The following is a 112007-nucleotide window of genomic DNA, read 5'->3' as shown; positions in this document are numbered from 1 at the left end:
GGGGCCGTCGTCCGTGGCGTAGGTGGTCAGCCGGGTGCCGTCCAGGTACTCCCACCGCCCCTGCTCGGCGTCGTACAGCCACATGGACTCCCCTTCGACGACCGCCCCGATCCGCAGCCCCGACGTTCGGGCGCGGAAGGACTCGCCGTCCAGGCCGCCGGACGCCAGGTCCTCCACCGCGGACCGGTAGTCGGCCAGCACCCGCTCGATACGGGTGAGCAGTGGGCGCGGGTCGGCCGTACGGGTGACCGGGCCGTCGTCGGCGGTGGGCGGGTCCTGGGGCACGGCGACCAGGAAACGGCCGTCGACCCAGGCCGACCAGCCGTTGGCGCACAGGACGTGCCCCCAGTCGCCCCGCCGTTCGATGAGCTGGACCGGCAGGAACGCGTCGAGGGGCACCGTGGGACGGGCGGGGTCGGGCTCCTCCCAGGCGGGCATGCCGCGCTGGGGGACGACGTGGGTGGGCCGGAAGCCGGGGGATGTCATCGTCCTCGCCTACTTCCGCATCACGACGGGTTCGCGCCGGCGCAGCAGCCGGGAGACGAGGAAGCCGAAGAGGAGCGAGAGCACGACGAGCATGCCGACGTTGAGCAGCCACATCCCGGCCGAGTGCTCGAACAGCGGATCGCCGGTCAGATCGCCGGGCGTGATACGGGCCAGATCGACGGTGCCGGCCATCGCGCCGAACGCCCACCGGGAGGGCACCACCCAGGACAGCTGCTCCAGGCCGGGGACGCCGTCGAGCTTCAGCAGGGCGCCGCAGAAGACGACCTGGACGATGGCGAGCAGCACCAGCAGCGGCATGGTCACCTCCTCCTTGCTCACCAGCGCGGAGACGACCAGGCCGAGCATCATCGCCGTGAAGGACAGCAGGGCGACGGCGACGGTGATCTCGACGAGGGGCGGCATCAGCACGCCTTCGCCGCCGGGCGCGTGGAGGTCGACGCCGAGCAGCGCGACCAGGGTCAGTACGACGGCCTGCAGCACGGTGATCGTCCCCAGGACCACCACCTTGGACAGCAGGTACGCCGATCTGGGCAGGCCGACGGCCCGCTCGCGCTGGTAGATGACCCGCTCCTTGACGAGTTCGCGTACGGCGTTCGCGGCGCCGGTGAGGACGCCGCCGACGCACAGGATCAGCAGCGCGCTCGTCGCCTTGTCCCGGGTCAGGCTGCCGCCCGCAAGCGCGCGGGTCATGGCCCCCATCACGAAGGGCAGGGCGATCATGATGGCGAGGAAGGTGCGGTCGGCGCCGAGCGCCGAGGCGTAGCGCCGGACCAGGGTGCCGAGCTGGGCACGCCGGCTGCGCGGCCGGGGCGGCCGGGTGATGAGGACCGGGCCGGTGCGGGGCTGCCTGGGCTGTGCGGTGGCGTCGGCGATGTACTGCCGGTGGTAGATCGAGGCGCGGTAGTCGCCCGCCCAGTCCCGTTCCTGGTCGCGTTCGAAGGCCTCGAAGGCCTCCGGCCAGTGTTCGAAGCCGAAGAAGAGCAGGGTCTCCTCGGGCGGGCCGTAGTAGGCGATCCGTCCGCCGGGGGCGAGGACGAGGAGCCGGTCGCAGGTGTCGAGGCTGAGCACGCTGTGGGTGACGACGATGACGGTACGGCCGTCGTCGGCCAGGCCGCGCAGCATGTGCATCACCGAGCGGTCCATGCCGGGGTCGAGGCCGGAGGTCGGTTCGTCGAGGAAGAGCAGCGACGGCTTGGTCAGCAGCTCCAGGGCGACGCTGACGCGTTTGCGCTGGCCGCCCGACAGGCTGTGCACGGGCTGGTCGGCGCGCTGCTCCAGGCCCAGCTCGTGGATGACCTCGTCGATCCGGGCCCGGCGCTCGGCGTTGGCGGTGTCCTGCGGGAAGCGCAGCTCTGCGGCGTAGGACAGGGCGCTGCGGACGGTGAGCTGGGCGTGCAGGATGTCGTCCTGCGGGACCAGGCCGATGCGCTGACGCAGCTCGGCGTAGTCGTGGTAGAGGTCACGGCCGTCGTAGAGGACGGTGCCGTGGTCGGCGGGGCGCTGGCCGGTGAGGGCGTTCAGCAGGGTGGACTTTCCGGCGCCGCTCGGACCGACGACGGCGAGCAGGCACTTCTCGCCCACCGGGAAGGAGACGTTGTCGAGGAGGAGCTTGCGGCCGTGGTCGACGGCGACCGCGAGGTCCTGCACCTCCAGGGAGACCTCGCCGGTGTCGACGTACTCCTGGAGTTCCTCCCCGACCAGGCAGAACGCGGAGTGGCCGATGCCGACGATGTCACCGACACCGACCGGGGCGCTGGTGACGGGACTGCCGTTGAGGTAGGTGCCGTTGTGGCTGCCCAGGTCGACGATCTCGTACCTGCCGTCGGGCAGGGCGCGCAGTTCGGCGTGGCGGCGGGAGACGATCAGGTCGTCGATGACCAGGTCGTTGTCGGCGGCGCGGCCGATGCGGACGGCGCGGGCGGGCAGCGGCCGGACGGTGGTGGGCCGGCGGAAGGTGCCCGTGAGGCTCGGCATGGAGACGGCCGAGGGGCGATTGGCCGCGCCGACCGGAGGGGCGCGGTCGAGCAGTACCGCGCGCGGACCGTCGGAGGGGTTGCCGAAGCGGATGACGGTGCCGGGGCCGACGTCCCACTCGCGGATGCGGTGGCCCTCGGTGTAGGTGCCGTTGGTGCTGTTCTCGTCGGCGAGGGTCCAGTGGTCGGCGTCGGGGCGCAGCACCGCGTGGTGCCAGGAGACGCGGGCGTCGTCGATGACGATGTCGCTGAGGGGGTCGCGTCCGACGTGGTAGTCGCGGCCCGGGGTCATCACGGTGGATCCCGACTCGGTCTCCAGGACGAGTACAGGCGCGGTCGGTGCGGCCGGTCGCTCCGCCATGCCATGATTCTATCGATCTGTCCGGATATGTGCCTGCTTGCGTTGATTCCGCCCCTCGGGGCTAGCCGACGGGGACGACCAAGGCCGGGATGGTCCGCTGCATCCGCAGGGCGTCCACGGACTCGGCGAGCAGTTCGTACTCGGTGGTCTCGTCGCTCACGGCGATCCGCACCAGCCGTCCGGCCGCCAACTCGTCGGCCACCAGCTCCTGTTGGCCCGGATCACCGCACCAGGTCCGGAGCACGGCCGGTACGTCGGGCACATTGTCGGCGACCGGGACGAGCGCACTGGGCGGGAAGTGCTCGGCGTCCGGTCGCGGGTCTAATCGCTCGGCGATCCAGGAGGCCCGGTCCCGTAACCACCACAGCGCGAGGGCCAGGGTGGGCGCCCGGTACGTTCCCAGGGGTACACCTATGCGCCGGCCGCCGCAGACGCCGTACGCGGTGACATGACACAGGAACTCGTCGTGCACGTGGCCTCCCCCGTGTTGCCGTGTTCGCCTGTCGGCGGACCTCGCTTTCCCTGCGGCTCGTGAGCGGTGCGTGAGGGCGCCGTCGCCCCATGTGAGGCACCCTCGCTAGTGAGTATGTTCACTACTGAAACACTGTCACCACGACTTTCCGGCCAGTCTCCTGGCATATTCACAGCCGGTGTTGGCCGAAATGCGGCGGGTACACGTCAAGCAGGGGTGTGACCGGGCATTACCTCGGGAGTAATCGAGCTTTCCGCGTCGGGCGGGCATCGTTGCGGTACCGGGTCGCCGCGAGGCGGGATCCCGGTTCCGACCAGCAGTGACGACCTCGTTGGAGGCTGATCCCCCATGCACGCGTCCACCGACCGCTACGACATCGCCGTCGCCCGGTACTTCGAGGCCTGGAACGCCCGCGAACCCGCCGCGCAGGCCCACGCGGTCGCCACCGCATGGGCCCCGCACGGCGGGTACACCGATCCCCTGGCCGACGTGCGCGGACACGAGGGCATCGTGGCCGTCGTCGCGGCGGCACAGGCGCGGTTCCCCGGGTTCGTCTTCCGGCGGACCGGAGCCGTGGACGGCCACCACGACACGGCGCGCTTCTCCTGGGAGCTGGTGCGGGAGGCCGACGGCGCGGCGCCGGTGGCGGGGTCCGATGTGATCACGCTGGACGCCGAGGGACGGATCATGTCCGTCCTGGGGTTCCTGGACCGGGTGCCCGCCGGGTCGTGAGCGATGAGTTCCGCAGCTCGCGGCGGTCTGACGAGTGAAGGCCAGGACACCGAAGGCCACGAAGGACCACCGCGAACGGAGCACACCATGACCACGAACACGCTAGTGGACGCGGAATTCACCGCCGTCCTGCTCAAGAGCCCCAGCGAGGGTGGCTGGACCTATGTCGTCTGGCCGGAGTCCGTCGACTTCTTCGGCACCCGCGGACTGGTCAAGGTTCGCGGGACGGTCGACGGACATCCGTTCCAGAGTTCGTTCATGGCCCTCGGGGACGGCACCCACAAGCTTCCGGTGAAGGCCGAGGTGCGCAAGGCCATCGGGAAGCAGGAGGGCGACTCGGTGACCGTGCGCCTGACGGAGCGGCTCAGCCCTTGAGGATCTCGTCGATCCGGGCCAGTTCCTCCGCGTCGAAGTCCAGGTTGCGGGTGGCGGCGACGCTGTCCTCGATCTGCTGCGCGCTGCTCGCACCGACGAGCGCCGAGGTCACCCGGCCGCCGCGCAGGACCCAGGCCAGGGCCAGCTGGGCCAGCGTCTGACCGCGGGACACCGCGATCTCGTTCAGGGCGCGCAGTTTGCCGAGCAGTTCCTCGGTGATCGCGTCGGCGTTCAGGAACGGGCTGCCGCTCGCGGCCCGCGAGTCCTTCGGGATGCCGTCGAGGTAGCGGGAGGTCAGCTGGCCCTGCGCCAGCGGGGAGAAGACGATCGAGCCGACCTGGAGCTCGTCCAGGGCGTCGAGCAGCCCTTCCTCCTCGGGGCGGCGGTTCAGCATCGAGTAGGCGGGCTGGTGGATGAGCAGCGGGGTGCCCAGCTCGCCCAGGATGCGGGCGGCCTGACGGGTCTGCTCGGCCGAGTAGTTGGAGATGCCGACGTACAGCGCCTTGCCCTGCTGCACAGCGGAGTGCAGGGCGCCCATCGTCTCCTCCAGCGGAGTGTCCGGGTCGGGGCGGTGCGAGTAGAAGATGTCGACGTACTCCAGACCCATCCGCTTCAGGCTCTGGTCGAGGGAGGACAGCAGGTACTTGCGGGAGCCCCACTCGCCGTACGGGCCGGGCCACATCAGATAGCCGGCCTTGGTCGAGATGATCATCTCGTCGCGGTACGGCGCGAAGTCCGCCTTCAGCGCCTCGCCGAACGCCGACTCGGCGGCGCCGGGCGGCGGGCCGTAGTTGTTGGCCAGGTCGAAGTGGGTGACGCCGAGGTCGAAGGCGCGGCGCAGGATGGCCCGCTGGTGCTCGACCGAGCGGTCCGCCGGGCCGAAGTTGTGCCACAGGCCGAGGGACAGCGCGGGGAGTTTGAGGCCGCTGCGTCCGGTGCGCCGGTAGGGCATGTCCGCGTAGCGGTCGGTGTGTGCGGTGTACAACGCGACTCCAGAGGGGTTGGCACACTAAAGGACGGCTCCGAGGAGCCGGTGTTCCAGTCGCCGCCCATGCTGTCGCGACCTGCGGGCAGTGGTCCAACAGGTAAATCAGATGGGATTCAGCGGCTACGCTGCTCAATCATGGAACTGCGCCATCTCCAGCACTTCGTCGCGGTCGCCGAGGACCAGCACTTCACCCGGGCGGCCGAGCGCCTCATGGTGTCCCAGTCAGGCCTGTCGGCCTCGATCCGGGCCCTGGAACGGGAGTTGCAGTCCCCGCTGTTCGTGCGCACGACCCGCAGCGTGACCCTCACCCCGGCCGGGCGGGCACTGCTGTGCGAGGCGGAACGGATCCTCGCGCAGGTGCGAGCCGCCCACGAGGCGGTGGCCGCGGTGCAGGGCGTGCTGCGCGGAATACTGGCGCTCGGGTCCGAGCAGTGCATCGCCGGGGTGCATGTGGCCGGGCTGCTCGCGGCCTTCCGGCGGCAGCATCCGGACGTGGAGATCTGCCTGCGCCAGGCGGGCTCGGGCGCGCTCGCCGAGGAGGTCGCGGCCGGGCGCCTCGATCTGGCCTTCGCCGTCCGGGCGGCGCAGGAGGACACCGACCAGCTGCGGGTCGTGCCGCTCACCGGCGAGCCGATGACCGTCCTGTGCCACCCCAGCCACCGGCTCGCGGAGGCCGGCGCCGCCGTCACCCCGGAGGAGCTGGGCGGCGAGGTCTTCGTCGACTTCCACCCGGACTGGGGGCCGCGCCGCACCACCGATGCCGTGTTCGCGGCGGCGGGCGTACGCCGGACGGTCGCCCTGGAGGTCAACGACGTGCACAGCCTCCTGGACCTGGTCGACGAGGACCTCGGCATCGCGGTCGTACCGCGCCACTTCCGGCACAAGCGCGGCTCACTGACCGCGCTGCCGGTGAAGGACACCGGCGAGACCGTCTACGAGACGGTCGCCCTGCTGCCGCCCCCACAGGCCACGAGCCCGGCGGCACGGGCGCTGATGGCGCTGCTGGAGACGGAGGGCGGCGCGTGACGGCCGGCTGATGGGGCGCGCGGGCACGCCTGCCGGACGGCCCAGGGGCGCGTGACGGACCGCTTTGCGCGATGGTGGAGCCATGCATGCCAAGGACATCCTCATCGACGGGTACAACCGCATCCAGGAAGAAGTCCACGCCGCCGTCGAGGGCCTGGACCCGGACGGCCTCGTCGCCCGCCCCTCCCCCGAGGCCAACTCCGTCGCCTGGCTGATCTGGCATCTCACCCGGGTCCAGGACGACCACATCGCCGACGCCTTCGACCTCGACCAGGTCTGGCTGACCCAGGACTTCCAGAAGACGTTCGGCCTCGACCTGCCCCGCCACGACACCGGCTACGGCCACACCGCCGCGAAGGTCGCCAAGGTGCGGGTCGACTCCGGCGACCTGCTGACCGGCTACTACGACGCCGTGCACGCCCAGACCCTGGGGGCGCTGCGCGAGGTGGCCGCCAAGGATCTGGAGCGGGTCGTGGACGACCGCTGGGATCCTCCGGTCACCCTGGGCGTACGGCTGGTCAGCGTCCTGTCCGACGATCTTCAGCACGTCGGACAGGCCGCCTATGTCCGCGGGTTGCTTCAGAGCGCGTAGCCGGGGAGGACGACGTCCTCGATGAGCGCCTTGCGCTCGTCGAACGGGATGAACGCGCTCTTCAGGGCGTTCACGGTGACGGTGCGCAGGTCCTCGACGGTCCAGCCGGCCTCCTCGACCAGCAGCGACATCTCGCGGGTCATCGTCGTCCCCGACACCAGACGGTTGTCCGTGTTGAGGGTGACGCGGAAGCCGAGGTCCTTCAGCGCGGTGATCGGGTGCTCGGCGATGGAGGTGGCGGCGCCGGTCTGGAGGTTGGACGTCGGGCACATCTCCAGCGCGATGCGGCGGTCCCGCACCCAGCCCGCGAGGCGGCCGAGCTTGCCGTCCACGATGTCGTCGGTGATGCGCACGCCGTGGCCGATGCGCTGGGCGCCGCAGATCTGGAGGGCCTGGTGGATGCTGGACAGGCCGTCGGCCTCACCGGCGTGGATGGTGAACGGCACGCTCTCGCGGCGCAGGTGCTCGAAGGCCGCCACGTGGTCGGCGGCGGGGAAGCCGGCCTCGGCACCGGCTATGTCGAAGCCGACGACACCGGCGTCGCGGAAGGCCACGGCGAGGTCGGCGGCCTCCCGCACCCGGTCGAACATCCGCATCCCGCACAGCAGCGTGCCAACCCGCACCGGGGTGCCGGCGGCCGCGGCCTTCGCCATGCCGGCCGCGAGGCCTTCCTGGACCGTCTCGACGACCTCGGCGAGGCTCAGCCCGCCGTTGGTGTTCAGCTCGGGGGCGTACCGCACCTCGCCGTAGACGACACCGTCGGCGGCCAGGTCGAGGACGTACTCCTCGGCGGTGCGCAGCAGGCCCTCGCGGGTCTGCATCACGGCGAGGGTGTGCTCGAAGGTGGCGATGTAGCGGACCAGGTCACCGGAGTTCGCGGCCTCGAAGTACCAGGCCGCGAGCTCGTCCGGGTCGGTGGTGGGCAGGGTGTGGCCGACCTCGGCCGCCAGCTCGACCACGGTGGCGGGGCGCAGGCCGCCGTCGAGGTGGTCGTGCAGGACGGCCTTGGGGAGGCGGCGGATCACATCGGCATCTACGCGCGTAGTAGTCATGGTGAGGTCTTTCCTTGAGCCTGGAGCGGGGCGGTTCCGAGGGCGGGCGGGGAGGGTGAGGGTCAGCCGGCGGGCTGGAGCAGGTCCCAGCGGTTGCCGTACAGGTCCTGGAAGACGGCGACCGAACCGTACGGCTCGTGCCGGGGCTCCTCCAGGAAGGTCACGCCCGCGGTGAGCATCCGGGCGTGATCGCGGGCGAAGTCGTCGGTGTGCAGGAAGAACCCGACGCGCCCGCCGGTCTGGTCGCCGACCCGGGCGCGCTGCTCGTCGCCGTTGGCCCGGGCCAGCAGCAGCGCGGTGCCCTGCTCGTCGGCCGCGACGACGACCCAGCGGGAGCCGTCCGGACGCGGGGTGTCCTCGACGAGCCGGAAGCCGAGGGCTTCGGTGTAGAAGCGGATCGCCTCGTCGTAGTCGTCGACGACGAGGGTGACCAGGGCGATGAGTCTCATCGGGGCCTTCCGGGAAGTGCGATTGACGGGAGAGGTTATACGTAAAACGTCGCGGACGCCAGTCACCGGCGGAACGGACCCCCGACCACACCCGGGGACCTAGGTCCGAGGCCCGAAACCGGACGGGTCCCGGGCCCGATCCGTACCGGCCGCTCCCCCACTACCGTCCGACCCATGAAGATCACCGAGCCGCCCCGCACCCCCGAGCAGCGCAAGCGCGATCTCCTGGTCCGTCTGGAGGAGGAGATGGACGTCTGGGTGGCGACGGCCGACGCCGACGGGGTGCCGTGTCTGGTCCCGCTCTGGTTCGTGTGGCACGACGAGTCCCTGTGGCTCGCGACCCGGCCGACCACTCCGACCGGCCGCAACCTGCGCGACGGCCGGCGGGCCCGGCTGGCGCTCGGGGACACCTTGGACGTCGTCATCGTCGACGGCGACGCGGAGATGTACGCCGCCGACGAGGTGCCGACCGCGGCAGCCGGGGCGTTTGCCACGAAGACGGGCTGGGATCCCCGTGCTGACGAGGCGCCGTACGTGTACTTCCGGGTGCGTCCGCGCGTGGTGCAGGCGCGCAACGGTGAGCACGAGATGCGCGGCCGGTATCTCCTGCGGGACGGGGTGTGGGTGGTCTGAGCCGGGCCTACAGCCGGGCGTACCGCTGGCAGACATTCTTTTCACGCACGGGAGTTACCCGGGAGTAATCGCCGGTGGTTTGATGTGCGGCGCCACTCAGCCCCCTCACCCTCAGGGAGATCCAGTGACGCTCTACCCACCGCGCCGCACTCCGGGCGCAGCCGTGCTCGCCCTCGCGCTCGCCACCACTGGGCTCGTGGGCGCGGCGCCCACTGCCTCGTCCGCCTCGACCGCTGAGCAGGTGCCGCCGCTGCGGGTGCTGTCGTACAACGTCTTCCTCTTCAGCAAGACCTTGTACCCGAACTGGGGCCAGGACCACCGGGCGGCGGAGATCGCGAAGGCGTCCTTCTTCCGTGGGAACGACATCGTGGTGGTGCAGGAGGCGTTCGACAACGCGTCGTCGGACGCGCTGAAGGCCTCGGTGGCGAGTGAGTACCCCCACCAGACGCCGGTGGTGGGGCGGAGCAGGAGCGGCTGGGACGCCACCGGCGGCGCGTACTCGGCGACGACGCCCGAGGACGGTGGGGTCGCGATCCTCAGCAAGTGGCCGGTGCTGCGCAAGGAGCAGTGGGTCTACAAGGACGCGTGCGGGGCCGACTGGTGGTCCAACAAGGGCTTCGCGTACGTGGTGTTGAACGTGAACGGCACGAAGGTGCACGTCGTCGGCACGCACGCGCAGTCGACCGACCCGGGCTGTGCCGCCGGTGAGGCGGCCGCGATGCGCAGCCGGCAGTTCAACGCGATCGACGCGTTCCTGGACGCCAAGAACATCCCGGCGGGCGAACAGGTCCTGGTCGCCGGTGACATGAACGTCGACTCGCGCACGTCCGAGTACGCCTCGATGCTCGCCGACGGCGGGCTGGTGGGGGCCGACATACGCACCGGGCACGCTTACTCGTTCGACACGCGGGAGAACTCCATCGCCCGCGAGCGCTACCCCGACGACCCGCGCGAGGACCTGGACCACGTCCTGCACCGCGCTGGTCAGGTGCGTCCCACGGTCTGGAAGAACGAGGTCGTCAAGGAGCAGAGCGTGCCCTGGACGGTGTCGAGTTGGGGGACGGACTACACGTACACGAACCTCTCGGACCACTATCCGGTGATCGGGTACACCGGCTGAGCGGCTCAGGCCAGGCATCGCGGCTTCGGCTCAACCAGTTTGCTGTCGAGCCGAGTTGAGCCGGGCCAGCTCGTCGGCGGTCAGGCGGAGGGCGCCGGCGGCCACGTTCTCGGCCAGGTGGTCGGGGTTGCCGGTGCCGGGGATGGCGAGGACGTGCGGGCCCTGGTGCAGGGTCCAGGCGATGCGCACCTGGGCGGGGCTCGCGCCGTGCGCCCGGGCAACGGCCAGGACCTCGTCGTCGTGGGCGGTGGTGGCCCCCCGCTCGCCGGTGTCGCCGGCCACGGCGTAGAACGGCACGAAGGCGATGCCCTGTTCGCCGCACCGGCGCAGGAGTTCGTCGGTCTGGGGGTCGGGCCGGTCGAGCGCGTACCGGTTCTGCACGCTCGCCACCGGCGCGATGGCCTGCGCCTCGGCGAGGTTCCGTGGCTCCACGCTGGAGATGCCGAGGTGGCGGACGAGACCCGCTTCACGTAGCTCGGCCAGCGCGCCGAAGTGCTCGGCGATCGAGTCCTGCCCCATGCGGCGCAGGTACACGAGGTCCAGGTGGTCGCGGCCGAGCTGGCGCAGGTTCTCCTCGACGTGGCCACGGAGTTGGTCGGGGCGGGCCGAGGTGCCCCAGCCGCCGTCGTACTCGCGGTGGGGGCCGACCTTGGTGGCGATGACAAGGTCGTCGGGGTACGGCGCCAGCGCGGTGTTGATGAGTTCGTTGGCGGAGCGCAGGGCGGAGAAGTAGAACGCGGCCGTGTCGATGTGGTCGACGCCCAGGTCGACCGCCTTGCGCAGGACGGCGATGGAACGGTCCCGGTCGCTCGGTGTCCCGTGGTGGAAGGCGGCGCTGCCCGTGAGCCGCATCGCGCCGAAGCCGACGCGGGTCACGGGCAGGTCCCCGAGGGAGAAGGTGCCCGAGGCCTTCGCGGTGATCGTTTCGGAGGTCATCGGCGGAGTCTCGCACACCCCTCGGACAGCGGTGGTGGTGTCAGCAGTACAGGTTGCCGCCCGGGGAGACGCCGAGGATCTGCGTGAAGCGCTGGTAGGCGTTGACGCGGCTCTGCACCTGGGCCGGGTTCTTGCCGTCGCACTCCAGGGAGCCGTTGATGGATCGGATGGTCTGGCCGAAGCCGGCCTGGTTGACCATCGCGTTGTGGGGGGTCATGGTGCCGGGGCCGCTCTGGGTGTTCCAGTACCACAGGCCGGTCTTCCAGGCGACGGCCGACTCGTTCTGCACCCGCCAGGGGTTGCCCAGCAGGTCGATGCCGAGGGCGTCGCCCGCTGCCTTGTAGTTGAAGTTCCAGCTGAGCTGGATGGGGCCGCGTCCGTAGTAGGCGTCCTGGCCGGCGGGACAGCCGTAGGGCTGGCTGCGGTCGCAGTAGTGCGGGTAGTTGGCGGTGTTCTGCTCGACGATGTGGACCAGGCCGCCGGTCTCGTGGTTGACGTTGGCGAGGAAGGCGGCCGCCTCCTGCTTCTTCACCGTGTCGCTGCCGGTGTTGGCGAAGCCGGGGTAGGCGCTGAGGGCGGCGGTGAGGCCGCTGTACGTGTAGAAGGGATTCCGGTTCGGGAACATCTGGTTGAACTGCGACTCGCTGACGACGAACCCGGCGGCGGACGCGCTCGGGGCCGGCTGGAGCAGCAGCGCGGCGCTGGCCAGGGCGAGGGAGGACAGCAGAGCGGTTATGCGGCGCCTCGACACAGGAGCAACTCCTTTGCGGAGCACGGCCGCACCCGGCCAAGGGCAGGGCGAAGCAGAGCCTTGTGCGCACGCGCCGACGGGGTCGGCCACGGCGTGGGGGCGGCCGTGGTGGGGGGGTGTGGAGACACACTCAACCGCTTTGGTCTGTACCAGTCAATGGTGCAGACCAACCGAACTCCAAGTTGCCTTGGGAGTGTTGGGGCCGAGGGGCCTTCCCCTCATCGCGCCCCCTGCCTGCGTACGCGCGAACGTCGGCGTCGGGGGCACTTCGGCAACTCGGCCAGAGCGGGCACGCGGTGGTCCGACTCGGCGCCGCCGAGGACGCCCGGGGCTTCCAGGCCTGCGAGGTCGTCGCACAGCACTCCCGAGGCGGAGTGACCGCCGCACAAACCGATCGCGGAGAAGCGCGTCCTGGCGTCGCGGTGCGGTGGTCGTGGCCGCGTCCGGAGTGGAAGATGCAGACGGCCGAGCTTCAGACAGACCGGGCCGTTGCAGTCCTTGAGCGGGTTGACCTGGAAGCACTCGATGCCGGTGAGCGCGGCGCCGAATCATTGCGCCACCTGAGCCCTCTTCACCGGACCTCTGACCTGCTGCTTCCAGGAACACGGACCGTGTGTCGCCACCGGACCCACAGTCGGCACAACCCTACACATAAAGAGGAAATAAGCGCAGAATGGGGCTAGGCGGCGCTTACCGCACACCGCACCAGACGCGGTCAGGCCTGCGAGTCAAAGGAGACGAGTCATGGCCAACGTCTCGCCCACCAGAGGTGACATAACAGCTCACCCTGATGTATCCGAAATGCGGGATCGCTACGCCCGCATGCTCGGCGGTCGTGATGTGGCGCTCGTGGACGGACCAGTGTTCCTGCTCGGTCTGTACTGCGCCGTATCCCCCTGGATACTCCACTACACGACGAGCCAGCCCGCGCTCGTGACCCACAACCTCATCATGGGCATCGCGATCGGCCTGCTGGCCCTCGGATTCACCCGCGCCCCGGAACGCATGTACGGCCTGAGCTGGGCCTTCTGCGCGATGGGGGTCTGGATGATCATCGCGCCGTGGATCGTCGGCGACAGCCCGGACGCCGGCGTCATCGTGAACAACATCATCGTCGGCGCGCTGGCCGTGTGCCTGGGGCTGCTGTGCGCCGGTACGGCGGCGAAGAGCGCCCCGAAGCCGTAGCGGCACACCCGAGAGGAGACCGCCGGCCGGCCCGCACCCGCGGGCCGGCCTTCCTCTGCCGCCCCTACCCCCGCCCCGGTGACCGCCCTCACCGCGTCGGCATCAGCCACGGCTCCTGGGGCAGGACATGGCCGGTCTCCAGCAGCGACTTGAGGTTGGACAGCACGGCCGGCCAGCCGGACGACACATCGGCGCGGGCGCTCTCGCCCGGCAGGTCCTCGTGGGTCACGGTGAGCCGGACGATCTCGGCGTGCCGCTGGATGTCGAAGGTGACCCTGGAGTACTTGTCCTCCTGCCCCTCCTCGTCCGGCGCCACCCAGGTGGTGACCAGCCGGTTCGGCCGCTCGCTCGCCACGACGGTGCCGACGACGTCCGCGACGCCCGAACCGTCCGTACGGACATGGGCCCAGCGGGATCCGGTCCGCCAGTCCGAGACGTTGCTGTGGCCCCAGTAGGCGGCGGTCAGGTCGGCGTCGGTGAGCGCGTCCCAGACCTTCTCGGGCGTGCTCTCGATATAGGTGACGTACACAAAGGTGGGCTTGTCGGTCATGGCTTCCTCGGCTCGTCGTTTCACGGCCCCGAGCACCCGCAGGCGAGGGCTTTCGAACTTGTCGATCCACCGTTCCTGGATCTCGTGGAGCGGGACCGGATTGAGGTAGTGCAGCTTTTCCCGCCCCCGCCGCACCGTGGCGACCAGGTTGGCGGCCTCCAGAACGGCCAGATGCTGGGTCACCGACTGGCGCGCCATGCCGATACCGGCACACAGCTCTCCCAGCGTCTGCCCGTTGTCCTCGCGCAGCCGGTCCAGCAGCCTCCTGCGCGTCTCGTCGGCCAGCGCCTTGAACACCTTGTCCATCCGGGGACCACTCTCCGATCGCACACTCAAAGTTATGCAGGTAAATACCTGCATGTCAATCGGAGCAGTTTTTCCTTTTTGGTTCGTATATGCCGAACGACTGTTACATGACCTATGGGATCCCTTGACAGGTGGTCCGTAGCTTCGAAGTCGTCGGAACGAACCCCATCGAAGGAACGACTCACTGATGCGTGCCCCACGTCCCCTGCGCACCGCCCTTGCCGCCACGGTTGTCATCGCCGCGTTGGGCGCCTCGGCCGCCGGCGCCTTCGCGATGGACGCTTCCGCCGCCACGACCGGCACGTCCGCGGGTGGGCAGGGCCGTCAGTCCAAGGCCGAGCGCGTCCAGGTGCGGACGGTGAAGCTCGCGGACGACGTCAGCCGGGCGAAGGTCTACAAGGCCGGCGAGGACCGCTACGAGGCGGAGATCTGGGCCGAGGGCCGGCAGTACGGGGCCCTGTACACCCAGGGCATGGCCGCGCACGCCCAGAACAACGGGCTGCACATCACCCTCCACCCGGACGGCGAGGTCACGTCCTGGGTCGAGCGGGCCAAGCCGCAGCCCGAGGCGGTCGTCAACCGCGTCCTGGTCGGCGCACCGACCCTCGCGGACGGGAGGGCGACGGCGAAGCTCTACCGCGTGGCCGCCGACCACTACGAGGCCGACATCCTCGCGGACGGCGTACGGCTCGACACCCTCGTGGCCGACGGCCGCGCCGCGCACGGCGAGCACAACGGGCTGCGCGTCGACCTCCAGCCCGACGGCCGGTTGACGTCCTGGGTCGACGCGGCCGGGTGACCTGCCGCCCACACGCCCCCGCGCTCGGGTCAGCGCAGGAAGACCTCCAACTCGGCCCGGTGTTCGGCCACCCAGGCGTAGGCGCCGCGCACCTCCTCCACGACGCCGTGTTCCCGCAACCGCACCATGGCCGGCTCACCGCGCACGGCGCCGGCCTCGATGCCCCGCAGGCACCGGTCCTGCCACCAAAGGATCACGTCGACGATCCCCGCGCCGCCGGCGACCGGCCCGTACGCGTCGCGGACGAGCGCGATCCGCCGGGCGGCATCGAGCACATCCGTCACGCCCGGTCCCAGGTCGAGGTACTGCCAGCAGACATGGGCGAGGTCCTGGACGCGTTCGCCGGGTGCCGCCAGGTCCCAGTCGATGAAGGCGGTCGCCCACCAGTCGGCGCCATCGATCGCGTAGACGGTGTTCTTCGGGGCGAGATCGTTGTGGCAGACGACGTCCTGGTCGCCGGCCAGCGGCGTGCCGTGCGTCAGGTCGTGGAAGGCGCGCACGAGTTGGGCCACCCGCACGAGCCCCGCGTCCGTGCGTGCCGCGGCCCGCTCCCGAGGAGTGACAGCCGCACACCCCTCCAGGTATCCGAACACCTCGCGGCCCTGCTTGTCGTACCCGATGTACGTCGGGGCCCCTTCCCACCCCCGACGCTCGAAGTGCGCGAGCAAGTCCCGCACGTATTCGGACCGTTCATGGGGCGTACGCCGCACGGTCGTCCCGACCCGCACGACCTTGCTGACGGCTCCGCCGCCGAGCACCCGCTCCTCCATCCGCACCTCCGCGATCGATCAGCACACGCCGAAACCACTCGCCAAGCATGCCCGCGTCCGGGCACGCTTCCCGCATGGATCATGCGGAGGCACTGCTCATCGGGGGAAGGGCCGGGGTCGGCAAGACCACCGTCGGCTGGCAGGTCTCGGCCCAGCTGCGGGCCGTCTCGGTCACGCACGCGGTGATCGACGGCGACTTCATGGGAGCCGCCCATCCGGCACCGCCCGGCGATCCGCACCGAGCCGGCATCACGGAGCGGAACCTGGTCGCCGTGTGGGGGAACTACGCCGCGCTCGGATACCGGCGCCTCGTCTACACGAACACCGTGAGCGTGCTCGACGACGCCGCGCCCATGTTCCGCCGGGCCATGGGGGACGGCGTACGTCTCGTGCGCGTCCTGCTCACCGCCACCGACGCGACGGCCGAGCGGCGCCTGACCGGGCGCGAGCTCGGCTCCGAGTTGGAGCAGGAGGTGCGCGGCAGTGCACGCAAGGCGCGGCTCCTTGAGGAGCGGGCGCCCGCGAACGTGGTGCGGGTGGTGACCGACGGGCGCGCGGTGATCGACATCGCCAATGAGGTGCTCTCCGTCACCGGGTGGGCCACTGGTTGAAGCGGAACGGACTGTCCCGGCCTCCAGGGGGAACTCGAACCTGTGCGGGGACAGGAGGAAGAGGGGCGAAATGGAGATCTCCGGCATCATCAGTGCCATAGTGATCGGCATCATCATCGGTGTGCTCGGACGTCTCGTGGTTCCGGGCCGTCAGCGCATCGGGGTCCTGTGGACCATCCTCGTCGGCATCGTGGCCGCGCTCATCGGTTCGGCCATCGCCGCCGGGCTCGATGTGGGCGACACCGACGGCGTCGACTGGATCGAGTGGCTCATCCAGATCGGCCTCGCCGCGGTCGGCGTCGCCGCACTGGACCGGACGAAGGCGCGTCGCTGACGCGTCGAAGTGGGGACATGAGAGGACGGCGCGACCGTCAGGAGAGTGCCGCGGCGGCCCGCATCGCTGCGAGGCCGTCGCGGACCGCCGGGTGGGCGGGCGTCCAGCCCAGCTCCCGCTCCGCCTTCGCCGTGGAGACCCGCAGCGTCGACGTCATCATGGTGTGCGCGTACGACATGGGCCGCATCAGCCACAGCGGTACGGTCATCGGCTTCGGCAGCCCGAACTCCTCGGCCACGCACCGGACATGGGCACCGAAGCCCATCGGGGTACGGTCGGCGACGTTGTACGCCTGACCGGGGCGTCCGCGTTCGACGGCGGCGACGACCGCGCGGGCCGCGTCGGTGAGCTCGATCCAGGGCAGGACCCGGCCGTGGTCGGCGGGGACGGGAAGTTGCCGTCTGCGCAGCATGCGCAGGATCTCGTCCGTGCCACCGGGGCCGTAGAACAGTCCGAAGCGCAGCGAGATCCCCTCCAACCCCGGGGTTTCGAGGGTGAGTTGCTCCTTGACGCGCATCCCGGCAAGGTGCCGTTCCAGGTCCGGGGTACGGCCGCGCGGGCCGAAGGGGGCGTCCTCGGTGACGACCCGGGCGCCGTGGTCGCCGTAGCCGTATCCGAAGACCATCGACTCGGCGAGGAAGCGTCGGGCGCCGGTGGCCCGGGCGGCCTCGATCAGATGGGCGGTGCCGTCGGTGCGCAGCGCGTCGGTGGCGTACATGTCGCGGTGGCGCATGGGCGGCTTGCGCAGCGCGGTCGCGGCGTGGATCACCGCGTCGAAGCGAAGCCCGTCGACGGCACGCAGCAGGGCGTCCCGGTTCATCAGGTCGGCCTGGACGTCGTTGCGCGGGCCGCGCCCGAGGCCGGTGACCTCGTGGCCCGCCTCGGTCAGGGCGCGAGTGATGTGGCGGCCGAGGACACCTCCGGCGCCGGCGAGGAGGACGCTGCGGCTGTGGCTGCCGTCTTGGCTGTGGTTCGTCGTCATGCCCTTGCGACGAATCGGGAGGGCCTGGATGTGACATCCCGGTGGGGAGATGCTCCTACGGCGTCCTGCCCGCTACGGCGTGTACACGTACGGCGTGGTCGTGGTCACGGGCTCGAAGCCGAGCCGCTCCAGGATCGGACGACTCGTGCTCATGGCGTCGACCTGGAGGTAGCGGTAGCCGCGGTCCGCGGCGGCACGGGCGCGGTGGGCGACCAGGGCGCGGTAGATACCGCGGCCGCGCCAGCCCTCGAGAGTCCCGCCGCCCCACAGCCCGGCGAACCGCGTCCCCGGCAGGAGTTCCATCCGGGCGGCGCTGACCGGAGTGTCACCGGCCATGGCGACGACCGCGACCACCGTGTCCGGGGCGGCCGTGAGCTGGGCGAGCAGTTGGTGCCGCCACCGGGTGCCGTCCGTCCCGAAGGCCTTCTCGTGCACCTCCGTCACGAGGTCGACGCCCGCACTGTCGGTCACCGGGAGGAGGCGGACGCCGTCCGGTGTCTCGGCGTCCAGGGTCAGGTCGGCCACTTCGCCGATCATCAGCGTCTCCTCGGGCTCGGCCGTGAAGCCGGCGTCCCTGAGCCGTCGTCCGAGATCCACCGGCAGGTCATGGCCGTACAGCTTCCACTCGAATTCGCGCCCCAGCCGGGAGAAGTGGGCGATCTGCTCGGCGATCGCCGCGTCGGCGCCCGCCTCGTCCAGGTCGGACCACACGACGCCGTTCCATCCGTGCTCGGAGGACACCTGCCGCACGACGCCGCCCACGCGTTCCACCTGGGCGTCGGGGCCGTCCGGACGTGCGCCTTCACGCATGTCCCGGTCGAAGAGGGCGAGCACAGCGGCATGATCCATGCGAGCACCCCACCATCGGCCCCTACCGCACGACAAGCCATTTACGACCGGCCCGTGGCCTCCCCGCCCGCGGGGCGCACGGCCGCCAGGTACCCGCGCAGCCGGTCGCGGTTGCGTGCCAGACAGTCGATGCGGGCCTGGATCCGGTCGATGTGGCCTTGGAGCAGGGCAGCCGTCTCCGGGGTGAGGTGTTCGGCGGGAAGGAGGATCTCGTCGGGGCCGGTCAGGTACGGCAGGATCGCGCGGATCATCTCCGTGGTCAGGCCCGAGTCGAGGAGTCCCCGGATCTGCCGGACGTCCTGGACGGCCGACTCCGGATAGTGCCGGTAGCCGTTGTCCGTGCGGTCCGGGTGGAGGAGGTCCTGTTCCTCGTAGTAGCGCAGCAGCCGGGTGGGGACGCCGGTACGTCGGGAGAGGTCGCCGATCTTCATGTGTGCCTCGGTGCGTGTGCTTGGGTGCGTGTGCCTCAGAAGGTGTGCGCCTCAGAGGTCGCTCTTGCCTTCACACTGATGTGAGGGTCCGAGCATGGTCGCATGTCCACCACCTCCCTGGCCAAGGGCACAGCCCTGCCCACCGCACTGCCGTGGTCCGGGCTGCTCGCCCTGTCCACGGCCGCCTTCACGGCCGTCCTGACCGAGCTCCTCCCGGCCGGCCTGCTGCCGCTCATGGCACCGGCGCTGGCGGTGTCCGAAGCCCGGGTCGGCTACCTGGTCACCGGCTATGCGGTCGCGTCGTTCGCGGGCGCCATCCCGCTGACGGTCCTGCTGCGCGGGCTGCCCCGCCGCCCCGTGCTCATCGGCACCCTGGCGGGCTTCGCGGCGAGCAACGCGATGGTCGCGCTGTCGTCGTCGTACGGCGTGACCTTCGCCGCGCGTCTCGGTGCCGGGCTGATGGGCGGCACGCTGTGGGCGATGCTCGTCGGGTACGCGGCCCGCATGGTGCCCGCCGAGCGGCGTGGCCGGGCCATCGCGATCGTGCTCGCCGGGATCACGCTGGCACTGTCCCTGGGCGTGCCCGCGGGGACGGCGCTCGCAGAGGCGCTCGGCTGGCGCACGGCGTTCGGCGCACTGGCCGCACTGGCGGTGTTCCTGGTCGGCTGGGTGTGGTGGCGGGTGCCCGGGTTCCCGGGCGAACCGCCGGGTGCGGGGCTGCCGCTCCACCGGGTGGCCGTGTTGCCGGGGATCCCGGCCGTCCTGTCCGTGACGCTGTTCCTGCTGCTGGGCCACCAGGTGATGTACACGTACGTCGCCCCGTTCGCGGCGCATGCCGGGTTCGGGCGTACGGGCCTGGTCCTGCTGGTGTTCGGGGCGGCCACGGTCGCCGGGATCTGGGTGACCGGCGCGCTCGTGGACCGGCGCCTTCGGGCCACCCTGCTGGGCGCGCTCGCCCTGTGCGCGGCGGTCATGCTCGCGCTCGGTCTCGGCGCCGGTACCCCTGCCGTGCTGCTCGTCTCCGTCGCGCTGTGGGGCGTCGCCTTCGGCGGGGCGCCCACGCTGATCCAGACCGCGCTGGTCAACGCCTCGGGTCCCGTGCACGCCGATGTGGCCACGTCCTTGCAGACCACGGTCTACAACGCGGGCATCGCGGCGGGCTCCCTCACCGGTGGCCTGACGCTGGAGCGCCTGGGCGCGGGGGCCCTGCCGTGGACCGCGCTGCCGCTCGTCGCGGCCGCGTTCGCCACCGTGGCGGTCGGCCGCGTGCACGCCTTTCCCGCCGTACGTGGGCGAACCTAGGGTGCGTGGGGATGATCGCGCGCGAGGAGGGCCGTACACCATGGTCGTGAAGGACGTCGAACTCCAACACCTGCGCCGCTGCGTCGCGCTCGCGGCCGAGGCGCTGGAGGCCGGGGACGAGCCGTTCGGGTCGGTGCTGGTGGGGGCGGACGGCGAGGTCCTCGCCGAGGACCACAACCGGGTGGCCTCGGGCGACCGCACCCGGCACCCCGAGTTCGAGCTGGCCCGCTGGTCGGCCGCCCGGATGACGCCCGAGGAGCGGGCTGCCGCGACGGTGTACACCTCCGGCGAGCACTGCCCGATGTGCGCGGCCGCGCACGCCTGGGTGGGGCTGGGGCGCGTCGTGTACGTCGCCTCGTCGCGGCAGCTGACCGGATGGCTGGCCGAACTGGGCGTGCCGGCCGCCCCGGTCCGGCCGCTGCCGATCCAGGAGGTCGCGCCGGACGTCGTCGTGGAAGGGCCGGTGCCCGAGCTGACGGAGGAGGTCCGCGCACTGCACTTCCGGTTCCACCGGCGCGCGGACTGACCGGCCGGCCGGAAGGCGTCCGCTTCCCGCTATCCCAGTTCCAGGGTGGTGACGCCGAAGACCCGTTCCCGGGCATACGGCCGCACCGGCCCCGTGTACATACGGGCGGTCTCGAAGGAGGGGGTGAATCCGGCCTCCTCGGCGAGCGCGACGGCCGCCGGGTTGTTCTCCGGCACGTCGACGGCGACCGTGCGGCCGACCACGTCGGCGGTCAGGGCGGCGAACACGGCCCGGGCGTCCTCGGCGGTGTCGGCGAAGAGCGGGCCGATACGCGGGCAGTCGTGGCCGGGGCGGAGCACGCCGTAACCGGTGACCCGGGAGCCGCTGCGCCGGACCGCGGCATGGTGTCCGGGGCCGGTGAGCCAGTGCTCGACGAAGCGGGGGCGGTCGGCGGGCGTGCAGGTGGCGTCGTAGGCGGTGATGTCCGCGACGTCCTCGGGCCGTACGTCGCGGATGTCCCGCGGCGCCTCGGCGGCGGGCGCGGTTCCGGTGAACCGGACGGTCCGGTGGGCGGACTCGAAGCCGGAGCGGCGGTAGTTGTCCTGCTGGGCGACCACTGCGTCGAGGCCGATCGTGCGGTTCCCGGCGTGGGCCAGGGCGGTCTTCCAGGTGGTGAGGCCGTGGCCACGGCCGCGCAGGTCGGGGCGGACCAGGTAGTGGCCGAGGAAGGCGTAGTCGGGGCCGTGGTTGACGACCGAGATCGCCGAGACGACCTCACCGTCGATCCGGCCGAGGAAGAACCCGTCGGGATCCTGCGCGAAGAACGGCCCGGCGTCGGCGAGCCCCGGGTTCCAGCCCTCTTCGGCGGCCCATCCCTTGACGACCGCCCAGTCGTCGAGGCCGGCACGAGTGACGACGAGGTCTTCGGGGGCCGCAAAGGCCATGGGTGCGCTCCATTCCGTCGGGGGGGGGCCGCGTGCACACGGTGATCGACCGTGCACGCAGCATCCTTTCGGATCACCGGGGCGGGCGTCACGGCGTGATCAAGCCGTTGGGGTCTTCGCCGGGGAACGAGTGGAGGGATGTCCGCATGCCGAAGGCCCCACCGGCCGGTCGATGGGGCCCTCCTCCCGCGCGGGGCGCGGGTCAGCGCACCGCCTGAGGGCGGAAGCGCCGGTACAGGACCGCCCCGCCCAGCACGAGCACCGTGCCGCCCGCGGCGGCGACGAGGGTGTGGTCGGCCCCCGTGTGCGCGAGCGAGCCCTCGGGTCCGCCGTGCGGGACGAACGCGCGCGGCACCGGGCGCGGGTGTGCCCGGGGCGGCGTGGACGGCTTCGGTGCCGGCTTCGTGGTGTGGGAAGGGCCCCCGGAGTCGTTGACCGACTCGTTGCCGGTCGCCGGGTTGCCGATGCCGACGATGTTCACGCTGTTGCCGCTGACGTTCACCGGCAGGTGAACGGGGAGCTGTACGACATTGCCGGACGCGAGGCCGGGTGAATCCTTTCCGCTCCCTTCGGCGGACGCCCCGCCGTGCGACGCGGCGCCCGCCTTGTGGCCCGCGTCCTCGTTGGCGCAGCTGTTGCCCGCCGCCGGGTTGAGCAGCCCCACCACGTTCACGGTGTTGCCGCACACGTTCACGGGGACGTGCACGGGGAGCTGAACGGTGTCGCCGGAGAGCAGCCCCGGCGAGTCGGCCGCGGCACCGTCCGCCGCGGAGTGGGCGTACACCGGCATCGTCACAGCCATCGCGCCCGAGGCGGCGACGGCGATCACACCGTATCGGGTAACCCGTCTCATAGGTTCCCTGCCTTCCAGACATGGTCGCGGGCACTCACCCGCACCGGATAAAACGCAGGCGAACCATCCGAGTTATGGCTTATCGGCCATTCACCCCATCGAGCGTCAGGGTTGTCGAACTAGCGGTAAGTACCTGTTCCTGATCCGAACATGCCAGGCTGGCACCTTCGCTGATCTCTCACAGTGAAGGTCGCTTGGCTAGATCTTCTGGCGAGCGAGAGCCGCTTCGCCTGCCCCAGTACTGTGGCTTCGCATGACCGACTCTGAGATCGAGATCACCGCAGACCTGGTCCGCGAGCTGCTGCAGGAGCAGCATCCGGACCTTGCAGGGTTGGCCATCCGTGAGGTGGCGGGCGGCTGGGGCAACCAGATGTGGCGCCTGGGGGATGAGTTGGCCGTGCGCATGCCGCGCATGGAAGGTGCCACGGATCTCCTGCGCAAGGAGTGCCGGTGGCTGCCTGTCCTGGCTCCGCGTCTTCCGCTCCCGGTTCCGACGCCTGTGCGGATCGGCGAACCGTCCGCGTGCTTTCCGAGGCCGTGGAGCGTGATGACGTGGGTTCGTGGCGAGCCACTGGACTACGCCTCGATCAGTCGTGGCGACCATGCGGCCGACACTCTGGCGGGCTTCCTCAGAGCGCTCCACGTGGAGGCGCCCGCTGAGGGGCCGGTCAGTTCGGACCGCGGTGGTCACCCCAAGGAGTGCACGAGCGGCTTCGAGAAGTTCTTGTATGCCATTGCCCCTGGCGGCTTTTCCGCCGACGTCCGGGCCGTCTGGGAGGTCTGGGACGATGCTGTTGCGGCGCCCGAGTGGGAGGGTCCGCCGGTATGGCTGCATGGTGACCTCCATCCCGCGAATGTGGTCGTCTCGGACGGGACGCTCTCGGGTGTGATCGATTTCGATGCCATATTCGCCGGCGATCCGGCATGGGATCTCGCGGCCGCGTGGCTGCTCCTCCCCGCGGGCGCGGGCTCACGGTTCTTCAAGGTGTACGCGCATGCGGACGAGGCGACGATCCGGCGTGCCCGAGGGTTGGCTGCCATGAAGAGTCTCTTCCTCATCCTTATGGGTCAGAACGGGGAGCAAGGCCTTCCGGGCGGCAAACCGACCTGGGGACCCGCGGGCCGGGCGGCGCTCGATCGTGTTCTGGCGGCGTGATGTGCGGTGCAAGCCTGAGGTCAGGGAATCGGTGTTGCGGAGCCTGGCCAGCTGAACTGCCTAGTGGGAGAGTGGTCTGCGGCCGGGAGACCGGGCCGGTCTGGGTGGAGTTGCCGACCGTGAACTTGAGAACGATCAGTCCCGGTTGGCCTCGCGGGAGGCAGTCTGTCCACTCCTGCGGGAGGATCGGCGGGTAATCCGCCTGGTCATCAGTGTGATCGCGGCCCAGGTGATCAAGGATTCCGAGTGCTGGATGAGCCGTTCGTAGTCGCGGGCGTGACGGCGAGCGTGCATGATCCAGGCGAGCGAGCGTTCGACGACCCAGCGGCGGGGCAGAATGACGAACCCGACGGCGTCCTTGGGACGGCTGATGGTCTTCAGCGTGAGGTCGAGGTGCTTCTTTGCCCAGGTCACGAGCTGTCCGGCATAGCCGGAGTCGGCCCAGACAATGGTGATCTCGGGGTGCATCAGCCGCAGCCGGAACAGCACTTCTTTCGCCGCGTCGCGGTCGGTCATGTCGGCCGGGGTGACCATGACGAACAGCGGCAGGCCCTTGGTGTCGACGACCAGGTGCCGCTTGCGTCCGTTGATCTTCTTCGCGCCGTCGTAGCCGCGCGAGTCACGGCCGACGGTCTCGGCAGCCTTGACGGACTGGGAGTCGATGACGGTGGCAACCGCGCCGGGGGCCCGGCCCATCTCGCGGCGGATGCGTTTGCGCAGCTGATCGCGGATCTGCCCGACGACGCCGGCGGCTGCCCAGCGGGCCATGAAGTTGTAGCAGGTCCGCCAGGGCGGGAAATCGCGGGGCAGCGCGCGCCACTTGCAGCCGGTGTCGACGACGTAGCGGATCGCGTCGACGACCTCCCGGCGAGGGTGCTTCTCAGGGCGTCCCCCCTTGGGGGACTCGCAGGCCGGCGGCGGGAGGAGGGCCTCGATGAGCGCCCATTCGTCGTCGTAGGTGTCGGAGGGGTAGCAGCGGCGCCGGGACAACTCAACCTTCCTTTCGGAAATGGGGGTTGGGGGACGGCTCTGCCGTCCCCCAACCCGGTCAGTTGTCGATGTACTCGGAGATGATGTCGAGGGTGGACTCCACCGAGCTGAGCTGGGTGTTGAGGTGTTTGATCCACCGCCCTTTCGGCTGGAGCGAGGCATGCGGGCCGACGACGGCGGTGATGAACCGGCGGATCTCGGTGAGCTTCTCCCTCACGATCCCGATTTCGTAGGCCTGGAGTTCGACGGTGTCGGTGCAGAAGCGGTAGCCGTCCTTCTTCGTCCAGATCAGGGGAGGCCAGCCCCGTTCGGAGATGATGTCGCGCAGACAGGCCAGGCCCGCGCGGGTCTGGCTGGGGGTCAGCTCGCCGGAGCGGACGAGCTGGGGGAAGGTCAGCCCGGCTGGGCGGGCCTCGAAGAGCACGAACCGGACGGTATCGGCATGCCGCTGGGAGGCCGCCGATCTGCGCTCGGAAGCGCGTGGCACCGCCTATTCGCCTTCGCCTTGCAGGAGCTTGGCCAGTTCGCCGTCGACGTCGACCTTCCCGGTGTCGACGGCCGTCTCGATCCAGTCCAGGGTGGCCCTCACCCGGGCGACGTTCTCGTGGACCAGGACGCGTTCGTCGTCGCCGAGCTGGCGGTCACGCAGGCCCGGGACGGTCCGGCCGGCCGCCGCGACGAACGAGTGGCAGGCGGTGACCAGGTCCAGGAACTCCACCGAGCGATCGATCGCGCGGATCGCCGGGGCGAGCGGGTTGTTCTCCTCGAAGTCCTCGCGGGCCTGCTGACCGCGTTCGACCTGGGCGCGGTTCACCTGGTGACGGGCGGTGTCGTCGCCCATCGCCTTGAACGCGACGTCCGGGCGGCGCAGCAGACCGGTGGTCACTTCCGCAGCGACGCTCTCGTCCCGGGTCAGCTCTTCGACAACCTTCACCTTGTCGGCCTGCGCGACCTTCGCGACCACGGCGGGGCGCCGCAAGATGTCCGGGGCGATCGCAGCGGCGACGTCGTCCTCGCGCGACAGTTCCTCGACCGCCCTCACCTTGTCGGCGGGCTTGACCTGTGCGACCACGGCCGGCCGGCGCAGCAGATCGCCGGTCACCGTCGCCGCGACCTCTTCGTCCTTGGCCAGCGTGTGGATCGCGCTGACCTTCTCCTGCGGTGTGACGGGCTTGACCACCTGACGGCCCGCCCGACGGTTCGCCTCGTCCGGCGTCCACCGCGACTTCCCCTCGGGCGGGGTGGCGATCGCCTCGAACCGCTCCTCCTCGTCCGCGATCCCCGCCAGAATCCGGTGGACCGTGTAGGAGACACCCGCGACCCGGAACTCCTCGGGCCACCGGGACGCCGTCCACCTGGTCTGGTTCACCATCGAGTACGACACCCCGATGTCCTCGGCCAGCCGGAACAGCGACTCCTTCACCGTGAACGGTGGCTCGCTCTTCTCGCTGCCGCCGTACTCGCGCATCGGCTCGACTTCCAGCGCGTAGTCGCCGATCGCGAACTGGATGCGGCTGGCCGTCTCCACCAGCTTCCGCAGCTCGGCCACGATCTGCGCGTACCGGCTCGCGCTGACACTGCCGACCCTGTAACCGTCGCCGGTCTTCTCGATCTGTTCGGGCACGGATCTCACCCCAACCGGCGGGCCGGGCACGGCCGTTGACCGTGACGAGACACGGCCCGCCTCTCGAACCTGAGAGTCAGACCGTAAATCCTATGATCACAATGATTGACCGGGAATGACCGGTATCTGGTCAGAAGTGCGATACGGACGTGTTCGCGCAACGGTCACCGTGACCGTTCGCCGTACGAATCCTTCCGGGCCCTCCAGGCCCTCGTCACGCACCGCCGCGAGCAGTAGGCGGCGTTCGACCGCCGGTCCACCCCCACCACCCAAGTCGCCCCGCAGACCGGGCACTTGGCCAGTCCGTCGACGCCCAGTTCGGCCGCCACCCGTCTCCGCAGCCGGCGGACCCGACGCCACTGCCTGGCACGACACACCGCAGAACAGAACACCGCATCGGGCCGCGCTCCCGGCCTCAGCCGTTCACCACAGCCCCCACACACCCGCTCTCCGGTCCGCCCGGCACCCTCGGACACACAGCCAGCCTAGGCGCCAAGGCTACTCAGAACCGGAGATATGGAACAGGCACTAAAGACTTCCGACGGCGACGCGAGGGGCGAAGGGTAAGTCCGCCCGGGCGATCCCGCACGTCGGGCCGCCCGTGAGCTCCGGAGGCGTGCGTTCCGGGGCCCGCTTATCGTGAGCGGGACGCCGTTTCCCGGTCCGCGACGGGCGCCCCTGGAGGCAACGATGCTGGCCCATCTGTCCACGCTGCCCACGCTGCGGCGCTGCGCCGTCGCCGGCGCGGTCGGACTGGTCCTGCTCGGCACCGGGCTGACGGCGGGCGAGGACAGCGCCGAGTCCGACCTGAGCCGCTTCTACCAGCAGAAGGTCAGCTGGGCGAAGTGCCCGGGCGAAGGCATGCCGAAGGATCTCCAGTGCGGCAAGGTCACCGTCCCCCTCGACTACGCCCACCCCCGGGCGGGAACGCTGGATCTGGCGCTCGCGCGCTACCGGGCCACGGGCGAGAAGCAGGGTTCGGTGCTGCTGAACTTCGGTGGGCCGGGCGGTGCCGGCGTCCCCGAATTCGCCACCGGGGGCAAGGACTTCATGGAGCTGACGGACGGCTACGACATAGTGACCTTCGATCCGCGAGGCGTCGGCAGGTCCTCGCCGGTCAGCTGCGGGGATGCCACCGTGCAGAACGACAGCACGGAGATCGACCGCGATCCGCAGTCCGTCCTCGAGGACTTCAAGAAGGCGGCCGAGACCTGCGCCCGCAACTCCGGGCCGGTGCTCCCCCACATAGGCACGGTCAACGCCTCGCGCGACATGGACGTGATGCGCGCTGCCGTCGGCGACAAGAAGCTCAACTACCTGGGATTCTCCTACGGAACGCGGCTCGGCGCCGTCTACGCGGCACAGTTCCCCGACAAGGTCGGCCGGTTCGTCCTCGACGGCGTGGACACCCTGACCGAACCACTGACGAAGCAGGAACTGGTGGGCGCCAAGGGGCAGCAGAAGGCTCTGGAGGAGTTCATCAACTGGTGTGTGAAGGACATCGGGTGCCCGTTCGGGCAGGACGCCCGCGAGGCCCGCAAGAACGTCGTACGACTGGTCGACTCGCTGGACGCGGATCCGGTGCCGTCGGCCTTCGGTGAGCCGTTCACCGGACAGGACCTCGTCGGCGCCATCGGACAGGCGCTCTACAGCGAGGACTTGTGGGCCTCCCTGGAGCGCGCCCTGGCCTCACTGGTCAACGACGGCGACACCCACGCCATCGAGGCCTTCGCCATGGGTGGGGCCGCCCCTTGGAACCGCGAGGAGACCGAGGACCCCGACGGCGGTCTCGTCGACGAGCAGGACATCCCGCTCGACAACCTGTCCGCCGCGCTGATGGCGATCAACTGCGCGGACGACCCCGACCGCCCCAGCGGCAAGCAGATCATCGCCGGTCTCGACCGGCTGCGCGCCGAGTACGAGGAGGCATCGCCGATCTTCGGGCCGTACCGGCTCACCGGGGTGCTGCTGTGCTACGGCCGCCCCAAGGGCACGGACTTCATCCGCGACGAGGTGAAGGACGTGGACACGCCGAAGATGCTCCTGGTGGGCACACGCGGCGACCCGGCGACGCCGTACCGCTGGACCGAGGAGACGGCGAAGCGGCTCGGTTCGTCGGCCGTGGTCCTCGACAACAAGGGCAGCGGGCACACCGGATACGCCTCTTCCAAGTGCGTGCACCGCAAGGTCGACGCCTTCCTGCTGTACGGCACACTCCCCGCGGACGGAAGCTCCTGCGGGCCCGAGGACAACCGCGAATAGGGCCCGGACCATGAACGGAATTGCCCCTAATGCCCGATCGGTGAATCAGTCCTATCGTGCTGTTATGGAGCACGCACTCAGTCCCACCACCCTCACCGAGCTGCGGCGCCCGCGCCCTTATCCGGCCGTGTCCGTGCTGACGCCCACCCATCGCCGAGAGCCCTACCGGGCCCAGGACCAGGTCCGGCTGCGCAATGTCGTGGCCGAGGCCAAGAAGCAGCTGGAATCCGATCCCTCTGTCACCCGCGAACGACGGGCGGACGTCGAGCGCCAGCTCGACCAGGCCCTCGCCGAGGTCGATCTCACCTACGCCGAGGACGGACTGGTGATCTTCGCCGCCCCCGGCGAGCACCAGGTGTGGTCGCTCGCCCGGTCCGTGCCCGAGCGCGTGGTGCTCTCGGACACCTTCCTCACCCGCAACCTCGTCTCCGCGCAGGCCGCCGAGCGGCCGTACTGGGTGCTGTCGGTCTCGACCGACCGCGTCACCCTGTGGAACGGCAGCCTGGACCGCGTCGCCGCGGCCCGCATGGGCGGCTTCCCGCTGACCCGGTCCGTCGAGAACTTCGACCCCGAGCGCCGGGAGCAGATCGGCGACAGTCCGAGCAAGTTCCGCGACGAGGACACCCGCCACTTCCTCAAGGACGCGGACTCCGCCATGAGCGCGATCCTGCGGGGCAACCCGCGGCCGCTGTACGTCACCGGCGAACCGGCGGCGCTGTCACTGCTGGACGAGATCGGCGGCGTCACCAAGGACGCGGTGCACATCCCGCACGGCGGACTCGCGCACGGCACGCGCGAGGCCGTGTGGCAGGCGATCCAGCCACTGATCACCGCCGAGGACCGCAGGCACACCGACGCCGTGGCACGGGAACTCGAATCCGCCCGTGGCCGCAAGGCGTTCGCGGCCGGCGTCGACGAGGTCTGGCGCAGCGCCCGTGAGGGCCGGGTACGGCTGCTGGCCGTGGAGGAGAACTACCGCATCGCCGTGCGCGGCGAGGACGGCGACCATCTGATCCCGGCCGAGAGCGGCGAGCTCGACGCCCGCGAGGACATCGTGGACGAGATCGTCGAACAGTGCCTGGAGACCGGCGCCGAGGTCCGCTTCGTACCGGACGGCACGCTGAACGACGCCCAGGGCATCGCCGGGGTCCTGCGGTACTGAGGCCGGAGCGACGAGGAGGCGCGGCGGCGGCCGGCCCTGTCGCCTCCTCTCCTCTCTTCCTCACACGCCGCCGAACAGCGCGCTCAGCCCTCGTTCCACGACCGCGCCGAGGTCCTCCTCGCCGGCCGCGACGACCGCGTAGGTGCGCAGCAGGAAGCGGTGCAGGCAGGCCGTGTCGAACTGGAGCAGGGCCATGCCGTGGGGCGAGTGCAGCTCCACGACCGTACGCTCCTGGCCGCAGGGCCAGATGTGCACGTCCCCGTCCCCGGCCGACCCGCGCAGGCCCGCCTCCAGCAGGGTGCGGGCGAAGGTCCAGGTGGCCCCTTCGCCATCGAGGGAGACATCGCCCGGGAAGTCGATGTACACCGCCAGCGGATCCGTCGACGCATAGCGGAGCGTGGCGGGAACGGTGAATTCACGCTCCTCGCCGGTGATGAGCCGGGCACTGGCGGGCTGCTCGAGGGCGATGTCCATGGGCGGTCTCTCCCCTGCGGGTCGACGGTCGGACGGCTTTTGCCGCTGTGCCTTTACGAGCCCGCAGAGGCCCATCGCATTACGTCGAAGCGGATTTCATTTTTGTGATCTGCATCACTTCCCAGGAGTACAACCCCCCGAGCGCCGTCGCCCGCCGCGCCACCACTGGAACATGCGACCGTCGAACACGCGAATGACCGCCGTACAATCGCCGCCACCGACCATCAAAGCGCGTACGCCGCCTACGACTTGACCCGCTCCGCGACGTACGCCATTCGCACCGGACGAGCCTTCCATGGAGACTCTGGCATATGCCAGACGCACCACCGTATCGGGTGTTGCCAAATCCCTTACAGGGAGTCGCGGGCTGTGCCACAGTCGTAACGGTCCTTCCGTCAGCCTTGGTCGTACCGTCCCCGCATCGGAGTGCGTCATGCCGCCCCATCTCTCTGCGGACCGCCCCGCCGCTCAGCCGCCCGGACGCGGCTCGGTCGACGCGCTCATCACGCAGACGCGACGGCTCAAGGGCGACGTCGACGCCGTACGGCGGGACACCCAGAGTGACGGTTCGGACCCTCGGGAACGGTGGCAGCGGGCGTTGTGCGACCTGGCGCTGCACCAGCTCAACGACCTCGACGAGCACCTGGCACAGCTGCGCGACGGCCCGTCCCCCGCCTCCCCGGAAACGGCGGCCACGCCCACCGAACGGGCCGTGCCGCCCGCTCCCCGGCGCGGCTCGTTGCTCAGCCGGGTCGGCAGCGCGGAGTGGAACCTGCTGACGGACGAGGCCAGTTGGTCCGGCGAGCTCTTCGAGATCCTGGGGCGCGACCCCGCCACTCCCCCGCTCACCCTCGACGAGCTGCCGTCCCTGGTGCTCGACGACGACCGGCGGCGGCTGACGGCGATGGTCACGGACTGTCTCATCGACGCCAAGCCCATCGACGGCGAGTTCCGGATCGTACGGCCGGACGGTGAGGTCCGGACCGTGCACATGATGGGCGAGCCCGTGCTCGACACTGACGGCAGCACCGCCTCGATGTGGGCGGTGCTGCGCGACGTCAGCGAACTGCGCCGCAGCCAGCGCACCGTGAGCGAGACCCGTGACTCGCTCCAGCGCCACCGGCACCACGCGCAGAGCGAGCACCGGCTCGCGGTCGAGCTGCAGGAGGCCGTGCTGCCGCCGTGGCGCGGCTCCCTGCGGCTCCCGCACCAGGGCCCGAGCACACTGGATCTCGCGGCGCACCATCTTCCGTCGTCCACGAGCGCGCTGATCGGCGGCGACTGGTACGACGCGCTCGAACTGGCCGACGGAGCGACGCTGTTGAGCGTCGGCGCCCTCACCGGTCACGGCGTCGCCGTGGCCTCGGGCATGGCGACCCTGCTGGGCGCCGTGCGCGGCATGGCGATGGCCGGCACCCACCCGGGGCAACTGATGTCCTGGCTCAACCAGTTACTCGACGCCACCGTCCAGCCGGCCCTCGGCAGCGCCGTCTGCTGCCGCTACCGGCCCGAGAGCCGCACCCTGACCTGGGCACAGGCCGGACACCCCGCCCCGCTGCTGTTCCGCGACGGGACGGGGCGCAGGCTGAACGCGCCGGCCGGCGTCCTGCTCGGCGCCACCTCGGGTGCCGTCTACGCACAGGCCGAAGAGACCCTCGAGGTGGGCGACCTGCTCTTACTGCACACCGATGGACTGGTGCCGGGGCACAGCGGAGCGGACTCCGTGAACCGTCTCCTCGACCTCGCCCCCCGCCTCGGCGGGGCACACAGCGCACAGGACTGCGTACGGCTGGTCGTAGAGGAGTTCGGTGAGAGCGAGCGCGAGGACAATGCCTGTGTGCTCGTGGCCAGGGTGACGTCCTAGTACTCCCGCGTATCGGTCGGGCGCACCGTCCCCCTATGCCTGTGCGCTGTTGCCACTGCCCGACTTCCTCGGCTTGGGCAGCGCCGACCGGATCTCCTCCCGCAGTTCGTTGATCCTCGGGTAGCTGGAGTACTCGGCGGTGAGCCGGTACATCTGGCGCAGCCGGTCCCAGGTACGGCCGGACGAGTTCGAGCCCATCGCCATCAGGGCCAGCCGCGCGTACCGGTCGGCCTGTTCGGGGTCGTCCGCGATGAAGCACGCGGACGCCATGGACAGGTTGTCGAAGATCCTTGAGCGCTCCTGTGCGTCGACACGCAGCGCAAGGGCCTTCTCCGCGTAGTGCTGGGCGTGTGCGGCCGCTCCCGGCTCGAACTCCGCCAGCGTCCGGTAGGACAGGGCCTGCATGCCGTACAGGTCCGCCTCGTTGAACAGTTGCATCCAGCTCGGTGGCGGCACGTCGCTCTTGTCGGAGACGAAGAGGTCCTCCGCCTGTCCCAGGGTGCGGCGCATGGCCTGGCCCCTGCCCATCGACGCCTGCGCCCAGGCCTCGATCGTGTGGAACATGGCCCGGGTGCGCGGCAGCACCTCGTCACCGGAGCCGGACTGGGCGAGTTTCATGAGGTCGAGTGCGTCGTCGGGCCGGCCGAGGTGCACCATCTGGCGAGCCGCTCGGGAGAGCGCCTCTCCGGCGCGGGGCCGGTCGCCGCCCTCTCGGGCCGCGTGGGCGGCGATGACGAAGTACTTCTGTGCCGTGGGTTCCAGGCCGACGTCGTGGGACATCCAGCCCGCGAGCACCGCGAGGTTGGCGGCGACGCCCCACAGGCGCCGCTGGAGATGTTCGGGGTGACGGTAGGCGAGCATGCCGCCCACCTCGTTGAGTTGTCCTACGACCGCCTTGCGCTGCAGCCCGCCGCCGCGGGCCGCGTCCCAGGCCCGGAACACTTCTACCGAGCGCTCCAGTTCCTCGATCTCCTGCGACCCGATCGGGGCCGCCTCGTACCGGTCGAACCCGGCTGGGTCGGCGTGCAGAGGGTCGTCGAACTGAGGGGCGTCGGCCTTGAGGGCCGGGTCGGTGTGCAGCCAGTCGTGCATGGCGCTGCTGAGTGCGGATCCCGCGGCGAGCGCGGCACCCGCGCCCACCAAGCCGCGTCGGTTGAGCATGAGGTCCATTCCCGTGAATTCGGTGAGGACCGCAGCCGTCCGCTCGGGCGCCCACGGCACACCGTCGGGATGCTCCACACTCCCGGCGTCCTGCCGTTTCCCCGCACGCCCGTGCCGGACCAGACCGAGGTCCTCGATGGTCACGACACGGCCGAGACGCTCGGTGAACAGGGCTGCCAGCACCCGCGGCACCGGATCGCGCGGGATCTCTCCCATGTCGATCCACCGCCGCACCCGCGAGGTGTCGGTCGCCAGCTGGGGGTGGCCCATGGCCGCCGCCTGCCGGTTGACCTGCCTCGCGAGCTCGCCCTTCGACCAGCCGGCCAGGCCGAACAGGTCCGCCAGGCGGGTGTTGGGTTCTCCGCTCACGTCAAGCCCCCAGGTTCTCGGCTGAGTTGACAGTAGCCCGGTGGGAGGTGCCTCGGGACTATTCGCCAGGGTTCGCCAGGGTGCGCCAGATGGTGTGCCACTGGGCATCGGGTGTCAGGTAGGAACGCGCCACCCCGACCCGGTTCGCCGAGGGACATTCCCCAGGGTGCACCCGGGCGGCCGGATCGGGCAGCGCTTTGTCGTCGCAGGCACACGAAGGGATCTGTTTCTCCCATGTACGCAGCATCGTCCTCCGTGTCCGCCCCGCCCCGGTCGCTGCGTGCCCGCCCGGCGGGCAGCGGCCCTTACCTCGACCCCGCGCGGCCGACGGCCGCCCCCGCGCTCGGCGCGGGCCGGCCGCTGCGCGCCGCGGGGCCCGGCACCCAACCGCTCAGCGGGAGACTCGACTTGTCCGGCCCTCAGGGCGCCCAGCTGCGCACCGCGATCGCGTCGGTGCACCGGATCTGCCCGGAGTTCGCTCCGGTGCAGGTGCTGCGCCGCAGCGGGCGGTCCGTCCTTCTGGTCGGCACGACCGGGCGCAGCACGGCCGTCGCCAAGTGTTTACTGGACCACTCCCCAGTGTGGGCCGAGCGGATCCGGCACGAAATAGCGGCATACCGCTCGTTCGTCCGGCACCGCCCTCCGGTGCGCGTGCCGAGGCTGATCGCAGCGGATCCGGACAACTGCACACTCGTCATCGAGCGGATGCCCGGCCGGGTGGCGGCACTGCAGCGCCACCCGCTGGAGACACCCCCGCGCGCGGACATCAGGGCGGCGCTCGGCGCGATCTGCCGGCTCAACACGTGGCGGCCGCCGGCGGGCACGTTCGACGCGCCGCTGGACTACGCGACCCGGATCTCCCGGTACCACGAGCTGGGGTTGCTCACCGACCGGGACATGGGCGATCTCCAGAAGCTGCTGCACGGCATCGCGACGACCGCGGGCCGCCAGGGCATGGGCCAGTTCTGTCACGGCGACGCGCTGCTCTCGAACATCCTGCTCTCACCGGCCGGTCCAGTGCTGGTGGACTGGGAGCACGCGGGCTGGTACCTGCCGGGCTACGACCTGGCGACGCTGTGGTCGGTGCTCGGGGACGCGCCGGTCGCCCGTCGCCAGATCAGTCAGATCGCCCAGTCGGCGGGCCCGGCCTCCCGGGACGCGTTCCTGGTGAACCTGATGCTCGTACTGACCCGGGAGATCCGCACCTATGAGACGGCCGTGCAGCGTTCGATGCACGACACGACCCCGGCGGCACCGGGAGTGGCCCAACCGGGTGCTGCGCCGTCCGGCGAGGAACAGCGGCTGCTGCTGAGGCGGCTGCACGACGACTGCCAACTGGCCCGACGGGCCGTGCGCGCGGCGGTCGGCACTCGCTGACGGGGACGGTGGTCCGCGGTTCGCCCTGGAGACAGCGGTGTACCGCGGGCCTTCGTGTGTCCGGCGCCGGTGCGTTCCTCCGTATGGCCACGAAACTCCCGGGAACCCCCGGTTGACAAGGGAATTCGCCTCGCTCTTGGCATGATTGACGGATCGTCGGACAGCGGGTACCACGGAGTCACGTCCGGCCCCGCACCGCTCAGCGCGCACGACCGTCCCAGGAGGCTGCATTGCGAGGATCCGTCACCGCCCTGGCCGCCGCGGCACTGCTGATCCCGCTGCTGGGCGCGGCCCCGTCCGATGCCGAGGGCTCGGGCAGCGGCCTTCAGTCGGCCTTCGCGTCCGCGGCAGCCGAGTACCACGTGCCGCAGAGCATCCTGCTGGGCGTCTCCTACCTCCAGTCCCGCTGGGACTCGCACGCCGGGGCGCCCAGCGTCACCGGCGGCTACGGCCCGATGCACCTCACGGATGCCCGCACCGCCCTCGCCGGTGCCACGCCGCACCACAGCGACGGCTCGGAGGACCCGCGCGGCGACAGCGCCCGCCCGCCCCTGCTGCCCACGGCGAAGCTGCCGGGGACCTCGGCGATCCCGGCCCGCCTCAGGACGTTGCCTAAGGCGGCCGAACTGACCGGGCTGAGCGCGAAGCGGCTGCGTACGGACCCGGCGGCGAACGTGGCCGGCGGTGCCGCGCTGCTCGCCGCCGCGCAGAAGGAGCTGGGCGAGCCGCTCAGCTCGGATCCCGCCGACTGGTACGGGGCGGTGGCCCGCTTCTCCGGCGCCGACGACACCGCCACGGCGGCGGCGTACGCGAACGACGTCTACGACGTGCTGCGCACCGGCCAGGAGCGGCACACGGACGCGGGCGAACTGGTCGCCCTGTCCGCCCAGCCGGGCCTCTCCCCCGACACCGCGCAGCTGCGGCAGGCGGGGCTGCGCACGCTCAGGGCGGGCGAGACCGAGTGCCCGCCGACGGTGGCCTGCGAGTGGATCCCGGCTCCGTACGAGAAGTTCGGGGACGACGACTACGGCAACCACGACCTGGGCGAGCGGCCGGCCTCCTCGGACATCGACTACATCGTCATCCATGACACGGAGGGCGCCTGGGAGGGTGTCCTCACCATGGTGCAGGACCCCACCTATGTGTCGTGGCAGTACACACTGCGCTCCACCGACGGGCACATCGCCCAGCATGTGAAGGCCAAGGACGTCGCCTGGCACGCGGGCAACTGGTACGTCAACGCCAAGTCGATCGGCCTGGAGCACGAGGGTTTCCTGGCGAAGCCGGACGCCTGGTACACGGAGGCGATGTACCGGTCGTCGGCCCGTCTGGTGAGCTACCTCGCGAAGAAGTACGGCATCCCGCTGGACCGGCAGCACATCCTCGGTCATGACACCGTGCCGGGCCCGACCACGTCGACGATCAGCGGGATGCACACCGACCCCGGCCCGTACTGGGACTGGCGGCACTATTTCGAGCTGCTCGGCCGTCCCCTCTCGCCGAGTGCCGGTCCGAACGGCGGCCTGGTGACGATCCGCCCCGACTACGCGACCAACCGGCCCCGTTACACGGGCTGTGTCTCCGCGGGCCAGGCCTGCGCGGACCACGGATCGAGCGCGGTACGGCTGTACTCGGGGCCTGGTGAGTCATATCCGCTGATCAAGGACATCGGCCTGGGCTCGACCCCGACCACCGGTGTGAACGACCTCTCGTCGCGGGTCTCGACGGGCCAGCAGTACGCGGTGGCCGGCCGGAGCGGTGACTGGACTGCGATCTGGTACCTGGGCCAGAAGGCATGGTTCAAGAACCCGAAGAAGAGCCCGACGGCGGTACACGCGGCCGGTCGGGTGGTCACGCCGAAGGCCGGCCTGAAGAGCGTCCCTGTGTACGGGCGTGCCTACCCCGAGGCCTCCGCCTATCCGGCGGGCGTTCCCGCGCAGGCCGTGTCGCCGCTGCCGTACACCTTGCCGGCCGGCCAGCGGTACGTGGTGGGCGGCAAGGTGCCGGGCGAGTACTACTACGCGGTGACCTTCGACGAGGCCTCGCACCGGGTCGTCGTGGGCAAGGACCAGTACTACGAGATCCAGTTCGGTCACCGGGTGGCGTATGTACGGGCGGCTGATGTGCGGGAGCTGGCCTCGGGGTCGTAGCGCGTCAGTGCTGTCGGCTCCAGGTGTACCGCCGCCCGGCGACCGCCCTGAACGTCAGCTGCCCGTCCTCGAACAGGTCGCTGCGTACGGTGAGTTCACGTGTGCGTGACGCCTTCAGCGCGATGCGGGTCGCCCGGCCCTGCGCCCACTCGACGTCGACGGTGACGCCACCGCGGGCGCGCAGGCCGCGTACCGAGCCGGTCGGCCAGGCGGCGGGGAGGGCGGGCAGTACCTCGACGGCGTCGTACTGGCTCTGCAGGAGCATCTCCACGACGCCGGAGGTGGCGCCGAAGTTGCCGTCGATCTGGAACGGCGGGTGGGTGTCCCAGAGGTTGGGCAGGGTCGAGGACTTGAGCTGTTCGCCGAGCATCTTGTGGGCGTGGTCGCCGTCGCGCAGCCGCGCCCAGAAGTTGATCTTCCAGGCCTTGGACCAGCCGGTGCCGCCGTCGCCGCGTGCGGTGAGGGAGACTTTGGCAGCCTCGGCCCATTCGCTGCCGGGTTCGATCTGCCGACCGGGGTGGAGGGCGAACAGGTGGGAGACGTGCCGGTGGGTGTCGGTGGGGTCGTCCACGTCCTCCTTCCACTCCTGGAGTTGGCCCCAGGCGCCGATGTGCAGGCCGGGGTCGAGCCGGTTCAGCGCCTCCTCGACGCGGCGGCGGAAGTCGGGTGTGTCGCCCAGGATCCGGGCGGCTTCGAGGGTGTTGGTGAACAGGTCGTGGACGATCTGCTGCGACATGGCGGCGCCGGCGGTGAAGTCGCCGTGCTCGGGCGAGTAGCTGGGGGTGACGACGAGGGTGCCGTCGCGCGGGTCGGTGCGCAGGTTGTCGAGCCAGAACTCGGCGGCCTCCTTCATCGCGGGGTACGCGGTGGAGCGGAGGTAGTCGGTGGAGCCGCCGAATCTGTAGTGCTCGTACATCTGTTGGGTGAGCCAGGCCGCCGCCTCGGGGAACCAGAACGCGGTCGCCCAGTCGTGCACGCCGGTGAAGCCGTACGGGTTGGTCTCGTTGTGCACCACCCAGCCGCGCGAACCGAACATCTCCCTCGCCGTACGGCGTCCGGGCGCGCGCAGCGCCTCGACGAAGCGGTCGTACGGCGCCGTCGTCTCGGCGAGGTTGGCGGCCTCGGCGGGCCAGTAGTTCATCTGGATGTTGATGTTGGTGTGGTAGTCGGCGGACCACGGAGGCGTGGTGCTGTTGTTCCAGACGCCCTGGAGGTTGGCGGGCAGGGAGCCCGGGCGTGAGGAGGCGATGAGCAGGTAGCGGCCGTACTGGAAGTAGAGGGCTTCCAGGGCGCGGTCCGCCGCGCTGGCGCCGTCGGTGTACGCGGCCAGCAGCCGGTCGGTGGGCACGTCGGCGGGCAGGGACTGGCCGATGTCGAGGGCGACGCGGCCGAACAGGGCCCGGTGGTCGCGGACGTGCCGGGCCAGCAGCGCGTCGTAGCGGTCGCCGGCTCGCTCCACGGCACGGCTGACGGCGGCGTGCGGGTCCGCGCCGCGGTAGTCGGGGTGGGTGTCGGCGTAGTCCGTGCCCGCGGCCAGGACGAACCAGGCGCTGTCGGCGCCGGTCACGGTGATGGTGCCGTCGGCGTGGGATGTGACGGTGCCGCCTTGTGCGCGCACCTTGACCTGTGCCTCGAAGCGCAGCCCGTTGTCGGCGAGCGCGCCCCGTACGGTCAGGGTGGCGTCGGCCGCGGCGGCGGTGAAGTCGGCGCGGGGCGAGGTGTGGCGCAGGGTGAAGGTGACGCTGCCGGGCCGGTCGGCGCCGAGGCGTCCCACGATCACGCCGTCGGGGTGGGAGGCGAAGAACTCCCGTTGGTGGCGGACGCCTTGGTGGGTGTAGGCGACTGAGGCGACCGCGTGGTCGAGGTCGAGTTCGCGTCGGTAGTCCGCCGGGGGCGTCGTCGGTGCGCCGGGCAGGTCGAGGTGGAGGTCGCCGAAGGTCTGGTGGGCGCCGTAGCCGATCCGTGGCTGGCCGAGCCGGTCGGCGACCGACTCGGGGTCGAGTGTGGTCCGCGCGTCGAGGTCGTCCTGTACGGCGGTGATCGCGCCGGGCCGGGGCGCGCGCCAGTTGCCGTGGTCGTAGCCCTGGGTGGAGCCGGGGCCGCCGGTCCACAGGGTCTTCTCGTTGAACTGGAGCCGTTCGGAGGCGAGGGTGCCGAACACCATGGCGCCGAGCGCGCCGTTGCCGACGGGCAGGGCCTCGCGTTCCCAGTCGGCGGCGGGAGTGGCGTACCAGAGCACTGACAACTCCCTCGATACATCGGAGGAATCAGCGGCGGCAGCCTCAATGGTGCCGGCCCCCAGGGCCAGTGCGCCGGTACCCGCACCGGCGGCTACGGCCGCGGCCTTCAGCGTCGTCCTTCGAGTGATCTCATGCGGCTCATGCGACTCATACGACATGACCCCTGACGCTAGAGGTCCGATGACTCTGGCGACAAGGGTCATGACAACATGTGCGGAACCCCGAACAGGCGGGTTCCGGGCGGGCGGCCTCAGCCCTGCTGGAAGAGCTCCGCGGGCAGCGGCTTGAGGAGGGCGTACAGGTCGTCGGTGATGGGGCGGTCCCAGGCGGCGATGGTGACCAGGACGTTGTCGCTGCGGTCGAACTGCACGCAGGAGATCCGGCCCTCGGAGAGCTTCAGGCGGCGCACGATCAGGAGGTTGTCGCCCTGCATCACGGGCACGTCCTCACTGCCGACGACGGTGACCTCCTCTTCGTTCTCCAGGGCCAGCAGCAGCTGAGCGACCTCGAACGGGATCTCGCCCTCGTCGATCTCGCGGGCCGGGGAGCCCTCCGGCAGATTGCCGATGATCATCGCGGGGCCGCGGCCGCCGAAGAGGTCGTAGCGCAGGAAGACACCCTGGCAGCTGCCGTCGGGGGCGGGCAGCAGCCCGGCGCCCAGATTGCCGGGCCAGTCGCCCGGGTCCATGGCCAGTACGTCGAAATCGGGCCCGGCGGGCGTGGCGCTGCGGCGGCGGAGGAACGACATGTCGCCATGGTACGTGGCCGGGCGTGTTGCATGACGTGCGGGCATCGGTTCGAGGCGTGCTCCCCGGCGCGCGGGCGGGGGCCCATCGAGCTCCCACGAGAGCGTGATACGGCCCGGGGCGCACGACGCCGGCGCGTACGGGAACGGCTGGCGGTACGTCCTGGTGTCCCGGCTGCGCGGCGAGAGCCTGGCCGGCGCCTGGTTCCGCGCGCCGCACGCCGAGCGTGAGCGGCTGGTCGCCGAGATCGGTGAAGCACTCGCCGCGCCGCACTGTCTCGATCCCGGTCCGCTCGGGGACTTCCTCGCACCCGGGGACTGGAGCGCGTTCGTGGACCGGCAGCAGGCCGCGGCGGTGGAGCGGCGGCGCGGGCACGGGGCTGTCCCTCCCCCGGGTGGCTGGAGCAGATCCCCGGCTTCCCGGCCCCGGAGCCGCTGCCGCGCACGCCGCGCCCTGCCCTGTCGCCTACGGGAGTTGGGCGCCCCGGCCGAGGGCATGCTGGCCGCCCCTGGCCGAGGTCTGGTTCGGCACCGCCTGCCGGGGCTCGGGCACCTACTCCTCCATCGGCGTGGCCGGCACCACCGCCACCGGGCTCGCGGCATGCAGCAGCACGGCGTGGGTCACCGAGCCCATCATGCGGGCGGGGGCCAGGAGACGGCGTCTGTGGCGGCCCACGACGACCAGGTGTGCGTCCCTGGAGGCGGCGACGAGGTGGCCTGCGGCGTCGCCCGGGGCCACGTAGGGATCGGCGCGCACGTCCGGGTGGCGCTCGCGGTGCGGGGCGAGGATGCCTTCCGCGAGAGTGCGGGTCTCGGCCTCGACGGCGTCCTGGTCGTGGGACGGCGGCACGATCTGGGCGGTGGCGGCCGTCCAGACGTGCAGGGGCCAGGTGTAGGCGGCGACCACCTGGAGCCGGGCGCCGCGCAGGGCGGCCTCGGCGAAGGCGAAGGACAGTGTGGCGTCGTCGGGGCTGTCGACCTGAAGGCCGACGACGACTCTGAGCCCTGGTTCGATCGGCCTCTCGTCGTGGACCTCGCGTCCGGGCTTGGGCACCACGACGACCGGGCACCCGGCGTCCCGGGCGACGGCCATGCCGGTGGAGCCGAGCAGCAGACTGGCGAAGCCGCCGCGTCCCCGGGAACCGAGCACCAACAGCTGGGCTCCGGTGCCCAGTTCGGGCAGCTCCGTCGAGGCCGCGCCCGCCAGGGCGGCGTACTCCGTCTCCGGCCGTTCGACCCGCCCGTCCATGTAGCGGCGGACCCGGTCGAGCACGGGATCGTCCTCCGGTACCGGCCGCCCGGCGGGCAGGACGTCGGGCCTGGCCCATGCGGCGTACTGCTGCACATGGACCACTCGCAGCGGCGCCTCGCGCACCAGGGCGGCGTCGAAGGCCCAGTCCAGCGCGACCAGGCTGTCGTCCGAACCGTCGACCGCCGCGATGACCGGCAGGGTGCTCATGGGTTCTCGCCTTTCCGGAATACGACCTTCCCCCCTCCTGGGGTCAGCCTGGCTCAGGCGTCGGCCCCAGGGGGCTCTCAAGGTCGCGTGTCCGGAAAAACGGGCGGAACACACCCGGATCGGCCCGAAGGCGCTGTCAGGTCAGGCGCTGTCAGGTCAGGTCGAACTCGCCCTCCCTCGCGCCCGACACGAACGCGCCCCATTCGGCGGGTGTGAAGATCAGGGAGGGACTCTCCGGACTGCCGCTGTTGCGCATCGCGATGAACCCCTCGACAAAGGCGATCTGGACATCCCCCAGGCCACGGCTGCTCGAGTGCCAATCGGCGTTGCTGAGGTCCAGCTCCGGCTTCTCCCAGCCCGTGAACGGCTGCTGCTGGATGGTGCTCTCGGCCACGTCCGTGCTCCTCCCGATTCGTCGTCCGCGGGCCAGCCTAGCGATCGGTTCGGAGTGCCGACAGGCCACGTGAGGGGGACCTTTGCGGAGCCGTCCCCACCGCCGTACGGGAGTGTTCTCAGGCATCCGGGGGCTGGGAGCCCACGAGCCACATCGAGAAGAACTGCGATCCGCCGCCGTAGGCGTGTCCGAGCGCCTTGCGGGCCCCGTCCACCTGGTGTTCCCCGGCCTGTCCGCGCACCTGCAGGGCGGCCTCCGCGAAGCGGATCATGCCGGAGGCGCCGATGGGGTTGGTGGACAGGACGCCGCCGGACATGTTGACAGGCAGGTCGCCGTCCAGTTCGGTGGCCCCGGCCTCGGTGAGCTTCCAGCCCTCGCCCTCGGCGGCGAAGCCGAGGTTCTCCAGCCACATGGGCTCGTACCAGGAGAACGGCACGTACATCTCGACGGCGTCGATCTCCCGGCGTGGATCGGCGATCTGGGCCTGCCGGTACACATCGGCGGCGCAGTCCTTGCCGGCCTGCGGCGACACCGCGTCCTTGCCCGCGAACAAGGTGGGCTCGCTGCGCATGGCACCGCCGAGCATCCAGGCGGGCGGCCGGGGCGCGCGGGCGGCACCGGCGCGGTCGGTGAGGATCATCGCGCAGGCGCCGTCGGAGGAGGGGCAGGTCTCCGAGTAGCGGATCGGGTCCCACAGCATGGGCGAGGCCTGGACCTTCTCCAGGGTGATGTCGTGCTCGTGGAGATGCGCGTAGGGGTTCTTGAGCGCGTTGCGGCGGTCCTTGTACGCCACCAGGGAGCCGACCGTGTCGGGCGCGCCGCTGCGCCGCATGTACGCGCGCACGTGCGGGGCGAAGAAGCCGCCCGCTCCGGCGAGGAGGGGCTGCTGGAAGGGGATCGGCAGGGACAGTCCCCACATGGCGTTCGACTCGGACTGCTTTTCGAAGGCGAGCGTCAGGACGGTGCCGTGCACGCGGGCGGCGACCAGGTTGGCGGCGACGAGGGCGGTGGATCCGCCGACCGAGCCGGCCGTGTGCACCCGGAGCATGGGCTTGCCGACCGCGCCGAGCGCGTCGGCCAGGTACAGCTCCGGCATCATCACGCCCTCGAAGAAGTCGGGCGCCTTGCCGATGACGACGGCGTCGACGTCCGCCCAGGTCAGCTCGGCGTCGTCGAGGGCCCTGCGGGCGGCCTCCCGGACGAGCCCGGCGATCGACACGTCCCGGCGCGCGGCGACGTGCTTGGTCTGACCGATGCCTACGACGGCCACGGGCTCCTTGCTCATCGCGGATCCCCTTCGAGTACGGCGACCAGGTTCTGTTGGAGGCAGGGGCCGGACGTGGCGTGCGCGAGCGCCCGGTCGGACTCGCCCCGGTGGATGCGGGCGGCGGCCTCGCCGATGCGGATGAGCCCGGCGGCCATGACGGGGTTGGCGGCGAGCGCGCCGCCGGACGGGTTCACGCGTACGTCGGCGTCGAGCTTCAGCGCCTTGCGCAGGACGACCTCCTGTGAGGTGAACGGTGCGTGCAACTCGGCTGTGTCGACGGGCCGTTCGAACGCGCCGGCCCGCTCGGCCGCGAGGCGGGTCGAGGGCGAGTCGGTCAGGTCGCGCACCCCGAGCCCGTGGGCCTCGATGCGGTGGTCGATGCCGCGGATCCAGGCGGGCCGGTCGCACAGCTCGCGGGCCCGCTCCCCCGCCGCGAGGATCACGGCCGCGGCCCCGTCGCCGATGGGCGGGCAGTCACCGGTACGCAGCGGACGTACGACGTACTCGCCCTGCGGCACCGACCCGGTCAGCTGCGCATGGGAGTTGGCGGTGGCCTCGGCGCGGCTGCGGGCGGCGACGTCGGCCAGCGCGGGTTCGTCCGTGTCGCCGGCGTGGATGAGGGCCTGGGCCTGGAGGGCGGCGAGGGCGACGGAGTCGGGCCAGAGGGGGGCGACGTAGTACGGGTCGAGCTGGCGGGTGAGAACGTCGCGCAGCGGGCCAGGGGAGGACTTGCCGTAGGAGTAGACGAGCGCGGTGTCGGCGTCGCCGGTCAGCAGCTTGGTCCACGCCTCGTACAGGGCCCAGGCGCCGTCCATCTCGACGTGCGACTCGGAGATCGGCGGCCAGGCGCCGACGCCGTCGAGGGCGAGGGTGAAGGAGAAGGCGCGGCCGGCGAGGTAGTCGCTGGAGCCGGAGCAGGTGAAGCCGATGTCGGCGGTCTTGAGGCCGGTCCGGTCGAGCACCTCGTGCAGCACGGGCATCAGCATCTCCACCTCGGAGAGGTCCTCGCTGGTGCGCCGGTGGTCGGTCTGTGCGAAGGCGACGACGGCTATCTCGCGGTTCACAGCAGCTCCCTGTAGGTGTCGTAGTCCGCGTCGGGCTCGCCCGTCGGCCGGTAGTGGTCGGGGTAGCGGGCACCTTCCGTCCACACCGGCTCCACCCGCAGGCCCATGCGCACCTGGTCGTAGGGAATGCCGCCGATCCGCCCGTGCAGGGCGAGGCCGGCGCCGTCGAGGGCGATGTGGGCGTAGACGTACGGCACTTCGATGTCGAGGTTCTTCGCCTTGATGTTGACGATGCAGAAGGTGGTGACTGTGCCGTGGGGACCTACCTCGACCTGTTCCGATGTGGCGAGCCCACATGTGGGGCACGCACCCCTCGGCGGGACGTACACCTTGCGACAGGACGGGCAGCGTTCGCCGACGTTGCGCTGCTCGGCCAGGGCGTTGATGTAGGCGGTCTGGGCGCGGCCCGGTGAGTAGGTGTAGTCGAGTCGGGCGGGCGCGACGATGCCGGTGACCGGATCCTCGAACTCGCCGGTGTGCCCGGTGAGTTCGGCCTGCTGGCCGGTGTACGGCTCGAAGCAGGAGATGTCCGTGATCGCGCCGGTGCGCTCCTCGGCCCAGCGGATGCGGACCCGCATGCCGGTGTGCACGGCGTCGGGTCCCGGAGCGTCGAGGGCGTGCAGGAGGGCGGTGTCGGCGCCGTCGAGGCGGACCAGAACCCAGGCGAAGGGGGTGTCGAGGGGCTGGTCACGGCGGGGGGCGTGGTTCCAGGCCCAGGTGGTGACCGTGCCGGTGGGGGCGACTTCGACCAGGTCACGGATTTCCTCGGCGGTGACGGGGTCGTACTCGACGGGCGGCACGAGCGTCCGTCCGTCACCGGCCCGCACCCCGAGCACGACGCGCTCGCGCAGCCCGGTGAGAAAGGCGCTCTGGACTGGTCCGAGAGAACGGGTGAAGGGAAACTCGACGACGAGGGGAGCTTTGAGGACCTCAGGCATCGGGGGCGTACCTCCTTGGGAGATCGGGATGCGTGGGGGGCACAGCAACTGACCAGGTTCGGTACGGCAGACGCCCTAGGGGCGCGGGGAACTGCGCAACCAGCCACATTCGGCCCGCAGCTGCCAACTGCCCAAGCCAGCTCAGCGCCTACGTCCGCTTGTAGACAGGCGGTCGCTTCTCCGCGAAAGCGCGGGCGCCTTCCTTGGCATCAGCGGTGTCGAAGATCGGCCACCCCCGCTTGAGCTCGGCGGTGAGCCCGTCCGTCTCGGTCAACTCGGCGGTCTCGTACACCGACGCCTTCACGGCCTCGACGGCCAGCGGACCGCAGGCGTTGATCTGTTCGGCGATCTCCAGGGCCTTGGTCAGCGCCGTGCCGTCGGGGACGACGTGCCCGATCAGGCCGATGCCGGCGGCTTCGCGCGCGCTGTACGGGCGGCCGGTGAGCAGCATCTCCAGGGCGTGGGTGCGCGGGATCTGCCGTTGCAGACGGACCGTGGAGCCGCCGATCGGGAACAGTCCGCGCTTGACCTCGAACAGCCCGAAGGTGGCCGACTCGCCCGCGACGCGGATGTCCGTGCCCTGGAGCATCTCGGTGCCGCCGGCGACGCAGTACCCCTCCACGGCGGCGATCACCGGTTTGCGTGGGCGATGGTGGCGGAGCATGGCCTTCCAGTGCAGGTCGGGATCGGCCTTGAGCCGGTCGCGGTAGTGCTCGCCCGCCATGCCGTTCCCGGCGAGTGCCTTGAGGTCCATACCGGCGCAGAAGCAACCCCCCGCTCCCGTGAACACGACCGAGCGGATCGAGTCGTCGGCGTCGGCCTCGACCCAGCCGTCGTAGAGGCCGACCAGCATCGGCAACGAGAGCGCGTTCTTCGCCTCGGGCCTGTTGAGCGTGAGCACCAGTGTGGCGCCCTCGCGCCGCACGGCGAGGTGTTCGGTCCCACCCATGACCAGTCTCCCCTCTGACAGAACGAGAACAGGTTGCAGGAGGGGCGAAGGCACTTCAAGGGTTTTCTGACAGCCAGTCAGATTCTTTTGCGCGCAGGCTTCACAGTTGTGCCGCCCTTTGCTCTGATGACCGGCGAACCGTTGGTGGACCGTGCCCTGTCGAGGTCAGGAGGAACGGTGGAGTACAACCTTGCCGACCTGTTCGAGTCGGTCGTCGACGTGGTTCCCGACCGCGAGGCGCTCGTGTACATCGACCAACCGGGCACGGGCGCGGAGCACCGTCTGACGTACGCGCAGCTGGACGCGGCCGCCAACCGGATCGCCCACCATCTGATCGACAGCGGGATCCGTCCCGGCGAACACCTCGGGCTCCACCTCTACAACGGCGTCGAGTACCTCCAGACGGTGCTGGCCTGCCTCAAGGCGCGGATCGTGCCGGTCAACGTCAACTACCGGTATGTGGAAGAGGAGTTGGTGTACCTGTACCGGGACGCCGATCTGGCGGCCCTGGTGTTCGAGGCGGAGTTCACGGACCGGGTGGCGGCGGCGCTGCCGCGGGTGGAGGGGCTACGGCATCTGGTGCGCGTGGGCACCGTGGCCCCCGGTGCGGGGCACGCACCGGTCGTGCCGGCCGTGGCCTTCGCGGACGCCGAGGCCACCGGGTCGCCCGAGCGCGGGTTCCCGGAGCGGTCGGGCGACGACCAGTTCATCATCTACACCGGCGGCACCACCGGGATGCCCAAGGGTGTGATGTGGCGCCAGGAGGATCTGTTCTTCGCGGGGCTGGGCGGGGGCGCGCCGACCGGGGAGCCGGTGAAGAAGCCGGAGGAGCTCGCGGAGCGGGTGGCCGCGGGCGGCGACGGGATCACCTTCTTCCCCACCGCCCCGCTGATGCACGGCACGTCCACCCTGACCGCGTTCATCGGCTTCAACTTCGGCCAACGCATCGTGATCCACCGCAAGTTCGCCCCGCAGGAGGTCCTGCGGACGATCGAGAAGGAGAGGGTCACCAGCGTGTCGCTGGTGGGTGACGCGATGCTGCGGCCGCTCGTCGACGCGTTGAACGGGCCGATGAAGGGCACCGACTGTTCGTCGATGTTCAGCGTGTCGTCCTCCGGGGCGATCATGTCCGACACGGTGCGCCGGCAGTTCCAGGAGCTGGTCCCGAACGTCATGCTGCTGAACAACTTCGGTTCCTCGGAGTCCGGCTTCAACGGCACCGCGACCGAGGACTCCGGCCCCGAACGCGGATTCCGCATCCGCGTCAACTCCCGTACGCGGGTGGTGGATCCGGCGACCCACGAGGCGGTCGCCGTCGGCGAGGTGGGCCGTGTCGCGCAGTGCGGCCATGTGCCGCTCGGCTACTACAACGACCCGGGGAAGACCGCCGAGACCTTCTTCGAGAAGGACGGCCGGCGCTGGGTGCTGCTGGGCGACATGGCCACGGTCGACGAGGACGGCGTCGTCACGGTGCTGGGCCGCGGCTCGCAGTGCATCAACACCGGGGGCGAGAAGGTGTACCCGGAGGAGGTCGAGCAGGCACTCAAGTCCCATCCCGACGTGTACGACGCGCTGGTGGCCGGGGTGCCGGACGCGAAGTGGGGACATCATGTGGCGGCCGTGGTGCAGTTGCGGGCGGGTGCGGAGCGACCGTCGCTGGATGACATCCAGACCCACTGCCGCACCCACCTCGCGGGCTACAAGATTCCCCGCCAGCTGGTGATCACCGACTCGATCCGGCGCTCGCCCAGCGGCAAGGCGGACTACCGCTGGGCGCGTGAGGTGGCGACGACTGCGGACGGGTGAATTCCGGGCAGGAACGATTGAACCTAAGGTGACGTGCGGACGTACTCGTGATGGCAGGCTCGGTCATCGGGCGCTGTTCGCCATGCCATCGCAAGACCGCACGGGAGGACCTCCGGGTGTCGCAGGAGGCAGCAGAGCAGGTAACGCAGGAGACGACGGAAGAAGCAAGGACGGCAGAGGGTGCCTCGGCGGCGGGAAAGCCTGAGGAGGTCGAGGCGGTCGAAGGGGGTACGGCAGCCGGGGAAACCGAGGCGGCCCATCCCGCGGAGCCGTCCGACCCCACCCCCTCCCCCGGCTGGTTCGGCTGGCGTCGCCGCTACCCTCGTACGGCACGCGGCGTCACCATCGGGACGTCCGTCCTGGCCGGAGCCCTCCTGCTCTTCGCGCTCCTCCTGCCGAACCAGTCGGAGCGGCTCACCCCCGAGGCGTTCTTCCGTCTCCCCGCCGAGGGGATCCTGCTCGCCGGCCTGCTGCTGGCGCTGCCGCCGCGGTCACGGCGGCTGATGTCCGTCGTCTCGGGTGCGCTGCTCGGGCTGCTCACCGTGCTGAAGTTCGTCGACATGGGCTTCTACCAGGTGCTGGCCCGGCCCTTCGACCTGGTCCTGGACTGGATCCTGCTCGACGACGCGGCGGAGTTCGTGCGCGAGTCCTTCGGCCGGACCGGTCAGGTGCTCGCGGTGGTCGGGGTGATCGTCCTGATCGTCGCCGTGCTCGTCCTCATGACGCTGGCGATGGTGCGGGTGACGAATCTGATGGTCAGCCACCGTGCCGTCGCCGCCCGTACGACGCTGATCCTCGGCACCACGTGGATCACCTGCATGACGCTGAGCATCCAGATCACCGGTGTCCCGCTGGCCACCAAGGCCAACGCCGATCTGGTCAACAACCGGATCGAGCAGGTACGGGCGGGCCTCGAGGACGGACGCATCTTCCAGAAGCAGGCCGCCGTGGACGCCTTCGCGAAGACGCCGCCGGACCAGTTGCTCACCGGGCTGCGCGGCAAGGACGTCCTGTTCACCTTCATCGAGAGCTACGGCCGGGTCGCGATCGACGACCCGGCGATGGCACCGCAGATCGACGCGGTGCTCAAGGAGGGGACGAGCGACCTCAAGGCGGCCGGGTTCCAGTCACGCAGCGGCTGGCTGCGGTCGCCGGTGACGGGAGCCGGTAGCTGGCTCGCCCACTCCACCTTCCTCTCCGGGCTGTGGATCAAGAACCAGCAGCGGTACCGGAGTCTGACCACCAGCGACCGCGCGACGCTCAACAGCTACTTCCGCAAGACGGGCGCCTGGCGCACGGTCGGCGTCGTGCCCGGGGTACGGCGGGCCTGGCCGGAGGGCAAGTACTTCGCCCTCGACCACATCTACGACTCCGAGCACCTGGGCTACCAGGGCCCCTACTTCAGCTGGACGCCCGTGCCCGACCAGTTCAGCCTGGAGGCCTTCCAGCGTCTGGAGCACGGCAAGAAGGACCGCGAGCCGATCATGGCGGAGATCATCCTGGCCTCCAGCCACAACCCCTGGTCCCCCATCGCCCGCATGATCGACTGGGACGACCTCGGCGACGGCTCCGTCTTCCACCAGATCAAGAAGGAGGGCACGGACCCCAAGGAGGTCTGGAAGGACCCCGAGCGCGTCCGCACCGAGTACCGCCGCGCCATCGAGTACTCGATCCACAGCCTCACCGAGTGGGTCGAGCGCTACGGCACGGACGACACGGTCCTCGTCTTCCTCGGCGACCACCAGCCCGTCCCGACCGTCACCGCGGGCAACACGAGCAAGGACGTCCCCGTCACGGTCGTCGCCCGCGACCAGAAGGTCCTCGACCGGATCGCCGACTGGCACTGGACGGACGGCCTCAAGCCCGCCGAGAACGCTCCGACGTGGGGTATGGACAAGTTCCGCGACCGTTTCCTGACGGCGTACGGGCCGCGGAAGGACTGAGACCGGCGGCGGTCGGGCTGTGCGGCCCCGGGGGGGTGGGGAGAGGAGACGTGGGGAGAGGAGAAAGTCCGGCCCGCCCCCTTGCCTGATCAATCCGTGCCTGGATTACTGATCCCGAACACCCGGACCGAATGATCGGTCGTCCGGATCGACGCGGTTGGCGAGGGAGAAGTCCCGATGGCGGATGCGACGGAGCTGCTGGACTCGGGGGAACGGCTCGCCCCGGAGGCACTGCGGGCGTTGCAGCTGGAGCGACTGCGGACCTCGCTGCGGCACGCGTACGACAACGTGCCCTTCTACCGTGAGTCTTTCGACAAGGCCGGCGTACGGCCCGAGGACTGCCGCTCGCTCGCCGACCTGGCCCGTTTCCCGTTCACGACCAAGGCCGACCTGCGGGAGAACTACCCGTACGGGATGTTCGCCGTGCCCCAGGACCGGATCCGCCGTATCCACGCCTCCAGCGGCACCACCGGACGCCCCACGGTCGTCGGCTACACCGACGCCGACCTCTCCCTGTGGTCCGACATGGTGGCGAGGTCCATCCGGGCGGCGGGCGGGCGGCCCGGCGACAAGGTACATGTGGCGTACGGCTATGGGTTGTTCACGGGTGGACTGGGCGCACACTACGGGGCCGAACGGCTGGGCTGTACGGTCATCCCCGCGTCGGGCGGTATGACGGCCCGCCAGGTCCAGCTGATCCAGGACCTCAGGCCCGAGATCATCATGGTGACGCCGTCCTACATGCTCACGCTCCTCGACGAGTTCGAACGGCAGGGCGTCGATCCTCGCGGCACCTCGCTGCGCGTGGGCATCTTCGGCGCCGAACCCTGGACCGAGCGGATGCGCCAGGAGATCGAGGAGCGATTCGCGATCGACGCCGTCGACATATACGGGTTGTCCGAGGTGATCGGGCCCGGGGTCGCGCAGGAGTGTCTGGAGACCAAGGACGGGCTGCACGTGTGGGAGGACCACTTCTTCCCCGAGATCGTCGACCCGATCACGGGTGAGGTGCTGCCCGACGGCGAGAAGGGCGAACTGGTCTTCACCTCGCTCACCAAGGAGGCCATGCCCGTCATCCGGTACCGCACCCGGGACCTGACGCGGCTGCTGCCGGGGACCGCCCGGGCGTTCCGGCGGATGGAGAAGATCACCGGGCGAAGCGACGACATGGTCATCCTGCGCGGGGTCAATCTCTTCCCCACCCAGATCGAGGAGATCGTGCTCCGGACACCGGGCGTGGCACCCCACTTCCAGCTGCGTCTGACCAGGGAAGGCCGTCTCGACGCCCTCACCGTGCGCGCGGAGGCACGCCCGGACGCCTCACCCGAGGTCCGGGACGCCGCGGCGCAGGCCATCGCCGCGGCCGTGAAGGACGGCATCGGGGTGTCGGTCGCCGTGGAGATCGTCGAGCCGGAGTCGCTGGCACGGTCCGTGGGCAAGATCCGGCGGATCGAGGACCTGCGGCCGCGCTAGACACGGTCGGTGCGGCCGGAACGGGCGCCCTGGCCCTGATCACCTGTTCCCCCGCTCCCCTACCTCACCTACCTCACCTACCTCACCGGCGAACCGGTCCCGCAGCTCCCGCTTGAGGATCTTGCCGCTCGCGTTGCGCGGCAGCTCGGCCACGAACAGCACCCGCTTCGGCGCCTTGAAGCGGGCGAGCTTCTCGCGCGCGTGCTCGATCAGTTCGGCCTCGCTCACCTCGCCGCGCGGCACGACGACCGCGGTGACGGCCTCGATCCACCGCTCGTCGGGCAGGCCGATGACGGCGACCTCGGCGACGGCCTCGTGCGTGTACAGGGCGTCCTCGACCGCGCGTGAAGCGATGAGCACACCACCGGAGTTGATGGCGTCCTTCACCCGGTCGACGATCGTGAAGTAGCCGTGCGCGTCGCGCACCGCGAGGTCGCCGGAGCGGAACCACCCGTCGCGAAAGGCCTCGGCGGTCTCCTCGGGCTTGTCCCAGTAGCCCTCGCACAGCTGCGGGGAGCGGTAGACGATCTCACCTGGGGTGCCGTCGGGTACGTCCTCGCCGTTCTCGTCGACGACCCGGGCGTCGACGAAGAGGACGGTTCGGCCGCAGGAGTCCAGCCGGCCCTTGTGTTCGTCCGGACCCAGCACCGTGGCCAGCGGGCCGATCTCGCTCTGGCCGAAGCAGTTGTAGAAGGCCAGACCGGGCCATCGCTCACGCAGTCGTTCCAGGACCGGCACGGGCATGATCGAGGCGCCGTAGTACGCCTTGCGCAGCCCGTCGAGCTCGCGGGTCGCGAAGTCGGGGCGGTTGGCCAGGCCGATCCACACCGTGGGCGGGGCGAACAAGCTGTCCGCGCGGCCCGTCTCGATCAGGTCGAAGAGCCGGTCGCCGTCGGGGGACTCCAGGATGACGTTGGTGGCGCCGACGGCCAGATACGGCATGAGGAACACGTGCATCTGCGCCGAGTGGTACAGCGGCAGCGAGTGCACGGGGCGGTCCCCGGCGCTCAGGTCGAGGGCGGCGATCGCGCTCAAGTACTCGTGGACCAGGGCACGATGGGTCATCATCGCGCCCTTCGGCAGGGCCGTGGTGCCGGAGGTGTAGAGCAGCTGCACCAGGTCCTCGCCGCGTGCCTCCGGGCCGTCGTACGCGGGCGCCGTGGCCTGCCGGGCCAGCAGTGAGTCGTCGGCCTCGCGCAGCGGCAGCGTGGGGACGCCGTCGGGGAGGCGGCCGGCGAGGGCGGGGTCGGTGAGGATCAGGGAGCTGCCGGACTGGCCGAGGATGTAGGCGAGGTCGTCGCCGGTGAGGTTGTGGTTGACGGGGACGTGGACGAGGCCCGCGCGGGCGCACGCCAGGAAGGCGATGAGGTACGCGCAGGAGTTGTGGCCGTAGGCGGCCACCCGGTCGCCGGGGGCGAGGCCCTGGTCGAGCAGGACGCCCGCCGCCCGCGAGACGGCGTCGTCGAGTTCCTCGTACGTCCACGCGCGTCGGCGGTCCTCGACCGCGACGCGTGCCGGGGTGCGTCCGGCGCTGCGGCGCAGTACCCCGTCAACCGTGCTGCCGTGTGCTGGCGTCATGACACATGATCCTCGGTGTCTCGCAGAGACGGGTCAAGGCGGAGGCCGGACACCCGACCGGGGAGACATACCCGTTGGTATGCTCAACGGCTCCTTCCCTCAATGACGTTGGGAGGCACGATGCGCACCCGCCCCAGACGGCTCGTCGTCGCGGCCGTCGCCCTGCTCGCCACCACGGCCGGACTGCCCGCGACCGCGGCCGAGCCGCAGGATTCGCAAGGCCGGCACGAACAGCTCTCGCACGGTGGTCTGTCCGCCGTCGTCCGCTACACCGAGTACGGCATTCCGCACATCGTCGCCAAGGACTACAAGTCCCTCGGCTTCGGCACCGGTTGGGCGCAGGCCGCCGACCAGGTGTGCACGCTCGCCGACGGATTCGTGACCGTACGCGGCGAACGTTCGCGGTTCTTCGGACCGGACGCGGCCACCGACTTCTCCCTCTCCTCGGCGACCAGGAATCTCTCCAGCGACCTCTACTTCCGCGGCGTACGGCAGACCCGCACGGTGGAGAAGCTCCTCGCCGAACCGGCACCGCGCGGCCCGAGCCGTCAGGTCAGGGACCTCATGCGGGGCTTCGCGGCCGGGTACAACACCTGGCTGAAGCAGAACCGGATCACCGACCCCGCCTGCGAGGGCGCCGCCTGGGTCCGCCCGGTCACCCAGTCGGACGTGGCCGCCCGCTTCTACGCCATCGCCGTGCTCGGCGGCCAGGGCGGCTCGGTGGACGACATCACCGGCGCCCAGCCACCCACCGCCTCCACCGCCCGCGCCGAGGGCAGCGGGGCCGCCGCGGACGCCGGGGCGCTGATACGGGCGGTGCGCGAGCGGACCGCCGACGCGGACATGGGCTCGAACGCGGTCGCCTTCCACGGTGACACCACGGCCGACGGCCGCGGCCTGCTGCTGGGCAACCCGCACTACCCGTGGCACGGCGGACGCCGATTCTGGCAGGCACAGCAGACGATCCCCGGCGAGCTGAACGTCGCCGGCGCTTCCCTGCTCGGCTCGCCCACGATCTCCATCGGCTACAACGCCCGTGTGGCGTGGAGCCACACCGTCTCGACCGGAGTCCCGTTCAACCTGCACCGACTGACGCTGGACCCCTCCGACCCCACGGTCCACCTCGTGGACGGCAGACGCGAGCGCATGAAGAAGCGGACGGTGACCGTCGCGGTCAAGGGCGGCGCCCCGGTGACCCGAACCCAGTGGTGGACGCGGTACGGCCCGGTCGTGGCCTCCACCGACGGCGAGCTCCCGCTCCCCTGGACCGACACCACGGCGTACGCGCTCAACGACCCCAACGCCGCCAACATGCGCTTCGCCGACACCTCTCTCGGCTTCAGCAAGGCGCGCGGCACGGCGGACGTCCTCGCGTCCCTCACCCGGCACCAGGGGCTCCCGTGGGTCAACACCATCGCCGCGGACTCCTCGGGCCACTCGCTGTACACCCAGTCCCAGGTGCTGCCCCGGGTCACCGACGACCTCGCGGCGCGCTGCTCCACGGACCTCGGCAAGGCCACCTATCCGGCGGCGGGCCTCGCGGTCCTCGACGGCTCCCGCGGTGACTGCGCGTTCGGCCGCGACGCGGACGCCCTGCAGCCCGGGATCTTCGGGCCCGCACGCATGCCGACACTGAAGGACGCTCCGTACGCGGAGAACTCCAACGACAGCGCCTGGCTGGCCAACGCGGACCGGCCGCTCACCGGGTACGAGCGGATCTTCGGCACCATCGGCACCCAGCGCTCGCCGCGCACTCGCGGCGCGATCGAGGACGTGGCGGCGATGGCGCGGCGGGGCGGTCTGACCGTCCGTGACCTGGAGCGCCAGCAGTTCACCAACCGGGTGCCCGTGGCCGCTCTGGCCGCGGCGGACGCGGCGAAGGCCTGTGCCGCGCTGCCGGATGGCACGGCGACGGACAGCGACGGCAAGGCGGTCGACGTGGCCGAGGCCTGCTCGGTGCTCGCGGCCTGGGACCGCACCATGGACACCGGCAGCCGGGGTGCCCTGCTCTTCGACCGGTTCTGGCGCAAGCTGACGGCGAAGGTGCCGGCGGCCCAGCGGTGGAAGGTGCCTTTCTCGGCGACGGACCCGGTGCGCACCCCGAACACCCTCAACACCGACGCCCCCGGCTTCGCCACGGCCCTGGCGGACGCGGTCGCCGAACTCCGGTCGACGGGCATCGCGCTCGACTCCCGGCTCGGCCAGCACCAGTTCGTCGTACGGAACGGTCAGAGCGTCGCCGTCCCGGGCGGCACAGAAGGGCTGGGCGTGTGGAACAAGATCGAACCGGTGTGGAACGCGCCGCAGGGCGGCTACACCGAGGTGACGACCGGGTCCAGCCACATCCAGGCGGTCGGCTGGAACGGCAGCCGCTGCCCCGTGGCCCGAACACTGCTGACGTACTCGCAGTCCTCGAACCCGAACTCGCCCCACTTCAGCGATCAGACCCGGTTGTTCTCGGGTGAGAAGTGGGTGACGGCGCGGTTCTGCGAGAAGGACATCCTGGCGTCGCCGGCCTTGAGGACCGTCCACATACGCGAACGCTGAGTCAGTGTGGTCCCGTGCCGCATGGGGCGGGACCACATGTGAGTGACCCATGGGATGCGCCGAGAATGCGCCATGCGTCAACGACCATTCGCCGAATGCTTCTTTTACTTCCTTGTGCTCCCGTGCGCCCCTTTGGAGAAAGGTTTCGGGAAACCAAGAGCCACTTGGACTGGGCAGGACTTGTCTCAAGTGTTCAAGTCCGTGGCACGTTCACCAATTTCGCGTGCCGCGTATGGCAGGAGGTTTTCATGAGCAGCCGTGCTGTGCCTGAACGAAAGCGTGCATGGAGGACAGGAACTGCTCCAGGCATATTCCCAGTCCTCGGCCACGGTATCGCGTTATACCGACAGCCGCTGGCGTTTCTGAGTTCTTTGCCCGCGTACGGCGATCTGGTCGAGATACGTCTGGGCCCCCAGCGCGCCTGGATGGTGTGCCATCCCGAGTTGACCCACGAGGTGCTCATGGATCCGCACACCTTCGACAAGGGGGGCCCGCTGTACGACAGGCTCGGGAAGCTGATGGGCGACGGTCTCGTCACGTGCCGCCAGCCGACACATCGGGACAAGCGCAGGCTGTTACAGCCTGCCTTCCGCCCGTCCCATGTCGCCGAATACACGGACCTGGTCACCGAGGAGGCCGCGGCGGTGTGCCGCGCCTGGCCGGTCGGGCAGGAGGTTGCCGTAACCGAGGCGATGATGGCCCTCACGACACGGGTGACCAGCCGTGTCCTCCTCTCTGATTCCCTGGACGACCGAACGACCGCAGAGGTGCGGGACTGTCTCGGCGCGGTCGTGCGCGGCCTGTTCGTCCGTACGGTCGTACCGATCGACGCCCTCTTCCGCCTCCCCACCCCCGCCAACCGCCGCTATCGCCGTGCGCTCTCCCGCCTGCACGAGATCATCGACGCGGCGATAGCGGAGCGTCGGCGGAGCGCCGACCGCGACGACGTGCTGGACACGCTCCTGAAGGCCGCCAAGGGCGACGCCGGGACGGCCGCCGACGGCGACGGCTCGACGGCCACGATCACCGACCAGGAGGTCCATGATCACCTGATCACCCTGCTGCTGACGGGCGTCGAGACCCAGGCACTGACTCTGACGAGCGCCTTCAGTCTGCTGGCCGGCCATCCGGATGCGGAGCGCCGTCTGCACGCCGAGCTCGACTCCGTCCTCGCCGAAGGCCGGCGGCCCACCGCCGAGGATCTGCCGCACCTTGCCTACACCCGGTGCGTCGTCTCCGAGACGCTGCGCCACTCGTCGCCCGGCTGGCTCTTCACCCGCGTCGCCACCGAGGAGACCGAGCTCGCCGGACGCCGGCTGCCCAAGGGAGCCACCGTCCTGTACAGCCCCCACCTCCTGCACCACGATCCCTCGTCGTTCCCCGACCCCGAGCGTTTCGACCCCGACCGCTGGTTGCCGGGGCGGCCCACCGCCCAGGAACGCCGCGCGATGATGCCGTTCTCCGTGGGCAACCGCAAATGCCTCGGTGACGAGTTCGCGATGGTGGAGGCCACCTTGGCGCTCGCGACCATCGCCGGCCGCCGACGCCTGCGCCATCTGCCCGGGTATGTCGACCGGAAACCGCGCCCCGGGATCACGATGGGACCGCGTTCCCTGGTCATGACGTGCCAGCCCCGATCACCTATGCCCTCAGCCTCCTCGCTCGCGCACCGAGCGACCGCCGCCACGCGCCCATCGGACAGCCGAACGGCAGGTGACCACGTTGTCGACGACGCATGAGGAAATCACCCTCGGTCTTCCGGACGAAATGCCGGTCGCCAACCTCCGGGACCTGATCGACGCCAACCTCCACATGCCTTTCCTGTTCCGTCAGAATCCTCATGAGACCGAAGCCGCCATCGGCGTCGACGCATGGCTGAGGGTTTGGGGGCTGACCGACGATCCTGATGTGGCGGCGATGATCGCCCGCACTCGCCCCGCCGAACTCGCGAGCTACACCAGCCCCACCGTGGATTTCGGTGTCCTGCAGATCGTGGCTCACCAGATCGCCTACCAGTTCGTCTTCGACGACCTGGCGGAGGACCTCGGTCGCCGTTCTCCGAGCAGGTTGCTGCCCATGCTGTGCGAGAGTGTCGCGATCCTGCGGGACGGCCGGCAGCCCGGCACTCGCCTCGGAGCCGCTCTGGCCGATCTCCACCGCCAGGTCCGGGAACAGTGCACACCGGCACAGGCCGCGCGATGGGCCTGGCAGAGCTGTGAATACATACACGGCCTGTTGTACGAAGCCGTGGCCCAGACCCACCCCGTCCGCCTGCGCATCGGGGACTGCACATCCATTCGGTCGCTGACCGCGGGTGTCGAGCCCTTCTACCCGCTGTACGAGGGCGCCCGGGCACACGAGCTGAGCGCAGCCGAGGTGCATCATCCCGTCGTACGGCGACTGAGCCGGCTGTCGGCCGACGCGGCGGTGTGGACGGCCGACCTGTTCTCGGCGGTGAAGGAGCAGCGCGCAGGCGAAATGATCAACCTTGCCCTGGCCCACCAGCGCGAACAACGGTGCTCGCTGCCGGCCGCCGTGCTCCTGGCCATCGAGGAGATCAACAGCACGATCGAGGAGTTCCAAAGGCTCCACGACGGGATCAAACCGGCGTTGAGCCCGGCGGGCATCCGCTATGTGGAGGGCATGATCGGCTGGATCCGCGGGTGCTACGACTGGGCCCGCGCCGTGCCTCGGTACGCGGATGTGACGTCGGTGCCCGGCGTGCCGTAGACCCCGGGCCTGTACTGGCGTGAGCCCCACCGGGAGACGTCCATCCCTGTCCACTACCCAGCGGGTGGGCGTTCTCCCACCTACCGTTCACGATTCACCCTATGGTGCTTAATTCGGCCTGCCGCACCTCCCGGAGGCGTACGCTCGGCTCCTCCGAGCCGAACGACAGAAGGCGGTACGGCGCATGGCGATGGAGCCTCGGCACCCGGTCACGGAACAGCGAACGTTGATCGAGCGCCGACGGGAACTTCAGGCTCTCGACGCCGCATTCAAGGAACTGCGACGCACCACGGACGGTGTGCCGCAAGCGAGGCGCAGGGGACTGCTCGCCTTCAGCGGGCCGGCCGGACTGGGCAAGACAGCGCTCATTACGGAAGCCCGTCAGCGGGCCATGACCTCGGGATTCACCGTGCTGTCGGGGAGGGGCGGGGAGAAGGAACAGGGGTCGGCGTTCCGCGTGGTCCGCCAGCTCGTGCAGCCCTTGCTCGCGAGGATGGAGGCAGCCGAGCTACGGGCCTTCCTAGGAAGCTGGTACGACGTCATGGCCGCCGTGCTCGGTCTCGAGGCGAGGGGGCCCGCCCCCGCACCCGACCCGACCGGGGTCCGCGAAGGTCTCGACTGGGTCATGACCTGCCTCACCATCAAGAGGGCGCCCGTCGTCCTGCTCCTGGACGACCTGCACTGGGCGGACGCCGAGTCCTTGAGTTGGCTGGATTCCTTCGCGTCACGGGTCGATGATCTCCCGCTGCTGATCGTGATCGCCTACCGACCCGACGAACTGCCCTCCGGGGCGGGCGAACTGCGCACGCTCGTCGGACATCACGGCGACCGCCCACACGACCTCGCGTGCCTCACCGCCGACGGTGTCGCACAGATCGTCAGAAACTTGGTCGGTGACGGAGCCGAGGACGTGTTCTGCAAGGAATGCTGGTCGGCCACCGGTGGGAGCCCCTTCGAGACGGTGGAGCTCGCCATCGGCCTCGCCGAGCGGAAGCTGAGCGGCAGCGAGGACGACCTGCCCGCGATGCGTGAACTCGCCGCGGCCATCAAGGGCCCGGGACTGATCGAACGTCTGGAAGGCCTCGACACCACGACCGTCCGCTTCGCGCACTCCGCCGCCGTGCTGGGGTCCCCCTTCTCACCACAGCTCGCCGCGACCATCGCGGTGCTCGGCGACGAGACCGTCGCCGAGGCGACCCAGCAGCTTCGCGCGGCCCGGATCCTCACCGACGGCCACGGCCCGGAGGGCGAGCTCGAGTTCGTCCACCCGCTGATCGCCACGACGATCTACCGGTCCATCCGCGCCGGCTTCCGGGCCGGTCTGCACAACGCGGCCGCCAACGCCGTCCTTAACGCGGGCTATGGCCCCACCGCCGCCGCCCGACATCTGCTGGAGGTGCCGTGCGAGGCCAACCCGGAGACGGTCGAGTGTCTGCGCGAGGCCGCTCGCGAATACCTCGGCGCTGGAGCGACCGAGGCCGCCCGGCGCCTGCTGACCCGTGCGCTGCAGGAGCCGCCCCTCCCGGAGGAGCGCGCCGCTGTCCTGCACGAACTCGCGTGCGCCACGTTCCTGATCGAGCCCACGGCCACGGTGCGGCATCTCCGCCAGGCGCTGGCGGAGCCCGATGTCGAACCCGATCTGCGCGCCTCCATCGTCTACCGGCTGACGACGGCACTCGCCCACACCGACCGGATGGACGAGGCCGTGACCGTGGCCGCCGAGGAGGCCCGGCAGGCCACGAATCCGCGCGTCAAACTGCGGATGCAGGCCGACCAGTTCGTCTGGAGCACGATGCGCGCCAAGGATCCCGACTCCCCCGCGCGTTCCCGGAGACTGGCGCGGCTGGCCGAGCAGTTGCTTGGCCGCAGCCTGGAGGAGCGCTACATCCTGGGGCTGCGCGCCTGGGACGCCGTGCTGCGCGGCGAACCACGGCAGACCGCGCTCGGTTACGCGGAGAAGTCCCTGCGCGGCGGCATGAGCTGGACCGATGAGAACCGGGGCTTCGAGGTGCCGCTTTCGGTAGCCCTGGTGTTCATGTACGGCGACCAGCCGCGGCGGGCCGAGGAGTTGTTCGAGAAGGGGATCGCCGAGTGTGTGGGCAAGGGCTGGCACGGCTCCCACCTGGCCTTCGGCCAGACCATCGCCGGCTATGTCCGCTACCACCGCGGTTGTCTGGCCGAAGCTGAGGACCTGGTCCGGGAAGGTCTGCGCATCGCCGACAAGGTGGAGGGTGTCGTGGCCGCCCAGTGGTACGGCGTCAGCGTCCTGATCCAGACGTTGCTGGCCCGTGGGCGCGTCACCGAGGCGCGTGCGCTCGCCGACGACCACCACTTCGGCGACATGGCTCCGAACGCCATCATCTATCCCGACCCGCGCACCGTGTACGCGGAACTGCTCCTGGCGGAGGGCCGGCACACCGAAGCGGCGAATCTGCTGTCCGCGGTCGGGGAGTGGCTGGACGGACGGGCCTGGCGCAACCCGGCCTGGTGCCCGTGGCAGCTGCGGCTCGCCACCGCGCTCGCCCCCACCGCCCCGGACGAGGCGATCCATCACGCCCAGGACGCCGTCAAGCGCGCCCGTGACTTCGGCGCCGCGTCCACCGTCGGCCAGGCCCTCCACACCCTCGCCGAGGTGACCGGCGGACCGGCCGCACTCGACCTGTACGCGGAGGCCATCGACTGCCTGGAGCAGTCCCCGGCGTCGTACGAGCTCGCTCGCGCGCAGGTCGGCCACGGCGCCGCGCTGTCCCGCAACGGGCGACTGCAGGAGGCCGCCGACCGGCTCTACCAGGGTCTGGAAGGCGCCGTCCACTGCGGGGCCGAGGCGCTCGCCACCCGTGCCAGGGAGGAGCTCTCGACGGCAGGACTGCGCCCGCTTCCCTTGCGCTACGTGCAGGCGGACGCGCTCACTGCGCGCGAACGCCGAACGGCCGAATTGACCGTCGAGGGAAGCCCGGTGGCGTCGATCGCTGCGGATCTGCATCTGACCGAACAGGGCGTCCGGCAGCTGCTGTCCAGTGTCTACCGCAAGATCGGCACCGACGCGGCAGGGCTCGCCAGAGCTCTGGAAGCTCCTCCGCGTATGCGTCCCTGACGTCACACCAGCCTGGTGCGCCCCTCCCAGTACGGATCCCGAAGCCGCCGCTTGTACAACTTCCCGTTGGGATCCCGCGGCATCTCGGAGACGAAGTCCACGCTCTTGGGCCGCTTGTACCCCGCGAGTTGCCCCGCGCAGTGGTCGAGGATCGTGGCGGCGAGAGCTGGTCCCGGCTGATGGCCCGGGGCCGGTTCGACGACTGCCTTGACCTCCTCCCCCCAGTCGTCGTGCGGGATGCCGAAGGCGGCCGCGTCGGCGACGGCCGGGTGGGCGAGGAGGACGGACTCGATCTCGGCGGGGTAGATGTTGACTCCGCCCGAGATGATCATGTCGATCTTGCGGTCGCGGAGGAAGAGGTAGCCGTCCTCGTCGAGGTAGCCGAGGTCGCCGACGGTGAAGAAGTCGCCGATGCGGTTCTTCTTCGTCTTGGCCTCGTCCTTGTGGTAGGCGAAGCCGCCGGTGTTCATCTTGAGGTAGACGGTGCCGAGTTCGCCGGGCGGAAGCCGGTTGCCGTCGTCGTCGAAGATCGCGAGTTCGCTGATCGGCCAGGCCTTGCCGACCGTGCCGGGCTTCTTCAGCCAGTCCTCGGCGGTGGCGAAGGCTCCGCCGCCCTCGCTTGCGGCGTAGTACTCCTCCACGCAGGGGCCCCACCAGTCGAGCATTGCCCGCTTCACGTGATCGGGACACGGGGCCGCCCCGTGGATGGCGTGTCGCATGGAGGAGACGTCGTAGCGGGCGCGGACTTCCTCGGGGAGGGCGAGGAGGCGGTGGAACTGTGTGGGGACCATATGGGTGTGCGTGCACTTGTGGGTGTCGATGAGGCGCAGCATCTCTTCCGGTGTCCATTTGTCCATCAGCACCAGGCGGTGGCCTATGTGCAGGGACGCGCCCGCGAACTGGAGTACGGCGGTGTGGTACAGCGGCGAGCAGACGAGGTGCACGTTGTCGTCGAACGGCCTGACGCCGAAGATGCCGAGGAAGCCGCCGAGGTAGGACTCCTCGGGTGTCTTGCCGGACAGCGGGCGCCGGATGCCGCGCGGGCGGCCGGTGGTGCCCGAGGTGTAGTTCATGACCCAGCCGAGGGTGCGGTCGGCGGGCACCGACTCGGGTTGCCCGTCGAGGAGTTCGGCGTACGGCCGGAAGCCCTCGACCGTGCCGATCGCGTACCGGTGGGTGCCGGGCAGGCCCGCCTCGTCGGCGGCGCGGCGGACGGGGTCGGCGAAGCGTTCGTGGGCGAGGAGCACCTTGGCACCGGAGTCGGCGACGATCCAGGCGATCTCGGGGGCGACGAAGTGGTGGTTGACGGGGACCAGGTAGAAGCCGGCCTGGCTGGCGGCGAGGTACGCGGTGAAGAACTCGGGGCTGTTGGGCAGGACTACGGCGAAGGCGTCGCCGCGTCGCATCCCGGCCGCGCGCAGGCCGTGGACGAGGCGGTTGGCGGCGGCGTGCAGCCGGGCGGCGGTCCACTGCTCGCCGTCGGGGGCGACGAGGACCGTGCGGTCGGGGTCGGCCGCGGCCTGGGCCCAGAAGCCTGTGGGGGGTTTGCTCGTCACTGGCCGCTCCTTCCGGCGATGCGGTTGATGCGGTCGACGGCTTGCTCGAAGCCGCGGGTGAGGTCGTCGAAGACGGCCTGGACACTTCGTTCGCTGTTCATCCGGCCGACGATCTGGCCGACGGGTGTGCCGAGCAGCGGCCCGACCTCGTACTTCTGGATGCGGGAGACGGCCTCGGCCACGAGCAGTCCCTGCAGGGGCATGGGGAGGGTGCCGGGCCCGTTCGGGTCGTCCCAGGCGTCCGTCCACTCGGTGCGCAGTTGGCGTGCGGGCTTTCCGGTGAGGGCGCGGGAGCGCACCGTGTCGCCGGAGCCGGCGGCGAGGAGTTTCTCGGTCAGCGCGGAGGAATGCAGGTCGGCCTCTGTGGTGGTCAGCCATATGGAGCCCAGCCACACACCCTGGGCGCCGAGTGTGAGTGCGGCTGCCACCTGTGGGCCGCCGCCGATCCCGCCGGCCGCCAGTACGGGCAGTGGGTCGACGGCTTCCACCACCTCGGGGGTGAGCACCATGGAGGCGATGTCGCCGGTGTGGCCGCCCGCCTCGTAGCCCTGGGCCACCACGATGTCGATGCCCGCCTCCTGGTGCTTGCGGGCGTGCCGGGCGCTGCCCGCGAGCGCGGCGACGAGGACGCCCCGGTCGTGAGCGCGCTCCACGACGTCCGGCGGCGGTGAGCCGAGGGCGTTGGCGAGCAGCTTGATCGGGTAGTCGAAAGCGACGTCGAGCTGGGTGCGGGCGACCTGTTCCATCCATCCGGTGATCCGCCAGCCGGCCGCTTCCCCCTCGGCCAGTTCGGGTACGCCGTACTTGGCGAGGGTGTCCTTGACGAACTGCCGGTGGCCTTCCGGGATCATCGCCTCGACGTCGGCTTCCGTGACGCCCTCGACCTTCTTGGCGGGCATGACGACGTCCAGGCCGTAGGGCCGGCCGTCGACATGTGCCTCGATCCAGTCGAGGTCGCGTTTGAGGTCGTCGGGTGCGGTGTAGCGGACCGCGCCGAGCACTCCGAAGCCGCCGGCCCGGCTGATGGCCGCTGCGACGGCGGGGAACGGCGTGAAGCCGAAGATGGCGTGCTCGACTCCCAGTTTCTTGCTCAGCTCCGTCTGCATGGGCGCAGGATGCCGCAGTCCTCCGGACGACGGAAGGCCTTTTCTGATTGCCCGTCAGATCTCTTGCGGCCACTGCCCCGTTGACACGACTCACTCCTGACACGAAAGTTTCACCACGCAAGGTGATCCCGGAAAGATACTTTCAGCCCGCGCGGGAGGAACCCCGATGACCGATGGCAGAAGAGGACTGACCAGGCGTCAACTCGCCAAGGGGACACTGGCCTTGGGTGGGGCCCTGGCCTTCGCGCCCGTGCCGGCCGGACCGGCGGCGGCCGCCGCCTCCTCCTCCTCGGGCCGCATCACCCTGCGCCACGGCTCCCCCGAACGCGCCGGCCTTCTCCCCGCCCCCCTCCGCCGCCTGGTCACCGACGCCGAGAGGTTCCTCGGCCCCTCCCCCGCGCACCCCTGGTACGCGGGCGCCGTCCTGCTCGCCGGGCGAGGCGGCACGGTGGCGCTGCACGAGCCCATCGGAATGGCGGTGCGCTATCAGGCGTACGACGAGAAGACCGACACCGGGGTCGAGTTCCCCACCGAGCAGCAGATCCCGATGGCCGAGGACACCGTCTTCGATCTGGCCTCGGTGTCCAAGCTGTTCACCTCGATCCTCGCCGTGCAGCAGATCGAGCGGGGTGCACTGGGGCTGGAGGCGACCGTCGCCTCGTATCTCCCGGACTTCGGCCATGCGGGCAAGCAGGACATCACGATCCGTCAGCTGCTCACGCACACCTCGGGGTTCCGCGCCTGGATCCCGTTGTACGCCGCGCCGACGTACGAGGGGAAGCTCGAACTCATCTGGAACGAGGCCCCGCTGAACCCTCCGGGCAGCACGTACCTCTACTCGGACCTGAACCTGATCTCCCTCCAGCTGGTCCTGGAGAAGATCACCGGCCGCCGTCTCGACACCCTCCTCCACGACGAGATCACCGGTCCGCTCGGCATGCGCAGGACCCGCTACAACCCGCCCGCCGTCTGGAGGCCGAAGACCGCGGCCACCGAGGACGCCCGCAAGCCCTGGTCCGGCCTGGACCGGGGGCTCGTGTGGGGCGAGGTGCACGACGAGAACGCCTTCAGCCTCGGCGGAGTCGCCGGCCACGCGGGGGTGTTCTCGAACGCGTGGGACCTCGCGGTCCTCGGCCGGACGCTGCTCAACGGCGGCTCCTACGGCGGCTGCCGCATCCTGGAGCCGGAGTCGGTGGAGCTGATGTTCACCGACTTCAACACCGCCTTCCCGGGCGACGAGCACGGCCTCGGCTTCGAGCTCTACCAGCACTGGTACATGGGGGCGATGGCCACCCCGCGCACGGCAGGGCACACCGGCTTCACCGGTACCTCCCTCGTACTGGACCCGACGACCGACTCCTTCCTCGTCGTGCTCGGCAACTCGGTTCACCCGGTGCGCGCTTGGCGGTCCGGGTCCGCGCCCCGGGTCGCGGCCGCCGACAACATGGCGCGCGCCGTAGCGGTCCGCCCACGCCATGGCCGTACCGCATGGTTCTCGGGCATGGCGACCGCCTCGACCGCGACCCTCGCGCTCCCCGCCCTCGACACGTCCGCCGGCGACGCGTGTCTGCGCTGTGGCCTGTGGTGGGACACCGAACCCCGGGCCGACCTTGTGGTGCTGGAGTCCACGACGGACGGCGGAGCGACCTGGCAGCCGCTCCCCTTCACGACCACCCGGCACGGCGAGCAAGCACAGGACCACGCGAGCGGCACGGTCACCGGCTGGTCGGGCCGCGTCTGGCACCGGCTCACGGCCCGCCTCCCGGCGCACCGGCAGCTGGCGCTCCGCTGGCGGTACACCACCGACCGGCTGTACGTGGGCCGCGGCGCGTACGTCGACGGCATGCGCGTCGAGGCGGCGGACCGCGTCCTCTTCGACGAGGCCCGGCCGGCGGACGCGGCCCGTATCACGGCGAGCGGCTGGAGTGCCTCCGCCGACTGACCGCCCGACTGATCGCCTGACCGACCGCCTGACCTCCGTCAGTCGGCGGGCCGCTCCAGCACCGCCATCGCCGCGTTGTGCCCCGGCACCCCGCTGACCCCTCCCCCGCGCACCGCGCCCGCCCCGCACAGCAGCACGTTGGCATGGGAGGTCTCCACGCCCCAGCGGCCGGTGCCCTCCTGGGCGTACGGCCAGGCCAGCTCGCGGTGGAAGATGTTGCCGCCGGGCAGGCGCAGGTCGCGGTCCAGGTCCAGCGGGGTCTTCGCCTCGATGCAGGGGCGGCCGTCGGCGTCGGTGGCCAGACAGTCGGCGATCGGCTCGGCGAGGTGGGCGTCGAGCTGGGCGAGCGTGGCCTTCAGCAGTTCGTCGCGTACGGCGTCGTTGTCGCCCTCGAAGAGCCGGGCCGGGGTGTGCAGGCCGAACAGCGTGAGGGTCTGGTAGCCCTGGGCGACGAGGTCGGGGCCGAGGATCGTGGGGTCGGTCAGGGAGTGGCAGTAGATCTCGGACGGTGGCGCGGCGGGGAGTTCCCCGGCGGCGGCCTGGGCGTGGGCGGCGGCCAGTTGGCCGTAGCCCTCGGCGATGTGGAAGGTGCCGGCGAACGCCTCGCGCGGGTCGACGGAGGTGTCGCGCAGCCGGGGCAGGCGCTTGAGCAGCATGTTCACCTTGAGCTGGGCGCCCTCGGCGGGGGTCGGGGGTGTGGCGCCGGTGAGGTCGGCCAGTTCCCGCGGGGAGGCGTTGACCAGGACGTGCCGGGCGGTGGCGACGCCCTCGCCGTCGGCCGTGCGGTAGGTGACCTCGGCCGTACGGCCGTCCGTGTCGATCCGTACCGCCTCGTGCCCGGTGACGAGGACCGCGCCCGCCTGGCGCGCTGCCGTGGCCAGGGCGTCGGTGAGGGCGCCCATGCCGCCGACGGGGACGTCCCAGGCGCCGGTGCCGCCGCCGATCACGTGGTAGAGGAAGCAGCGGTTCTGCTTGAGCGAGGTGTCATGGGCGTCGGCGAACGTGCCGATCAGGGCGTCCGTCAGGACCACGCCCCGCACCAGGTCGTCCGTGAACCGGTCCTCGATCGCGACGCCGATCGGCTCCTCGAAGAGGGTCCGCCAGGCTTCCTCGTCGGCCACCCGGCGGCGCAGTTCCGCGCGGCTCGGCAGCGGTTCGGTGAGCGTCGGGAAGACCCGCTGGGCGACCTCGCCGGTCATGGCGTAGAAGCGCTGCCAGGCCGCGTACTCGCGCTCGCCGCCGGTCAGTCGTTCGAAGGCCTCCCGGGTGCGCCGCTCGCCGCCGCCCACCAGCAGGCCGGTCGGGCGTCCGTCCCGTTCCACGGGGGTGTAGGAGGAGACGTCGCGCGTACGGACGCGGAACTCCAGGCCCAGGTCCCGCACGATCTTCTTCGGCAGCAGGCTCACCAGGTACGAGTAGCGGGAGAGCCGGGCGTCGACGCCGGCGAAGGGCCGCGTGGACACGGCGGCGCCCCCCGTGTGGTCCAGCCGCTCCAGCACCAGCACGGAACGCCCGGCCCGCGCCAGGTAGGCGGCGGCGACCAAGCCGTTGTGGCCGCCGCCGACGATGACGGCGTCGTACGTACGGCTTGCGGGGCTCGACTCGTGTGCAGGCATGGTTCTTCGTAACACGTGATGATCTAGGTCGGCCAGACGTGCGGGCGTGCGGAGTCAGGACCCGCCGGCCGACCGCTGCTGCCGCAGCACCGCCACCCTCCGGTACAGCTCGACCGCTTCCGCCTCCCGCCCGAGCTGCTGGAGGCAGTGGGCCTCGTCGTTGCGGCTGGCGAGGGTGTCGGGGTGGTCGGCCCCCAGGACGCGTTCGCGGGCGGCGGCGACCCCGCGGTACTCGGTGAGCGCGTCCGGCCAGCGGCCGAGCCAGCCGAGGCTCACCGCGACCTCGCGGCGGCTGACCAGGGTGTCGGGGTGGTCGGGGCCGAGTACGCGCTCGCGGATCGCGCACACGTCACGGGACTCGGCGAGGGCCTCCTCCCAGCGGCCGAGGCGACCGAGGTTGACGCCGAGGCCGTGGCGGGCGCGGAGGGTCTCGGGGTGCGCGGGGCCGTGTACGCGGGTGCGGTCGTCGATCAGGTCGCGGTAGAGCTGGAGCGCCTGCGCGCTGCGGCCGAGCCGGCCGAGGCTGATGCCGACCTCGTAGCGGGCGGCGAGGGTGTCGGGGTGGTCGGGGCCGAGGGCCTGGGCGCGGGCGTCGGCGACCTCTCGGTAGGTCTGGAGGGCCTCGGCCCAGCGGCCCAACTGGCCGAGGGCGTAGGCGACCTCGTAGCGGGTGACCAGCGTGTCGGGGTGATGAGGGCCGAGGACACGGGCGCGGGCGGCGGCGACCTCGTCGGCCATCCGGTACGAGTCCTCCAGGCGGCCGAGTCTGCTGAGGTTGAAGGCGAGGTTGTGGCGGCAGCGCAGGGTGTCGGGGTGGTCGGCGCCCATGGCGCTCTCCCGTGCCGTCAGGACGGACGTGTAGACCTGGTGCGCGTCGAAGTGGCGTCCCAACTGGCCCAGGACGTACGCCATTTCCTGCCGGGCGGCGAGCGTGTCGGGGTGGTCGGGGCCGAGGGCGAGGCTGCGGACGCGGGCGACGTGTTTGTACTCGCGCAGGGCGTCGGCGGCGCGGCCCGTGCGGCTGAGGGTGAAGGCGAGTTCGTAGCGGCTGGCGAGGGTGTCCGGGTGGTCGGGGCCCAGGAGGTGTTCGCGCTCGGCGGCGACCGCGCGGTGCACCTCGCCCGCCTCGGTCCAGCGGCCCAGCCGGCCCAGGCTGAGCCCGGCGTTGTGCCGTCCGGCCAGCGCGGTGAGTCTCTCGGCGGACGGGGCGGGCGGTCCGTCGGGGTCGGCGGTCTCGTGGGGGCGGCCGGTGGCCGGGCGCGCGATCCACTCGCCGGTGAGTCCGGCCGCGGCGTCGGGGGGCGTGGTGCGCAGTCCGGCGCCGGTGGCCTTGTGGCCGGTGGTCATGCCACGCGTCCAGGACGGCAGACGGGGCGTGCGGGCCATGGGCTCGGGGGGCCTGAGGTCCGGCTGCGGGGTCACCACGGTCGGCACGTACGCCGGTGTCGTACGGCCCAGACTGATCCGGCGGCCCAACTCGCGTCCGTCGTGCGGGCGTTCCTCGGGGCGTTTGGCGAGCAGGTCGAGGATGACCTGCTCGAAGTACTCGGGCAGGTCGGCGCGGTGGCTGCGCGGTGGGCGGGGCGGGGTGTCGCGGTGGCCGACGAGGATCGCCCAGGGGTCGTCGAGGTCGAACGGCGGCACCCCGGTGGCGATCTCGTACAGCACGCAACCCAGTGAGTACAGGTCGCTGCGCTGGTCCACCTCGTCGCCGCCGATCTGCTCCGGCGACATGTAGTGCGGGGTACCCATCGCGATGCCGGTGCCGGTCAGCCGGGAGGTGAAGCCGATGTCATGGGCGAGACGCGCTATGCCGAAGTCGCAGATCTTCACCGTGCCGTCGGCGAGCCGCATGATGTTCGCGGGCTTCAGGTCGCGGTGCACGATGCCCTGCTGGTGGGTGTAGGCGAGGGCGGCGGCGACCTGGTCGGCGATCTCGACGACGTCCGGGACGGGCAGCGGGTGGTGCTTGTTGTCCTCCAGCAGCTGGCTGAGGTTGCGGCCCTGGAGCAGCTCCATGACCAGGAACAGGACCCCGTCGGACTCCCCGAAGTCGTGGACGACGGTCACGCCGCGGTGCTGGAGAGCGGCGGCCAGCCGGGCCTCGCGGCGAAACCGCTCCCGCAGGACCCGCGTGAACGAGTGGTCGTGCTGCGGTCCCAGCGGTTTGAGGCACTTCACGGCGACATGCCGGCCGAGCGACTCGTCGCGCGCACGCCACACCTCGCCCATACCGCCGCGCCCGATCGGATCGAGCAGCCGGTACCGGCCCTGGATCAGCCTGCTGTCCCCCATCTCCCGCGCTCGCCCCCCGTTGTGGTCCGCCCCACCCTCCCCGGCTCGTCCAGTATGGCGAGCTGTCGTCCGAGTTTGTACGGTGCCGGGCGGGAGCCCGGGCCGAGCCGGGCCATGGCGCGCAGGATGTGTTTGGGCGGGAGTTGCCAGCGCAGACGTGCGGGAACGCAGCGCAGCAGGGTGCCTGTGGCACGCAACTGGCGGGTGACGGTGGCGGGTTTCGGGGCCGGTCTGCCGTACAGCTCGTGGGCGAACGGCGGCAGTGCGGCGTACGCCAGGTGGGCCACGCGCCGCCATAGCACCTCGCGCGCCGGGACGAGCAGGGGGTGCGTCGGCGGGCGGAGCAGGAAGTCGTCCACCGCGCGTGCCTCGGGTCCGCACGCGAGCTCGGGGCGCACCCTCTCGAAGTACGCCGCCATCTCGTCCTGGTTCGCCGGTACGGCGTCGGGGTCCAGACCCACCAGGCGGGCGCTGACGCGGTGTTCGGCGATGTAGCGGTCGGCGAGGGCGTCGGTGAGGCGGAGGCCGGAGCGGCGCGCGACCTGCAGATAGGAGTCGATCTCGGCGCAGTGCACCCACAGCAGTAGTGCGGGTTCGTCGACGCCGTACCGCTCCCCCGTGTCCGGGTCGGTGGCGCCCAGCATGCTGTGGATCTTGCGGACCCGGGCGCCGGCCTTCTCGGCGGCCTCGGTCGTGCCGTAGGTGATCGTGCCGACGAAGTCGGCGGTGCGCAGCAGCCGGCCCCAGGCGTCCTGACGGAAGTCAGAGTTCTGCATGACGCCGCGTACCGCGCGCGGTTGCAGGGCCTGGAGGTAGAGCGCGCGGATGCCGGCGACCCACATCATGGGGTCGCCGTGCATCTGCCAGGTCACCGAGTCCGGGGTGAACAGCCCGGGGTCTCCCGTGCCCGCAGGCGAGACTCCTGTTCCCGCAGGCAGGAAGCGCCTCACTCTTCTCCGGCTACCTCCCACAGGACATCCCCAACCACGACGTCATCTCCGGATCGTTCCCGGAACGCCGCCGGGTCATGCCCTGGGGCTCACTCAGCGTGCATTCAGAGGTGGATCACCAGGGCATCGCGCCGTGGCGGTCCCGGAAGGTTCCGGTAGGTCCGTCCGCCCCGAGGGTGGCCAGTTCGACGATCGCGTCGGTTCCCTCGGTCACCGTCTGCGGGCCGCTGTGACCGTTGAAGTCGGTCGCGGTGTAGCCCGGGTCCGCAGCGTTCACCTTCACGTCCGGCCAGGACTTCGCGTACTGCGTGGTCAGCATGGTCACGGCGGCCTTCGACGCCGTGTAGAGCGGCGCGAGGTTCCGGCCCTCGGCGCGGTCGGTGTCGTGGGTCAGCGCGAACGAGCCCATGCCGCTGGACACATTGACGATGACCGGGTTCGCGGACTTGCGCAGCAGCGGCAGGAACGCATGCGTCACCCGGACGATCCCCACGACATTGACGTCGAAGACCGTGCTCGCGTCAGCGGCCGTGATCTGTTCGGCGGGGCTGTGCGTCCCGAAGACACCCGCGTTGTTGATCAGGACGTCGATGCCGCCCTCGCGAGCCCCGATGTCGTCGGCGGCCGCGGCCACCGACGCGTCGTCGGTCACGTCGATCTGGACGAAGCGGGCACCGAGTGCGTCGGCGGCCGCCTGGCCGCGCTGCGGATCGCGAGCACCGACGATGACGGTGTGGCCGGCCTCGATCAATCGGCGGGCGGTCTCGTACCCGAGGGACTTGTTGGCTCCGGTGATGAATGTTGTCGTCATGCGTTCACTCTCGGTCCGTGCCGAGAGGACAACCAGTGCCCTCTGCGACGGTAGGACTGCCGGTACCAGGCACAACGGCTGCACGGCGGACACAATGGCCGGGTGGAAGAGACCCTTGGCACGGCATTGCGCCGCTGGCGCGACCGGCTTTCTCCCGCCGACGTCGGGCGGACCTCGCGGCCCGGACGACGTGCGGTGGGGTTGCGACGCGAGGAACTGGCCGAGCTCGCGGGGCTGTCGGTCGACTATGTGGTGCGGCTGGAGCAGGGACGTGCCACGAGCCCTTCGGCGCAGGTGGTCGCGAGCCTGGCCAGGGCACTGCAACTGCAACCCATGGAGCGCGACCACGCCTACCGGCTGGCCGGCCTCCTCCCTCCGCAGGAGGGGACGATCTCCACGCATGTCCCCGCGGGGGTCCAACGGATGCTGGCTCGCCTCGGGGAGTTCCCGGTGGGTGTGTTCAGTGCCGACTGGACCTTGCTGTCCTGGACTCCGGCATGGGCTGTGCTGCTGGGCGACCCCAGCGCACGGACACACGCCGAGCGGAATCTGGTGCGGGCGGTCTTCGCCGCAGGGCGCTCAGGGCTCGCGGCCTGGCCCGTGCTCCACGACGGCGACGCCCTGAGGCCCGCCCTCGTCGCCGATCTGCGCACGGCGCTCGTCGACTACCCCAACGACCGCGCACTGAGCGACCTTGTCGAGGAACTACGGTCCGTCAGTGCGGAGTTCACCCGGCTGTGGGACGAGGGTGCGGTCGGACCGCACGTCTCGGCGCGCAAGACCATCGTGCATCCCCAGGTCGGCGAGGTGACCTGCGACTGCGACGTCCTCACGGTCCCGGGCTGCGATGTCCGACTCATCGTCTACACGGTGGCGGCAGGTTCCGCCGATGCGGAGAAGCTGGAGTTCCTGCGGGTCACGAACGGCGTCCGCGCCGACGGCCCCTCACCTGCGGGGCCCGGCCTGTTCTCCACTCCGTGACAGTCCGGACGGCCAGGCTTGGTCCATGCGGATATGCTGGCGCATCGCTGTTGCCGGAGGCGTGGATGAGTCTCGCGATGCATGCTGTCGCCCTTTACCTGCGGGTCACCGCCAAGCCCGGCTCGTCGACCGCGGCACGCGCCCAGGACAGGATGCGCAAGCCCAAGGGGACCGCACAGCCACCGGCTGCGCTGAGCCGACGTCACGATGTGTCCGTGCGGCAGGTCGCCGGGTTCGCCTGCTGGAGCGTCCTGCCCCGCGGGAGGGCGGCCACTCGCGGCGCGGTGTATCTGCACGGCGGGGCGTATACCAGCGAGATCACCAGACAGCACTGGGCTCTGGTCGGCGCGCTGGCCGACGACGGCGTCCGGGTCGAGGTACCGCTCTACGGCCTGACCCCGCAGCACACCTACCGCGAGGCGTATCCACTGGTGATCGAGGTGTACCGGCAGCTGCTGGAGCGGTTGCCCGCCGCAGCGGTGACCCTCGCCGGCGACTCGGCCGGCGCCGGTCTCGCACTCGGCGTCGCTCAAGAACTCACGGCGGCAGGCGTGCCGCGGCCCCGCCGGATCGTCCTGATCTCCCCCTGGCTCGACCTCACGCTCAGCGACCCCGCGGTGCGGGCCATCGCACCGCGCGACCCGTGGTTGTCCCCGGCCGGTCTCGTCGAGATGGGCCGCGCCTGGGCGGGTGGCGATGATCCCGCCGACCCGCGCCTGAGCCCGATCAACGGCCCGCTGAACGGCCTCGCACCGGTGTCGGTGTTCATCGGCACCCGCGACGTCTTCTACCCGGACGTGTGCCGCCTGCGCGAGCGCGCGGCCGCCGAGGGGGCACCGCTCGAGGTGACCGTCCGCGCGGGCGCCGTGCACGTCTACCCACTGACTCCCACGCCGGAAGGCCGGGCCGCGGCCACCCGCATCGTGAAGGACATCGCTCAGTGACGTCGGTCGCCCAGGTGGGGCGCCCTGACGCGTCCCAGGACGGACTCGCTCCGGTGGTCGCAGCAGGCTAACGCCGCACCCGCGGCATCCCCAGACCGATCCACGAGATGATCTCCCGCTGGATCTCGTTGTTGCCGCCGCCGAAGGTGAAGATGACGGCCGAGCGGTAGCCGCGCTCCAACTCGCCGTGGAGCACCGCGCCCGCCGAGCCCTCCTTCAACGCCCCGGGTGCGGCGACGATCTCCATCAGCCAGGCGTAGGCGTCGCGGCGTGCCTCGGAGCCGTAGACCTTCACGGCGGAGGCGTCCTGCGGGGTGAGCGTGCCGTCCTGGACGGCGCTGACCATCTTCCAGTTCAGCAGCTTGAGGGCGTCGAGCCTGGTGTGGGTCTGGGCGAGGCGGCGGCGCACCCAGGGCAGGTCGATCACCCGGCGGCCGTCGGCGAGCTTGGTCTCCATGGCCCAGCGCTGGACGTCGTGCAGGGCGCGGATGGCCATGGTGCCGTGGGCGGCGAGGGTGACGCGCTCGTGGTTGAGCTGGTTGGTGATCAGGCGCCAGCCCTGGTTCTCGGCACCGACCCGGCGGGAGACGGGGACGCGGATGTTCTCGTAGTAGCTGGCGGTGGTGTCGTGCGAGGCGAGGGTGTTGATGAGGGTGCAGGAGTAGCCGGGGTCGGTGGTCGGGACGAGGAGCATGGTGATGCCCTTGTGCGGCGGGGCCTCGGGGTCCGTGCGGGTGGCCAGCCAGACCCAGTCGGCCGTGTCGCCGTTGGTCGTCCAGATCTTCTGCCCGTTGACGACGTAACTGTCGCCGTCCCGTACGGCGCGGGTCCTGAGCGAGGCCAGGTCCGTGCCGGCGTCGGGCTCGCTGTAGCCGATCGCGAAGTCGATCTCGCCGGAGAGGATCCTCGGCAGGAAGTACGCCTTCTGCTCGTCCGTGCCGTACTGCATGATCGTCGGGCCGACGGTGTTGAGCGCCATCAGGGGCAGCGGTACGCCCGCCTGGGCGGCCTCGTCGAAGAAGATGAACTGCTCGATCGCGGTCAGGCCGCGGCCGCCGTACTCCTCGGGCCAGCCCACGCCGAGCCAGCCGTCCGCGCCGAGCCGCCGGATGATGGTGCGGTAGTAGCGCTTCTGGGCGGCCGGGTCGGTGAACCGGGTGCCGGCCAGGTCCGGCACCAACTCGGCGAAGTAGTCGCGCAGTTCGCTGCGCAGCCGCTGCTGCTCGGGCGTGTATTCGAGATGCACGGCGCCTCCAGGCTCCCCAAGGCCGGTCCTGACGGCGCACACCGTAGAACGTGTTCCAGAAATTGGGAATGGCGAAGGGCCGGCCGTTACCGCGGCGACCTGACACGAGTTCTCAGTCGAGCGTTGCCATGAAGTCCGTGCAGGCCCGTGCGCAGTCGCGGCAGGCCTGCGCCGTGTCCTCGGCGCCCGGGTGCTTGTCGAAGACGTGAGCGCCCTCCAGGCAGACCGTGCGGGTCCACTCCAGTTGCATGCGAAGGGCGCTCTCGGCGCTCTCGTCCATACGGCCCTGCTCGGACAGCACACGGCAGGTGGCGTCGCACACCTCGGCGCACAGGATGCCCTTGCGTCGCACCAGTTCCTGATCCGTCGTCCCGTCCGGGTCCACGAGGCTGGCCCGCAGGGCACAGGCACGGGCGTACTCGGTGCAGGCCTGTGCGCAGGCGAAGCGGTCCTCCAGGAACCGGACGAGCTCTTGCTGGGAGGTTGTCGATGTCACAGGGGGCGGGTAGCCGGAGCGGGAGGCACCAAACCCCGTGTTCATGAGAGGTCCGGGGGTACTCGCGAGCCATGGACACCACTTGGATGGACATCGCCGCAGCGAACGGCGCACTTGCCGTCGGACTGCTCGTCGCTGGTGTGGTCGTGGTCGCGCTGCTGATCGGCGCCTTCGTCCTGGGCGTCCGCGTCAGGCGGCGGGAGCCGCGTCCGCCGCGCCCCGACGAGCAGCCGAGGCTGCCCGCCGACGGCCCGGTGCACGAGGTCCGGGAGAACAGGGAGCCGGCCGAGGTACCGAAGAGCGAGCACCGGCTCACTCCGCACGACCTGCCGGGCCACGGCAACATGCCGTCCCGGCCGAGCCCGTCGAAGGAGCGGCCGCGCTGGACCGAGGGCGGCAGCGGATCGTTCGGCAGTGGCGGCACGTGACGCCGTCGGCCCGGCCCGAGGCGTCCCTGAGCGTCGCACCAGTCGTACCGAGGAAGTGAGAACCATGGCCGACCACGCCCGCGACAACCTGCCTCTGCCCGACTACGACCATCTGCCGATCGGTGGGCTGGAGAGCCGCGTGCGGTCGCTGACCTCCGAGGATGTCGAGGATCTGCTGGCGTACGAGCGGTCGCACGCCGACCGGCTGCCGGTGACCGAACTGCTCGCCACCCGTCTGGAGCAACTCCACTCCGGCGCCGAGCCGACGTCCGGTGACCCGGGCGCCCTGCGGCCCGAGAGCGGTGTCCGGCACGCGGGATCGGCCGTGTCGCCCGCGACTTCGTCGCCGCCGTTCAGCCCGCCGCCGCACGGCACCCCCGACCAGCGGGGGAAGCCGAAGGGTGATCGTTCGTAACGGTCTGTTTCCGGTCGCGGACGCGAGGGCACTCGTGATCCGTGCTGTGGAGGAAGAGCAGGGCCCGCGCCGCCGCGCGGGCCCGCCGTGCGACCGCACGCGCCGCGGACCAGCTCGACGAGCGGCTTCCGCTGTACGAGGGCGGCGGGCTCCTGCGCAAGGCGTTCCCCGACCACTGGTCCTTCCTGCTGGGCGAGATCGCCCTCTACAGCTTCGTCGTCCTGTTGCTGACCGGCGTCTGGCTGACCCTCTTCTTCCACCCGTCGATGGCGGAGGTCGTCTACCACGGCTCGTACCGGCCGCTGAACGGTGTGCGCATGTCGGAGGCGTACGAGTCGACGCTGGACATCAGCTTCGACGTACGCGGCGGTCTGCTGATCCGGCAACTGCACCACTGGGCGGCGCTGGTCTTCCTCGCCGCGATCGGGCTGCATCTGTTGCGGATCTTCTTCACCGGCGCGTTCCGCAGGCCCCGCGAGGTCAACTGGCTGATCGGCGTGACCCTGTTCCTGCTGGCGCTGGCCGAGGGCTTCGCGGGCTACTCGCTGCCCGACGACCTGCTGTCGGGCACCGGGCTGCGGATCGCGCAGGGCATCATGCTGTCGATCCCGCTGGTGGGGACGTATGTGAGTTTCTTCGCGTTCGGTGGCGAGTACCCGGGCGAGGACCTGATCCCACGGCTGTACGCGCTGCACATCCTGCTGCTTCCCGGACTGCTGCTCGCGCTGATCTCCGTGCACCTGATCCTGGTGTTCTACCTGAAGCACACCCATTGGGCAGGGCGGGGACGCACGAACCGCAACGCCGTGGGCAAGCCCATGTTTCCGCACTTCGCGGCGGCGTCGGGCGGTCTGACCTTCATGGTCTTCGGTGTGCTGACGCTGCTGTCGGGGGTGGCACAGATCAACCCGGTCTGGGCGTACGGCCCCTACCGCGCGGACGTCGTCTCGACGGGTTCGCAACCGGACTGGTACGTCGGTTTCCTGGAGGGCTCGCTGCGTCTGGTGCCGCCCTGGGAGACCTCGGTCGCCGGGCACACGGTGATGTGGAACGTGCTGCTTCCGGCGGTCGTCCTGCCGGGGCTCCTGTTCGCGGTGCTGTACGCGTATCCGTTCGCCGAGCGATGGGCGACCGGGGACACGGCGGAGCACCATCTGTGCGACCGGCCGCGCGACATGCCGGTGCGGACCGGGCTCGGTGTCGCGGCGCTCAGCTGGTACGGCGTCCTGCTGGCGGCCGGGGGCAACGACATCATCGCCGACACCTTCAGGATCTCGGTGAACGCGCTGACCTGGGTGTTCCGCATCGCCTTCGTGCTGCTGCCGCCCGTGGCGTTCATGGTCACCCGACGGGTGTGTGTGGCCCTGCGGGAGAGGGACCAGGAGCGGCTGGTGGAGGGCGAGGAGACCGGTGAGGTGCGGCAGACGATCGCGGGCGGCTATGTGGAGGGCCATGAGCCGCTCGACGAGGAGCGACGGTACCAGCTGCGGACCTATGGCTTCCGTGTCGAGGAACCGGAGTCCTCGGCGGACGAGTTGGAACGCTGACCGTCCCGGTCCGCGTACTGGAAGACCATCCCGAACACGCCGTGCCCGAGCACCCCGAGCCCCAGCAGGAACAGCCACAGGCCGTAGACCACGCCGAGCGCGGCCAGGACGGATCCCAGGGCGATCGTGATCGGCCAGGGGCTGTGCGGCGGGAAGAAGGCGAGTGGGCCTACGGTGTCGACGACCTCGGCGTCGGCGCTGTCCTGGGCCCTCGGGCCTCGCCTGCGGTACTGCATGTGCAGGAAGAACGCTACGAGGGCGGCCATCAGGAACGCGAGGACCAGGACGGCGGTGCCGGCCGGCTCCTTGGAGCGCACACCGTAGCCGACGGCGGTGACGAGGAAGAACCCCGCCACGCCCATGAACAGCCGGGACTCGGTCTTCACTGCACATGCCTTTGGTCGAGGCGGGCCAGGTCGGGATGGTGCAGGTCGAACGCCGGTGACTCGGAGCGGATCCGCGGCAGTGCCGTGAAGTTGTGGCGCGGGGGCGGGCAGGTGGTGGCCCATTCCAGGGAGCGGCCGTAGCCCCAGGGGTCGTTGCGGGTGGCCGGTGTGCCGTGGTGGGTGGTGCGCCAGACGTTGTAGAGGAACGGCAGGGTGGACAGGCCGAGCAGGAACGCGCCGATGGAGCTGATGGTGTTCAGCAGCGTGAAGCCGTCCGTGGCGAGGTAGTCGGCGTAGCGGCGGGGCATGCCCTGTTCGCCTAGCCAGTGCTGGACCAGGAAGGTGGTCTGGAAGCCGACGAAGAGGGTCCAGAAGTGGATCCGGCCGAGGCGTTCGTCGAGCATCCTGCCGGTGAGCTTCGGCCACCAGAAGTAGAAGCCGCCGAACATCGCGAAGACGACCGTGCCGAACAGCACGTAATGCAGATGGGCGACGATGAAGTACGAGTCGGTGAGGTGGAAGTCCAGCGGCGGGGAGGCGATGAGGACGCCGCTCATACCGCCCAGCAGGAACGTCACCAGAAAGCCGCACGCCCACAGCATCGGGGTCTCGAACGAGAGGGAGCCCTTGATCATCGTGCCGATCCAGTTGAAGAACTTCACCCCGGTCGGCACCGCGATGAGGAACGACATCAGGGAGAAGAACGGCAGCAACACGGCCCCGGTGGCGAACATGTGGTGGGCCCACACCACCGCGGACAACATGGTGATGGCGATGGTGGCGCCGATGAGGCTGACGTAGCCGAAGATCGGTTTGCGGCTGAAGACCGGGATGATCTCGGAGACGATGCCGAAGAACGGCAGCGCCACGATGTAGACCTCGGGGTGGCCGAAGAACCAGAACAGGTGCTGCCACAGCAGTGCTCCGCCGCTCGCCGCGTCGTAGATGTGCGCCCCGAACCTGCGGTCCGCCTCAAGGGCGAACAGGGCGGCGGTGAGCACGGGGAACGCGGGCAGGATCAGGATCGACGTGAACAGTACGTTCCAGGTGAAGATCGGCATCCGGAACATCGTCATGCCGGGGGCGCGCAGGCACAGGATCGTGGTGATGAAGTTGACCGCGCCGAGCGTGGTGGACACGCCGGTCACCACCAGCCCCATGGTCCACAGGTCACCGCCGGAGCCGGGGCTGCGGACCGCGCTGTTGAGCGGCGCGTAGGCGAACCAGCCGAAGCTCGCCGCTCCCCCGGGCACGAGGAAGCCGCCGACGACCATCAGACCGCCGAAGAGGTAGAGCCAGTACGACAGGGCGTTCAGGCGTGGGAACGCCACGTCCGGGGAGCCGATCTGCAGCGGCATGATCGCGTTGGCGAACCCGGCGAACAGCGGGGTCGCGAACAGCAGCATCATGATCGTGCCGTGCACGGTGAACAGCTGGTTGTACTGGTCGTTGCCGAACAGCTGGAGCCCGGGGCGGGCGAGTTCGGCCCGCATCAGCAGTGCGAGGACACCGCCGAGGAGGAAGAAGCCGAAGGAGGTCGTCAGATAGAGGTTGCCGATCACCTTGTGGTCGGTCGTCGTGGTCCACCGCAACAACGCCCGGCCGAAGCGCCCGCGCGACCGGGGCGGTGTCTCACGCGCCGGGTCGGTCCTGCTGTCCACCGCCATGGGCCGCTGGGTACCCGGGCGAGGAGGGCGTCAGTCCTGCGGTCCGCGGCATTCACCCGTGCGCCTCAGACGTCCTCGGGGCCGCTCCCCTCCCCGCCGGTGAACCTCCGGGCGAGGTCGCGATGGTGTTCCGCCACCTGGACCGCCTGAACCCCGGTGATGGCGGAGCTCGGCATTCCGCCCAGCCGTTCGATCTCCCCGGCGAGGCGGAGGTGCTCAGCGCGGGCGTGCTCACGGCAGGCCAGACAGGTGACGCTCTCGGGCCGCGAGGAGGTCATCGCGTACGGAACCCGCAGCCCACAGCCGGTGGCGGCCGTCGTTGGCAGATCACCGACCAGGCCGAAGGTACCGGCCAGCAGATCGCGCACGCGGGCCTCCTGACGGGCCACGCTTTGCTCGACGTGGATGTGTGGGTCAACGACACCGTCCATGGGCCCATCCTGCCCGTACGGGGTACGAGTGCGCGCACGGGAGTCACGTGTGCGTACGGGGTGCGCGGCCGGTTGGTGGTCAGTACGGTGCTGTTCTGGTGTTCGAGTTCGGCTGTGGGAGGCCGCATGGCCGGCGACAAGGCGGAGAAACTGCCGCGCAAGACTTACGAGAAGGAACTGCTGCGCCTGCAGACGGAGTTGGCGAAGCTCCAGGAGTGGGTGCGGGCGGAGGGTGCCCGGCTTGTCGTGATCTTCGAGGGGCGGGACGCGGCGGGCAAGGGCGGCACCATCAAACGGGTCACCGAACATCTCAACCCGCGGATCGCGCGGATCGTGGCGCTGCCCACGCCGACCGAACGTGAGCGCACCCAGTGGTACTTCCAGCGGTACATCCAGCATCTGCCCGCCGCCGGGGAGATCGTGCTGTTCGACCGCAGCTGGTACAACCGGGCCGGTGTCGAGCACGTCATGGGGTTCTGCACCCAGCAGGAGTACCAGCGCTTCCTGCATCAGTGCCCGCTCTTCGAGCGGATGCTGGTGGAGGACGGGATCCTGCTGCGCAAGTACTGGTTCTCGGTGAGCGACGAGGAGCAGCAGGACCGCTTCCGACGCCGCGTGGAGGATCCCCTGCGCCGCTGGAAGCTCTCGCCCATGGACATGGAGTCGGTCACCCGCTGGGAGGAGTACTCCCGGGCCAAGGACAAGATGATGGTGCACACCGACATCGCCGAGGCGCCCTGGCACGTCGTCGAGAGCGACGACAAGCGCCGGGCCCGGGTGAACATGATCGCCCATCTGCTGGACTCGGTGCCGTACCAGGACGTCCTTCCGCCCGTGCTGGACCTGCCCGAACGGCCGGAGTCGAGCGGCTACCAGCGGCCTCCGCGCGACCTTCAGAAGTACGTGCCGGACCACGCGGCGAACCTCTGAGCCGGGCCCGCCTCCCGCTCGGCCCGCTCACTCCTGCCCTGACCGCACGACGGCGACCGGACAGTGCGCGTGGTGCAGCAGGGCCTGGCTGACCGAGCCCAGGAGCATCCCGGCGAATCCGCCCCGCCCGCGCGCCCCGACCACGACGAGTCCGGCCTCGGCGCTGGCCTCGATCAGCGTGTGCCGGACCCGGCCGCGCACCAGCCGGCGGTCCACGGCGACATCGGGGTAGCGGTCGCCCAGCCCGCCCAGTGCCTCGGCGAGCACGCGTTCCTCCTCGTCGTGCAGTCGCTCCTCGTCGTACGTCACGAAGGGCGGGTCGGCGGGGCTTTCGTAGGCGCGCTCGGTCCGGGTGCTCCAGGCGTGCAGCGCCACCAGGTCCGTGCCGTGCAGGGAGGCCCGGGAGAAGGCGAACTCGACGGCTCCCCGGGCGGCGGGCGAGCCGTCGACGGCCAGGAGGACCGGCCCGGCCGGGTTCGGCCTGCCGCGCACCACCAGCACCGGGCAGGCGGCATGCGCGGCCAGATGACCCGCGGTGGAGCCGAGCAGCAGGGCGCCGAACCGGCTCAGGCCCCGGCTGCCGACCACGATCAGTGACGCCGTGCGCGACTCGATCTCCAGCACCGTCACCGGTTCGCCGACGACGATCTCGCGCATGACCTCGATGCCCGGCGCCGTCTCGTGGGCCCGCCGCTCGGCCTTGGCCAGCGTCCCGTCGATCAGCTCGCGCATCCCGGCACCACTGGGCTCCCAGGGCCGGCCACCATGCGGGATGTGCGCGGCCGGCCACCCGAAGGCGTGCACCAGCCGCAACCCCACACCGTGCAGCCCGGCCTCCCGCGCCGCGACCTCCACGGCCTCCATGCTCGACGCCGAACCGTCCACCCCCACGACTACCGGGCCGTTCATCACGCTCCCCTTTCCGGGCGGTGGCCGCGGGCCCGCGCCGGGTCGGCGGCCGTCGCTCTCCCAGCCTCTCCCCGCCGGCGGCATTCCGCACCGGCCGGGCCGTCAGTCGTGGAGGACGAGACGGCCTGTCTGACCCGGTTCCAGGGACAGGCCGCGGCCCGGGAGGCGTACGTCGATGGGGGAGGCGTCGGAGGACGGGACCTCGATCTCCAGCAGGCCGCGTTCCAGGCGCAGCCGCACGCCCCAGTGGCCCTGGTACCGCAGGGGGAAGCCGTAGGAGGACAGCTCGGGCAGGGGTACGGGGTCGAGCCACAGGGCGCCGCCCCGGGTCTCCAGGCCGGTCAGGCCGCGCTGGACGAGGTCGAGGGTACCGGCCATGGCGCCCAGGTGGATGCCCTCGCCGGTGGTGCCGCCCTGTACGTCGGCGATGTCACCCTGGAGGGCCTCCTGGCAGAACTTCCACGCCTCGCTGCGCCGGCACCGGGCGAGCACCCAGCCGTGGACCAGGCCGCTCAGGGTGGAGCCGTGGCTGGTGCGGTGCATGTAGTACTCGAGGGTGCGTCGCCAGGTGTCCTCGTCCAGCCGCACCCCCAACCGGTGGAACAGGCCCCCGAGTTCCGCCGGGGCGAAGAGGTAGCCGAGCATCAGGACGTCGGCCTGTTTGGACGCCTTGTAGCGGTTGACGGTGTCGCCCTCCGCCTCCAGGATCCGGTCCAGCCGCCGGATGTCGCCGTAACTCTCGCGGTAGCCGTGCCAGTCGAGCTCGGCGAGGTCGCCGTAGCCGGCGAACTGGCTGATGACGCCGTCGTGGAAGGGGACGTGGAGCGTGCGCGAGACGTCCTCCCACAGTTCGAGTTCGCCCCCGTCGAGGCCGGTGCGCTCGGCGAGTTCCCGGCGGCGCGGCTCGGGCAGGGTGTCGAGCAGTTCCAGGGTGCGGGCCAGCACCCAGGCAGCGGTGACGTTGGTGTAGGCGTTGTCGTCCAGGCCGGGCGCCGCCGCGTCCGGGTACGCCTCGTGGTACTCGTCCGGCCCCACCACGCCCTTGATTCGATACCGGCCCAGGCTCCCGTCGTGGACGGCCTTGTCGGCCCAGAAGCGGGCGATCTGCAGGAGCATCTCGGCGCCCTTGGTGTGCAGGAACTCCATGTCGCCGCTGGCCTCGCAGTACTGCCACACGTTGTACGCGATCGCCGAGCCGACATGGTGCTGGAGCCGGGAGTGGTCGGGCAGCCAGCGTCCCGAGCGGGGGTTGAGATGGAGCTGCTGGGTCTCCTCGCGTCCGTCGCTGCCGCTCTGCCAGGGGTACATCGCGCCCCGGTGACCCGCCGCCCGGGCCGCGGTGCAGGCCTGTTCGAGGCGTCGGTGGCGGTGCCGGAGCAGGGCCCGGGAGACTTCCGGGAAGTGCAGGTTCAGGTACGGCAGCACGAACAGCTCGTCCCAGAAGACATGGCCGCGGTAGGCCTCGCCGTGCAGTCCCCGGGCCGGTACGCCGACGTCCAGGTCGGCGGTGTGCGGGGAGAGGGTCTGCAGGACGTGGAAGAGGTGCAGCCGCAGGATGCGGCCCGACTCGCCGGGCACCTCCAGCGCGGCGCGGCGCCAGAGCTGGTCCCACGCCGTGAGGTGCGACGCGACCAGCCCGTCGAAACCGGGAGCCCGGCCCACCCGGTCGACGGCGGCGTGCAGCGGGTCGCTGATGGCGGGGTCGCGGGAGGTGTGCAGGGCCACGGTCTTGTCGACGGTGACGGTCCCGCCGGGGGCCAGGTCGACGGTCAGCTTCTGGATGGCGGACGGCCGTTCGTGCCGGGCCGTGACGGGGGCGTCGGCGGTCAGCCGGGAGGCGATGCCGATCCGGATGTCGGAGGTACGGGTGCGGCAGCGCAGCCAGACCGTGTCCGGGGCGGCGGTGCCGCTGTGGACGTGGGTCAGATGCCGGCCGTCCAGGTCCCGGTAGCGGGCCACGCCGGAGTTGGTGACACCACCGTCCAGGGCGGCCTCCACCTCGAGCGGGCCGGAGAATCCCTCGGCGGTGAACTCGGTGCGCAGAGCCGCGAGATGGGGATCGGCCATGTGCACCATCCGGTGCTGTCGCACGGTCAGTACGCGCTCCTCGCCCAGGTCGTACCGCGTCCTGCGCTCCAGCAGGCCCGCGGCCAGGTGCAGCATCTGCCGGTGGTCGAGGGCGTGCGCGGTGTCCGGTGTGATCCAGTCCCCGCCGGGGAGACGGAACCGCAGGGGCAGCCAGTTCGGGACATTGACCATGTCCTCGTTCTCCACACGGCGGCCGGCCACCTCGGAAGTGAGCCGGTTGTAGATGCCGGCCACATAGGTCCCCGGGTAGTGGACGTCGTCGGCGGCGCACTCGGGCAGCGCGCCCCGGGTGGCGAAGTAGCCGTTGCCGAGCGTGCACAGCGACTCCCGGAGGCGTTCGTCGGCGGGCTTGTAGCCCTCGTACTCCCAGCTCCAGCCCGTACCCTCGGCCTCCAGGCTCCGGTCCGTCACGTCGGCGCTCCTCCCGCGCAGAGTTCTCCGAGGTCGTGCACGACGAGGTCGGCGCCGTGCCGCAGCAGCCGCGACGCGGTGTCCGCGCCTGCGGCCCGGTCCACGCCGACCACCAGGGCGAATCCGCCGCGGCGCCCCGCCTCCACCCCTGCCAGGGCGTCCTCGACGACGGCGGCCCGGTCTGCGGGGACGCCGAGCCGGCGGGTCGCCTCCAGGAAGAGGTCCGGCTCCGGCTTGCCCGCGAGGCCCAGCCGGGCCGACTCGACGCCGTCCACGAGGGCGTCGAACAGGTCGAGCACGCCGGCCCGGCTCAGCAGCTCACCGGCGTGCCGGGACGCGGACGCCGCCGCTCCGGGCACTCCTGCCGCGCGCAGGGCCCGCACCAGCCGTACGGTCCCCGGGTAGGCGTCGACGCCGTGCTCGCGCAGCCGCTGGATGAAGAGGCGCTCCTTGTCCCCGGCGACGGACCGGACCGTCTCGTCCGGCACCTCGATGCCGCGGGAGGCGAGGAACGCCGCGGCTCCGTCGAGGCGGGACCTGCCGTCCACGTGGCGCAGATAGTCGTCCCGCAGGTCGAAAGGGCGGCGCTGGTCGGGGTCCGCGGGCGGGTGGGCGCGCAGAAAGGCGTCGAAGGCCGCCTTCCAGGCGGCGGCGTGCACCTTGGCCGAGTCGGTGATCACTCCGTCGGTGTCGAAGACGACGGCGCGCACGCCCCGCAGGACAGGGGCGAGCGCGTCCCCGGACCACCGGTCAGGGGGGTCGGGCGCGCCGGACGTGTCGGGCGGACGCATGGTCAAGCTCGCCGCGGCGGGACGGCGCTCGGGCAGTGCGCGCGGCGGTGCCCGGCGGGTACGACATCCAGGGGCTGCCGGTGCAGGTCGGCAGCAGGGAACGCGAACCGCACGGCCTTCTCACCTCCGCTCGACGGCTCACCCGCGCCCGGCGGGATCCGCTCATGGGTACCCGCCAGGCCCGCCTTGTCACCTCCGGCCCCTCCCGGAATCCGCCGCCACTTCGCCGTCCGTGCCCGGCGAGGGCGGGCGGCCCTGGCGCATCAGCCGTGCGCATGGTGTGCTGGAGGTGACGGGAAGGACCCGGAACGGCGCGGGGAAGCGGATGACGGCCGCGCACCGCGCAATCAGGATCCGCGAGAAGTGGATAGGGCCCTTCCCGCCCTGTCTTTGCTTGTGCCCGCCCTGTCTTTGCTGGTGCCCGCCCTGTCCTTGCGGCTGCCCGTCCCGTCCTCCGCCGCGCCGATCACCCGCTCGACATGGTCGAGAAAGGCGCGCAGGACGGGGTGCGTCGCGTCCTTCGGCCACACCAGGCGGACCGTTACCGGGGGCGCGTCCGCGAGGGGCCGATAGCGGACCCCGGGGTGCGGATGGCTGTGCTCGGTGGCCTCCGCGGTGACACCGACCGCGTCTCCGGTCGCGATCACGGTGAGCCACTCGTCGACGTTGGCCACCTCGAAGGTGCGGGGCCGCTGCCCTTCGGGCCAGAGGCCGGTCGTGGTGGCGGCGGTGGCGCAGAGGACGACAGGCCGATCGGCGAGGTCGCTCAGGCGCACGGCCGCGCGCTCGGCGAGGGGATCCCCGTCGGGCACCGCGACCAGCCGCCGCTCCCGGTACAGCGACCGGACCTCCAGCCCGGCATCCGCGGCAGGCGCCGTACGCAGGAACGCCACGTCGATCTCCCCGCGCCGCAGGGCCGCTTCCGGATCGTCTGGGCGGTGCACCCGCAGCGGGGTCTCCGGGTGCTGTTCGCGCCAGTCGCGGAGCAGCGGTACGGTGCGGTCGCCGAGCGCCGCCCAGGCGAAGCCGATACGCAGGGGCCGTGCGTCGGCCGTGGTTTCGGTCAGCGCGTCGTCAAGCTGCCGGAGGATGGAGTGGGCCCGTTCGTGCAGCCGCCGGCCCGCGTCGGTGAGGGCGAGGCGGCGCGTGGTGCGCTCCACGAGCCGGACGCCGACGCGGCTTTCCAGCTGGTCCAGGGTGCGCGAGAGCGCGGGCTGGCTGACGCGCAGCACGGCCGCGGCGTCCGTGATGGTGCCCTCGTCGCCGATCGCGACGAGCGCCCGCAGGTGCCGCAGCTCCACATTCATAACTCTGGAGCATAAATGCTGTCCGGGAGGTATTTCTCCCGTCCGGTGGGGCGGGCGTAGCGTCACGGCCATGAAGGCTCTGAAGACCCGGAAGATTCTGCTCATCGGTGCCACCGGCACCCTCGGCACGGCCGTCCACAGGGCCTTGACCGGCCGTGGCCACGAGGTCCTCACCGTGGGGCGCGACGCCGGCGACCTGCGCCACGACGTCACCGACCCGGCGCAGATCCGCGAACTGTACGAGCGGGCCGGCCGTGTGGACGCGGTGGTCAGCGCGGCCGGCTCCACGCCCTTCAAGCCGATCACCGAGATGACCCCCGAGGACTACCTCGCCGCCTTCCACGGCAAGGTGCTCAGCCAGATCGAACTCGTGCGGCAAGGGATCTCCCGCATCTCCGAACGCGGCTCGTTCACCCTGATCACGGGCGTGCTGGCACGAGAGCCCATACCCACGGGCACCGCCGCCTCCATGGCCAACGGCGCGGTGGAGTCGTTCGTGCGCGCCGCCGCCATCGAGATCGCCCCGCAGCGCGTCAACGCGGTCAGCCCGACGGTCTTCACGGAGAGCCTCGACAAGTACGAGGCCTTCTTCCCGGGCATGTCGCCGGTCCGCGTCGACGACGCTGCGCAGGCATACGTGCGTTCCGTCGAGGGAGCGCAGACCGGGCAGGTCTACGGGCTGTAGAAGCCGCCCGCGCCGCTCACGCGTCGTCCGGGAACTCACCCGCGAACGCGCCGGCCATCCGCAGCCAGGGCTCCGCCTCGTCCTGGCGTCCCTGGCGTTGCAGGGTGCGTCCCAGCATCAGGTGGGCGTAGTCCTCCACCGGATCGCGCTCGACGATCTGGCGCAACTGTTCCTCCGCGCGGCCCAGCTGGGCGGAGTGGTAGTAGGCGCGGGCCAGCAGCAGCCGGGGACCCGTCTGCTCCGGCGCCTCCTCGACCACGGCCGCGAGCAGCTTCGCCGCACCGGTGTAGTCCTTCGCGTCGAACAGCAGCCGGGCCCGCTCCCAGCGCTCCAGGGTGCTCTCCTCGTGCGGCACCCCGGCCCCGCCGTCGAACAGGTGCAGGGCGCTGGCCCAGCGGTCGGGTGCCACTCCGTCGGCCGCCGCGTACGCGTTGAAGTTGTCGGTCATCGTCTTTCGGCTCCTCTCCTGGGGTGTCACGCCACGGGTCCGGTCGGCTGTGCGCGCTCGGCGTCACGGGCCGCGAGCAGGGCGGTGTGGGTGGGGGCGTCCGGTACGTCGGCCGGCCGGTTCCTGGCGAACTCCTCGCGCAGGACCGGGACGACCTCCTCGCCGAGCATGTCGATCTGCTCCAGCGCGGTCTTCAGCGGGATTCCGCCGCCGTCCACCACGAACAGCTGACGCTGGTAGTCGCCGGCGTACTCGCGGAAGGTGAGCGTCTTCTCGATGACCTGCTCGGGTGTGCCGACCGTCAGCGGGGTCTGCTCCATGTACTCCTCCATGGAGATCCCGCCGCCCATCACCGGCGAGTGGTCGAAGACGGGGCGGAACTCGCGGACGGCGTCCTGGGAGTTGGGGCGCATGAACACCTGGCCACCCAGCCCCACGATCGCCTGCTCCGCCGTTCCGTGCCCGTAGTGCGCGTACCGCTCCCGGTACAGGTCGATCAGCTTCGCGGTGTGCTCCCTCGGCCAGAAGATGTTGTTGTGGAAGAACCCGTCGCCGTAGTACGCCGCCTGCTCGGCGATCTCCGGCGAGCGGATCGACCCGTGCCAGACGAACGGCGGTACGCCGTCCAGCGGCCGCGGCGTGGACGTGAACCCTTGCAGCGGGGTGCGGAACTTCCCCTCCCAGTCGACGACGTCCTCGCGCCACAGCCGGTGCAGCAGGGCGTAGTTCTCTATGGCGAGGCTGATGCCCCGCCGGATGTCCCTCCCGAACCAGGGATAGACCGGGCCGGTGTTGCCGCGCCCCATCATGAGGTCGACCCGGCCGTCGGCCAGGTGCTGGAGCATGGCGTAGTCCTCGGCGATCTTCACCGGGTCGTTGGTGGTGATCAGCGTCGTGGAGGTCGACAGGACGATGCGCTCGGTGCGCGCGGCGACATGGCCGAGCAGGGTCGTCGGGGACGACGGCACGAACGGCCGGTTGTGGTGCTCCCCGGTCGCGAACACGTCGAGACCGACCTCTTCGGCCTTCAGCGCGATGGCCACCATCGCCTTGATCCGCTCGTGCTCGGTCGGCGTACGACCCGTGTGCGGGTCCGTGGCCACGTCACCGACGGTGAAGATGCCGAACTGCATCGCCCTCACTCCTCCTAACGTTGATACATCAACTATGCCGTTGCAACATGCCCCCGCGCCCCGCTATTCCACTCAGCGCAGCTCCTGCTCCAGCCACCGCGGCACGTCCGGCGTCACGGGGTCGGTGATGTCGCCGAACTCCTCATGCCGCTTGAGGAACTTGGCCACGTAAGGGCAGAGCGGCACGATCCGTCTGCCGGACGCGCGGACATCGTCGAGTGCGCCGCGGACCAGCTCACCGGCCAGGCCCTGACCGGCGTAGGCGTCGTGCACCCGGTGCGGGCAGCCGGCCGGATCCAAGCCCCCTCGACACCCTCCTCGACCGATGGCATTGCAGGACGAGCCGGGTCAGTCAGGACTGGGTCTCGTCCAGCTTGCCGATGACGCGCTCGGAGATCTCGGCCAGGACCCGGAGTTCGGCCGGCGTGACATGGTCCATGAACAGTTCGCGCACCGCCTCGACGTGACGCGGGGCGGCCGCCTCGATGGCGGCCCGCCCCGCGTCCGTGATCACCACGAACGCGCCACGCCCGTCCTCGGGGCACTCCTCGCGCACCACCATGCCCCGTCCGGCCATCCGGGCGATGTGGTGGGACATCCGGCTCTTCTCCCACTCCAGTGCCCGCGCCAGGTCCTGGTACCGCTGCCGCCCGTCCGGCGTGTCCGTCAGATGGACCAGCACCGCGAAGTCCGCAGGGGACACATTCGACTCCGACTGGAGCAGGCGACCCAGACGTCCGCCGAGCCGCTCATGCAACCGGACGAAGCCGCGCCACGCGCGCTGCTCGTCCGCCGTCAGCCATCGCACGGCCCCTTGCTCTCCCATGGCGAAAGTGTAAACGTAGTTGACAGTTCACCGAACTGCCCGAGGGGTCGCGTTGCCGCGTCAGCCCACCTGGATGTTGGCGGCGTTCTCGGCCAGCCAGGCGTCGAAGCTCTTCAGCGCCGGGTTGATCTCGCGCAGCCGGGCCAGGTCGCGGGCGCCGGTGAACTCCTGGTCGAAATCGCCGTAGTACTGGAACATGTTGGCGATCTCGTCGCCCGCGGGTACGCCGAGGCCGCGGAAGACGTCGTAGGGCACCGACCGGAAGCGCACCGGCTCGCCGATCGCCGCGCCGATCTTCTCCGCGTACTGTGCGCCGGTCAGGTGGTCGCCCGCCAGGCCGACGGTGTGGCCGATGAACCGCTCCCCGCTCTTGAGGATGGCCAGGGCCGTGCGGCCGATGTCGGCGACGTCGACGCCGGCCAGCAGCTTGCCGTCCTCGAACGGCAGGGTCAGCGTGAGCACACCGTCCTCGGCGCGCTTGGGGCCCATCGTCGACAGGAAGCCCTGGAAGAAGAACGTGGTGTTCAGGAAGGTGGTCGGCACTCCGGCCTGCCGGAACAGCTCGTTGGCCTCGCCCTTGGCGTCGAAGTGCGGCACGTTGTACTTCCCCTGGAGGACGGGCATCCGCTCGTCCTCCAGGGGCAGCAGCTCACGGGTGTCCTCCAGCGTCGACCACACCACGTGCCGCAGACCCGCAGCCTTGGCCGCCCGGACCAGGACCTCGACCTCCTCCGTCTCCTTGGCCGCCGAGCCGTGCGCCCAGAAGTTGGTGACGAGGAACGCGCCGTACGCGCCCTCGAACGCCTCGCGCACGGACGGCTCGTCGTAGAAGTCCGCCCGTACGACCTCGGCGCCGAGCCCGGCCAGCTCCTTGGCAGCCGGGGAGTCAGGATTCCGGGTCAGCGCACGCACCGTGAAGCCCGATTCCGGATCGGCCAGGATCGCCCGTACGGCACCGCCGCCCTGCGCACCCGTGGCTCCGGCGACCGCGATGACCTTCTCGTCGCTCATGGCAGCTACTCCCGTCCCGGGATGAACTCGTCGGTTGACACATCAACTGAATCACAGAGTGGTTGACGTGACAACTGCTACGGCCTACCCCTCGGCCGGCACCGGCGGAATGGCGCCCGTCACCGCCAGCTCCCGGAACCACAGGGCGCTGTCCTTCAACGTACGACGCTGGGTCCGGTAGTCGACGTGGACGATGCCGAAGCGCTTGGAGTACCCGTAGCCCCACTCGAAGTTGTCCATCAGCGACCACACGAAGTACCCGCGCAGATCGACGCCGGAGGCCAGGGCACGGTGGGCGGCGGTGAGGTGGCGGCGGAGGTAGTCGACCCGCTCGTGATCATGGACGGCGTACGTCCCGTCGGCGCGGGCGGTGACACGGTCGTCGAAGGCCGCTCCGTTCTCGGTGATCACCAGGGGCTGGTCCGGGAACCGGGTGTGCAGGTCCAGCAGGAGTTCCTCAAGGCCGTCGGGGTCGATGTTCCAGCCCATGGCGGTGTGCGGGCCCCTCTGTTCGATGAACTCGACCTGGGGCGAGCCGGGCCAGGGCGAGCCGCCCATGTCCTTGTGGCCGTCGTGGTTCTGACGTGGTGTCGCTCCGTCCCAGAGGCGGACGGCGGTGGTGGCGTAGTAGTTGACGCCGAGCAGGTCCAAGGGCTGGTGGATCTGGGCGAGGTCGCCGTCCTGGACGAACGCCCAGTCGGTGACCTCGGCCGTGTCCTCGATCAGGTCCGCCGGGTAGCGGCCGCGCAGCAGGGGGTCGGTGAAGGAGCGGTTGGCCAGCGCGTCGATGCGGCGCACGGCCTCCTTCCCGCCGGCGCCCTGACCCCGCAGGACGTGGAAGTTGAGGGTGATGGAGTACTGCGGATCATTGGTGGCCACCGCCCTCAGCTGCTGAACCGCCAGCCCGTGGGCGAGGTTGAGATGGTGCACCGCGGTCAGCGCGGCGGCGCCGTCCGTGCGGCCGGGGGCGTGCGCTCCGGATCCGTAGCCGAGGTAGGCGGAGCACCACGGTTCGTTCAGGGTCGTCCAGATCGCGACGCGGTCGCCGAGGGCCTCGCCGACGATACGGGCGTACTCGGCGAAGGCGTGGGCGGTGGCCCGGTTCGTCCAGCCGCCGGCGTCCTCGAGGGCCTGGGGCAGGTCCCAGTGGTAGAGGGTCGCGACCGGCGCGATCCCCCGGTCGAGGAGGCCGTCGACCAGGCGGCTGTAGAAGTCCAGCCCCTTGGGGTTGGCCGGGCCCCGGCCGGTCGGCTGGATGCGCGGCCACGCGAGGGAGAAGCGGTACGCACGCAGACCCAGGGACGCCATGAGATCGAGGTCGTCTTCGAGCCGGTGGTAGTGGTCGGCGGCGACGTCGCCGGTGTCGCCGTTCCACGTCTTGCCGGGCGTGCGGGAGAAGGTGTCCCAGATCGAGGGGCCGCGTCCGTCCTCGGTGGCGGCGCCTTCGATCTGGTAGGCCGCGGTCGCGGAGCCGAGGACGAAGTCGGCGGGGAACGTCAGGGGCTGGGCGGGGGCGTTCGGGGATGTCGGCATGCGGGTCTCTCTGGAGGTCTCGACTGAGGGGCCGGGTCCTGACGGACCAGGCGGGTCGGCGGCCATGGGACCGTCGCCCGACCCTTGTCGGCTGTCGGTCCCGCCTACCCGGAACCACGGTGATGTTAACGTTAACAACTGTCAAGGTCTCCGCCCGCCCAATCCCCTCTCCACCGCCCCCCTGTCCCCTCTGTCCCTCCTCCGCTACCCCCTCCCCTTCCGCCCTCGCCCCGCCTCGGAGTGCGCCCGTGCCCACCTTCGCCAACCCCGTTCTCGCCGGCAGTCACCCGGACCCGTCGATCTGCCGGGCAGGAGAGGACTTCTACCTGGTCACGTCATCGTTCGCGTACTATCCCGGGCTCCCGGTCTTCCACAGCCGCGACCTGGTGAACTGGCGGCCGGTGGGGCATGTGGTGCACCGGCCGTCCCAGGTGTCGTTGAGCGGGCTGGACGTCTCGGACGGACTCTGGGCCGCCACCATCCGCCATCACGAGGGCACCTTCTACGTGGTCGTGACCCTCGCGCGAGGCCGCCGGGGCAGCACCACCCTCCTCTTCACGGCCTCCGACCCGGCCGGCCCCTGGTCGGACCCGGCCGTCCTGGACGCGGAGGGCATCGACCCCTCGCTGTTCTTCGACGACGACGGCCGCTGCTGGTTCACCGCCTGCCGCGACGCCGCCGAGCCGGAGGTGACAGGGCCCGGCGAGCTGTGGATGCGCGAACTCGACCTCGGAACCCGGGCATTGACCGGTCCGACCCACGCCCTCTGGTACGGCGCGATGCGCGGTGCCTGGGTGGAGGCGCCGCACGTGTACAAGCGCGACGGGGTGTACCACCTGATCGCCGCCGAGGGCGGCACCGAACACCACCACGCCGTCACCGCGGCCCGCTCCGACACCGTGACCGGCCCCTACGTCACGGATCCCAGGAGCCCCCTGCTCACCCACCGCCACCGTGGGGCGGCGGAACCGATCCACAACGTCGGCCACGTCGACCTGGTCGACACCCCTGCCGGGGAGACCTGGGCCGTGGCGTTGGGCGTGCGGCCGATCGACGGCACCCACACCCTCGGCCGCGAGGTGTTTCTCGTACCGGTGGAGTGGACGTCCAGGGGCCCCGTCTTCGCACCGGACACCGGTCAGGTACGGCTGGTGGAGCGGGTGCCGGCGGAAATCACGCCACCGGTCACCGTTCCGCACCCGGCCGGACCGGTGCGGGACGACTTCAGTGGCACCTCGCTGGGCCTGGAGTGGAACAGCCTGCGCGGGCCGGTCGACCACCTCGTCTCGCCGCGCCCGGGCGAGGGAGGCCTGACCATCCGGCTCTCCCCCGAGCCGCTGACCTCGACCGGCACTCCCGCGTTCGTGGGGCGCCGTCAGCAGCACCTCCGCATGCGCGCACGCACCCGCATCCGCTTCACCGCCGCCGCACCTACGCACGAAGCGGGCCTGGCCGTGGTCCAGGACCACCACCACGCCACCCTCGCCCTGACCACCGACGCCTCCGGGGCCCCGCATGTCGTCCTCACGGCTCGCCGGAGGGACTCCGAGACCCGCCTCGCGGCGATGCCCGTGACCAACGACGACCTCGTCCTCTCGATCGACAGCGACGACTCCGGCTACACCTTCCACGTCGAGGACGGCACCGGGACGAAGACCCTCGGCAGCATCGACCGCCCCTTCTTCAGCACGGAACGGGCAGGCGGGTTCGTCGGTGTCTACGTCGGCCTTCACGGCGTCGGCGACCCCGGAGCGGGCGAGGCACACGTGCACTGGTTCGAGTACGGCCCCGCCTGCTGACCCCTGCTTTCGAACCGCTCGCCGCGCCTCAGGAATCGAGGCGCGGCGCGGCGCTACTGCGTCGTACGACCAGTTCCGGCGTGATCTTCTGGCGTTCAGCGGGGTCCCCGCGCAGCATCCGCACCAGCAGTTCGATGGCGCTGCCGCCCAGACGGGCGAAGTCCTGGCGGACGGTGGTCAGGGCGGGCACGAGGTAGCCCGAGCCCTTCATGTCGTCGAACCCGACGAGGGACACGTCCCGCGGCACCTCCACGCCTCGCTCGGCGAACGCCGCCAGTACGCCCATCGCCATCTGGTCGTTGCCGGCGAAGACGGCGGTGGGCAGGCCGGCGTCGGCGGCGCAGAGCTCGTGGGCCAGGCGGTACCCGCTCTCCGCGCTGAAGTCACCTTCCAGCAGGGCCCCTTCGGCTCCCGCTTCGGCGAGTTCGGCCTGCCAGCCGTCGATGCGGGCACGGGCGTCGAAGGTGCGCAGTGCGCCGGTCAGATGGGCGATGTGCCGGTGTCCGAGGTCGAGGAGGTGGCGGACGGCGAGCCGGGCGCCGAGCTCCTGGTCGACCTCGACGAAGCTGAGAGCGGGGTTGGGCACGCTGCCGGACATCACCACGGCCACCGGCACTTCGAGGACCAGGCCGGACAGAGCCTCGACGGCGAGGGGGTGGTCGGCGACGACCGCGATCGCCTCGACCGACTGATCGGTGAGCCGCTGCAGTGTCTCCACGAGGTCACCGGTGGTGCTCTCGCCCTGGCGGCTCGCCAGACTCACCCAGTAGCCGGCCTGCTTGGCGGCCGTCTCCACGCCCAGCAGGATGCGGGGCAGCTCGAACAGCTCCGACCCGACGATCACCACGCCGATCGTCGAGGAGCGGCGGCTCTTGAGGGCCCTGGCCACGCTGTTGCGGCGGTAGCCGAGCCTCTGGATCGCGGCCTCGACCCGGGCCCGGGTCTCCGGCCTGACCGACGGGTGTCCGTTGACGACCCTGGAGACGGTGATGTGCGAGACGCCGGCCTCCCGCGCCACGTCCATCATTCCCGGTGGCCGGTTCATCTCACTCGTCCCTCTGCCCTCGACCCCAGCACGGCCCTGCGTCCAAGGCCGATACTGTCACAGGCCTCGGAGCGACACCGAAATCTTCGGTTGATGCGTCATCCATACGTTCGCAAGGTCGGTGCGTGGGAGCGCCCGCCCAGAGGTGGTTTGCCGAAACGGCAACGAGGCTCGGTCTGGTGGCGCTGCACGAAGCAGGATCGGCAGGGAGCCGCGGGCGCGGCGGACCGTCGATGGTCGTGGCTCACGCAGACCGACCGGATTCGGAGGACTCATGCCACCGCACACCACGCACGTCACACACCGCCTGATCTCCACCTCGGCGGGCCGGATCCACCTGGCGGAACAGGGAACCGGACCGCTGGTGCTGCTCGTGCACGGCTTCCCCGAGTCCTGGTACTCGTGGCGTCACCAACTGCCGGCCCTGGCCGCGGCCGGCCATCGGGCTGTCGCCGTCGACGTCCGCGGCTACGGCCGCTCCTCAGGGCCCGCCGACCCGGCCGCGTACCGGATGACCGAGCTGGTGGAGGACAACGCCGAGGTGGTGCGTGCCCTGGGCGAGGAGTCGGCGGTGATCGTCGGCCACGACTGGGGCGCGACGATCGCCGCCGACTGCGCGCTGCTCAGGCCGGACGCCTTCCGCGCGGTGGGGCTGCTCAGCGTCCCGTACACCCCACGCGGTGGCCCCCGGCCCAGCGAGGTCTTCGCGCGGATGGGCGGGGACGAGGAGTTCTACGTCTCCTACTTCCAGCAGCCGGGCCGCGCCGAGGCCGAGATCGAGCCCGATGTGCGCGGCTGGCTCGCGGGGTTCTACGCGGCCTTGTCGGGGGACACCATGCCCGGGCCAAAGTCCCCGGACCCGCACTTCGTCAGCAGGGGCAAGGCGATGCGGGACCGGTTCCCCGAGGGCCGGCTTCCCGCCTGGCTCTCCGAACGCGACCTGGACGTGTACGCCGGGGAGTTCGAACGCACGGGTCTGACCGGGGCGCTGAACCGGTACCGGAACATGGACCGCGACTGGGAGGACCTGGCCTCCCTCGACGGCGCCCCCATCACCCAGCCGTCGCTGTTCGTCGGAGGCCGCCTGGATGCCTCCACCACATGGCTGGCCGACGCGATCGACGCCTACCCCGTCACGCTGCCCGGGCTGGTCTCCTCCCACCTCCTCGACGACTGCGGCCACTGGATCCAGCAGGAGCGCCCGGCCGAGGTCAACCGGATCCTCACCGACTGGCTGGCGGCCCTGCCCGGTTGAGGCGGGTGTTCGCCGGACCGGCTCGTGCTCACCCGACCTGAAAGGTGATCCGCAACGGCCGCAGGCCCCGCTGCCCGGTGGTGCGCAGCACCGCCTCGCCCGGTTCCAGGGCGCGGACGTCCCAGGCGCGGAAACCCGGATCGGTCTCGTAGTCAACCGGTACGAGGACGACCGCCGTGCCGTCGACAGTGGGCGCGGTCTCTCGCCAACGGCCCGAGAGACGCAGCTGGGTGGTGTCGCCGAGGGCGAGGGTGACGGTGCGTCCGGTGTCGTTCTGGGTGAGGACGGCCGGGGCGGAGGGCACGGAGGGTTCAGGGGCGGTCGTTGTCGCCGTGGGCGTGGGGGCGGGCGAAGTCGGAGTCCGAGGCGGGGAGTTGTTCGTGCATGCGGCGGCCGCCGCCACCCCGAGGACCAGGGTGGCGGCGGCGCGCTGCAGGAGTGTCGTCCGTGTCATACGAGTGGGATGTTGATGCAGGTGAGGATGGCCGCCTGGGCCTTGAGCTGTTGCGTGGTGGCGTTGGGATCGAGGCGGACCTTCTCGGCGTTCTGGACGGCCTCCAGGAAGGGGGTGTCCGGCTTCAGGTCGCTGTCGGTGTCGACGAGTTCGTTCGGCTCGAAGGCTCCGCCCGCGAAGTTCAGCCAGGCGGCGAGGAGTTGGCGGTCGAGGGAGCGCTTCGGGTCCAGGAGCAGGTTGAGGAAGAGGACGTCCGCGGCCTTGTCCTGCGTGGACACGTCGACCTTCTCGGAGAAGACCGCGCTGGCGTGCTGGACGATCTTCAGATAGCAGTCCAGGGTCTTCTTGCCGAGCCCGGTGAGGTCGCCGGTCAGGTACTTGACGTACCAGACGTCGGCGAGCAGCGACAGCGGGGCGTTGCCCTGGACGATGACGGGCATCGCGTCGGTCCCCGTACCGCCGTCGTCGTCACGTGCCGTGAAGCTCAGGTCGTACAGGCAGGGCTTGGCGTACGTATGGGTCTGGGCGTCCGTCAGGTCGCGGGGCTGGACGCTGGGGCTGCGGGCGGGGTCGGGGTCGGGCGGGTTGACGAGCGAGGTGGTCGTGGCGGCCGCTGTGCCGTCGCCCCACGCCCAGCTCATGGTCTCGTCGTCGCTGCCGGGGTCGGTGACCCGGGCGGTGTACCGCTTCTCCTCGCCGGCCTGGACGACGAGTGTCTTCCCGCCCGCGAGCGGCACGGCACCGCTCTTGTCGATGGCGGCGGTCGGGTCGACGTTGGCGACGGTGATCTCGGCGTCGCGGCAGGTGGTGGTGTCGTCGTCGCTGCCGCAGATCTTCACGGTGAAGGTGCCGTTGTCACCGAAGACCAGCTCGCGGCTGAAGGTGAGGGTGGCGTCGGGGCGGTTGTTCTCCAACCGGCCGGGCAGGGCGACGGGCTTGCCGTCGCCGGGGTCGATGGTGGCGGTGAGCGGGTCGAGCCAGCCCGGGTCGGTGATCGTGCCGGAGACGGTGAGTTTGCCGCCCTCCTCACGCGGGCCCTGCACGGTGAAGGCCACGGTGGGCGCGACGTTGGTGACGGTCACGGTCGCCGTGTCGGTGTCGGCGCCGGCGGCGTTGCCGACGCGCAGCCCGACGGTGTACGTGCCGTCCTGGCCGACCCGGTCGAAGAGCGGGCTGACGCCGGTCGCGTCGTCGTAGGCGCCGTCGCCGTCGAAGTCCCAGCTGTAGCTGCCGCCGCCACCGGGGACGGTGGAACCGCTCGCGTCGAGCCGTACGTCGGCGCCCTCCTTGGTGGAGTACGGTCCGCCCGCGTCGGCGGTGGGCCGGCAGCTCGCGGGGTAGTCGGTCGCCGGGTTGGCCTGGTCCTGGCTCGGTGAGGTGGCGCTCGCGCCCATGCCCCGGCCGGCGAACACCCCCCACAGCAGGCACTGGTTGGCCCCGCCGTTGTCGGCCCGGTCAGCGGCGAGGATGCCGTCGCGGGCGTCCAGGAAGTCCGGCGAGGACGGCGTCAGCTTCATGCCGTCGACCATCAGCTGCTCGTGCCGCTGCTTTCCGGTGGCGTAGCCGTACGCGCCGACGAGCGCGGTGCGCATGTCCCACATGGCCGTTGCCCAGATCTCCCCGTCGGAGTGCACCTGGCAGCCACCGGAGCAGAGGTCGGCGTAGGTGAGGTCGCTGTCGTTGTACGCGACGCTGCGTACGCCGGTGGCCGAGCCGTTGTTGTACTCGCCGTACACGGGGTCGTTCCACATCGAGGTGGCCACCGCGTCGCTCCAGCCCTCGCCGAGCGCGCCGGTCTGCTCGCCGTCGCCCATGTCGCCGCCGCCGACAAGGCGGTTGGACAGGCCGTGGCTGTACTCGTGGGCGATGGTGTCGCCGTTCATGGCCCGGTGCATGTTGTGGTTGCCGCAGGAGGCGCGTCCGACGAAGAGCCGCATGGTTCCGTTCTGGCCGTCGTCGGGGGTGCTGAAGTTGGCGTTGCAGGCGGAGTCACCGCCCGCGTCGAAGTCGACGTACACGTCCACCCGGTCGCCTCCGGCACCGCCGTTGCCCAGGTTGTCCTCCTGGAAGTTGCCCGACGCCTCGTCGAAGCCGAGGCCGTAGAGGTGGTCGTGCATGCGGTTGGTGTAGTAGAAGGCCTGGGTGACGACCGCGTCCCGGTCGGTGGTGAGGTCGGTGCCGCCGCTGGTGCGGAAGGCGTCCGTGAAGGTGTGGTCGAAGTGCTGGTACGCCGGGTCGCCGGCGGCCGGGGTCTGGGGCTGGTACCCGAGCGACTCGTTGCCGTCGACGTCCTGGGAGACCTCGGCGTTGTTGCCGGTGGTGACCCGGCCGCCGACCCAGGAACGGCCCAGGCCGCTGAAGGGCACGGTCGTCGCGCTGCCGAGGGTGGGGTTCTGGGCGGTGAAGACCCGGCCCTCGGGGCCCTCGTTGCTGGTGCGGTCGGTACGCAGCAGGACGGTGCCGTTCCCGGCGTCGACGACGGTGTCGTACAGGTGGTGGTTGTCGGCGGTGAGGGTGGTCCGCCAGGCCGGGCGGGCGGTGCCGTCGGCGAGCGGGAAGGTGACCCGGGTGGCGGTGGCGCCGTCGGGCGGGGTGCCGGTGCCGACGGAGGCCGCGGCCCGGTCCAGCGCGTCGCCCTTGTCGAGGGCGACCTTCCCGGTGGCGCGGGCGTCCGGGACCAGGCTGCCGGTGACGGTGAGGATACGGCCCGCCTTGTCGACGGCGACCGAGAGGCGGGCGTCGTGGACGGGTACGCCCCGGTCGGTCTGCCCGATGAAGACATGCCGTACGCCGTTGTGCTCGGTGCGGTACGACTTGACGACGGTGAGCGCGTCCAACTCGGCGGCGGAGAGGCCGTAGAGGTCCACGTGATCGCGTATGTGGTCCAGCGCGACGGTACGCGGGTCGTCGGTGTCGGTGCCGGTGAGGGCGTTGCGGCCCTGCGGGGTGAGCCGCTTCGGCGTTCCGAACCGGCTCCAGCGGACCGCCGTACCGTCGAGCTCCTGCGCGGCGCGCAGCTGCCCGGCGGTGGGCGCGACGCGCTTGTCACCGCGGACGTCGATGTTCGGGTACGGCAGTTCGGACCGCTCCTGGGCCGGTCTCTTCGACGTCCCGGCGCGCTCACCGTCGTCGGCGGCCTGCGACGGTGCGACCGTGACGGCCGGCAGTGCGAGCAGGACCGCGCCGACGAGCAGTGATCTTGCGCGATTCGATAAGCGTGTGGGTGGCATTCCCTCTCCCCCGTCCGTTGACTTTCCTGACTGCGGACCGAGGACACGGTACGTGCGCATGACAAGTCGACGGAAGGGTGCGTGGAAAACCACCTCTCCCGTCGTGGGATCGAACCGTAGGCGTCCACGAACTCATGGAAGTCCGCGGGGAATTCGATGCCGAGTTTCAGTGACTCGCTCCGGCGTCGCGCTGGGCACCAGTGGCCGACCCGGCATCACCACGGACGGCCTCGTCCACATCAAGTAGCCCCATCCCCCGAACACGGCGGTGACACGCCCGGGTCACGCCCACGCGATGGGTGCGCGTGACCTTCGCATCGGCAAGGTCGATACTGCCAAGAGGGGCCTTCTCACCGACCCACCACCGAGGTGACCCCACCGGCAAAGACACAGGCCATTGCACCTACTACCCTCAGTAGGAGGTAGACATGAAGATGTTGATCAATGTCGCGGAGACCGTGGTCGCGGACGCGCTGCGCGGGATGGCGGCCGCCCATCCCGAGCTGATCGTCGATGTGGACAAGCGGGTGATCGTGCGGCGGGACGCCCCCGTGGCCGGAAAGGTCGGACTGATCTCCGGTGGCGGGTCGGGGCACGAGCCGTTGCACGGTGGATTCGTGGGTCCGGGCATGCTGTCGGCGGCCTGTCCGGGCGAGGTTTTCACGTCGCCGGTGCCCGACCAGATGGTGCGGGCCGCGGCGGCCGTGGACAGCGGAGCGGGTGTGCTGTTCATCGTTAAGAACTACACGGGTGACGTCCTCAATTTCGACATGGCGGCCGAACTCGCCGAGGACGAGGGCATCCAGGTCGCGAAGGTGCTGGTCAACGATGACGTGGCGGTCACCGACAGCCTCTACACGGCCGGGCGGCGCGGCACGGGCGCGACGTTGTTCGTGGAGAAGATCGCCGGGGCGGCGGCGGACGAGGGACAGCCGCTGGAGCGCGTGGAGGCGATCGGACGGCAGGTCAACGAGAACTCCCGAAGCTTCGGCATCGCCCTCAGCGCCTGCACCACCCCGGCCAAGGGCAGCCCCACCTTCGATCTGCCGCCCGGAGAGCTGGAGTTGGGCATCGGCATCCACGGCGAGCCGGGCCGGGAGCGGCGCGCGATGATGACCTCGGGCGAGATCGCCGACTTCGCCGTGGGCGCCATCCTGGAGGACATGACCCCGCGCAACCCCGTGCTCGTCCTGGTCAACGGCATGGGCGGGACACCCCTGTTGGAGCTGTACGGCTTCAACGCCGAGGTCCAGCGGGTGCTCGCCGAGCGCGGTGTGGCCGTCGCCCACACCCTTGTCGGCAACTACGTCACCTCGCTCGACATGGCCGGCGCCTCCGTCACCCTGTGCCAGGTCGACGAGGAACTGCTGCGGCTGTGGAACGCGCCGGTGAAGACACCGGGGTTGCGGTGGGGTATGTGATCCAGGGTCTGCGATCAAGGTCCGCGCACCCGGAGCCGGACGCCCGCACCGCACCTGCCACGCAAGGAGATCCAGTGCTCGACGCCGATTTCTTCCGCCGTTGGATGACGGCGACCGCCGCCTCCGTCGACCGTGAGGCGGAACGGCTCACCGCTCTCGACTCGCCCATCGGGGACGCCGACCACGGCAGCAACCTCCAGCGCGGCTTCAACGCCGTGACCGCGGCGCTGGAGAAGGAGGCCCCCCAGACGCCCGGTGCGGTCCTCACGCTCGCCGGGCGGCAGCTCATCTCCACGGTCGGCGGAGCGTCGGGCCCGCTGTACGGGACCCTGCTGCGCCAGACCGGCAAGGCCCTCGGGGAAGCGGGCGAGGTGAGTGAGGACCAGTTCGCTCAGGCACTGCGCGCGGGGGTGGACGCGGTCATGACGCTCGGGGGCGCGGCGCCCGGCGACAAGACCATGATCGACGCGCTCGTGCCGGCCGTGGACGCGCTCGTCGACGGCTTCACCGCGGCCCGGGCTGCCGCCGAGGAGGGCGCCCTGGCGACGACTCCGCTGCAGGCCCGCAAGGGGCGGGCGAGCTATCTCGGGGAGCGCAGCATCGGGCACCAGGACCCCGGCGCCACGTCCTCGGCGCTGCTGATCGCGGGGCTGGCGGAGGCTGACGGTGAGTGACGAGCAGGAGGGTGGGCGTGTCGTCGGGATCGTGCTCGTCTCGCACAGCGCGCAGGTCGCCGCTTCGGTGGCCGAGCTGGCGCGGGGGCTCGCGGGCGGCGGAACGGCGGTGCCGGTGGCCCCGGCGGGCGGCACCGAGGGCGGTGAGCTCGGCACCAGCGCCGAGCTGATCGCCGCGGCGGCGGCCGCAGTGGACCGCGGCGCCGGGGTCGCGGTCCTCACCGACCTGGGCAGCGCGGTCCTCACCGTGAAGGCCCTGCTCGCCGAGGGCGACGAACTCCCGGACGACACACGCCTGGTGGACGCCCCGTTCGTCGAGGGGGCCGTCGCCGCGGTCGTGACGGCGGCAACAGGCGCCGACCTGGCGGCGGTCGAGGCCGCGGCCACGGAGGCGTACGCGTACCGGAAGGCGTGAACCGCCCGCGGCTGCCGACAGCCTGCCATCAGTCATCCGGCCATCGGGCCATCGGGCCATCGGGCCATCGGGCCATCGGGCCATCGGCAGCCGCCGTACGCAAGAGCCGGCCTTCCTCTACCCCACCCCCTCCGCCGCGACCCTCAGCGCCACGCGCAGCGTCTCCGTCAGCTCCGTCTGTGCGGTCGTCCGGTCGGGGTGCGCGTCGGCGGTGTGCCAGGCGTAGTGCTCGACCGCCGCGCGCAGGGCCGCGTTGAACATCGCCGCCTGGATCGCGGGACGCAGGTCGTCGGCGGGGAGTCCGGCCCGTTCGGCGAGGGCGCGGGCGAACGCCGGTTCGGCCTCGTCATAGGTCTGGAGCCAGATCGCGCGCAGGCCGGGCTCGGTGCGGGTCAGCCGTACCAGCGCGCCGACGGTCGCGCGGTCGGGTCCGGGGAGCAGGCCGTCCTCGTCGGTGAGTTCCGTGTCGAGGATCTCGTCGAAGGGCTGCCCGGGACCCCAGCGCCGCAGTGAGTCGGCGACCAGGTCGATGCCCGCCGAGAACAGCGGTCGCACACAGCTCTCCTTGCTCGGGAAGTAGCGCCAAACAGTCCGCGAGGAGACCCCGAGGGCCGCTCCGATCTGCTCGCCCGTGGTCGCCGCCACCCCCTGGGTGACGAACAGTTCCACCGCGGCGCGCGCGATCTCCAGGCGGATCTCGGCCTTGCGCTCCTCGGTCAGGGGCGGGCGTCCCGTGGGTCGGTTCGCGGCCCGGTTCTCAGGTCGGCTCGTACGTCCACGGGCTGCGCTCATGTTCTCCTCCGGACGGCGCTGATCGCTCTCCCGGAATTCTCCCCGACATCACCCCCAGACTTTATGTCACTCAGAGACATTAAGTCGTAGGGTGTGATCCCCGGGCGCGTTCGGCACGCCGCCCCTCGGACACACGGATCGGAGCACTTCATGAGCGGCGGACTGGACGGACGCGGCGTCATCGTCACCGGAGCGGGCTCGGGCATCGGGCGCGCGGCGGCACTGGCCTTCGCCGAGGCGGGCGCCCGGGTGGTGGCGGCGGACCTGAACGCCGAGGGCGCGCAGGCGGTCGTCAAGGAGATCGAGCAGACCGGCGGCGACGCGGTGGCCGTCGTCGGCGACCTGAGCGAGCAGGGCGTCGTCGACCAGGTGGTCGAGACCGCCGTGGAGCGGTTCGGCGGTGTGGACGTCCTGGTCAACAACGCCGGGATCATGGACCGCATGTCGGCACTGGCGGACGTCACCGACGCCGAGTGGGAGCGGGTCGTCCGGGTCAACCTCACCGCCCCGTTCCTGCTCACCCGGGCGGTGCTGCCGCACATGCTCCAGGCGGGCCGGGGCGCCATCGTGAACACGGCGTCCGAGGCCGGCCTGCGCGGCAGCGCGGCGGGCGCCGCGTACACGGCGTCCAAGCACGGCGTGGTGGGGCTGACCAAGTCGCTGGCGGTGATGTACCGCAAGCAGGGAATCCGCGCGAACGCCATAGCCCCGGGCGGCACTCAGACCGGCATCGTGGTGGACACGGCGCCGGACGCGCACGGACCGGCCGCTCTCGGCCCGCACTTCGTCAACCTCGGCCGGGTGGCCCGGCCGGAGGAGCAGGCGGCCGCGATCGTGTTCCTCGCCTCGGACGCGGCGAGCAACATCAACGGCGTGGTCCTGCCGGTCGACGACGGCTGGTCGGCGGTCTGACGACCCCCCTACCGGCCGTACGACTGGTCGCGCCGCTTGCCGTATGACTCGTGTGACTTGTCGTACAGGTCCCCGTCCACGAACTCTCTGGCCAGCCGCTCCCCGACCCTCGTGGCGGCCGCCGCGTCCTCGATGGGCGTCACTCGCGAGTCCCTGAAGACGATGTAGGTGACGCCTGAGGCCGTGCCGCCGCTGCGTGGATCGGGCGGAATGCCAAGGGCTTTGGCGGTGGCGTACGACGCCTCGCCGATGATGTCGTGCGGGCCGACGTCACCGACGACCGCGTACCGCACCCGGCCCCGGTGGACGACGGCCGCGACCGCGCCGCCGTGCACGCCGTCGGCGTCGTGGTCCCAGAGGCCGCTCGGGGTGGGTACGACGATGTACGGGAGACGTTCGGCGTTCAAGTGGCGACCGTCGGACTGCTGATAGGCCGTCACGGGGGAGAAGTAGGGATCCGTACGGCGGTTGCAGTGGTCGGAGGGCCGTCCGTCGCAGTCGATGTCCATGTCCGCCTTCCAGAACACCGCTCCCCGCGCCCCACAGATCGGGATCTTCGCGGGCGCTCGGCCGTCGCTTCGATAGCGGCCCCGCGAAACCGGCGCGCAGTCGCGCACCTTCCACAGCAGGTCCGCGGCGCTGACGCCGACGTCGGCCTCGCGCCGCACCTCGGGCCCTTCGTCCGCCGCGGGTGACGGGGGTGGTGCGGTGGGCGTCGTCGGGGCGAGCAGAGCGGCGCCCGCCGCGACCAACGTCAGCGACTGGAAACGCACGTTAAGGAACCCTCTCGGCGGGGACACTGACGGACACCGATCGGGACACTGTCGAAAATCAGCCCAAACTGGTGTCATTCCGATCATGTTGCCATCAGTGGGCCGCTACGGTGTGCACCCGGGCGACACGCGAGGTCCCCGAACTTCCGTCAGGGGCCGGGGGTCTGGGTCCGTGACGGTCCCGACTCCCCCGGCCACCCGCGTCCGGCGCGGGTTCAGCGACGACAGCGGGCCCGCGCACGCGGCATGAACTCCCCGGACCTCATGGAGAGTTCAGCCGTGAGGAGCTTCAGCATACGTAACGCTCAGGACAGCTCACCAACGACCGTCCTCTTGATGTGATCGCGCCGGCCGGGCCATATTGGTCCGGACCATTGCCGCGAGGCCGCCCCCAGGGAGGCAGAGTCGTGCGACGCGTTCTCGTACTCGTTTCCGCCCTCTGCGCAGCACTCGCCCTGCTCTCGTCCTGCACATGGGGCACGCCGGACGGGGACGGCGGCCGACCGCCCGGGGCGCCCACGGGGGTCACGGCCGAGGCGGGCAGTGCGACCAGCGTGCACGTCATGTGGAACGCTGTCGCCACGGACCGAGGCGTCCATGTCTACGAGGTGTATCGGGGCCCCACAAAGGTCAAGGAAGTGCCGGGTGCCGCGCACATGGTGGATGTCACCATGCTGAAGCCCTCCACCACCTATGCGTTCACCGTGCGGGCCCGTGACAAGGACGGGCGTCTCGGGCCGCCGAGCCGGCAGATCCGGGCCACGACCCCGGCGGCGGTGGCCGCCGACCGCTCGTCCCCGACGCGCCCGGGGAAGGCCACCGGCCGCGCGGTGGGCAGCCGGGCGGTTCAGCTGTCGTGGTCGAAGGCCACGGACGACCGGGACGTGGTGTCGTACGACATCCATCAGGGCGACACGAAGATCCACAGTGTGGGCGGCAACCAGACGGCGGCCGTCGTCACCGGACTCCGTCCGGGCACGCGCTACTCGTTCACCGTCCGGGCCCGGGACGCTGCCGACAACGTCTCCCCCGCCACTGCGGCCGTCCGCATCACCACGCCCGGCACCGACGACGGCCACGGCACCGCGCCGACCGACTTCCAGGCGACGACCCGTCGGGCGGACGGGGCGTACCACCTCGACCTGAGCTGGGTGCCGCCGCGCACGGACGGCGTCGTCACGGAGTACGAGGTCCGCCTCGACGGCCGCAGGGCCACCTCGCTGGTGTACGGCGGAACCGCGCCGCGCGGCCGGGCCACGTACAACTTCTACCTGGGCCCGGACTCCGGGGTCGACCACCGGGTCCGGATCCGGGGCAGGCTACCGGACGGCACCTGGGGCGGCTTCTCGGCGGAGCGGACGGTGACGACCGGCGCGCGGCGCTGACGAGCGGTCCGGTGTCCCCCGGATGCAGCAACGCGTCACCTGACCGGGTCCGGTCCGCATGCGGGCCGACCCCTGGGCGCGTTGGCTGCCCCTGAGGCAGCACGGGCGTTCCCGACCCTCGGCGGCGCAACGGACGTACCGCCAACCGTGCCGCCGGAGGGCATTCCATGCGCAATTCATCGCTATTCCTCCGCTCGGGCCTGACCGTGGCAGCCGCCTCTCTTCCCTTCGTCGTGGCCGCGGGTTCGGCCGCGGCGGTCTCGGGGATCTCCGTGAGCACCACCGGGTCCACGGTGTCCGTCACGACCAGGGCGTGCAGCAACGTCAACGGCAGCTGGGGCACCGCTTCCCTGCTCAACAGCCGCCAGGCGAACTTCGCCCAGGGCCGCCAGGTCTCCCTGTCGGGGACGGACGCCCTTCAGTCGGCGGCCTGGTCCGGCGTGAGCCCGGGCACGTACACCGTCATCGTCCAGTGCTCCAACGGGACGACGGCGGGAACCCAGTCGGTCATCGTCTCGGGCCCCTCCCCCACCCGCACGATCTCCACCACGGCCTCGCCGTCGCGCGGTGTCATGGGCGGCATGGGCGGAGGCACGAAGGACTACGGCACGCTCACGCTGGTGGGCGGTGGTGTCCTGGTGGGCGCCGGGGTCGCGGCCACCGCCTGGTTCCTGCGCCGCAAGTCGAAGCCGTACCGGCTCTGAGGGCTTCTCGGAGTCATCTCGCTCCGCAGCCCCCTCGGCTCACGCCGTCTCGTGTCCCGGCAGTTCCGCGAACTCCTCCAGCGCGCGCGTGAGCCACTGCGTCCAGAAGGTCTCCAGATCGATGCCGGCCCGCAGCACCAGGTGGCGCAAGCGGTCCTGGGAACTGTCCTTGCCGGGCGGGAAGTCGCGCCGCTCGATCTCCTCGTACTCGGCCAACTGCCGTCGGTGGAGGTCGAGATGGCGACGGAGATCGGCCTCGATGCCGTCGGTCCCCACCACGGCCGCGGCGCGCATCCGCAGCAGCAGCGGGTCGCGGTGGGGCTTCGGGTCCTGGGACGCGGCGGTCCAGCGGGCCAGTTCGGCGCGGCCCGCGGGCAGGACCTCGTAACTCTTCTTCTGCCCGCGGGCCGGCTGCCGGCTCGGCAGGGTGCGGATGAACCCCTCGGCCTCCAGTTTTCCCAGCTCGCGATAGATCTGCTGATGCGTCGCCGACCAGAAGTACCCGATCGACTTGTCGAAGCGACGGGTCAGCTCCAGCCCCGAGGACGGCTTTTCGACCAGGGCGGTGAGGATCGCGTGCGGGAGTGACATGAGCTCATCCTAGGGACGCGTCCGGGCGCCCCTAAAGGCTCGCCGCCAGCTCCGTGCCCTGCTTGATGGCACGCTTGGCGTCCAGTTCGGCGGCCACGTCGGCACCGCCGATGAGGTGTGCGCTGTGGCCCGCGGCGAGCAGCGCCTCGTACAGGTCGCGGCGCGGCTCCTGCCCGGTGCACAGCACGATGGTGTCGACCGGCAGGACGGTGCTCTCCTCGCCGACGGTGACATGCAGTCCGGCGTCGTCGATCCGGTCGTAGCGCACGCCCGGGACCATGGTGACGCCGCGGTGCTTGAGCTCGGTGCGGTGGATCCAGCCGGTGGTCTTGCCGAGGCCGGCGCCGACCTTGGTGGACTTGCGCTGGAGCAGGTGGACGGTGCGCGGCGGGGCGGGGCGCTCGGGGGCGGCCAGGCCGCCGGGGCCCCTGTAGTCCATGTCGACGCCCCACTGGCGGAAGTAGGTCGCCGGGTTCTCGCTCGCCTTGTCGCCGCCGTCGGTGAGGAACTCGGCGACGTCGAAGCCGATGCCGCCGGCGCCCAGGACGGCGACGCGATCGCCGACGGGGGCACCGTCGCGCAGGACGTCGAGGTAGCCGACGACGCTCGGGTGGTCGATGCCGGGTATGTCGGGGGTGCGCGGGGTGACGCCGGTGGCGACGACGACCTCGTCGTAAGCGGCGAGGTCCGCGGCCGACACCCAGGTGTTCAGGCGTACGTCCACGCCCTGCCAGTCCAGCTGGTGGCGGAAGTAGCGCAGGGTCTCGTCGAACTCCTGCTTGCCGGGCACCTTGCGGGCGACGTTCAGCTGGCCGCCGATCTCGCTCGCGGCGTCGAACAGCGTGACGTCGTGGCCGCGTTCGGCGGCGCTCACGGCACAGGCCAGTCCGGCCGGTCCCGCACCCACGACGGCGACGCGCTTGCGCCGCCGGGTCGGGGACAGCGTCAGCTCGGTCTCGTGGCAGGCACGAGGGTTGACCAGGCAGGACGTGATCTTGCCGCTGAAGGTGTGGTCGAGGCAGGCCTGGTTGCAGCCGATGCAGGTGTTGATGGCCTCCGGCTTCCCGGCGGCGGCCTTGGCGACGAAGTCGGGGTCGGCGAGCATCGGCCGGGCCATCGACACCATGTCCGCGGAGCCGTCCGCCAGCAACTCCTCGGCGAGTTCCGGGGTGTTGATGCGGTTGGTGGTGACGAGGGGGACCGACACCTCGCCCATCAGCCGCTTGGTGACCCAGGTGTAGGCGCCGCGCGGAACCGACGTGGCGATGGTCGGGATGCGGGCCTCGTGCCAGCCGATGCCGGTGTTGATGATCGTCGCCCCGGCGGCCTCGACGGCCTTGGCGAGCGTGATCACCTCGTCGAGCGTGGAGCCGCCCGGGACGAGGTCCAGCATGGACAGCCGGTAGACGATGATGAAGTCCTCGCCGACGGCCTCACGGACCCGGCGCACGATCTCGACCGGGAAGCGCATGCGGTTCTCGTACGAGCCGCCCCAGCGGTCGGTGCGCCGGTTGGCCTGCTGGGCGATGAACTCGTTGATGAGGTAGCCCTCGGAGCCCATGATCTCCACGCCGTCGTACCCTGCGTGCCGGGCGAGGCGTGCGGCACGCGCGTAGTCGTCGATGGTCCGCTCGACGTCGGCGTCGGTGAGCTCGCGGGGCGGGAAGGGGCTGATCGGCGCCTGGAGCGGGCTCGGGGCGACGAGGTCCTGGTGGTAGGCGTACCGCCCGAAGTGCAGGATCTGCATCGCGATCCGGCCGCCCTCGCGGTGCACGGCGTCGGTGATGACCCGGTGCTGCTCGGCCTCCGCCTCGGTGGTGAGTTTGGCGCCGCCCTCGTAGGGCCGCCCCTCGTCATTGGGCGCGATGCCACCGGTGACGATGAGGCCCACTCCCCCGCGGGCGCGCTCCGCGTAGAAGGCCGCCATGCGCTCGAAGCCTCGCTCTGCCTCCTCCAGGCCCACGTGCATGGAACCCATCAGGACGCGGTTGGGCAACGTGGTGAAGCCCAGGTCCAGCGGGCTCAGCAGGTGCGGGTAACGGCTCATCGGGGCCCTCCGTGCGCGGTGTCGTCCTGACGTAGTTGTAGAGGACCGAAGAGCCTTTATGCAACTAGTTGCACAACCAAGGGAGGGTGACACGGGCCACTGTCGCCTCGGGTGCGTGGGCGGCCGCGGGTCGGGAGTGGTTGCTCGCGCAGTTCCCCGCGCTCCTGAAGGGCGCGCAGGTGACGTCCCTCAGGGGCGCGGGGAACTGCGCGAGCAGCCGCCACGCATCCGCGCCCCACCCCACCGACGGCGAGTCACATCGGGCCGGGGCGACTCTCCAGGACCACGTGCAGCTCACGCTCCTGGTCGCCCGAGGCGGAGGCGAGGTCGTGCACCGTGAACAGGGAGTCCAGCGTCGTACGGAGCCGTTCGATGGCCCAGTAGCCGCCCTGCGCGTCGGCCTCGACGGACGACGACAGCCGGGCGGGAGGCGGGCACTCCTGCGCGTCGGTGACCTCGAACGTGCCGAGCCACACCATCGGGCGTGTCTCGTGGAGCTGCTGCGGCACGTCCTCGGGGCCCCGGTCGGACTCGAAGCACGCGCACAGCGCGTCGAACACGATCCGGGCGTCTTCCTTGTTGCATCCGCTGATCTCGACGGAGACGGGTTCCTCGTGCGTTCGTTCACGGTCCATCGTGATCGCTCCTCTCGTGGCCGCACCGCGGTACCACGGGTAGCCCGCGGAACCGGACCCCAACCCAAGAAAAGCACCACCCGCGGCCGAGCACTACCGGCGGCGCCGCGACGTCAGCCGCGCGTGAACCGGTAGGTCTTGCTGTCCGTCAGCACACAGAAGCCCGGTGAGATGACGATCACGCGCAGCGTGCCGGTACGGCGGTCGTAGTCGATGCCCTCCGTCTCGAAATCACCCGAGCAGGAGCTGCGCAGCGGCAGCTGGCGCAGGGCCGTGACATGGCCGGTCACGTCGGAGGTGCCGGGCTCGGCGGACAGGTCGATCTGCAGCAGTGGCTTGGTCATGCCGAAGAGGGTTCCGGCGGGGTCGTCGGAGGAGCACAGCAGGGTCGTGGCGTCGAGGAAGTCGCAGCCCTGGACGTCGCGTACGGCGTGGTCCAGCCGGATGCTGGAGGTCCAGGGAAGGTTCGCCGACGGTGAGGTGGCGGGGTTGACGCCGGGTGTCGGGTGGACCAGCAGCCGGGTCATGGTGCCCCACTCGCCCGAGACCATCCACTGCCCGCCGGGCGTGACGGCGGCGAAGGAGTTGTTCAGGGCCTCCCCGGGACCCAGTGTGTGCACATACTCCGACCAGGTCCCGTCCGGCGCCTGCACCCGGAACATCTTCGCGGTGCCCGAGTCCGCCTGGTACGGCTCGACGTAGTAGCCGTCGTAGGAGGCGTCGGGGTCACCCACGTGGTTCCAGCCGCGGCTGCTGACCGAGACCGGGATGGTGCCGATGCCCGTGTACCGGTTGGGGCTGTTCGCCGGGACCTCGACCGAGGCCAGGCCCTGGCTCTCGGTCAGCGGGTCGGCGCGGTCGGAACCCACCTCCGTCCAGGTGTCGGCGGCCTGCGCGGGCGTCGCGGTGGACAGCACGGCGGCGGAGGCGAGGGCGACGAGGCCGGTGACAGCGGCGTGACAACGTTGCCGGGCGCGCAGGGCCATGGAGCGACTCCCTTGGGGGGTGGGTGCGTGTCGGCGGACAGTTTGGCGAGCTGCTGCGGTCATGTACAGGCCAAGCGGAGAAACGTGTGCTGTCTGTTCGGCCACAGTCCTCCGCCCCCGTGATGACTTCGCCGTACGCCCGCCCTCGTGTTGAGGGATGGTGGAGGAGAACGACCGAGGGGGCCCGGAGACGGTTGAACGCGGTAGAACAAGGGGAGTCGGCACGGGGGAACGGCGTGCCGCGAAACTGGGCGAAGGCGGTGCGTGGGATGTCTGCAGCCGAACCTCCCGTGGCCGAGGGCGACGAGCCCGTGCGCGGGCCGGTAGGGCCGAGCGGGCTGCTCGACGTCCTGGGCGTGGCCTCGGTGGTGCTGGACACCGAGGGGCGCATCGTGCTGTGGAGCCCCCAGGCGGAGGAGCTGTTCGGCTACTCGGCGCAGGAGGCGCTGGGCGAGTACGCGGCCCGGATCATGGTCCACGAGCAGTACCTGGACCTGGTCGTCAAGCTCTTCGCCGACGTCATGGAGACCGGCGAGGGCTGGGCCGGGGCCTTCCCGATCCGACGCAAGGACGGCGGCACCCGGCTGGTGGAGTTCCGCAACATGCGGCTGCTCGACGACGAGGGGGACGTGTACGCGCTGGGCCTGTGCGCCGACCAGGCGACGGTCCGCCAGGTGGAGCGGGACGTGGCGCTGTCGACGCGGACGATCGCGCAGGCGCCGATCGGCCTGGCCGTGCTGGACACCGAACTGCGGTACGTCTCGGTCAACGAGGCGCTGTCGCAGCTCAACGGGATCTCCGCCGAGGACCATCTCGGCCGTACGCCGCGTGAGCT

Annotated in this window: 100 protein-coding genes and 1 pseudogene (2 of these 101 running past the window's edge); 42 read left to right on the top strand and 59 right to left on the bottom strand. The window is 70.8% G+C overall.

Annotation, left to right across the window (positions count from 1 at the left end; all coding sequences use genetic code 11):
• The 3 genes from ACZ4UU_RS31305 to ACZ4UU_RS31295 form a co-directional block, all read right to left on the bottom strand.
• On the bottom strand, nt 1-486 hold the 5' portion of the coding sequence (locus ACZ4UU_RS31305) for an SH3 domain-containing protein (protein ID WP_471906747.1). The gene continues 60 nt to the left of window position 1, outside the view; 486 of the gene's 546 nt are visible here — the first part of the coding sequence; the start codon lies at nt 484-486; the stop codon falls past the left edge of the window.
• A gap of 9 nt (nt 487-495) precedes the next feature.
• Nucleotides 496-2841: an ABC transporter ATP-binding protein/permease gene (locus tag ACZ4UU_RS31300; protein WP_471906746.1), complete on the bottom strand. Its 2346-nt coding sequence runs from the start codon at nt 2839-2841 to the stop codon at nt 496-498.
• Between the two features lie 61 nt (nt 2842-2902).
• Complete coding sequence (locus ACZ4UU_RS31295) at nt 2903-3313, bottom strand: hypothetical protein (protein WP_471906745.1); 411 nt, start codon at nt 3311-3313, stop codon at nt 2903-2905.
• 348 nt (nt 3314-3661) lie between these two features.
• Between ACZ4UU_RS31295 and ACZ4UU_RS31290 the strand changes: the two genes are divergently transcribed.
• Both ACZ4UU_RS31290 and ACZ4UU_RS31285 read left to right on the top strand, forming a co-directional pair.
• Nucleotides 3662-4045 carry a nuclear transport factor 2 family protein gene (locus ACZ4UU_RS31290; RefSeq protein WP_471906744.1) on the top strand — a complete coding sequence of 128 codons (384 nt, stop codon included), beginning with the start codon at nt 3662-3664 and terminating at the stop codon, nt 4043-4045.
• Nucleotides 4046-4132: 87 nt separating this feature from the next.
• Nucleotides 4133-4420 (top strand): DUF1905 domain-containing protein, encoded by a 288-nt coding sequence (locus ACZ4UU_RS31285; RefSeq protein ID WP_471906743.1) that lies wholly within the window; start codon nt 4133-4135, stop codon nt 4418-4420.
• Here ACZ4UU_RS31285 and mgrA read toward each other — a convergent pair.
• Entirely contained in the window at nt 4410-5405 is a 996-nt protein-coding gene (mgrA, locus tag ACZ4UU_RS31280; protein WP_471906742.1) for an L-glyceraldehyde 3-phosphate reductase, read from the bottom strand. The genes ACZ4UU_RS31285 and mgrA overlap by 11 nt on opposite strands.
• 138 nt (nt 5406-5543) lie before the next feature.
• On the opposite strand from mgrA, the gene ACZ4UU_RS31275 reads away from it, so the two are divergent.
• Together ACZ4UU_RS31275 and ACZ4UU_RS31270 are read left to right on the top strand one after the other, a co-directional pair.
• Nucleotides 5544-6434 (top strand): LysR family transcriptional regulator, encoded by an 891-nt coding sequence (locus tag ACZ4UU_RS31275; protein WP_471906741.1) that lies wholly within the window; start codon nt 5544-5546, stop codon nt 6432-6434.
• An 82-nt stretch (nt 6435-6516) separates the two neighbouring features.
• Nucleotides 6517-7026: a mycothiol transferase gene (locus tag ACZ4UU_RS31270; protein WP_471906740.1), complete on the top strand. Its 510-nt coding sequence runs from the start codon at nt 6517-6519 to the stop codon at nt 7024-7026.
• Here the strand turns inward: ACZ4UU_RS31270 and ACZ4UU_RS31265 are convergent.
• Nucleotides 7014-8078 carry an adenosine deaminase gene (locus tag ACZ4UU_RS31265; RefSeq protein ID WP_471906739.1) on the bottom strand — a complete coding sequence of 355 codons (1065 nt, stop codon included), beginning with the start codon at nt 8076-8078 and terminating at the stop codon, nt 7014-7016. The two genes, ACZ4UU_RS31270 and ACZ4UU_RS31265, sit on opposite strands and share 13 nt — an antisense overlap.
• A gap of 62 nt (nt 8079-8140) precedes the next feature.
• Complete coding sequence (locus ACZ4UU_RS31260) at nt 8141-8527, bottom strand: VOC family protein (RefSeq protein WP_471906738.1); 387 nt, start codon at nt 8525-8527, stop codon at nt 8141-8143.
• Nucleotides 8528-8701: 174 nt separating this feature from the next.
• On the opposite strand from ACZ4UU_RS31260, the gene ACZ4UU_RS31255 reads away from it, so the two are divergent.
• Nucleotides 8702-9160: a pyridoxamine 5'-phosphate oxidase family protein gene (locus ACZ4UU_RS31255; RefSeq protein WP_471906737.1), complete on the top strand. Its 459-nt coding sequence runs from the start codon at nt 8702-8704 to the stop codon at nt 9158-9160.
• A gap of 82 nt (nt 9161-9242) precedes the next feature.
• Nucleotides 9243-10280 carry a sphingomyelin phosphodiesterase gene (gene sph / locus ACZ4UU_RS31250; protein WP_471906736.1) on the top strand — a complete coding sequence of 346 codons (1038 nt, stop codon included), beginning with the start codon at nt 9243-9245 and terminating at the stop codon, nt 10278-10280.
• A gap of 30 nt (nt 10281-10310) precedes the next feature.
• On the opposite strand, the gene ACZ4UU_RS31245 is transcribed toward sph, so the two are convergent.
• Together ACZ4UU_RS31245 and ACZ4UU_RS31240 are read right to left on the bottom strand one after the other, a co-directional pair.
• A complete protein-coding gene (locus tag ACZ4UU_RS31245) occupies nt 10311-11216 on the bottom strand; it encodes an aldo/keto reductase (RefSeq protein ID WP_471906735.1) in 906 nt (301 codons plus the stop codon).
• Nucleotides 11217-11256: 40 nt separating this feature from the next.
• Nucleotides 11257-11925, bottom strand: coding sequence for a chitinase (locus tag ACZ4UU_RS31240; protein ID WP_471906822.1), 669 nt, complete (start codon nt 11923-11925; stop codon nt 11257-11259).
• A 786-nt stretch (nt 11926-12711) separates the two neighbouring features.
• Between ACZ4UU_RS31240 and ACZ4UU_RS31235 the strand changes: the two genes are divergently transcribed.
• Complete coding sequence (locus ACZ4UU_RS31235) at nt 12712-13152, top strand: SPW repeat protein (protein ID WP_471906734.1); 441 nt, start codon at nt 12712-12714, stop codon at nt 13150-13152.
• A gap of 88 nt (nt 13153-13240) precedes the next feature.
• On the opposite strand, the gene ACZ4UU_RS31230 is transcribed toward ACZ4UU_RS31235, so the two are convergent.
• Nucleotides 13241-14008: an ArsR/SmtB family transcription factor gene (locus ACZ4UU_RS31230; protein WP_471906733.1), complete on the bottom strand. Its 768-nt coding sequence runs from the start codon at nt 14006-14008 to the stop codon at nt 13241-13243.
• A gap of 187 nt (nt 14009-14195) precedes the next feature.
• Between ACZ4UU_RS31230 and ACZ4UU_RS31225 the strand changes: the two genes are divergently transcribed.
• Nucleotides 14196-14807, top strand: coding sequence for a hypothetical protein (locus ACZ4UU_RS31225; protein ID WP_471906732.1), 612 nt, complete (start codon nt 14196-14198; stop codon nt 14805-14807).
• 29 nt (nt 14808-14836) lie between these two features.
• On the opposite strand, the gene ACZ4UU_RS31220 is transcribed toward ACZ4UU_RS31225, so the two are convergent.
• The gene (locus ACZ4UU_RS31220) at nt 14837-15577 is read right to left on the bottom strand and encodes a phosphotransferase (protein WP_471906731.1); all 741 of its coding nucleotides are present in this window, start codon (nt 15575-15577) and stop codon (nt 14837-14839) included.
• Between the two features lie 74 nt (nt 15578-15651).
• Here ACZ4UU_RS31220 and ACZ4UU_RS31215 point away from each other — a divergent pair, with 74 nt between their 5' ends.
• Both ACZ4UU_RS31215 and ACZ4UU_RS31210 read left to right on the top strand, forming a co-directional pair.
• Nucleotides 15652-16188, top strand: coding sequence for an ATP-binding protein (locus ACZ4UU_RS31215; RefSeq protein ID WP_471906730.1), 537 nt, complete (start codon nt 15652-15654; stop codon nt 16186-16188).
• 70 nt (nt 16189-16258) lie between these two features.
• A complete protein-coding gene (locus ACZ4UU_RS31210) occupies nt 16259-16522 on the top strand; it encodes a GlsB/YeaQ/YmgE family stress response membrane protein (RefSeq protein ID WP_471906729.1) in 264 nt (87 codons plus the stop codon).
• A gap of 37 nt (nt 16523-16559) precedes the next feature.
• Here the strand turns inward: ACZ4UU_RS31210 and ACZ4UU_RS31205 are convergent, their stop codons facing one another.
• The 3 genes from ACZ4UU_RS31205 to ACZ4UU_RS31195 all read right to left on the bottom strand — a co-directional run bounded on the left by ACZ4UU_RS31205 (nt 16560) and on the right by ACZ4UU_RS31195 (nt 18784).
• Entirely contained in the window at nt 16560-17504 is a 945-nt protein-coding gene (locus ACZ4UU_RS31205; protein ID WP_471906728.1) for an NAD-dependent epimerase/dehydratase family protein, read from the bottom strand.
• Between the two features lie 72 nt (nt 17505-17576).
• Nucleotides 17577-18353 carry a GNAT family N-acetyltransferase gene (locus ACZ4UU_RS31200; RefSeq protein ID WP_471906727.1) on the bottom strand — a complete coding sequence of 259 codons (777 nt, stop codon included), beginning with the start codon at nt 18351-18353 and terminating at the stop codon, nt 17577-17579.
• Nucleotides 18354-18394: 41 nt separating this feature from the next.
• Nucleotides 18395-18784 (bottom strand): MerR family transcriptional regulator, encoded by a 390-nt coding sequence (locus tag ACZ4UU_RS31195; protein ID WP_471906726.1) that lies wholly within the window; start codon nt 18782-18784, stop codon nt 18395-18397.
• A gap of 102 nt (nt 18785-18886) precedes the next feature.
• On the opposite strand from ACZ4UU_RS31195, the gene ACZ4UU_RS31190 reads away from it, so the two are divergent.
• Both ACZ4UU_RS31190 and ACZ4UU_RS31185 read left to right on the top strand, forming a co-directional pair.
• Nucleotides 18887-20086, top strand: a complete 1200-nt coding sequence (locus ACZ4UU_RS31190) for an MFS transporter (protein ID WP_471906725.1) — start codon at nt 18887-18889, stop codon at nt 20084-20086.
• A 40-nt stretch (nt 20087-20126) separates the two neighbouring features.
• Entirely contained in the window at nt 20127-20612 is a 486-nt protein-coding gene (locus ACZ4UU_RS31185) for a nucleoside deaminase (protein WP_471906724.1), read from the top strand.
• Nucleotides 20613-20641: 29 nt separating this feature from the next.
• On the opposite strand, the gene ACZ4UU_RS31180 is transcribed toward ACZ4UU_RS31185, so the two are convergent.
• Together ACZ4UU_RS31180 and ACZ4UU_RS31175 are read right to left on the bottom strand one after the other, a co-directional pair.
• Nucleotides 20642-21496 carry a GNAT family N-acetyltransferase gene (locus ACZ4UU_RS31180; protein WP_471906723.1) on the bottom strand — a complete coding sequence of 285 codons (855 nt, stop codon included), beginning with the start codon at nt 21494-21496 and terminating at the stop codon, nt 20642-20644.
• A 202-nt stretch (nt 21497-21698) separates the two neighbouring features.
• Nucleotides 21699-22349, bottom strand: a complete 651-nt coding sequence (locus tag ACZ4UU_RS31175) for a chaplin (RefSeq protein ID WP_471906722.1) — start codon at nt 22347-22349, stop codon at nt 21699-21701.
• A gap of 253 nt (nt 22350-22602) precedes the next feature.
• Between ACZ4UU_RS31175 and ACZ4UU_RS31170 the strand changes: the two genes are divergently transcribed.
• Nucleotides 22603-23505 (top strand): aminoglycoside phosphotransferase family protein, encoded by a 903-nt coding sequence (locus ACZ4UU_RS31170; protein ID WP_471906721.1) that lies wholly within the window; start codon nt 22603-22605, stop codon nt 23503-23505.
• Nucleotides 23506-23640: 135 nt separating this feature from the next.
• Here the strand turns inward: ACZ4UU_RS31170 and ACZ4UU_RS31165 are convergent, their stop codons facing one another.
• Genes ACZ4UU_RS31165 through ACZ4UU_RS31155 form a run of 3 tightly spaced genes read right to left on the bottom strand, consistent with a single transcriptional unit; the run spans nt 23641 to nt 26119 of the window.
• The gene (locus tag ACZ4UU_RS31165; protein ID WP_471906720.1) at nt 23641-24495 is read right to left on the bottom strand and encodes an IS5 family transposase; all 855 of its coding nucleotides are present in this window, start codon (nt 24493-24495) and stop codon (nt 23641-23643) included.
• A 58-nt stretch (nt 24496-24553) separates the two neighbouring features.
• On the bottom strand, nt 24554-24982 hold the full coding sequence (locus ACZ4UU_RS31160; protein WP_471906719.1) for a RacP protein: 429 nt from the start codon (nt 24980-24982) through the stop codon (nt 24554-24556).
• A 3-nt stretch (nt 24983-24985) separates the two neighbouring features.
• The gene (locus ACZ4UU_RS31155; protein WP_471906718.1) at nt 24986-26119 is read right to left on the bottom strand and encodes a DUF6192 family protein; all 1134 of its coding nucleotides are present in this window, start codon (nt 26117-26119) and stop codon (nt 24986-24988) included.
• A 690-nt stretch (nt 26120-26809) separates the two neighbouring features.
• Between ACZ4UU_RS31155 and ACZ4UU_RS31150 the strand changes: the two genes are divergently transcribed.
• Together ACZ4UU_RS31150 and ACZ4UU_RS31145 are read left to right on the top strand one after the other, a co-directional pair.
• Nucleotides 26810-28381, top strand: coding sequence for an alpha/beta hydrolase (locus ACZ4UU_RS31150; protein WP_471906717.1), 1572 nt, complete (start codon nt 26810-26812; stop codon nt 28379-28381).
• Nucleotides 28382-28445: 64 nt separating this feature from the next.
• Nucleotides 28446-29543 carry a baeRF3 domain-containing protein gene (locus ACZ4UU_RS31145; RefSeq protein ID WP_471906716.1) on the top strand — a complete coding sequence of 366 codons (1098 nt, stop codon included), beginning with the start codon at nt 28446-28448 and terminating at the stop codon, nt 29541-29543.
• A gap of 60 nt (nt 29544-29603) precedes the next feature.
• Here ACZ4UU_RS31145 and ACZ4UU_RS31140 read toward each other — a convergent pair whose 3' ends face one another.
• On the bottom strand, nt 29604-30017 hold the full coding sequence (locus ACZ4UU_RS31140; protein ID WP_471906715.1) for an SsgA family sporulation/cell division regulator: 414 nt from the start codon (nt 30015-30017) through the stop codon (nt 29604-29606).
• A 433-nt stretch (nt 30018-30450) separates the two neighbouring features.
• Between ACZ4UU_RS31140 and ACZ4UU_RS31135 the strand changes: the two genes are divergently transcribed.
• Nucleotides 30451-31881 carry a PP2C family protein-serine/threonine phosphatase gene (locus tag ACZ4UU_RS31135; RefSeq protein WP_471906714.1) on the top strand — a complete coding sequence of 477 codons (1431 nt, stop codon included), beginning with the start codon at nt 30451-30453 and terminating at the stop codon, nt 31879-31881.
• A gap of 33 nt (nt 31882-31914) precedes the next feature.
• Here ACZ4UU_RS31135 and ACZ4UU_RS31130 read toward each other — a convergent pair whose 3' ends face one another.
• A complete protein-coding gene (locus ACZ4UU_RS31130; RefSeq protein WP_471906713.1) occupies nt 31915-33411 on the bottom strand; it encodes a DNA-binding protein NsdB in 1497 nt (498 codons plus the stop codon).
• A gap of 234 nt (nt 33412-33645) precedes the next feature.
• Here ACZ4UU_RS31130 and ACZ4UU_RS31125 point away from each other — a divergent pair, with 234 nt between their 5' ends.
• Nucleotides 33646-34788 carry an aminoglycoside phosphotransferase family protein gene (locus tag ACZ4UU_RS31125; protein ID WP_471906712.1) on the top strand — a complete coding sequence of 381 codons (1143 nt, stop codon included), beginning with the start codon at nt 33646-33648 and terminating at the stop codon, nt 34786-34788.
• Between the two features lie 230 nt (nt 34789-35018).
• Nucleotides 35019-36938 (top strand): N-acetylmuramoyl-L-alanine amidase, encoded by a 1920-nt coding sequence (locus ACZ4UU_RS31120; protein WP_471906711.1) that lies wholly within the window; start codon nt 35019-35021, stop codon nt 36936-36938.
• A 4-nt stretch (nt 36939-36942) separates the two neighbouring features.
• Here ACZ4UU_RS31120 and ACZ4UU_RS31115 read toward each other — a convergent pair whose 3' ends face one another.
• The 8 genes from ACZ4UU_RS31115 to ACZ4UU_RS31080 all read right to left on the bottom strand — a co-directional run bounded on the left by ACZ4UU_RS31115 (nt 36943) and on the right by ACZ4UU_RS31080 (nt 45994).
• A complete protein-coding gene (locus tag ACZ4UU_RS31115; protein WP_471906821.1) occupies nt 36943-39177 on the bottom strand; it encodes a glycoside hydrolase family 95 protein in 2235 nt (744 codons plus the stop codon).
• A 251-nt stretch (nt 39178-39428) separates the two neighbouring features.
• Complete coding sequence (locus ACZ4UU_RS31110) at nt 39429-39926, bottom strand: hypothetical protein (protein WP_471906710.1); 498 nt, start codon at nt 39924-39926, stop codon at nt 39429-39431.
• A gap of 550 nt (nt 39927-40476) precedes the next feature.
• Nucleotides 40477-41382 carry a universal stress protein gene (locus ACZ4UU_RS31105; RefSeq protein WP_471906709.1) on the bottom strand — a complete coding sequence of 302 codons (906 nt, stop codon included), beginning with the start codon at nt 41380-41382 and terminating at the stop codon, nt 40477-40479.
• A gap of 151 nt (nt 41383-41533) precedes the next feature.
• Nucleotides 41534-41776 carry a DUF397 domain-containing protein gene (locus ACZ4UU_RS31100; protein WP_030048218.1) on the bottom strand — a complete coding sequence of 81 codons (243 nt, stop codon included), beginning with the start codon at nt 41774-41776 and terminating at the stop codon, nt 41534-41536.
• 118 nt (nt 41777-41894) lie between these two features.
• Nucleotides 41895-43061: a thiolase domain-containing protein gene (locus tag ACZ4UU_RS31095; protein ID WP_471906708.1), complete on the bottom strand. Its 1167-nt coding sequence runs from the start codon at nt 43059-43061 to the stop codon at nt 41895-41897.
• Nucleotides 43058-44107 (bottom strand): thiolase domain-containing protein, encoded by a 1050-nt coding sequence (locus ACZ4UU_RS31090; RefSeq protein ID WP_471906707.1) that lies wholly within the window; start codon nt 44105-44107, stop codon nt 43058-43060. The genes ACZ4UU_RS31095 and ACZ4UU_RS31090 overlap by 4 nt, the downstream gene beginning before the upstream one ends.
• Nucleotides 44104-45045, bottom strand: coding sequence for a Zn-ribbon domain-containing OB-fold protein (locus ACZ4UU_RS31085; protein ID WP_471906706.1), 942 nt, complete (start codon nt 45043-45045; stop codon nt 44104-44106). The genes ACZ4UU_RS31090 and ACZ4UU_RS31085 overlap by 4 nt, the downstream gene beginning before the upstream one ends.
• 148 nt (nt 45046-45193) lie before the next feature.
• A complete protein-coding gene (locus ACZ4UU_RS31080; RefSeq protein WP_471906705.1) occupies nt 45194-45994 on the bottom strand; it encodes a crotonase/enoyl-CoA hydratase family protein in 801 nt (266 codons plus the stop codon).
• Between the two features lie 177 nt (nt 45995-46171).
• Here ACZ4UU_RS31080 and ACZ4UU_RS31075 point away from each other — a divergent pair, with 177 nt between their 5' ends.
• The 3 genes from ACZ4UU_RS31075 (at nt 46172) to paaK (ending at nt 51216) form a co-directional block, all read left to right on the top strand.
• Nucleotides 46172-47800 (top strand): acyl-CoA synthetase, encoded by a 1629-nt coding sequence (locus ACZ4UU_RS31075; protein WP_471906704.1) that lies wholly within the window; start codon nt 46172-46174, stop codon nt 47798-47800.
• Between the two features lie 116 nt (nt 47801-47916).
• A complete protein-coding gene (locus ACZ4UU_RS31070) occupies nt 47917-49743 on the top strand; it encodes an alkaline phosphatase family protein (RefSeq protein ID WP_471906703.1) in 1827 nt (608 codons plus the stop codon).
• A gap of 177 nt (nt 49744-49920) precedes the next feature.
• Nucleotides 49921-51216 carry a phenylacetate--CoA ligase PaaK gene (paaK, locus tag ACZ4UU_RS31065; RefSeq protein ID WP_471906702.1) on the top strand — a complete coding sequence of 432 codons (1296 nt, stop codon included), beginning with the start codon at nt 49921-49923 and terminating at the stop codon, nt 51214-51216.
• A gap of 39 nt (nt 51217-51255) precedes the next feature.
• Here the strand turns inward: paaK and ACZ4UU_RS31060 are convergent, their stop codons facing one another.
• Nucleotides 51256-52794, bottom strand: a complete 1539-nt coding sequence (locus ACZ4UU_RS31060) for an acyl-CoA synthetase (RefSeq protein ID WP_471906701.1) — start codon at nt 52792-52794, stop codon at nt 51256-51258.
• A gap of 120 nt (nt 52795-52914) precedes the next feature.
• On the opposite strand from ACZ4UU_RS31060, the gene ACZ4UU_RS31055 reads away from it, so the two are divergent.
• From ACZ4UU_RS31055 to ACZ4UU_RS31040, 4 genes are all read left to right on the top strand, one after another.
• A complete protein-coding gene (locus ACZ4UU_RS31055) occupies nt 52915-55341 on the top strand; it encodes a penicillin acylase family protein (RefSeq protein ID WP_471906700.1) in 2427 nt (808 codons plus the stop codon).
• Between the two features lie 248 nt (nt 55342-55589).
• Nucleotides 55590-57080: a cytochrome P450 gene (locus tag ACZ4UU_RS31050; protein WP_471906699.1), complete on the top strand. Its 1491-nt coding sequence runs from the start codon at nt 55590-55592 to the stop codon at nt 57078-57080.
• Complete coding sequence (locus ACZ4UU_RS31045; RefSeq protein ID WP_471906698.1) at nt 57055-58071, top strand: (-)-alpha-amorphene synthase; 1017 nt, start codon at nt 57055-57057, stop codon at nt 58069-58071. Before ACZ4UU_RS31050 ends, ACZ4UU_RS31045 begins: the two co-directional genes overlap by 26 nt.
• A 184-nt stretch (nt 58072-58255) precedes the next feature.
• Nucleotides 58256-61165, top strand: a complete 2910-nt coding sequence (locus ACZ4UU_RS31040; RefSeq protein WP_471906697.1) for an ATP-binding protein — start codon at nt 58256-58258, stop codon at nt 61163-61165.
• Nucleotides 61166-61167: 2 nt separating this feature from the next.
• Here the strand turns inward: ACZ4UU_RS31040 and ACZ4UU_RS31035 are convergent, their stop codons facing one another.
• The gene (locus tag ACZ4UU_RS31035; RefSeq protein WP_471906696.1) at nt 61168-62721 is read right to left on the bottom strand and encodes an acyl-CoA synthetase; all 1554 of its coding nucleotides are present in this window, start codon (nt 62719-62721) and stop codon (nt 61168-61170) included.
• On the bottom strand, nt 62718-63827 hold the full coding sequence (locus ACZ4UU_RS31030) for an NAD(P)H-dependent flavin oxidoreductase (RefSeq protein ID WP_471906695.1): 1110 nt from the start codon (nt 63825-63827) through the stop codon (nt 62718-62720). Before ACZ4UU_RS31030 ends, ACZ4UU_RS31035 begins: the two co-directional genes overlap by 4 nt.
• 166 nt (nt 63828-63993) lie before the next feature.
• On the opposite strand from ACZ4UU_RS31030, the gene ACZ4UU_RS31025 reads away from it, so the two are divergent.
• Nucleotides 63994-65769: a serine hydrolase domain-containing protein gene (locus ACZ4UU_RS31025; RefSeq protein WP_471906694.1), complete on the top strand. Its 1776-nt coding sequence runs from the start codon at nt 63994-63996 to the stop codon at nt 65767-65769.
• A gap of 38 nt (nt 65770-65807) precedes the next feature.
• Here the strand turns inward: ACZ4UU_RS31025 and ACZ4UU_RS31020 are convergent, their stop codons facing one another.
• The 4 genes from ACZ4UU_RS31020 to ACZ4UU_RS31005 form a co-directional block, all read right to left on the bottom strand.
• Complete coding sequence (locus ACZ4UU_RS31020; RefSeq protein ID WP_471906693.1) at nt 65808-67385, bottom strand: phytoene desaturase family protein; 1578 nt, start codon at nt 67383-67385, stop codon at nt 65808-65810.
• A 54-nt stretch (nt 67386-67439) separates the two neighbouring features.
• Nucleotides 67440-69680: a serine/threonine-protein kinase gene (locus ACZ4UU_RS31015; RefSeq protein WP_471906692.1), complete on the bottom strand. Its 2241-nt coding sequence runs from the start codon at nt 69678-69680 to the stop codon at nt 67440-67442.
• On the bottom strand, nt 69662-70540 hold the full coding sequence (locus tag ACZ4UU_RS31010) for an oxygenase MpaB family protein (protein ID WP_471906820.1): 879 nt from the start codon (nt 70538-70540) through the stop codon (nt 69662-69664). The genes ACZ4UU_RS31015 and ACZ4UU_RS31010 overlap by 19 nt, the downstream gene beginning before the upstream one ends.
• A 205-nt stretch (nt 70541-70745) precedes the next feature.
• Entirely contained in the window at nt 70746-71441 is a 696-nt protein-coding gene (locus ACZ4UU_RS31005; protein ID WP_471906691.1) for an SDR family NAD(P)-dependent oxidoreductase, read from the bottom strand.
• Nucleotides 71442-71543: 102 nt separating this feature from the next.
• Here ACZ4UU_RS31005 and ACZ4UU_RS31000 point away from each other — a divergent pair, with 102 nt between their 5' ends.
• Together ACZ4UU_RS31000 and ACZ4UU_RS30995 are read left to right on the top strand one after the other, a co-directional pair.
• On the top strand, nt 71544-72422 hold the full coding sequence (locus ACZ4UU_RS31000) for a helix-turn-helix transcriptional regulator (RefSeq protein WP_471906690.1): 879 nt from the start codon (nt 71544-71546) through the stop codon (nt 72420-72422).
• A gap of 65 nt (nt 72423-72487) precedes the next feature.
• On the top strand, nt 72488-73366 hold the full coding sequence (locus ACZ4UU_RS30995) for an alpha/beta hydrolase fold domain-containing protein (RefSeq protein WP_471906689.1): 879 nt from the start codon (nt 72488-72490) through the stop codon (nt 73364-73366).
• A 67-nt stretch (nt 73367-73433) separates the two neighbouring features.
• On the opposite strand, the gene ACZ4UU_RS30990 is transcribed toward ACZ4UU_RS30995, so the two are convergent.
• Both ACZ4UU_RS30990 and ACZ4UU_RS30985 read right to left on the bottom strand, forming a co-directional pair.
• Nucleotides 73434-74612, bottom strand: a complete 1179-nt coding sequence (locus tag ACZ4UU_RS30990; protein WP_471906688.1) for an acyl-CoA dehydrogenase family protein — start codon at nt 74610-74612, stop codon at nt 73434-73436.
• 112 nt (nt 74613-74724) lie between these two features.
• Entirely contained in the window at nt 74725-75108 is a 384-nt protein-coding gene (locus ACZ4UU_RS30985; protein WP_471906687.1) for a four-helix bundle copper-binding protein, read from the bottom strand.
• A 71-nt stretch (nt 75109-75179) separates the two neighbouring features.
• Between ACZ4UU_RS30985 and ACZ4UU_RS30980 the strand changes: the two genes are divergently transcribed.
• The 3 genes from ACZ4UU_RS30980 to qcrB all read left to right on the top strand — a co-directional run bounded on the left by ACZ4UU_RS30980 (nt 75180) and on the right by qcrB (nt 77498).
• Nucleotides 75180-75536, top strand: coding sequence for a DUF6479 family protein (locus ACZ4UU_RS30980; RefSeq protein WP_471906686.1), 357 nt, complete (start codon nt 75180-75182; stop codon nt 75534-75536).
• Nucleotides 75537-75600: 64 nt separating this feature from the next.
• Nucleotides 75601-75951: a DUF8129 domain-containing protein gene (locus ACZ4UU_RS30975; protein WP_471906685.1), complete on the top strand. Its 351-nt coding sequence runs from the start codon at nt 75601-75603 to the stop codon at nt 75949-75951.
• Between the two features lie 41 nt (nt 75952-75992).
• A complete protein-coding gene (qcrB, locus tag ACZ4UU_RS30970) occupies nt 75993-77498 on the top strand; it encodes a cytochrome bc1 complex cytochrome b subunit (RefSeq protein ID WP_471906684.1) in 1506 nt (501 codons plus the stop codon).
• Here the strand turns inward: qcrB and ctaF are convergent.
• The 3 genes from ctaF to ACZ4UU_RS30955 form a co-directional block, all read right to left on the bottom strand.
• Nucleotides 77444-77884, bottom strand: a complete 441-nt coding sequence (ctaF, locus tag ACZ4UU_RS30965; protein ID WP_471906683.1) for an aa3-type cytochrome oxidase subunit IV — start codon at nt 77882-77884, stop codon at nt 77444-77446. The genes qcrB and ctaF overlap by 55 nt on opposite strands.
• Nucleotides 77881-79551: an aa3-type cytochrome oxidase subunit I gene (ctaD, locus tag ACZ4UU_RS30960; RefSeq protein WP_471906682.1), complete on the bottom strand. Its 1671-nt coding sequence runs from the start codon at nt 79549-79551 to the stop codon at nt 77881-77883. Before ctaD ends, ctaF begins: the two co-directional genes overlap by 4 nt.
• Before the next feature lie 65 nt (nt 79552-79616).
• The gene (locus ACZ4UU_RS30955) at nt 79617-79982 is read right to left on the bottom strand and encodes a hypothetical protein (RefSeq protein WP_471906681.1); all 366 of its coding nucleotides are present in this window, start codon (nt 79980-79982) and stop codon (nt 79617-79619) included.
• A 126-nt stretch (nt 79983-80108) separates the two neighbouring features.
• On the opposite strand from ACZ4UU_RS30955, the gene ppk2 reads away from it, so the two are divergent.
• On the top strand, nt 80109-80912 hold the full coding sequence (gene ppk2, locus ACZ4UU_RS30950; RefSeq protein ID WP_471906680.1) for a polyphosphate kinase 2: 804 nt from the start codon (nt 80109-80111) through the stop codon (nt 80910-80912).
• Nucleotides 80913-80939: 27 nt separating this feature from the next.
• Here ppk2 and ACZ4UU_RS30945 read toward each other — a convergent pair whose 3' ends face one another.
• From ACZ4UU_RS30945 to ACZ4UU_RS30930, 4 genes are all read right to left on the bottom strand, one after another.
• Entirely contained in the window at nt 80940-81821 is an 882-nt protein-coding gene (locus ACZ4UU_RS30945; protein WP_471906679.1) for a universal stress protein, read from the bottom strand.
• 102 nt (nt 81822-81923) lie between these two features.
• The gene (locus ACZ4UU_RS30940) at nt 81924-84320 is read right to left on the bottom strand and encodes a glycoside hydrolase family 65 protein (protein ID WP_471906678.1); all 2397 of its coding nucleotides are present in this window, start codon (nt 84318-84320) and stop codon (nt 81924-81926) included.
• Nucleotides 84317-85111: an HAD family hydrolase gene (locus ACZ4UU_RS30935; protein ID WP_471906677.1), complete on the bottom strand. Its 795-nt coding sequence runs from the start codon at nt 85109-85111 to the stop codon at nt 84317-84319. Before ACZ4UU_RS30935 ends, ACZ4UU_RS30940 begins: the two co-directional genes overlap by 4 nt.
• 347 nt (nt 85112-85458) lie before the next feature.
• On the bottom strand, nt 85459-86418 hold the full coding sequence (locus ACZ4UU_RS30930; protein WP_471906676.1) for a LysR family transcriptional regulator: 960 nt from the start codon (nt 86416-86418) through the stop codon (nt 85459-85461).
• Between the two features lie 70 nt (nt 86419-86488).
• On the opposite strand from ACZ4UU_RS30930, the gene ACZ4UU_RS30925 reads away from it, so the two are divergent.
• Complete coding sequence (locus tag ACZ4UU_RS30925) at nt 86489-87103, top strand: short chain dehydrogenase (protein ID WP_471906675.1); 615 nt, start codon at nt 86489-86491, stop codon at nt 87101-87103.
• Between the two features lie 16 nt (nt 87104-87119).
• Here the strand turns inward: ACZ4UU_RS30925 and ACZ4UU_RS30920 are convergent, their stop codons facing one another.
• From ACZ4UU_RS30920 to ACZ4UU_RS30895, 6 genes and pseudogenes are all read right to left on the bottom strand, one after another.
• Nucleotides 87120-87551: a tetratricopeptide repeat protein gene (locus ACZ4UU_RS30920; protein ID WP_471906674.1), complete on the bottom strand. Its 432-nt coding sequence runs from the start codon at nt 87549-87551 to the stop codon at nt 87120-87122.
• A 26-nt stretch (nt 87552-87577) separates the two neighbouring features.
• Complete coding sequence (locus tag ACZ4UU_RS30915; RefSeq protein WP_471906673.1) at nt 87578-88684, bottom strand: LLM class flavin-dependent oxidoreductase; 1107 nt, start codon at nt 88682-88684, stop codon at nt 87578-87580.
• 72 nt (nt 88685-88756) lie between these two features.
• Nucleotides 88757-88957, bottom strand: a pseudogene (locus ACZ4UU_RS30910) (GNAT family N-acetyltransferase); the annotation flags it as partial.
• 79 nt (nt 88958-89036) lie between these two features.
• Complete coding sequence (locus ACZ4UU_RS30905; RefSeq protein ID WP_471906672.1) at nt 89037-89510, bottom strand: MarR family winged helix-turn-helix transcriptional regulator; 474 nt, start codon at nt 89508-89510, stop codon at nt 89037-89039.
• Nucleotides 89511-89570: 60 nt separating this feature from the next.
• The gene (locus tag ACZ4UU_RS30900; RefSeq protein ID WP_471906671.1) at nt 89571-90521 is read right to left on the bottom strand and encodes an NmrA/HSCARG family protein; all 951 of its coding nucleotides are present in this window, start codon (nt 90519-90521) and stop codon (nt 89571-89573) included.
• An 84-nt stretch (nt 90522-90605) separates the two neighbouring features.
• On the bottom strand, nt 90606-92054 hold the full coding sequence (locus ACZ4UU_RS30895) for a GH1 family beta-glucosidase (protein WP_471906670.1): 1449 nt from the start codon (nt 92052-92054) through the stop codon (nt 90606-90608).
• Between the two features lie 248 nt (nt 92055-92302).
• Here ACZ4UU_RS30895 and ACZ4UU_RS30890 point away from each other — a divergent pair, with 248 nt between their 5' ends.
• Nucleotides 92303-93853, top strand: coding sequence for a glycoside hydrolase family 43 protein (locus tag ACZ4UU_RS30890; protein ID WP_471906669.1), 1551 nt, complete (start codon nt 92303-92305; stop codon nt 93851-93853).
• Between the two features lie 28 nt (nt 93854-93881).
• Here ACZ4UU_RS30890 and ACZ4UU_RS30885 read toward each other — a convergent pair whose 3' ends face one another.
• Nucleotides 93882-94898: a LacI family DNA-binding transcriptional regulator gene (locus ACZ4UU_RS30885; RefSeq protein ID WP_471906668.1), complete on the bottom strand. Its 1017-nt coding sequence runs from the start codon at nt 94896-94898 to the stop codon at nt 93882-93884.
• Nucleotides 94899-95172: 274 nt separating this feature from the next.
• Here ACZ4UU_RS30885 and ACZ4UU_RS30880 point away from each other — a divergent pair, with 274 nt between their 5' ends.
• Nucleotides 95173-96153 (top strand): alpha/beta fold hydrolase, encoded by a 981-nt coding sequence (locus ACZ4UU_RS30880; protein WP_471906667.1) that lies wholly within the window; start codon nt 95173-95175, stop codon nt 96151-96153.
• A gap of 28 nt (nt 96154-96181) precedes the next feature.
• Here the strand turns inward: ACZ4UU_RS30880 and ACZ4UU_RS30875 are convergent, their stop codons facing one another.
• Together ACZ4UU_RS30875 and ACZ4UU_RS30870 are read right to left on the bottom strand one after the other, a co-directional pair.
• A complete protein-coding gene (locus tag ACZ4UU_RS30875) occupies nt 96182-96607 on the bottom strand; it encodes a hypothetical protein (RefSeq protein ID WP_471906666.1) in 426 nt (141 codons plus the stop codon).
• Entirely contained in the window at nt 96604-99837 is a 3234-nt protein-coding gene (locus ACZ4UU_RS30870) for a M36 family metallopeptidase (protein WP_471906665.1), read from the bottom strand. Before ACZ4UU_RS30870 ends, ACZ4UU_RS30875 begins: the two co-directional genes overlap by 4 nt.
• Before the next feature lie 428 nt (nt 99838-100265).
• Between ACZ4UU_RS30870 and dhaK the strand changes: the two genes are divergently transcribed.
• From dhaK to ACZ4UU_RS30855, 3 genes are all read left to right on the top strand, one after another.
• On the top strand, nt 100266-101258 hold the full coding sequence (gene dhaK / locus ACZ4UU_RS30865; protein ID WP_471906664.1) for a dihydroxyacetone kinase subunit DhaK: 993 nt from the start codon (nt 100266-100268) through the stop codon (nt 101256-101258).
• Nucleotides 101259-101332: 74 nt separating this feature from the next.
• Entirely contained in the window at nt 101333-101932 is a 600-nt protein-coding gene (gene dhaL, locus ACZ4UU_RS30860; RefSeq protein ID WP_471906663.1) for a dihydroxyacetone kinase subunit DhaL, read from the top strand.
• Nucleotides 101925-102347 (top strand): PTS-dependent dihydroxyacetone kinase phosphotransferase subunit DhaM, encoded by a 423-nt coding sequence (locus ACZ4UU_RS30855; protein ID WP_471906662.1) that lies wholly within the window; start codon nt 101925-101927, stop codon nt 102345-102347. The genes dhaL and ACZ4UU_RS30855 overlap by 8 nt, the downstream gene beginning before the upstream one ends.
• A 117-nt stretch (nt 102348-102464) precedes the next feature.
• Here the strand turns inward: ACZ4UU_RS30855 and ACZ4UU_RS30850 are convergent, their stop codons facing one another.
• Nucleotides 102465-103139 (bottom strand): TetR/AcrR family transcriptional regulator, encoded by a 675-nt coding sequence (locus tag ACZ4UU_RS30850; protein ID WP_471906661.1) that lies wholly within the window; start codon nt 103137-103139, stop codon nt 102465-102467.
• A 150-nt stretch (nt 103140-103289) separates the two neighbouring features.
• Between ACZ4UU_RS30850 and ACZ4UU_RS30845 the strand changes: the two genes are divergently transcribed.
• Complete coding sequence (locus ACZ4UU_RS30845) at nt 103290-104051, top strand: SDR family NAD(P)-dependent oxidoreductase (RefSeq protein ID WP_471906660.1); 762 nt, start codon at nt 103290-103292, stop codon at nt 104049-104051.
• Between the two features lie 8 nt (nt 104052-104059).
• Here the strand turns inward: ACZ4UU_RS30845 and ACZ4UU_RS30840 are convergent, their stop codons facing one another.
• Nucleotides 104060-104824 (bottom strand): glycoside hydrolase family 75 protein, encoded by a 765-nt coding sequence (locus ACZ4UU_RS30840; protein ID WP_471906659.1) that lies wholly within the window; start codon nt 104822-104824, stop codon nt 104060-104062.
• Nucleotides 104825-105231: 407 nt separating this feature from the next.
• Between ACZ4UU_RS30840 and ACZ4UU_RS30835 the strand changes: the two genes are divergently transcribed.
• Together ACZ4UU_RS30835 and ACZ4UU_RS30830 are read left to right on the top strand one after the other, a co-directional pair.
• The gene (locus ACZ4UU_RS30835; RefSeq protein ID WP_471906658.1) at nt 105232-106209 is read left to right on the top strand and encodes a fibronectin type III domain-containing protein; all 978 of its coding nucleotides are present in this window, start codon (nt 105232-105234) and stop codon (nt 106207-106209) included.
• 167 nt (nt 106210-106376) lie between these two features.
• Nucleotides 106377-106913, top strand: a complete 537-nt coding sequence (locus tag ACZ4UU_RS30830) for a hypothetical protein (protein ID WP_471906657.1) — start codon at nt 106377-106379, stop codon at nt 106911-106913.
• Nucleotides 106914-106952: 39 nt separating this feature from the next.
• Here the strand turns inward: ACZ4UU_RS30830 and ACZ4UU_RS30825 are convergent, their stop codons facing one another.
• The 4 genes from ACZ4UU_RS30825 to ACZ4UU_RS30810 all read right to left on the bottom strand — a co-directional run bounded on the left by ACZ4UU_RS30825 (nt 106953) and on the right by ACZ4UU_RS30810 (nt 111172).
• Nucleotides 106953-107504, bottom strand: coding sequence for a PadR family transcriptional regulator (locus ACZ4UU_RS30825; RefSeq protein ID WP_471906656.1), 552 nt, complete (start codon nt 107502-107504; stop codon nt 106953-106955).
• 31 nt (nt 107505-107535) lie between these two features.
• Nucleotides 107536-109551: an NADPH-dependent 2,4-dienoyl-CoA reductase gene (locus tag ACZ4UU_RS30820; RefSeq protein ID WP_471906655.1), complete on the bottom strand. Its 2016-nt coding sequence runs from the start codon at nt 109549-109551 to the stop codon at nt 107536-107538.
• A gap of 254 nt (nt 109552-109805) precedes the next feature.
• Nucleotides 109806-110186, bottom strand: coding sequence for a hypothetical protein (locus ACZ4UU_RS30815; protein ID WP_217205908.1), 381 nt, complete (start codon nt 110184-110186; stop codon nt 109806-109808).
• Nucleotides 110187-110299: 113 nt separating this feature from the next.
• Entirely contained in the window at nt 110300-111172 is an 873-nt protein-coding gene (locus tag ACZ4UU_RS30810; RefSeq protein WP_471906654.1) for a hypothetical protein, read from the bottom strand.
• 269 nt (nt 111173-111441) lie between these two features.
• On the opposite strand from ACZ4UU_RS30810, the gene ACZ4UU_RS30805 reads away from it, so the two are divergent.
• A protein-coding gene (locus tag ACZ4UU_RS30805; protein WP_471906653.1) for a SpoIIE family protein phosphatase crosses the window boundary here: on the top strand, nt 111442-112007 show its start. The gene runs 1513 nt beyond the window's last position; only the first 566 of its 2079 coding nucleotides appear in the window; it begins with the start codon at nt 111442-111444; its stop codon lies beyond the right edge, outside the window.

This window comes from Streptomyces sp. NPDC028907 (assembly GCF_055564995.1).
This window is presented reverse-complemented; position numbering and strand designations above follow the sequence as displayed.

Bases quoted from the DNA above. Each gene is read 5' to 3' on its own strand.
- ACZ4UU_RS31085 (WP_471906706.1), bottom strand. From the start codon at position 45,045: ATGCCTGAGGTCCTCAAAGCTCCCCTCGTCGTCGAGTTTCCCTTCACC.
- ACZ4UU_RS31150 (WP_471906717.1), top strand. From the start codon at position 26,810: ATGCTGGCCCATCTGTCCACGCTGCCCACGCTGCGGCGCTGCGCCGTC.
- ACZ4UU_RS30845 (WP_471906660.1), top strand. From the start codon at position 103,290: ATGAGCGGCGGACTGGACGGACGCGGCGTCATCGTCACCGGAGCGGGC.
- ACZ4UU_RS30815 (WP_217205908.1), bottom strand. From the start codon at position 110,186: ATGGACCGTGAACGAACGCACGAGGAACCCGTCTCCGTCGAGATCAGC.
- ACZ4UU_RS31040 (WP_471906697.1), top strand. From the start codon at position 58,256: ATGGCGATGGAGCCTCGGCACCCGGTCACGGAACAGCGAACGTTGATC.
- ACZ4UU_RS31105 (WP_471906709.1), bottom strand. From the start codon at position 41,382: ATGAGCACCCTGCCGGTCATCGCGGCGGTCGACGGTTCGGACGACAGC.
- ACZ4UU_RS31185 (WP_471906724.1), top strand. From the start codon at position 20,127: ATGGTCGTGAAGGACGTCGAACTCCAACACCTGCGCCGCTGCGTCGCG.
- ACZ4UU_RS30945 (WP_471906679.1), bottom strand. From the start codon at position 81,821: ATGAACGGCCCGGTAGTCGTGGGGGTGGACGGTTCGGCGTCGAGCATG.
- ACZ4UU_RS30955 (WP_471906681.1), bottom strand. From the start codon at position 79,982: ATGGACGGTGTCGTTGACCCACACATCCACGTCGAGCAAAGCGTGGCC.
- ACZ4UU_RS31260 (WP_471906738.1), bottom strand. From the start codon at position 8,527: ATGAGACTCATCGCCCTGGTCACCCTCGTCGTCGACGACTACGACGAG.
- ACZ4UU_RS30900 (WP_471906671.1), bottom strand. From the start codon at position 90,521: ATGAGCGACGAGAAGGTCATCGCGGTCGCCGGAGCCACGGGTGCGCAG.
- ACZ4UU_RS30830 (WP_471906657.1), top strand. From the start codon at position 106,377: ATGCGCAATTCATCGCTATTCCTCCGCTCGGGCCTGACCGTGGCAGCC.
- ACZ4UU_RS31300 (WP_471906746.1), bottom strand. From the start codon at position 2,841: ATGGCGGAGCGACCGGCCGCACCGACCGCGCCTGTACTCGTCCTGGAG.
- ACZ4UU_RS31235 (WP_471906734.1), top strand. From the start codon at position 12,712: ATGGCCAACGTCTCGCCCACCAGAGGTGACATAACAGCTCACCCTGAT.
- ACZ4UU_RS30895 (WP_471906670.1), bottom strand. From the start codon at position 92,054: ATGCCGACATCCCCGAACGCCCCCGCCCAGCCCCTGACGTTCCCCGCC.
- ACZ4UU_RS30810 (WP_471906654.1), bottom strand. From the start codon at position 111,172: ATGGCCCTGCGCGCCCGGCAACGTTGTCACGCCGCTGTCACCGGCCTC.
- ctaD (WP_471906682.1), bottom strand. From the start codon at position 79,551: ATGGCGGTGGACAGCAGGACCGACCCGGCGCGTGAGACACCGCCCCGG.
- ACZ4UU_RS31080 (WP_471906705.1), bottom strand. From the start codon at position 45,994: ATGGGTGGGACCGAACACCTCGCCGTGCGGCGCGAGGGCGCCACACTG.
- paaK (WP_471906702.1), top strand. From the start codon at position 49,921: ATGGCGGATGCGACGGAGCTGCTGGACTCGGGGGAACGGCTCGCCCCG.
- ACZ4UU_RS30905 (WP_471906672.1), bottom strand. From the start codon at position 89,510: ATGGGAGAGCAAGGGGCCGTGCGATGGCTGACGGCGGACGAGCAGCGC.
- ACZ4UU_RS31275 (WP_471906741.1), top strand. From the start codon at position 5,544: ATGGAACTGCGCCATCTCCAGCACTTCGTCGCGGTCGCCGAGGACCAG.
- ACZ4UU_RS30880 (WP_471906667.1), top strand. From the start codon at position 95,173: ATGCCACCGCACACCACGCACGTCACACACCGCCTGATCTCCACCTCG.
- ACZ4UU_RS30980 (WP_471906686.1), top strand. From the start codon at position 75,180: ATGGACACCACTTGGATGGACATCGCCGCAGCGAACGGCGCACTTGCC.
- ACZ4UU_RS31060 (WP_471906701.1), bottom strand. From the start codon at position 52,794: ATGACGCCAGCACACGGCAGCACGGTTGACGGGGTACTGCGCCGCAGC.
- ACZ4UU_RS30995 (WP_471906689.1), top strand. From the start codon at position 72,488: ATGAGTCTCGCGATGCATGCTGTCGCCCTTTACCTGCGGGTCACCGCC.
- ppk2 (WP_471906680.1), top strand. From the start codon at position 80,109: ATGGCCGGCGACAAGGCGGAGAAACTGCCGCGCAAGACTTACGAGAAG.
- sph (WP_471906736.1), top strand. From the start codon at position 9,243: ATGTGCGGCGCCACTCAGCCCCCTCACCCTCAGGGAGATCCAGTGACG.
- ACZ4UU_RS31025 (WP_471906694.1), top strand. From the start codon at position 63,994: ATGACCGATGGCAGAAGAGGACTGACCAGGCGTCAACTCGCCAAGGGG.
- ACZ4UU_RS31200 (WP_471906727.1), bottom strand. From the start codon at position 18,353: ATGGATCATGCCGCTGTGCTCGCCCTCTTCGACCGGGACATGCGTGAA.
- ACZ4UU_RS31245 (WP_471906735.1), bottom strand. From the start codon at position 11,216: ATGACCTCCGAAACGATCACCGCGAAGGCCTCGGGCACCTTCTCCCTC.
- ACZ4UU_RS31050 (WP_471906699.1), top strand. From the start codon at position 55,590: ATGAGCAGCCGTGCTGTGCCTGAACGAAAGCGTGCATGGAGGACAGGA.
- ACZ4UU_RS31015 (WP_471906692.1), bottom strand. From the start codon at position 69,680: ATGGGGGACAGCAGGCTGATCCAGGGCCGGTACCGGCTGCTCGATCCG.
- ACZ4UU_RS31020 (WP_471906693.1), bottom strand. From the start codon at position 67,385: ATGCCTGCACACGAGTCGAGCCCCGCAAGCCGTACGTACGACGCCGTC.
- ACZ4UU_RS31135 (WP_471906714.1), top strand. From the start codon at position 30,451: ATGCCGCCCCATCTCTCTGCGGACCGCCCCGCCGCTCAGCCGCCCGGA.
- ACZ4UU_RS30930 (WP_471906676.1), bottom strand. From the start codon at position 86,418: ATGAATGTGGAGCTGCGGCACCTGCGGGCGCTCGTCGCGATCGGCGAC.
- ACZ4UU_RS31195 (WP_471906726.1), bottom strand. From the start codon at position 18,784: ATGAAGATCGGCGACCTCTCCCGACGTACCGGCGTCCCCACCCGGCTG.
- ACZ4UU_RS31215 (WP_471906730.1), top strand. From the start codon at position 15,652: ATGGATCATGCGGAGGCACTGCTCATCGGGGGAAGGGCCGGGGTCGGC.
- ACZ4UU_RS31140 (WP_471906715.1), bottom strand. From the start codon at position 30,017: ATGGACATCGCCCTCGAGCAGCCCGCCAGTGCCCGGCTCATCACCGGC.
- ACZ4UU_RS31230 (WP_471906733.1), bottom strand. From the start codon at position 14,008: ATGGACAAGGTGTTCAAGGCGCTGGCCGACGAGACGCGCAGGAGGCTG.
- ACZ4UU_RS31170 (WP_471906721.1), top strand. From the start codon at position 22,603: ATGACCGACTCTGAGATCGAGATCACCGCAGACCTGGTCCGCGAGCTG.
- ACZ4UU_RS31290 (WP_471906744.1), top strand. From the start codon at position 3,662: ATGCACGCGTCCACCGACCGCTACGACATCGCCGTCGCCCGGTACTTC.
- ACZ4UU_RS31255 (WP_471906737.1), top strand. From the start codon at position 8,702: ATGAAGATCACCGAGCCGCCCCGCACCCCCGAGCAGCGCAAGCGCGAT.
- ACZ4UU_RS31210 (WP_471906729.1), top strand. From the start codon at position 16,259: ATGGAGATCTCCGGCATCATCAGTGCCATAGTGATCGGCATCATCATC.
- ACZ4UU_RS31175 (WP_471906722.1), bottom strand. From the start codon at position 22,349: ATGAGACGGGTTACCCGATACGGTGTGATCGCCGTCGCCGCCTCGGGC.
- ACZ4UU_RS31125 (WP_471906712.1), top strand. From the start codon at position 33,646: ATGTACGCAGCATCGTCCTCCGTGTCCGCCCCGCCCCGGTCGCTGCGT.
- ACZ4UU_RS31265 (WP_471906739.1), bottom strand. From the start codon at position 8,078: ATGACTACTACGCGCGTAGATGCCGATGTGATCCGCCGCCTCCCCAAG.
- ACZ4UU_RS31220 (WP_471906731.1), bottom strand. From the start codon at position 15,577: ATGGAGGAGCGGGTGCTCGGCGGCGGAGCCGTCAGCAAGGTCGTGCGG.
- ACZ4UU_RS30825 (WP_471906656.1), bottom strand. From the start codon at position 107,504: ATGTCACTCCCGCACGCGATCCTCACCGCCCTGGTCGAAAAGCCGTCC.
- ACZ4UU_RS30935 (WP_471906677.1), bottom strand. From the start codon at position 85,111: ATGCGTCCGCCCGACACGTCCGGCGCGCCCGACCCCCCTGACCGGTGG.
- ACZ4UU_RS31010 (WP_471906820.1), bottom strand. From the start codon at position 70,540: ATGCACGGCGACCCCATGATGTGGGTCGCCGGCATCCGCGCGCTCTAC.
- ACZ4UU_RS30875 (WP_471906666.1), bottom strand. From the start codon at position 96,607: ATGACACGGACGACACTCCTGCAGCGCGCCGCCGCCACCCTGGTCCTC.
- ACZ4UU_RS31205 (WP_471906728.1), bottom strand. From the start codon at position 17,504: ATGACGACGAACCACAGCCAAGACGGCAGCCACAGCCGCAGCGTCCTC.
- ACZ4UU_RS30850 (WP_471906661.1), bottom strand. From the start codon at position 103,139: ATGAGCGCAGCCCGTGGACGTACGAGCCGACCTGAGAACCGGGCCGCG.
- dhaK (WP_471906664.1), top strand. From the start codon at position 100,266: ATGAAGATGTTGATCAATGTCGCGGAGACCGTGGTCGCGGACGCGCTG.
- ACZ4UU_RS31030 (WP_471906695.1), bottom strand. From the start codon at position 63,827: ATGCAGACGGAGCTGAGCAAGAAACTGGGAGTCGAGCACGCCATCTTC.
- ACZ4UU_RS31285 (WP_471906743.1), top strand. From the start codon at position 4,133: ATGACCACGAACACGCTAGTGGACGCGGAATTCACCGCCGTCCTGCTC.
- ACZ4UU_RS30920 (WP_471906674.1), bottom strand. From the start codon at position 87,551: ATGACCGACAACTTCAACGCGTACGCGGCGGCCGACGGAGTGGCACCC.
- ACZ4UU_RS31270 (WP_471906740.1), top strand. From the start codon at position 6,517: ATGCATGCCAAGGACATCCTCATCGACGGGTACAACCGCATCCAGGAA.
- ACZ4UU_RS31095 (WP_471906708.1), bottom strand. From the start codon at position 43,061: ATGAGCAAGGAGCCCGTGGCCGTCGTAGGCATCGGTCAGACCAAGCAC.
- ACZ4UU_RS30885 (WP_471906668.1), bottom strand. From the start codon at position 94,898: ATGAACCGGCCACCGGGAATGATGGACGTGGCGCGGGAGGCCGGCGTC.
- ACZ4UU_RS30870 (WP_471906665.1), bottom strand. From the start codon at position 99,837: ATGCCACCCACACGCTTATCGAATCGCGCAAGATCACTGCTCGTCGGC.
- ACZ4UU_RS31145 (WP_471906716.1), top strand. From the start codon at position 28,446: ATGGAGCACGCACTCAGTCCCACCACCCTCACCGAGCTGCGGCGCCCG.
- ACZ4UU_RS30820 (WP_471906655.1), bottom strand. From the start codon at position 109,551: ATGAGCCGTTACCCGCACCTGCTGAGCCCGCTGGACCTGGGCTTCACC.
- ACZ4UU_RS30925 (WP_471906675.1), top strand. From the start codon at position 86,489: ATGAAGGCTCTGAAGACCCGGAAGATTCTGCTCATCGGTGCCACCGGC.
- ACZ4UU_RS31055 (WP_471906700.1), top strand. From the start codon at position 52,915: ATGCGCACCCGCCCCAGACGGCTCGTCGTCGCGGCCGTCGCCCTGCTC.
- ACZ4UU_RS30915 (WP_471906673.1), bottom strand. From the start codon at position 88,684: ATGCAGTTCGGCATCTTCACCGTCGGTGACGTGGCCACGGACCCGCAC.
- ACZ4UU_RS31190 (WP_471906725.1), top strand. From the start codon at position 18,887: ATGTCCACCACCTCCCTGGCCAAGGGCACAGCCCTGCCCACCGCACTG.
- ACZ4UU_RS30975 (WP_471906685.1), top strand. From the start codon at position 75,601: ATGGCCGACCACGCCCGCGACAACCTGCCTCTGCCCGACTACGACCAT.
- ACZ4UU_RS31225 (WP_471906732.1), top strand. From the start codon at position 14,196: ATGCGTGCCCCACGTCCCCTGCGCACCGCCCTTGCCGCCACGGTTGTC.
- ACZ4UU_RS31005 (WP_471906691.1), bottom strand. From the start codon at position 71,441: ATGACGACAACATTCATCACCGGAGCCAACAAGTCCCTCGGGTACGAG.
- ACZ4UU_RS31110 (WP_471906710.1), bottom strand. From the start codon at position 39,926: ATGTCGTTCCTCCGCCGCCGCAGCGCCACGCCCGCCGGGCCCGATTTC.
- ACZ4UU_RS31180 (WP_471906723.1), bottom strand. From the start codon at position 21,496: ATGGCCTTTGCGGCCCCCGAAGACCTCGTCGTCACTCGTGCCGGCCTC.